This is a genomic window from Bacillus sp. jun7 (assembly GCF_051034795.1).
Lineage (GTDB): Bacteria > Bacillota > Bacilli > Bacillales > Bacillaceae > Bacillus > Bacillus velezensis.
The window spans coordinates 2041386-2156728 of the sequence record NZ_CP093219.1 but is presented as its reverse complement, the minus strand read 5'-3'; the positions used below and the strand labels follow the sequence as shown (position 1 = coordinate 2156728).

Genomic DNA, 115343 nt, shown 5'->3' with positions numbered 1-115343 from the left:
TATTGAATTTCTCGTTTATCGGGTGGGCCGTCGTGTACACGCTCGTCTCTTTCGCGTTATCGCATATTACGATGGTGGTGATCAGCCAAAATAAAAAATAGGATCGGCGGCAGCCGATCCAGCTATCAAAAGCAGAGATGCGTTCTCTGCTTTGTTTTATTTATGAATGTGCAGGAATTCCTTGATGACCGCGGTCTGTTCTTCTTTCGGATAGCTTCTGTACAGATGGCTGGCTAAGCGGACGGGGTCACCGAAGAAGTACCGCTCATATTGTGTCTGCCTTGTTCCAAAGGGGCTCATGGTCAAATCCCATGCGAGGCGGAACACTTTTACCCGGTCCTCAGCGTTCAATTCGGCCGCCTGTAAATATTGGTCAAGGTCTCCTCTGATGTCGGAACGGAACGCTTTTTCAGTCGGCAAAGTCACCATTCCGCTTGCCCCGATCAGCTGGATGATTTCCGTGAAGCGCGGGTAGATGTCAGGGAAAATCGCGCTGACCACGCGAAGCGGAGTGACACTCGGACGCATATAACCCCATTCGTCTGTTTCGGCATCATTCTCCGACTTTTCCAAAAGGGCTTTCATCGTTTCCAGACCGGTGATGATCTCAGCCATCTTGGCCTGAATATGCTGATATTCCCCCACATCTATCGCATCGACAAGCGTTTGGGCGAGGCCCAGGAGAAACTCCGTCTTTACAATTTGTCTCGTGATAACTTGATGAAATGCGAAGGCGTTAAAAGAGCTTTTCATATTAAAATCAAAAGCCGCCTCATAATTATTGTAAAAAAATACGCGTTCCCAAGGGACCAAAACGTGATCAAATACAACGATAGAATCCATTTCTTCATATCTTGAGCTGAGCGGATAATCAAACGATGATTTTCCGAGTACGAAAGATTCCCTGCAGATGAATTTTACTCCCTTTGTATTGGAAGGGATTGAAAAAGCGAACGCTTCATCCGATTCAAAATACATCTTAGGCAGAGAAACCACGAGCACTTCATCCGTCAGGCCGCCTTGTGTGGCTAAAATCCGCGCGCCGTGTATGATGAGGCCTTTTTCATTTTTATCGACGACTTTTGCCGAGATAGGTGTCGGCGATACGTTTACACCCATTTGTGAACGATTCACCTGAGGGGTGATAAACGTGTGCGTAAAAGAAAGATCCTGTGCGGCAGCGCGTTCGTACAGCGCTTGAACATGTTCCGGAAAACAATGATCACGGTCTTTCAAAAGCGCGGCAGAGGAGGCGAAGCTCATCAGCACGGTATTCATATAATCCGGGCTTCGTCCCATCATTCCGTGCGTGTGTCTGGCCCAATGTTCGAACATGTTTCTTCTTCTTTTTACGTCTTCTTTCGTTTTCGGCTGCAGGTATGAAAGCCCGGCCCGTTCTTTTTTACCGGGAAGACTGTAAGTCATTTGATCTTTCATGTCCGGTTTCGTTTGCAAATCATAAAGAGAGCGCTTCGTTTCCAGAAGGCCCTTAAATGCGGGATGTTCAGAAATCTGTCCCTCGATCTTTTCACCATCAAGCCAAATCTCATTTCCTAGCTGATTTAATCGGTCAATGAACATTTTGCCATTAATGATACCCATCATGTCGCCCTTCTTTCTTTGCAGATCCACTACCTCATTATATTGAAAACGAAATTGGGTGTTCCGGTTATTTCCAAAGGGGAAGAGCCTTTTTTGATAAGGGGGGTGAAGGGATTGCATCATAAAAAAAACCCCTTAAGCAGAGGGGTTTTTTAACTGATCATGTCTTTGTATCGTTGTTCGAGGACAAAGTCTATCATTCCGGTGATACGGGTGTTTTCAGATTTTTGTCTGAAACGGTCAGACACTTGGATTTTCCTTGAAAACGGAAATACAGCAAAAATCCAAACAAGGCCGGCCAGGCCAAAAACCATCTGCAGAGCCATTTCAATCAAATCATTAAAATGAGTGCTGAAAAAAAAGATATATAACGTGATGAATGTGACTGTACATACAATTTTGACAGTATGTCGGAATGTGAGGGGCGGTTCAATGAAACACATTTTCATTTGATTCAGTGTGAGCGAATCCTGTTTCATCAAATATGTAAGCAGTTCTTTGTCATTTTGACTTCGCGGAATCAAATCATTTTCTATTTTTTGAACGGTTTCCCTGTATGTCTCCATATCAATCTTCATGCGAATCCTCCTTTAAAAATAACTCCAAGAATACTCATTGAGCATTCCTGGAGCAAGGAGCTGCCTGTTCAATTATAGAAATAGTGATAAAACTGTGCTGAACAAGGCTGCAGCTCCTCCTAATTCAGGTGCTAAAACGACTAAAGCACCGATCCCTACAATAACAATAATTCCTGCGCCTGCAATAGCCATGGTATTCACGACAGAATCCCAATCCGGAGAGTACACCTCTTCGGAATCCGGCAGCCTGAAGCTCTTTTGTTTTATTTTAAATGTAATAGTAGTTGTTAGTCCAGTTGTAGCACTGTCACCGACCGGAATATCAGGTGTATAAATTTTAAATTGAATATTCAGCGATCCCGCAGACGGATTGACATACACTTCTAAATAACCGTTGCGGACTGACAAGCTCAGACTGTTAAGCAGGTTTTGATAGGAATCAATTTGTGATGCTGTAAAAGAGACTTGTGAATCTCCCATCAGACCGGTAATATAAGCTCCCGGTTTGCCGTTTGTAATGGTAACTGTGTTGGGAGAACCTTCGCTTGGCACTGTTGCCAAAAGTGAAGTAGATAAAAGAATATCCATTTCAGGTGATGTATAAATGGTTTCTGTCTTGTCGAATTCAAACATGGCATTCGCAAGATTCGATATATTTTCTAAAGCAGGAATGGTTGTTAAAATGTCCGTCAGTGTGCGCAGTCTTGCATCATACACAGGATCAGAAGGCGGATGGACGCTGCTTGCACCCGAGTCTTTTCCGGAGTATCCGTCTTTGTCAATGGCGACTTTTCCCGCTCCGCTTCCGATCGTGCCTTCATAAAATTGATCAAAAGCCCAGTTTTTCGGCATCGGGTATCCGAGGTTGCCGCTGAATCCGGTCGACATGTTAGCCGTAAAGCTATATTTGGTCAGACCTGCTTCTGACGTCCGGATACAAATGTTTCTCGGTCCGTATACCCCGATTTCATATTTCGGCGCAGTTGAGAACGCCTGCATTTTCATAAAAGCTGACTTGATTTCTTGGAAGTAAGGGATGATTTTATCCGTGACTTCATAATCATACGCATCAAAATCGACGGCAAAGTAAATGGTCGTTCCTGACGGAAAACCTAATCTTCGGGCGGCTGATGCAGCGCTGTACGCATCTCTCGTTCCTTGGTCTTTTACAAAATAAGAAGATTCATAGCCGCCGTCCTGATAAATCGGAAACACGCTTAAGCCGGCATTGAAAATCGCGGAAAGTTCTTTTGACGTTAACGCTTTCGATGTCAGTCCGCTGCTCGTCCGCACATTCCCGGTCAGATATCTTCCCACGATCTTATAGCCATTCTCACGCAAAGTTTTAGCCGTATCTGCCGTCAAAATGGCAGCGGTGTCACAAGCTGAAGCAGCCCGTGTTGTGTCGCCTGAGCTTGATAATAAAGCTTTAATCGTCGGCATGTCCGCATAACCTGTCTGCGGCAGACACATAAATTCTTGGAAAGCTTTCACTGCCGATACAACTCCGACGCCGTATTTTCCGTCGAATTCACCGGGGTCAAATGATTTCCCATTACAGTAAAGCGCGTATTGCACAATCAAAACAAAGCCTGTCCGTGAATCGCCGGGAGTCAAGGTAGGACATAAGCTGGTCGTTCCGTTCCCGAAAAATCCATTGGCGACGCTTGTGCTCATGCCTTCTTCTTTTTGCAGAGCATAAATGAGAGCCTTGTTTGTATCGCGGGCATATAAGCCGTCACAAGGCATCAAGCCGATGTAGTCATTGTAATCCCGGTTCAGGTTCTGCTGGATTTGGCGGATTCTTTTGTCGCCTCCCGCTACTAACCGAAAAGCGCTCATATCCAGCAAGGCCTTCATAATGAGTGCCGTGACGATGCCGTCTTGCTTAGTGAGCCCGGCCGCTTTTTGAAACTCTTTTACAGCGCTTTCGGTATTTTCATAGAAAACGCCAGAAAATCCGCCCGGGTTAAATCCTTTACACCACAGCGCCCCTTGCAGAATGTAATTCATGTTTGTCGGCTTAGAATCGGGAGCCTGCTTTTTCAGCGGTTTAAACAATCTTTGTGTCGTCGGTCCGAAGTTATCGGCGGGTTCTGAAATACCAAGCTCAATTTGAAGCGCCCGTGTCAGACCGTAAATGGTATCCCAGCCTGTTTTTCCGTTTTCCGGCACCTTGTTGTACCCATGTCTGCCTTTGTACGTCTCATTCAGCCATTGTTGTGTTTCCAGGACCATTTCGTCCATTGCAATCCCTCCATTATGTGTAGTGTGCGTTCATTCATAGGTGGCAAACGTATGACAGTTTGTCATGGGTTTATGAGTTTGTTCAAGCAGGGACAGCCCCATCATACAATCGCAGCACAAACGCCGAAAGAGAGGCATTGATAGGAAAAGATCTCTCTATGACAATTGATATAAAAACAGCAAAATGGATAGCGGTTTAAAGTAATATTATCACTTAATCAAAAATAACAAGAATCATAAGTAGTAGTCATATAGTCATTTTTAGGGCTGTTCATACCTCTTCCTGCAGTCAAAATGGTTAGTTGGACGGATTTATGATTAGCTATATTGTCATTAACATAAATAGGGTAAATAGTTACAGGAAGGAAGGATTTTCTCGATGAAAAGCAAAAAGATTTTTAAGTCGCTCATCATTATTTTTACTCTTTTAATCAGCGGAATTGGTTTTATGGGTTTTTCTTCTCCGCAAAAAGCAGAGGCTAAAGACTGGCTTCATACTTATAAAAGCGGGTATTTCACTAACTATGTGATCAATACGTATCACCCTAAATTCACTAAGACGACAAAAAAGTACAGCTTGAGAGCCGTGACTTTTAAATCCAACAGTAAAGGGAAGGGCACGTATAAAATATACGTCCAAAAGCAAGTCAACGGCAAAGGTGCCTGGAAAACAATCAAAACCGCCAATGCAAAGAAAAATGGAACGACTTATTTTGAAACACCTTCGTTAAAAAAAGGAGATTCATACAGATTTAAAATGGTCAATCAAGGTTCGAAAAAACGTGTCAATTATAGTGCGAGTTGGATTGTATTCGCTTCATAATTTTGATTTTCAGCTTATAATGTTTTAGCTGCCGCAGCTGCGGCAGCTTTTTATTTTCTCCCTCAACCGCCAGGGAGTCCGCACCTGTCTCTTCGGGCGTACGTTTGTATTCACCGCATCATTCTGGATTATGCGGAAAGGTACATCGCTTCAATGATAAGCCAATCCCGGGTCCTTTTGATTGATTTGTTTGAAAATGTTCTGATATAAAAAAGGCGTGCCGCGGTGTAAAATGGCTATATTGATAAATATGGAGGTTGAGATGGATCAAGATTATATGACTGAGCTTGTCTCAGTCCAGCTGAAGAAAATCCGGTCGGAGAGAGGCTACACACAGGAGAAAATGGCAGATGTGATCGGCCTTTCTAAAAAGTCGCTGGTGCAGATTGAGAAAGGGCGGGCGCTTGCGGAATGGCCGCACGTTGTGGCGGTTTGCGCGCTTTTCAGATCAAGTGAAACACTGCAATCCGTATTAGGAGATGATCCGCTGGAGGTCATTGAAACGGTTGCTCACCGCACAATTGACAGGCCGAAGGGGAAGACGATGGGCGGCAAGGTGTGGTGGAAAGCCATCGAGAAAAAAGGCGAGTTCCGCTTGCAGCAGCATTTGATTTCCCACCATTACCGCATCCTTGATTCCTATGATGATCTGTGGTTCAGCAGTTTTGAAAAGGCAGAGGCTTTGGAGCGGCTTGATGAGCTGTTTTTGGAGGCGGAAGAAGCGAAGCGCTGACGCACCTCCGGTTGATGTATTTTCTGACAAGTGGGAAAATATATATAAATTCCAGCCAAAGGAGAGATTCGAATGAAGCCTGAAGATATCGTGCGAAGCGGCCCGAATCGGTACATATGCAAGGAAGGAATCGCAAAAGAACTTCCGGGGCTGCTGGAGACATTCAGAAAACCCGTTATTGTGACCGGAATCAAATCCTATCAGGCGTTCTCCGATTACGGCGGCGGTTCTTCCTGGGATGTGATTCAGCACAAAGGATACTGTTCACCTGAGGCGGTGCGTAAGGTCTGTGAGCAGGCGGAAGACGCGGATGTGATCATCGGTATCGGAGGCGGCACGATTTTGGATTTGGCAAAAGCGGCGGCAGACCGGCTTGATATTGAGGCTGTGATGGTTCCTTCCATTGCGGGGACGTGTGCGGCAAGTACGCCGTTGAGTGTCATATATGATGACAGCGGCAATTTTATCAGAGTTGATTATCACAAGCGTTCAAGCTATTTGACGCTTGTTGATCCGCTGTTTTTGCTTTCCTCTCCCATTGAATATATGAAAAGCGGGATCGGTGATACGCTGGCGAAATGGTATGAGGCCGAGGCGGTCATCAGAAATACGGAGGAGGCGCCGCCGCTGATGGCGCAGGCGGGGCTGAGACAGGCGGAATATATCCGTCATCTGTTATTGCGTTACAGTGAAGCCGCCGTCGTAAGCATGGAGAAAGGCGAGCTGTCCGTGCCGTTCATCCATACGGCGGAAACGATCATTATGCTTGCGGGAACGGTCGGCGGGTATGGCGGCCGTTTGTGCAGGATGGCAGGGGCGCATGCGGTCCACAACGGCCTCAGTTTTCTTCAGGAGACACATCAGGTGCTGCACGGCCAGAAGGTTGCTTACGGCATATTGGTGCAGCTCGCGCTTGAGAATCGGAGACATGAGATTGAAGAGCTGCTTCCGTTTTACCGCCGGCTCGGTTTCCCCGTCAGTCTCTGTGATCTCGGCATCCTTGACAACCATGAGGAAGCAAAGCGCCGCATCGCTTCTCACGCCTGCCGGGCGGAAGAATCGTTATGCTTAATGGGGCAATATTGCGAGAAGGACGTGTCAGCGGCGATTGAATCGCTCGAATCAGCACAAAAGACAGGATAGAGCTTGTAATCTGTCTTGTCTTTATTTTTTGAATATTTCCGTTATAATGAGTGGGGTATAGAAAGGGAGGGGCCAAAGGACATGTATCAGGCGAAGAAGATGTTGTTATTAGGATCAGGCGAGCTGGGGAAAGAAGTCGTCATTGAAGCGCAGCGGCTCGGGGTTGTCACTATAGCCGTTGACAGCTATGAGCATGCTCCCGCCATGCAGGCCGCGCACAAAAGCTATGTGATTGATATGCTTGATAAAGCGCAGGTCAGAGAAGTCATTGAGAAAGAAAAACCGGACTTGATCGTGCCGGAAGTGGAAGCCATTGCGACGGATGAGCTGCTGAAGCTTGAGGAAGAAGGGTTTCACGTCATTCCGAATGCGCGTGCGGCAAAGCTGACGATGGACCGTGAAGGCATCAGACGGCTTGCGGCAGAGACGCTTCATCTTCCGACTGCCGGCTATGAATTCGCGAATACATATGAAGAATTTAAAGAAGCGGCAGAAACAATCGGCTTTCCGTGCGTGGTAAAGCCGCTGATGAGCTCTTCCGGAAAAGGGCAAAGCGTGTGCCGCTCGGCTTCCGGGCTGAAAAGCTGCTGGGACATGGCAATGGAAGGCGGCCGGGTGAAAAACGGCCGGGTCATCGTTGAGGAATTCATTCCATTTGAGTCAGAAATCACTCTTTTGACAGTGCGCGCGGCGAACGGTACGTCCTTTTGCGCGCCGATCGGACATGAACAAAAAGACGGTGACTATATTGAATCATGGCAGCCTCATCATATGACGGAACAGCAGATTGAAGAGGCGAAACACATTGCGAAAAGCATAACGGATGAGCTCGGCGGATACGGTTTGTTCGGGGTGGAGCTTTTCCTTACTGAAGATAAAGTATATTTCAGCGAGGTGTCTCCCCGTCCGCATGATACGGGGCTCGTTACGCTTGTGACGCAAAATTTGTCAGAGTTTGCGCTGCATGTCCGCGCGATATTGGGATTCCCGATTCCGGAAATCACTCAGCTGTCGCCGGGGGCAAGCCGTCCGCTGAAGGCGCCAAAAGAGCTTGCTGATTATGCGGTTGAAGGTTTGGAGAAAGCTTTGGCGGTAAAAAGCACTCAGGTCCGCGTATTCGGTAAACCCGTCACGAAAGTCGGACGCCGTATGGCGGTTGCGCTTTCTGCAGCCGAGACCGTTGAAGAGGCCAGAGAAAGAGCGGCCGAAGCACTCAGTCATTTATCAATTACATAAAATGATCTTAAAAGGCGTTTTACCGTAATGGTAAGGCGCCTTTTTTGTTTGGACAGACTATATACTGGAAAACGGGGTTGTGAGATAATGTATGAGGCCGTTTTGTGCCGGTTTTTTAATTCTTGAAACTTTTTATGTCCACAATCGTTATATGTAATGTTCTCATTTGACGGAGAAGGAAATAACAATACATCATACGGCTTTTCATTCATCAAGAACGGACAATCCGGATCGCAGCATGGAATATTTAAGCAGGGTAATCCGGAATAGAGGAAACCATGATTGCTTACCTTAATATGAACGGCGAAAAAACAAAAATCACCAGATTAGATTGTTCAAATAACACCAAATGCTGTATAATAAAAGAATTTGAATGATAGCATCGAAAGAATTTCATTTTATGTTTCCTTAAAATGTATTCTTTATGCATACGCAGTCCGATTTGATATGGTTTTAATTGGAGGTTTGTGTAAACTGTGAATTATATACCTAGTATGATTACAATTGGAAATTTCATTTGCGGGCTCTTATCGATTCATTCCCTTTTGTATCATAATATACACTCTGCGGTGATCTTTATTTTCACCGGGATGTTCCTTGATTTTTTTGACGGTTTGGCCGCCCGTAAGCTGAACGCGGTATCGGAGATGGGAAGGGAGCTTGACTCTTTTGCTGATCTCGTGACGTTCGGCGTAGCGCCGTCCATGCTCGCTTACAGTGTTTCACTATATACGCTTCCGTTCATCGGAATTTTAATCGCGCTTTCCTACAGCATCTGCGGGATGATCCGTCTTTCCAGATTTAATATTGAACAAAGCAAGCTGCCGACGTTTATCGGGATGCCGATTCCGTTTGCGGGTATGTGTCTTGTCATTTTGAGCTTTATCAATAACGCTTTTCTTCTGGGGGCGGGAACGATCGCGCTCGGTTATTTAATGGTCAGCAATATTAAATTTCCGCACTTTAAAAAACAGGCGCCTGAAAACCTGGAGAGCAGAAGATGGAATTAGTTCAGCAATTAATATCCGATTACGGATATATCGCGATTTTTCTCATGCTGACACTCGGTATTATCGGATTGCCTATTCCGGATGAAGTCATGATGACGCTTGTGGGCTACTTCGCTCATATAAACGTGCTGAATTACGGGCTCTCCATTCTGATCAGCTTTATCGGAGCGCTCCTTGGGATGATTATCAGCTACTTCATCGGCAGAAAAGCCGGCCGCCCGTTTATTAATAAGTTCGGGAAATGGGTCGGCCTGAAGGAAAAGAGGATGGCGAAAGTAGACAGGTGGATGAAGAAGTACGGGCCGTACACCATTATTTTAGGTTATTTTATCCCCGGCATCAGACACGTGACCTGCTACTTTTCCGGAATCGGCAGAATGGAATTCAAAACCTACTTATGCTTCGCCGCCATCGGAGCGTTTTTATGGTGTTTTATTTTTATTACTATAGGAAAATTCATAGGAGTAATCAATGTTTAATACTGCCGCTAAAGTTCTTTACCGTTCATTGATTGAACTGACTAATAATCGATTGACGTCTTATCTCATTAAAAACTTCTGTGAATCGAAACTGAGCAAGCCGATGATTCCGCTGTTTTCCAAACACTATCGCATTAACTGGAATGAAACGGAACGCACGGCTTCTGACTTTGATTCACTGGCGTCATTTTTCATTCGTGATATTAATTTGAATCTCCGCCCCGTGGCAACAGAGAAGAACGCCATCGTCAGCCCGGTGGACGGCGTCGTTCAGACGGTGGGCATGATTAATCCCAATCAAACTTTCATGGTAAAAGGGAAGGATTATTCGTTCGCTGAACTGACGGGGTTTAAAAGCGCCGATCACAAGTATAACGGCGGGTGTTTTGCCGTGCTTTACCTGAGCCCGAGACATTACCACCGCTTCCATTCTCCCGTCAGCTGCACGTATCAAAAGCTGGCCGAGCTGGGGAAACGCTCCTATCCCGTTAATACGATGGGGTTAAAGTACGGGAAAGATGTGCTCTCAAAAAATTACCGTTATGTGTACGAGCTGACCCGTGCTGATCAGCAGATGCTCATGATTCCGGTAGGTGCGATGAATATTAACTCGATCGTTCAGACAAACACCGGAAACCGGCTTGAGACGGGGGAAGAGCTGGGCTATTTTTCATTTGGATCGACCGTTATTTTAGTATTCGAGAAAGATATGTTTACCCCTTCGGATAACCTGACTGAAGGCCGTGAATTACAGGTCGGTCAGATCATCGGTTATGCGGAGTCACAGGAGGAGGCGTCCGCTTTATAAAAGCTGCTCCTCTTTTTTATATGGTGTAAGGAAGTGAACTTTATGGAAGAAAAGGATTTGGGAAAGCTGATCGAACAGTACCGGCATACAGGCGATCAGCAAATTCTTGAAGCGGTGCGGGAAGCATGCCGGCCTGTTGTTGAGGCGCTCATCTCAGAACTGGCTGAAGACAGCGCGGATCTTCTGCGGGCAAAAGGCCGTGACCGTTTTCCGTTTATTATCGGCAAGTATCAGACCGCGGCCGGCCTTTCGCTTGAGACCTTTTTGCGCAATACGTATCGGTTTTATTTTCAGCAGGTTTTAAAAGGCGAAGCGTGACTGGAAGAAAGAGTACGGACGGAAATGTTCATCTTTCGCCCGTTTTCCTGTATGATATAGTATAGTGTGCGTGATCATTAATATAATTGAACAGGGTGTATAAATCATGGAAAAACAATATAGAGTTTTACTTTATTATAAATATGTAAAGATTGATGAGCCTGAAGAGTTCACGGCTCAGCATTTGAAGTTTTGTAAGGAGCTCGGTCTGTTAGGCCGTATTTTGATTTCTGAGGAAGGCATTAACGGCACGGTGTCCGGAACAGTTGAACAGACGGATCAATACATGAATGCGCTGAAAGCTGATCCGCGTTTTGCCGACATGCCGATCAAAATTGACGAGGCTGACGGCCATGCATTCCGCAAAATGTTTGTGCGCCATAAAAAAGAGCTGGTGACGCTTCGTCTCGAAGATGATGTTGATCCGAATGTCACGACGGGCAAGCATTTGAAACCGAAAGACTTTTATGAGCAAATGCAGGATCCTGACACGATCGTGATCGACGCCAGAAACGACTATGAGTATGACCTCGGTCATTTCCGCGGAGCGGTCAGACCTGATATTGAGGCGTTCCGTGAACTGCCGGACTGGATTGAAGAACACAAAGACATGCTTGAAGGCAAAAAAATCCTCACGTACTGCACAGGCGGCGTACGCTGTGAGAAATTTTCCGGCTGGCTGCTGAAGCAGGGCTTTGAAGACGTGTCCCAGCTTGACGGCGGTATCGTCACTTACGGTAAAGATCCTGAAGTGCAAGGGCAGCTGTGGGACGGACAGTGCTATGTGTTTGACGAAAGAATCAGCGTACCGGTCAACCGCGTAGAGCACGTTATCATCGGAAAAGATTATTTCACGGGCGAGCCGTGCGAGCGTTATGTGAACTGCGCAAATCCGGCATGTAATAAAAAAATGATCTGCACACCTGAGAATGAATACAAATACATGCGCAGCTGCAGTCACGAATGCCGTACGAACGAACGCAACATGTATGTGAAAGAGCACGAAATGACTCAGGAAGAAATCAATGAACGCCTTGCTTTGATTGAAAAAGAGGATCATGCGGCGATTGATTAATAGAAAAGACCACCAATGAGGTGGTCTTTTTTGTGTTTACATACTTTCTGTCCGTGCGGTCTGGTCTGCCGTGACAGGTCCTTTATATTTGAAAGCTTTTTCCCATTTGGATACGACGATGCAGGCGACCGCATGGCCGGGCACGTTGACACCGGTTCGCGCCATGTCCATGACGCGGTCGACACCGGCAATGATGGCGACGCCTTCCGCGGGGAGACCGACCGCATTCGCTGTCGCCAGAAGCACGACGAGTGAGCCTGACGGGACGGCGGCAATGCCTTTGCTTGTCATGACGAGCACAAGCATCATCAGAAGCTGCTGAGAAAGCGGCATCTCCACATGAAACGCCTGCGCCAGGAAAATACAGGACACCGATAAATAGAGGCTGGAGCCGTCACAGTTCAGCGATAAACCTGACGGAACCACAAAGGAGACGACCCGCTTCGGGCAGCCGTATTTCTCCATCCGATCCATCAGCTGAGGCAGAATGGTTTCTGTGCTTGTCGTGGAGAAAGCGATCAAAAACAGATCCCAAATCATTTTCAGCACTTCAAAGTACTTGATTTTAAAGATAAGCCCCACGATCGGAAACAGAACGAAGAGTATCAGGAACAGCCCGAGAAACACAGTGCCGATCAGCTTCAGCATCGGGAGCAGAAGCGCGATTCCGAATTGCCCGACGGAGGCGGCCATCAGGGCGAGAACGCCGATCGGAGCGGTGACCATCACCATCTGCGTCAGCTTGAACATAATATTTGCCGTGGATTCGAAGAAACTCATGACAGGTGCGGAGGCTTTGCCGATGCCGGCTGCGGCAACACCGAATAGGATTGCGAAAAAAATGACGGCGAGAAGATCATTTTTCGCCATAACGTCAATGATGTTAACGGGGATAATATCAAGAAGCATTTGTTTCAGATCGACTACTTTTTCCGTATAGCCGGAAAGCTCGTGAATGTCTTTTTTAGCAAGATGAGAGAGGTTAAGTCCGACTCCCGGCTTCAGCACGTTCGCCAATAACAGACCGAGCGCCAGAACGAGCGTCGTAATCACTTCAAACCAAATAATCGTTTTGATGCCGAGACTGCCCATTTTTTTCATACTGCCGCTGCCGGCGGCTCCGATAACAATGGTCGAAAACACGATCGGCACGACAATCATTTTAATCAGGCGGATAAATCCGTCTCCTACAGGCCGCAGCGCCATCCCGAAATCCGGGAAGAAATGGCCGATCAATGCTCCGATGGCTAAAGCGATCAAAATCTGGAATGCGATAAATTTTTTCAAGCGAATCCCCCTTTTACTTGCGCATTTCTTACGTAATTCGTGAAGCAGGCGGCAACCACCTTCCTCTCCGCCATAAATTTGTCACATTATTGACTGTGCGAAAGGAAGGATTGCTTTACATTATGTAAGCGCAATCATTGAATATGACAGAAAGTCCTCATTGAAAAAAATGAAGGAGCATAAGAATAAAGAAAGATTTCCGCTGAAAATATTAAAAATTTTGATAATTATCCTCTTATAAGTGGTATATTTGATATGATATGGTCAACTGCATTCTCATATATCTGTGCATACAAGATTCGGGACAGAAAAAACATGCAGCCCAGAGAAGACTGAAAATTTAAACAATTAGAAGAAAGGTGTGCTTTTGTTGAATCAACTGATTGAAAGACGTAAGGTCACAGCTAGAAAAGAAAAACCGGATTCCGCTTCATTGGGATTTGGCAAATACTTCACAGATTACATGTTTGTCATGGATTACGAAGAGGAGAGAGGGTGGCATGATCCGAGAATCACACCTTATGAACCGGTCCATCTGGATCCTTCCGCATCGGTTTTCCATTACGGGCAGGCCGTATTTGAAGGGCTGAAGGCTTACAGGTCAGAAGACGGACGGGTGTTGATGTTCCGTCCTGACCAAAATATAAAACGGCTGAATAAATCGTTACGGCGGATGAGCATGCCGCCTCTTGACGAGAAGCTGGCGCTGGAAGCATTGATACAATTGGTGGAGCTGGAGCAGGAATGGATACCGATAGAAAAAGGAACCTCTTTATATATCCGTCCGTTTGTAATTGCGACTGAGCCTTCTTTAGGCGTCCGGCCTTCCAAGCGTTATAAGTTCATGGTTGTTCTGACGCCGGTCGGTTCGTATTACGGCGATCAGCTGAAACCGATCCGTATTTATGTGGAAGATGAGTATGTGCGCGCCGTCACCGGCGGAGTGGGCGACGTCAAAACGTCCGGAAATTATGCGGCCAGCTTACAGGCTCAGCGGAAAGCCGAAGAACTGGGGTACGATCAGGTGCTTTGGCTCGACGGGGTGGAAAAGAAATATGCCGAAGAGGTAGGGAGTATGAATATCTTTTTCATCATAAACGGAGAGGCCGTAACGCCGGCGTTAAACGGAAGCATTCTCGGGGGCATCACACGCGCATCTGTGATAGAGCTGTTAAAAAGCTGGGGCATCCGTGTCAGAGAAGAACAGGTCGCCATTGATGACATCTATGAGGCTGCAATGAGAGGCGAGGTGTCAGAAGTATTCGGTACGGGAACCGCGGCCGTCATCTCGCCGGTCGGCGCGCTGCACATTCACGGCGAAACGATTGAGCTGAATAACGGTTTGATCGGTGAAGTGTCAGAAAAGCTCTATGAAACGATTGCCGGCATCCAAGTCGGGAAGGTGCGGGATTCGTTCAGATGGGTTGTTGAAGTATAAATGAAAAAAGAACCCCTGCGCTGCAGGGTTCTTTTTTGGATTATTGGGATTTTACGGCTTGCACGCGGGCTCTGCTTTTCCGGTTTTTCAAGTAATAAGCGGTGTAGCAAACGGCCATAAAGGCAATCCCGCAATAAAGGGCGATGGCCTGGTTCGGATCAAAAGCGATGCCGATACAGGAGGCGAGGCATAGGAGAAAGGCCGCTATCGGTACGGCCGGATATCCCGGCGTCCTGTATTTCAAGTCTGAAAGCTGGTGCCCTTCTTTAAGAAACCGTCTTCTGAACAAAAATTGCGATGCGGCGATGCTCATCCACACAGCCACTACCGCAAATCCTGAGACGGAGACGAGAACAAGATAGACTGTATCCGCTGCAAATACGCTTGACAACAATGACAGAATGCCGCCGATCATACTGAAGATCAGAGCATTAAAAGGAATGCCTTTAGAGGTCAGCCTGGCAAAGGCGGGATGAAGCTCCCCTTCTTTAGACAGGGACCACAGCATACGTGATGACGCGTACAGCCCTGAATTGGCCGCGGACAGAAGCGCCGTTAAAATGACGAAATTCATCAGATCGGCCGCATAAGGCACGCCGACTCTGTCAAATACCGTGACAAACGGGCTTTCAATCACACCGGCTTCCTTGATGGAGATCATCCCTGACAGCACAAAAATCGTTCCGATAAAGAAAAGCGCCAGCCGCCAGACTGTGGTCTTAATGGCGCGCGGAACGGTTTTTTCCGGATCGGCGCTTTCCCCGGCGGCGATTCCGATCAACTCCGTCCCTGAAAAAGCAAAGTTTACTGAAAGCATCGTCATCAGTATTGGGAAAAAACCATTTGGAAAAAGGCTGCCGCCATCCGTAAAGTTCGACAGCATAGGTGCGGCCTCACCGCTTTTCATCGGGACGAGGCCGAACATCGCCGCTCCGCCCAATAAAATAAACAGTAAGATGGCTAAGACTTTAATGCTTGAGAACCAAAACTCCGATTCAGCAAAAAATTTCACGGAGAAGGCGTTTAATAAAAAGATGAAAAGAGCGAATACCGCACTCCACATCCAAACTGAAGTATGCGGGAACCAGCGCTGCATGAAGAGCCCGGCCGCCGTGAATTCAGAGCCCAGCGCCACCGCCCACGTCAGCCAGTACAGCCATGCGACCGTAAAGCCCGTCGCGGGCCCGATATAGGTCTTCGCATAGGTGTGGAATGCGCCCGTCACCGGCATGGCCACTGACAGTTCACCGAGGCAAAGCATGACAAGATAGACGATGCCCGCGCCCAAAAGGTAAGCGAAAATGGTGCCCGCCGGACCCGCCTGATGAATGGTATACCCAGAGCTTAAAAACAGCCCCGTTCCGATCACACCTCCGAGTGATAGCATAAAGAGGTGTCTGCTTTTCATACTTCTCTGAAAATTCGTCTCGTTCTTGTTGTTCATTGTTTTCCAACTTTCTGCGAGGGCCGTTCTAATAAAAAATCTCATGCCGGCGAACGGCACGAGATTCCGGCGAACCGGCTTTTTGAATAGAATATACAAACTATTCCGATTAGTCAAGTTGTTTTTAAGGTCTTGGCCCAATCGGCAATGGCTTGGATGTCCGCGGGTTTCGTCCGGCAGCAGCCTCCGATCAGGCTCACGCCGTTTTCGTACCAGCTTTGCGCGCTTTTTCCGAAATGGTTTTCGCACGCTGCGCCTTTCCAGGTTTTTGTCACCGGGTCATATTGTTCACCGGAGTTCGGATAGGCGATAATCGGTTTGGATGCTGCCCGTTTGATTTCTTCTATCAGCGGCGGAATATGTTCGATCGGTGTGCAGTTGATGCCGATCGCTGCGATTTGGCTGCAGGAGTCAAGCAGGGACGCGCATTCGGAAATAGGCGTGCCTTCGCTGATATGCCGTCCGTCTTTAGCGCTGAAGCTGATCCATGCATAAGTGCCGGGGAATTCCTCCAGCAGCCTTGTGATCGCTTTTGCTTCTGACAGGCACGGAATGGTCTCACAGGCCAAAAGATCGGCACCGTATTCTATGAGGGCTTTCATCCGGGGGCGGTGAAAGCTGATCAGCTCATCTTCCGTCAGTCCGTAATGCCCGCGATATTCAGAGCCGTCAGCGAGGCTAGCGCCGTAAGGTCCGATAGAAGCGGCGACCAAAGGTTTGGGCCGGTGTAAACGGTTTTCTTCATGCGCCCAAAATTCATCGCGTGCTTGTGCGGCAAGTTCAACAGATGTCTGAATGAGACGTATCGCCTCGGTTTCCGGGATGCCGTGCGCTGCAAATCCTTCAATTGTCGATTGATAACTGGCGGTGATCGCGCAATCAGCGCCGGCGGCAAAATATTCTGCATGCACCTGTTTGATCAGTTCGGGTCTCTCCAAAAGAATTTTGGCCGACCACAGATCGTCATGTAAATCACAGCCCATCCGCTCAAGCTCGGTTGCCATCGCGCCGTCTATGATCATAACCGGGTATTCATTTAATATTTGTGTAATGGGATTCATAGGCCTTCCTTTCTGACTTTACTGAAAATATATAAAAAGGGTAATGGACGCTATTCTCTTTGTCAATGAACCGGCGGAAAAAAGGTGTTCAGGACGCTGCCCGAACACCTTTTGTTTAGGAAATGTGTTTGCCTTTCGCGCTTTTCGCGATATCTGAATACTCCCAGCATTCGATCCCGTCATCATCAGGGAGCACATCTCTGTAAAAGACGGGGTCCTTTCCGGCTTTCTTTTGCCGGGCATAATCGCTCAAAGCGGCAAACGCTTTTTTCGACAGAAGGAAAATCGCGATTAAGTTCACGACCACCATTAAGCCCATGAACAAGTCAGCCATATCCCACACAAGCTGGACTTTGGAAATACAGCCGAACAGTACCATTCCGAGCACGCAGATGCGGTAAATGAACAGCCATTTTTTGTTCTGGCTTAAAAATCCGATATTGGTTTCTCCGTAATAATAGTTGCCCATCAGAGCGCTGAAGCCGAACAAAAGCATTAAGACGGCAAGGAAACCTGACGCCCACGCGCCGACATGATCGCTCAAGGCAGCCTGAGAAAGCGCGATGCCGCTCAGTCCCGGCTGGTGATAAGCGTCTGAAAATAAAATGATAAGCGCCGTGCTTGTACAAATGACGAGCGTATCCGTCAGGACGCCGAATGCCTGAATGAGCCCCTGTTTCACCGGGTGGCTCGTCGTAGCTGTCGCCGCCGCGTTCGGAGCGCTTCCCATACCCGCTTCATTTGAGAAAATCCCGCGTCTTACACCTTGCATCAAGGCCGCACCTAAAGCGCCGCCCGCTGCCTGATCAATGCCGAACGCATTTTTTACGATTAGCGACAGAACGCCGGGCAATTGGGTGATGTTCGTCAGAATGACAAAGAAAGCGACACCGATATATAAAACGGCCAAGACGACTACGATGTATTCCGCCATTTTCGCAATTCGTTTGACGCCGCCGAAGATTACGCCGCCGAAAACCAAGATTAAAATAATGCCCAATGTAAGCCGGCTGGTGCCGAATGCGTTTTGAAAGGCGACGCTGATCGTATTGGATTGAACGGAATTAAAAACAACCCCGAATGACAGTGTGATTAATACGGCGAACAGCGCGCCCATCCAGCGTTTCTTCAGGCCTTTTTCCATGTAATAGGCCGGGCCGCCGCGGAATCCGTTTTGATCTTTTACTTTATAAATTTGGGCCAGCGTGCTTTCAACAAAGCTTGAAGCCGAACCGATGACTGCGATAATCCACATCCAGAAAATAGCGCCCGGACCGCCGAGTGCGATCGCAATGGCGATTCCGGTAATATTCCCTGTTCCGACACGCGCCGCCATACTGATGCAAAATGCCTGAAACGGGGAAATGCTGTTTTTTGTCCGGGCGGCCGCGCCTTCCTTCAAAACCCGGATCATTTCCTTCAGCATGCGGACTTGCAGACCCTTTGATCTGAACGTAAAAAACAGTCCCAGAGAAAGAAGCAGTACGATTAACAGTTTTGACCATAAAAAATCATTTGCCGAGCCGATTACATTTTCAAGGAATTCCTGCATCCAATCACCTCTTGGTTCGTTTGATTAAAAAATACTGAGCTCCCACTCCTGTGCGATATGTTTCAGCAGCATGCCGCCGGTCAGGCTGTTGCCGTATTCATCAATGGCCGGACCGTAAATGCCGATGCCGCAGCCGTTATGAAAAGGCTGCTCTCTTCTGGCGCTTGGGGGAACCAATGCCATGATGCCGCCGGATACCCCGCTTTTGGCCGGGACGCCGACGAAAGCCGCATATTTGCCTGACGCATTGTACATCCCGCACGTCAGCATCAGGGCTTTGGCGAGTTTCGCGACATCTTTCGGAATGACCTGTTCCCGTCGGATCGGATGGTAGCCATCATGGGCAAGTATCAATCCGATTAAAGCGATGTCCTCGGTTGTACTCTCCATGGCACACTGCTTTAAATACACTTCAAGCGTTTCTTCCACATCCGCCTCGAGAAAGTTCGTTTCTTTTAAATAATAGGCGAGCGCTCGGTTCCGATGCGCGGTCTGCCATTCAGAACGGAAGACCTCCTCGTGAATGTGAGGCCGTTTCCCTATTAATTTTTCAAAAACGGAAAAGAGATATTCTAATTTATCATGCGCCGTTTCACCCGGAAGCAGCGAGGCGACGGTAATGGCGCCGGCATTGATCATCGGGTTGAAGGGCTTCCCGGGTTTATGGATTTCAAGCCGGATGATAGAATTAAACGCATCACCCGTCGGTTCCACGTCCACACGATCCAGCACGTAAGAAATGCCTCTGTTCATGCAGGCGGCAATAAAGCTGATGACTTTTGAGATGCTCTGCAATGTGAACGGGACATTCCATTCACCGGCATGAATCATTGAGCCATCCGGCTCTAATATGCAAATGCCCAGCTGAGAGTCGTTGATTTCTCCGAGGGCGGGTATATAATTTGCGCTTTTTCCATTGACGGAAAACGGTCGGTAATGCTCGACCCAATCTTGTAAAAGTGAAGCCAGTTCCTCTTTTTCAAGGCGCTCTCTGACCATATCTTTCATAACATTCCTCCTCTATTGCAAGCCTGTCCGAAGCGGAAACCGGTCTTGGAAAACGTTTTCAAAAATAGCGTGTTCCATGTTAATGTATAATGACATCTACAGAATCATACAAAATACGACAAAATCATTCTTAAAATAAGCCGATAGATTTATAAATCAGCCGGAGTGTCCCGCCATTCGGGTCTAAAGAAATTTGCGGACTGTATCGGTCTTGTTCAAAATAGACAGAAGAAGGAAGTGATTATGATCAGGCTCGACTATTTACTGAAAAAAGACGGCTATCTTTTCGCCCTTATGCTGATCACCGTGCCGCTGGCGGGGGAACTGAAATTTTACCCCCTGAATGAGGTATATCGGATCAGCTTCGGCGCCCCGGCTTTTTTCTTTTTTCTGCTGCTGCTTCGGCATGTGCCGGCGGTATTGTCAGGGCTGTTGACAGGTGCAGCCGTTGTGGCATTCCGAATCGGCCTGGCTTGCTGGGGAGGAGAGCATGCCGGATTTACGGCGGCTTTTTTCAGCCAATATCCCAGTTTCTTTTTTTACTTTACATATGCCTGTTTGTTTTATGTGCTGAAGGTCAGGCTTTTTTGGGATCGGCCGCTCATGATCGGGTTTCTCGGTTTTCTCATTGAAATGGCGTCCGATGCCGTTGAAATGACGGTTCAGTTTTCCGGCGGCAAGCAGATTATGATGCCGGACAAGCTGGCGGATATCGCGGTTATCGCTGTTTCTCACACATTTATTGTGCTGAGTTTTTTCAACGTGATGAAGCTGCACGAATCTCAGGTCAGGGAAAAACAAACGAGAAAGCAGCATGAGCACATGCTGATGATTGTATCTAACTTATATGAAGAAACGATTCATTTGAAAAAAACGTTAAAAACGACGGAGCATGTGACGAAAGAATCCTATCAGCTGTATCGGGAAATGAGCGGGAACGACCGGGATCTCGGGAGCCGAATGCTGCGCCTTGCGGGAGAAATTCATGAAGTGAAAAAAGACAATCAGCGAATATTCGCCGGCCTGTCGAAGCTGATTTCAAATGAGAGATTCCGGGATTACATGAATGCCGCCGATCTGGTCGGCCTCGTTATCCGCATCAATGAAAAATACGCCGAATCTTTAGGCAAAGACATTCAATTCAAAAGCGTGATTGAAGGAGAACACCCCGATTATCACGTCTTTACCGTCCTGTCGATCTTAAATAACCTGACCGCCAATGCCGTCGAAGCCATGGGTGACAGGGGTGAGATCCGCCTCGCGCTGCGCAGGGCTGAGGGGGAGATGGCCGAATTTGAGGCGGAAGATGACGGTCCCGGCATCCCGGAAAAAATCGGAGAGGTAATCTATGATCCCGGATTTACGTCCAAATACGATGAATTCGGCACACCTTCAACGGGCATTGGGCTTTCATACGTGAAGGAAATCGTAACCGAACTTGACGGAGACATTTCCTTTCATAACAAGCCAAAAGGCGTCATATTTACGATTAAGCTGCCGGTGAAGCATTTGATTGCAGAAAGGATGAACTCATAATATGCGTTTTTTTATAGCTGATGATGACCGGGCGATCCGTTCCATTTTAAAACAGATGATTGAGGACGAGGACTTAGGCGAAGTCGTCGGTGAGGCAGAGGACGGAAGCCAGATTGAAGGGCATTATCTCCATTTCAAACAAGTCGATATTTTATTAATTGATCTGCTGATGCCGGGTCGGGACGGGATTGAGACGATCCGGCATCTTCAGGGGTCGTACAACGGAAAAGCAGTGATGATATCGCAGGTGGAGGCAAAGGAAATGGTGGGAGAAGCTTATTCTCTCGGCATCGAATACTTTATCCATAAACCGATCAACAAAATCGAGATCGTCACCGTTTTGCGAAAAGTAAAAGAGCGGATTGAACTGGAAACGTCGATCGGCGACATCCAACACTCGTTAAGCCGTCTTATTCAGCGGAATGAGCCGAAAAAAAGCGGGCCAGGGAGTGTGCGCGAGAAATCAATCAAAGAAACAGGAAAATTTCTTTTATCGGAATTAGGCATCGTGGGAGAAAGCGGGGCGCATGACCTCATGGCCGTCCTTCACTATTTATTTGAGGATGAACAGGCGGAAAGAAACATCCCGTCTTTAAAGCAGATGTTTACAAACGCCGCCATCCGGAAGCTGGGGCCTGCGGCGGCACAAGCTGAGGTTAACAGAGAAATCAAAGCCTCGGAACAGCGGATCAGAAGGGCCGTCATTCATTCGTTAAACCATTTCGCCTCATTGGGCACAACTGATTTTTCAAACCCCAAATTTGAATATTACGCCTCGAAATTCTTTGATTTCCCCGCTGTCAGCAAGAGAATGAAAGAAATGCAGGCTAAGGAAACCGTGCCGCTTTCTCCGGTTAAAGTGAATATGAAAAAATTCATTCACGTCTTTTTTTTGGAGGCGAAAGATTTACGTGAAGGATCAAAATTTGTCAGCGGAGGCAGCCGGTAAGCTGATAAATAGGGTTTACGTATATAAGGTTTTTGTGTAAAATAATGTTAACTAAGAAGGAACGGAGGGATCCTGATGGCTGATCAAATTCCGGTTTTCGCACTAATGAAATAGTGTCAAAGTCTCTGCCTTGAGCGCGGAGGAAACCGGGATTGTCTGCCTGAATAAGGAACCTGACAGTAATAGTGAGGGGGCGGCGATTATGCCGCCCTCTTTTTGGCGTCTTCACACATCTCTTTCTCCTCCGCCTAAAGGCGAAGCTCTGTGTCAGTCAATAAGGGAAATGGGGAAACAAGATGACAAAAAAACAAAGGGAAATAGAATCCGTTTTGAACATCGCAAAGGAAAATGGCTTACGGTTAAAATATGAAGGGGCGGACATAAATGAAACGGGTATGGACTTCCAAGTCGTATTTGCTGAAGATGACAACGGCGTGACATGGGTGCTCCGAAAGCCGCGCCGTCCCGATGTTATCGAAAGAGCGGCTGCAGAAAGCGATGTTCTCGCGTTTCTCCGCAGCCATGCCACGGTATCAGTCCCCGATTGGCGGATTCATACACCGGAACTGATCGCTTATCCGAAACTGGACGGAATACCGGCTGCCGCAATTGATCTGGATAAGAAACAGTATGTCTGGAATATGGAACACGAGCCGCCTTCAGACGGTTTTGTCGGCTCGCTTGCCGCAGCATTAGCCGGGCTGCACGGGGCAGACCCGGATGCGGCCTCCAGATCCGGAATTGAAATTATAAAACCGGATGACGTCAGGCAAAGGGCGGCGGAATCAATGGATCATATAAAAAAAGAAATCGGGGTTTCAGAACAGCTTTGGAAAAGATGGCAAACGTGGATAAATGACAGCTCGTACTGGCCTGATTTTTCCGCGCTGATCCATGGCGACTTGCATCCTCCGCATATTTTGATCGGCGAAAATCAGCGTGTGACGGGTCTCCTCGATTGGACGGAGGCAAAGGTTGCCGATCCGGCCAAGGATTTTGTCCTTTATCAAGTGATATTAGGAGAAAAAGAAACAAAACGGCTGATGAAGAGCTACGAAGCTGAGGGCGGGCGCGTCTGGCCGAAAATGCAGGAGCATGTGACAGAATGGCAGGCCGCTTACCCTGTGGAAACGGCGAAGTTCGCGCTTCAGACGGGGCAAGAGGAGCATATGCAAATGGCGCGGGACATGCTCGGCCTGTCCGATCCGAAAGGTTATTGACTTCCGCCGGATGACAGCGTATGATACATTTTAAAATCATAGAACGGATGAACAATGCTGAGGAAGAGTAAGTACGCATCAGCGCGCGGGGTTCAGAGAGTCGGTGGCCGCTGTGAACCGATCCCCGTCCGGTGCCGAATGGGCTTCTGAATTGCTGCGCTGAAATGACAGTAGGCGGTGCCGGGATTCTTTCCCCGTTATCAAGAAAGGTGTATTGAAACCCTGAGTTTCTGTACTTTTTGAGAGAATGGCTCTTCAGCCGTTAATAAAGGTGGCACCGCGAAAACCTCGTCCTTTGATGGACGGGGTTTTTTTGCGTTGTTAAGGAGGTGATGACCATGGAAAGTGACTGGAGACGGACAGACAATCAAAAAAGGAGGGATATTCATGGTGATCGCAACCGACGATCTTGAGCTCACGTGTCCGCATTGTGAAGGAACCGGCGAGGAGAAAGAAGGTGTGCCCTGTCCGAAGTGCGGCGCGAAGGGCGTCATATTGACCGCTCAAGGAAACACGCTGCTGCATTTTATCAGAAAGCATATGGATCAGTGAAATCAAACGAATATGTAAAGAAACAGCACAAAACAAAAAAGCTTGTAGAAAAAACATCGTTTTCTCTACAAGCTGCTTTTTCATTCTTCAAAATAAGGATTCACATGGATGAGCACTTCTTCAACATCTGAAAAGTGTCTTTTGATTTCATTTCGGATTTCCCGGGCTATATCGTGTCCCTGCTTAATCGTCAAATCATGATCCAAAGATAACCGGACATCAAGCAATTTATAGTGGCCGTGTTCTCTTGCTCGGATTTTATCGAGCCGTTTGACTTGAGGACAATGCAAAATAACCGATTTATATTCCTCTATCAGTTCGGGATCAACACTTTTTTCCATGAGAACGTCAACAGACGGCCTGATTAATCCCATTGAAATCTTAAAAATGAGGTACGCCACGATGACACTGGCAATTGCATCGGCGTACAACAGATAGGACCATCCGCGTGTGTTCCCGATAATCGCCAATAGGACGCCGATAAAAGCGGCAAGAGAGGCAACGATATCGCCTTTATGATCGTATGCAATCGCTATAATCGCTTTACTGTTCCATTTTTCCCCTTGTTTGATCGAATAACGATATAAGATCTGCTTAGCCGCGTAGGATATCAGAGCCGCAAACAATGCGCTGTATTGCGGGATGCTTGGACCTTCAACAAAGGACGAAATCGCTTCTATCAGAATATACACGGAAACGAGCACTAATATGATTCCTACAATCGCTTCGCTGATGACCTCAGCTTTGCCATGCCCAAAAGGATGGTCTTGATCGGGCGGCTTATTAGAAATGCCGATGACGGCCAGGACAGCAATTGAAGCCACGACATCCGCTGCAGAATGTATACCGTCGGCAAAAACTGCTTCACTATCGCCTATCAGTCCAAAAAAGATCTTTCCTGCCATTAAGATCAGATTGGCTATCAATGCAATCAAAGCAACTTTTTTGCTTATTTGTTCTCTTTCACTTGTCATTTTTTCCTCCTATAAAACTGCACAAAAAAATAGGGGCGCTTTTGATTCGCTCTCCGTATCCTTTCTTGTGTAATCACTTTGCTTATCGTACCAATTCAGTTTCGAGTGGGTCTATAGCAAGGTTGTTTCCTGTTTACTAATAAATAAGGTGACAGAAAAAAAGTTGGAGCAGGGCTAAATAGTACATAAACAAAATTGCGCTGAATTTAAAAATGAACTGTTGACATTTGAGTATTTATCTTTTATTATTATCTTGAATTCAAGATATTTTAATTCGAGATAATTTAATTAGAGTGCAGGATAAGAACCTGCCGATCGTTTCGTTTTTTGATCATATGCTATTTGATTTTTTATACCATAATATCTCGAATTCGAGATAAAGGGGAGTGCGAGAGAAATGGCTGAATTTGTACAGCTGGTGAATGAAAGAAGATCTGCAAGCAACTTTCTTCCAGAACATCCAATCACAAGAGATGAGCTCAACGAAATGTTTGAATTGGTTGCGTTGGCTCCATCAGCTTTTAATTTGCAGCATACAAAATATGTGACGGTTCTTGACCCGGAGGTAAAAGAAAAGCTGAAGCAGGCCGCAAACGGACAATATAAAGTGTTCAGCTCATCAGCGGTTCTTTTGGTTTTAGGGGATAAGCAGGCATATCAGCAAGCGGCTGGCATCTATGAAGGGTTGAAGATGCTGGGGGTATTAAGTAAACAAGAGTATGATCACATGGTTCAAAACACCGTTTCGTTTTATGAAAACAGGGGAGAACCGTTTAAGAGAGATGAGGCGATAAGAAATGCTTCACTTTCTGCGATGATGTTTATGCTGAGTGCTAAGGAAAAAGGCTGGGACACCTGTCCGATGATAGGGTTTGATACTGAAGCCGTGAAACAGATTTTGAATATAGATGATCAATTTGAGGTCGTCATGATGATTACAATCGGGAAAGAAAAAATAGAAAGCAGAAGGCCGCGCGGCTACCGAAAGCCTGTGAATGAGTTTGTGGAGTATATTTAAATATTTGTAAAGGAGCGCATAGAAATGGCTAAAAAAACGATGGGAATCCATCATATTACAGCAATTGTCGGCCACCCTCAAGAGAATGCTGATTTCTACGCTGGAGTGCTGGGGCTGCGATTGGTCAAGCAAACGGTCAATTTTGATGATCCGGGTACGTATCACCTTTATTTTGGGGATGAAGGCGGGAAGCCGGGAACAATCATCACATTCTTTCCGTGGGCGGACGCCCGTCAAGGCATCATTGGAGACGGACAGGTTGGCGTGACATCTTACGTCGTGCCGAGAGGTGCTATGGCGTTTTGGGAAAAGAGACTTGAAAAGTTCAACGTGCCATACACAAAAATCGAGCGCTTTGGAGAACAATATATAGAATTTGATGATCCGCATGGCCTGCATTTAGAAATCGTGGAAAGAGAAGCAGGGGAGGCCAATACGTGGACTTTCGGAGATGTAACCCCGGATGTTGCCATTAAAGGCTTTGGCGGTGCAACCCTGTTATCAGCACAGCCTGAAAAAACAGGTGAATTGCTAGAAAACATCATGGGGCTTGAGCGAGTCGGCAAGGAAGGAGACTTCGTTCGTTATCGTTCTGCCGGTGATATCGGGAATGTGATTGATCTTAAATTAACGCCGATCGGCCGCGGACAAATGGGTGTCGGCACAGTGCATCACATCGCTTGGCGGGCTCAGGATGACGAAGATCAATTAGATTGGCAAAGATTCATTGCTGCGCACGGATATGGTGTGACTCCTGTTCAGGATAGAAACTATTTTAATGCGGTTTACTTCAGAGAACATGGGGAAATCTTATTTGAGATCGCAACTGATCCGCCGGGCTTTGCCCATGATGAGTCACAAGAAACAATGGGCGGAAAATTGATGCTCCCTGAGCAGTATGAACCGCACCGGGCACAAATTGAACAAGGGCTGCTGCCGTTTGAAGTAAGAGAATTAGATTGATTTGACACATAAAAAATAAAGAAACATATAGTCAATTGATGATTGCTGGATGGTACCGTCCAGCAAAGAATCAGATGAAATCAAAGATGAGGAGAGATAAAAATGGAAGATGCAGGACTATTACTTATTCGAATCATGATTGGTGTGGTGTTTCTGTTTTATGGATCACAAAAATTATTCGGCTGGTTTGGCGGATACGGAATTAAAGGAACCGGACAATGGTTCGAGTCAATTGGAGTTAAACCAGGCAATGCCGCGGCCGCTTTATCAGGTCTCGGGGAACTCGCAAGCGGAATTTTATTTATTTTAGGTGTATTCCTCCCGCTTGGAGCTGCTATCATAACGATCATTATGTTAGGTGCCATTGTAAAAGTTCATGGAGCGAAAGGGTTTGCGAACGGTGCCGGCGGCTTTGAATATAACTTGGTGCTGATTGCAGTCTCCATCGGAGTTGCACTCATCGGTTCAGGAGCTTACGCTTTGCATTTTTAATATAAGTATCTAAGAACAGTTACTGAAAAGCGGTAACTGTTCTTTTATTTTTCAAGCACGACGTTAAGGTGCTCTGAATCGCAAAAAAGCGGATATGATCCATATAAATGTGTATAGTGAATGTACGAGTATTGATGAGCTTGGTCATGAAAGACGAGCCGATTTGAAGGAGGGTTTTGATGAAAGAGCTGACAGACTTACATTCATTAGATTCTATCGAGAATTTTATTAAGCAGCATCAATTCAGTTTTATCTACATTTCAAGACCTGCCTGTACAGTATGTCACGCTGTTCTGCCGCAGCTCAGAAACGTATTGGATCAGTTTCCGAATATCAAATTGGGGCATACCGACGCTGACGAGGTAGAAGAGGTAGCCGGCAGATTTTCAGTCTTCACTGTCCCCGTGCTTCTTTTGTTCATTGATGGGACTGAGTTTCTGAGAGAAGCCCGCTTTGTTCATTTTGAACAGCTCGAAAAAAGGCTGAAAAGGGTTTATCAGTTATATCAAGATGTATAAAGCGTTACTTTACAAATAAAAAGCCCCCTTTAAGGGGCTCAGGCTGTCGAGAAAATCTCGACAGCCTTTATTTTTCCCTTAAAATATCCATTCCCCTGTCATAAAATAAAAGACCCGCACAAGAGACGCTTCTCAAAACACAGCCGTATTCGTTCTGTTTGACCAACTCGTTGAAGAGGATCACCTTCTTCGAAAAATTGATCAGTACATAGACTTCTTTTTTATCGTTGAAAAGGTCAAACCTTACTGCAGCGAAAATAAAGGCCGCCCCTCACTTGATCCGCTGATCTTATTCAAAATGATGTTGAAGGTTGCCGCATACCCAGCCAAGCAAGGCTGGGCATATGTAAAGAAACAGCAAAAAACAAAAAAGCTTGCAGAAAAAACATCATTTTCTCTACAAGCTGAAGGCCGTTATCCGGCCTTTTTTACATTATTCGGACCGGGGTTCTAAAAAACGGGACCCTCCCAAGTCTTTTCTCATCAGATAGATATGGAAAAAATATTCTCCGACGGCGATGATGACGGCGGAAATGAGAGCGGCAAACGCCAGTCTTCCTCCGGAAATGCCCATGGACAGCGGCATTCCCATCAGCCAGACAACAAGAAACGCGATTCCGAAATCAGCGGACGCCGCCGTGATATTATTCCATCTCGGAAGCACGTACAGGTCGCCCGTAAAGTAGGAAACGGCTCCCAGCACAATGGTCATCAGCAGCACGTCACCGAATGTAAAGCGAAAACCTAAGCCGAGTATCAGATACAGAATAATGATGGTCATAATGCCTTTAATGGCAAGCGCTTTAATGTGTTCCATTCGAATTCCTCCTTATGGAAATCATGTTAGTATGTTTCCTCATAACGTGAAATATAAACCCTTTTTTCGTGAACATTTGTTTTCTGGCTTTTGGCTGTCATCACTGGGCCGCTGCTGAATATGATGAAAGGAGAAAATACGGGAGGTGTCATGATGGCAGTCGTAAAAGCGTCGAGCGCCGATGTCGATCTAATGGCAAGGCTGCTCAGGGCGGAAGCGGAAGGCGAAGGGAAGCAGGGAATGCTTTTGGTCGGCAATGTGGGAATCAATCGGGTGCGGGCGAATTGTTCTGATTTTAAAGGCCTGCGCACCATCAGGCAGATGGTGTTTCAGCCGCACGCGTTTGAAGCGGTGACTCACGGATACTTTTACCAGAGACCGCGTGAATCCGAGCGGAGGCTTGCCCGCAGGAACATTAACGGAGAACGGTTTTGGCCGGCTAAGTTCAGTCTGTGGTACTTTAAGCCGCCGGGCAACTGCCCGCAGACTTGGTATGGCCAGCCGTTTGTCGCCAGATTCAGATCCCACTGCTTCTATCAGCCGACAGGTGAGACGTGCGAAAACGTGTACAATACATTTTAATTCCGGGGGCACCGTTCTTAAAATGAACGGTGTTTTTTTAATGTTTTGTGAAGAAAAATAGGAAAAAAGTGCGCTTGACGGATGACAAGCCAAAAAGAAACAGAGGGGGTTTTCTTCCGGCGGGGCAAGGTTTGTCGAAACAATGTGAAAAATGTCTCCCGCCGTTCATTTTTCAGCCTTACAAACCCTTCACACTTCTTCATAGCGGTTTAACATTTCTTTTTTATAATAAGGGCGATCAATGAGACGAAAGGGGAACTGACATGACACATGACGGCCGTTTAGATGAATGGATCAAGGAATTGGAGAACAAAAGCTTTCAGAACAATACGTTTAACCGCCGCGCATTTATACAGGGCGCCGGGAAAATCGCCGGTCTTTCCCTCGGGTTAGCGATCGCGCAATCCATCGGCGCGTTTGAAGTGAATGCCGCTCCGAAATTTTCAAACTATCCGTTCACCCTCGGCGTAGCTTCCGGCGACCCGCTGTCTGACAGCGTCATTCTCTGGACGCGTCTTGCCCCTGACCCGCTGAATGGGGGCGGCATGCCGAAGCAGGCCGTGCCGGTAAAATGGGAAATCGCCACAGATGAACATTTCCGTCACATCGTCAAACGCGGAACGGAAATGGCCAAGCCGAATCTCGGACACTCCGTCCATGTCGAGGCGGACGGGCTCAAGCCCAATAAAGTGTACTATTACCGGTTTAAAAGCGGGCATGAGCTCAGTCCCGTCGGCCGGACGAAAACGTTGCCCGCTCCAGGCGCTGACGTATCCGCCATGACGTTTGCATTTGCCTCATGCCAGCAGTATGAACACGGCTATTATACGGCGTATAAACATATGGCGAAGGAAAAGCTTGATCTCGTATTCCATCTCGGAGATTACATTTATGAATACGGACCGAACGAGTATGTGTCAAAAACGGGAAATGTCAGGACGCACAGCAGCGCCGAAGTGTACACACTGTCAGATTACCGCAACCGTCACGCCCAATACCGCTCTGATGCCAATCTGAAAGCCGCCCACGCCGCATTTCCGTGGGTCGTGACGTGGGACGATCATGAGGTGGAAAACAATTATGCCAATGTTATCCCTGAAAAAGGCCAATCCGTTGAAGCGTTTGTGCTCAGGAGGGCCGCAGCTTATCAGGCTTATTATGAACACATGCCGCTCAGGCGCATGTCATTGCCGAACGGTCCTGATATGCGGCTGTACAGGCAATTTTCTTATGGCAATTTAGCATCGTTCAATGTGCTTGATACAAGACAGTACAGAGATGATCAGGCCAACGGCGACGGGAATAAGCCGCCTTCTGATGAGTGGAGAGACCCGAAGCGCACATTGATGGGGACAGAGCAGGAGCAATGGCTCTTCGAAAATTTAGCCGCCTCAAAAGCGAAGTGGAATGTGCTGGCGCAGCAAATCTTTTTCGCGCAATGGAATTTCGGAACAACCGCCAATCCGATATACAGCATGGATTCATGGGACGGCTACCCGGCTCAGCGGGAGCGGGTCATCGATTTTATAAAAAACAAAAACCTGAACAATGTCATCGTGCTGACGGGTGATGTTCATGCAAGCTGGGCGTCAAACCTGCATACCGATTTTAATCAAACGAATTCAAAAATTTTCGGAGCCGAATTCGTCGGGACTTCCATTACATCTGGAGGAAACGGGGCGGATAAACGGGCCGATACGGATCAGATCTTAAAACAAAACCCGCATATTAAGTTTTTCAACGATTACCGCGGCTATGTCCGCTGTACGGTGACGCCTGCCCAATGGAGAGCGGATTACAGAGTGGTGCCGTACGTGACGGAGCCGGGGGCTGAGGTTTCCACGCGGGCTTCATTCATTTATCAAAAAGACCAGACGGGGATTCGGAAGGTCTCTCAAGCGGCGGTTGCAGGCGGTTTAAAGCAGTCAAACGAGGTGGAAGAGGATCGTTTCTTCGCCCATAACAATGCGCATGAAAAGCAAATGAGAAAGAAACGGGCCAAAATCTCACAATAAGGAGGCGCACTCATGTTTTCAAATATCGGCATTCCCGGGTTAATTTTGATTTTCGTCATCGCTCTCATCATTTTCGGGCCTTCAAAGCTTCCGGAAATCGGCCGTGCCGCCGGCCGCACGCTGCTTGAATTTAAAAGCGCCGCAAAAACATTGGTCTCAAATGAAGAGCCGGACAAGCAGACGGCTAAAGACAAAACGGCAGGCTGAATCCTGACATGGGGGCAGACGAATCCGCTTCTGCCTCTTTCTCTATAAGGAGGATGTACGATTGGATAAAAAAGAAACCCACTTGATCGGGCATTTAGAGGAAGTCCGGCAGCGTCTCATTAAAACCGTTATCGCCTTTCTCGTGTTTTTTATCGGCGCCTGCTGGTTTGTGCAGGATATTTATGACTGGCTGATCAAGGATTTGGATGACAGGCTGGCCGTTTTAGGGCCGAGCGAGATTTTATGGGTGTATATGATGATTGCGGGAATATGCGCCCTTACGGCAGCGATTCCGGTTGCGGCCTTTCAGCTCTGGCGTTTTACGGCGCCGGCTTTGACCCCGTTTGAACGCCGCGCCGCTTTGCTTTACATTCCGGGGCTTTCGCTTTTGTTTATTATCGGAATTTCCTTCGGGTATTTTGTGCTGTTTCCGATTGTGCTCGGATTTTTAACACAATTATCCGCCGGCCATTTTGACATGGTATTTACGGCGGACAAGTATTTTACCTTTATGCTGAATCTTACATTGCCGTTCGGATTTTTGTTTGAAATGCCTCTGGCCGTCATGTTTCTGACACGGCTCGGAATCGTGAATCCAACCCGGCTGGCAAAGGCGCGGAAGCTTTCGTATTTTTTGCTGATCGTCGTCTCGGTGCTGATTACGCCGCCGGATTTTATGTCTGACTTTCTCGTCATGATTCCGCTGCTCGTCCTCTATGAAATCAGTGTGACGCTGTCCCGCATCGTTTACCGGAAGAAATGGGCCGAGGCGCCGCCGTCTGCAGCTTAGTGAAGTTCGCCTCCGCCGGTCTCAATATCGTCCTCATGCGCCGCGGCGGTCACCGCGGCGATTTTGAGCGCTTTTGTCACGAGATCCAGGCTGAGGCTCGGCGCAGACTTCTGCAAGGTTTGCTCCGGAATGTACGGGATGTGTATAAACCCGCCGCGGATGTGCGGATGATGGCAGGCGATTTCATCCATCAGCCCGTAAAAGAGATGATTGCATACAAACGTCCCCGCCGTGTAGGATACAGCCGCGGGAATGCCTTCCTTTTTGATTTCCTCAACGATCCGTTTAATCGGAAGGCCGGTCCAATAGGCCGCGGGACCGTCTTGAGAAATGTTTTCCCCGACAGGCTGGTTTCCTTCGTTATCCGGTATGCGCGCCTCATTCAGATTGATCGCGACCCGTTCCGGCGTGATCTGCATTCTGCCGCCTGCCTGGCCGACACAGATGATAATGTCAGGCTGATGCTTTTTGACTGCATCGCGCAGCACGGCAAGAGACTTATAAAAAACGGTCGGCACTTGTTCAGATACGATAGAGGCAGGGCCTTCATGAGAACCGTCCAGCCGTTTGACCGCTTCCCATGAAGGATTGACCGTTTCCCCGCCGAAGGGGTCAAAGCCTGTCAGTAATACTTTTTTCTCCATATAAAACCCTCCTTTTCTTTTTACCATACTCTATAATGGACATATATTCCTGCCGAAGGGGGAAACATGTCTTGAATTCGCCTCTGGTGCAATACCGATCTTTATTTCCGGTGCTCCGCACACATACGATGCTCGCCAGCTGCTCTCAAAGCGCTCTTGCCCTGCCGGTTTCAAAAGCGGTCAATGACTATCAGGAAAGCCTGCTTCAGCATGGCGGAAACTGGGAAGAAGCCATTGGACGTACGGAGCAGGCAAGGTGTGAATTTGCAAAATTGATCGGCGCCCATCCTGAAGAAATCGCCGTTTTACCTTCAGTAACGGCTGCTGTCTCTGCCGTCGTTTCTGCTTTACCGGATTGCCGAAAGAAACAGGCGGTGTATACGGAATTGGATTTTCCGGCGATCGCCCACATTTTGAAGGCGCAGACTGAGATGGAGCTTTCAGTCGTGCCGTCTGAAGATGGAATGATCCCGTTAGAGCGGTATGAGACGTACATATCGGAGCAGACGCTTTTCACCTGTGTGCCCCATGTGTCATATACGTCGGGATTTGTCCAGGATATAAAGCGCATTGCCGAGATATCCGCAAAGAAGGGATCGCTTCTTTTTGTCGATGCTTATCAATCGGCGGGGCACATCCCGATTGATGTAAAAGAATGGGGAGTTGATATGCTGGCCGCGGGTGCGAGAAAGTATATGCTCGGCATACCGGGAACGGCGTTTCTTTATGTCAGAAAGGAACTTGCCGAACGGCTGAAGCCGAAAGTCACCGGATGGTTCGGGCAGCAGCGGGCGTCGATGCCGGATTTAACCCGTTTTTCTTATGCGGACGGAGCCAAACGCTTTGAGACCGGAACCCCGGCATTTATCAGCATATATGCGGCACAGGCGGCTTTATCTCTATTAAACGATGCCGGCACAGACCGCATTCACCAAGAAGTAAAAAAAACTCAGCGCATTTGCGTATGAATACGCTTCTGAAAAAGGACTGAACCTCACAGGGCCGCCGTCTGCCGATGACAGACCCGGCATGATTTCCATACGGGATGAAAAAGCGGCGGAAACGGCTGCGCTGTTGAGGCGGAAAAACATCGTATGCGCACCCAGCGGACAAATCATCCGGCTGGCGCCTCATTTCTATAACACGGCTGACGATCTGATCTATGCGATTGATGAACTGGCTGAAGCGCGCGGTATATAAAAAAAAACAGCAGACTCCCGGGGAGTCTGCTGTTTTCTTATGAATGATTCACTTTGACCCGTTTCATAAAGAAAGCGCTGATCAAGCCGATAACGGCGACAATCATCGCGAAGATAAAGGCGTGCTGGACGCCCGCAATCAGCGCGTGAGAGTATGCGGAAGGATCATTCGGGTTTTTCGCGGTGCTCATATAATTCTTCTGGCCGGCCGCCATGATGCTGACCGCCACCGCAGTGCCGATTGCGCCGGCCATCTGCTGGAGCGTATTCATAATGGCCGTTCCGTCCGGGTAAAATTCCGGCGGCAGCTGATTTAAGCCGTTCGTTTGCGCCGGCATCATGATCATGGAAATGCCGATCATCAGGCATGTATGAAGCGCGACAATCAGAAGCGCCGTTGAAGCGCCGTTAATATTTGAGAAAAACGAAAGCACAGTTGCCGTGATGACAAACCCGGGAATGACAAGCCACTTCGGCCCGTATTTATCAAACAGACGCCCCGTCACCGGAGACATAAAGCCGTTTAAAATACCGCCCGGCAGCAGGATGAGCCCGGACGTAAACGCCGTCAGCATCAGTCCGCTTTGTAAATACATAGGCAATAGGAGCATTGTCGATAAGATAACCATCATACAGATGAACACAATCACGACACCGAGAACAAACATCGGATAGCGGAAAGCGCGCAGATTCATCATCGGCTGCTTCATTGTCAGCTGCCTGATGGAAAATAAGATGAGCGCGATCGCGCCGACAGTGAGCGAACCGATAACCGTCGGGCTTGACCAGCCGTCTGATCCTTCGCCCGCATTGCTGAATCCGAATACGATGCCGCCGAACCCGATCGTAGACAGAATAATGGAAAGTACGTCAATTTTCGGTTTTGTAATGTCAGACACGTTCTGCATGTAGGCGATGCCGAATAAAAGAGCCAACACAAGAAACGGCAGGGAAATCCAGAAAATCCAATGCCAGTTCAAATGCTCTAGCACAAGCCCTGAAAATGTCGGACCGATCGCAGGAGCGAACATAATGACAAGCCCGATCGTCCCCATCGCCGCTCCGCGCTTATGCGGCGGGAAGATGACGAGGATTGTATTAAACATCAGCGGCAGCAGCAGCCCGGTTCCTAAAGCCTGCACGATTCTTGCCGCCAAAAGAAACGGAAAGCTCGGCGCAAGCGCTGCAATCAGCGTGCCGATAATGGAAAAAGCGAGTGAAACGATGAACAGCTGTCTCGTCGTAAACCATTGCAAAAGCAGACCCGATACCGGCACAAGAATACCGAGAACGAGCAGATAGCCCGTCGTCAGCCACTGGACGGTCGCAGGAGTGATATGTAGCTCCTTCATCAGATCAGTCAGGGCGATATTCAGCGCCGTTTCACTGAACATGCCGATAAACCCTGCCGTCAGCAAAGAAATCATGATCGGCATGACTTTATATTGTTTGGAAGGCTGAGCGTTTTCCAAAATCATTCTCCTCTCTTTCTATACGTACATGTCTCTCGTATTTTATGTCTTCAGCAGGTTGGGGATTTGTTTAGAAATATGGAGGATCGGCATTTTGTCTTTTTTGGCTAAGGACACAATGATGCCGCCTTCTATCATGGCATTTAAAACAGTGCTGATTTCCGCCGCTTTCTCATCAGAAAAACCAGCTGATCTTAATTTGCCCGCGAACAGATTCTCCCATTCCTGATAAGCGCTTTGACAGGCCTGCCGGAGCTTTTCGCTCTTTAAAGCAGTCTCGGCAGCCAGTAAACCGACAGGAAACCCTTCAAAATTCTCCGGACATGTGAATTGGCTTGATAAGTCCTGTAAAAACGCTTGAATGCTTTCCGCAGGATCAGGATAGGCATCAAGGCTTTCTTTTATTTTCATACGGATATAATGGCTCATTTCATTGACAGCCTCAATGGCGAGCTGCTCTTTGCCGTCCGGAAAATGATAGTAAAGAGAACCTTTCGGCGCACCGCTTTCTTTAATAATCTGATTCAGTCCCGTGCCGTAATACCCCTGAAGCTGAAACAGCCTGGTTGCCGCGGCGAGGATTTTTTCACGAGAATCTCCATAGCTCATAATGTTCCCACCTTACTGATTTGTGACAAATTTAAAATATAGTGACTGGTCTATTATCTTGATTTCGCATGACGGTGTCAAGGTTTTTTAACGGTTATTTTCTTCGGAAGGTTGCCTGACAAGCGCGTTGACGGTGAGAGGAAAATCTTCATAAATAAAGAAAAGGAGAGAAAAGAATGAAAAAACAATTCATGCCCTTCATTACATTTATCACGGCTCTGCTCTTCATCGCGGCCGGCTGCTCCCAATCTCCTCAAACGAAAGAAACACCGCCCCAGATGGCAGCCGCAGCCTCTGCGAAAAAAGACGGACTTCCGAATATTAAAATTCTTGCCACCGGCGGCACAATTGCAGGCGCTGCTCCTTCAAAGACGTCCGCTACGGAGTACAGGGCGGGGGCAATCGGAGTTGATGCCCTGATTCAGGCCGTTCCGGAGATAAAAGAGGCCGCGCATGTGAGCGGAGAACAGGTTGTGAATATCGGCAGCCAGAATATGAATAACGAGACACTGCTGAAACTTGCAAAACGGGTAAACAAGCTGCTCAAGTCTGATGATACAGACGGCATTGTCATTACACATGGAACAGACACACTTGAGGAAACCGCCTACTTTCTCAATCTGACGGTCAAGAGTGACAAACCCGTTGTTGTCGCCGGGGCAATGCGGCCGTCCACGGCGATCGGAGCGGACGGGCCGTCCAACTTATATAACGCGGTAAAAACAGCGGCTGCGCCTGAGGCGAAAGGCAAGGGGACGCTTGTCGTATTAAATGACAGAATCGCTTCGGCGCGTTATGTGACAAAAACCAATACAACCGCGACCGACACTTTCAAATCGGAAGAAATGGGTTATATCGGAACAATTGCTGATGACGTCTATTTTAATAACATCATCACCCGAAAGCATACGAAGGATACAGATTTCAAGATAGATAAACTTGATAAACTGCCGCAGGTCGATATTATATACGGCTATCAAAATGACGGAAGCTATCTCTTTGAAGCCGCCGTAAAATCAGGGGCGCAAGGCATTATTTTTGCAGGCCCGGGAAACGGCTCAATGTCTGATGCGGCGCTAAAAGGCGCTGTAAAGTCGGTCAAAAGCGGGCTGGCGGTCGTCCGCTCCACAAGGACGGGAAACGGGGCGGTAACACCTAATCGAGAGTATGAAAAAGACCATTTGACAGCTTCAAACTCTCTCAACCCTCAAAAAGCGCGGATTCTGCTCATGCTCGCGCTGACAAAAACGCATGATCCTAAGCGGATTCAAACCTATTTCAATGAGTACTAGGAGAAGAGAACCGGGTGTTCTCTCCTTTTTCGGTATGACGTATTAAAGCATAAGCGTGCTTTCGGGAAAGGGGCGTCTTTCTCATTTTTTCGCCTCTTTTTCAATTGTTGAAAACAGTAAAAAATACACTATTTTTTCCTTTCCTTCTCTAATAGAATGAAAATTGCAAAAATATTACATAGCAGGAGGAAAGTTCATGAAACAAATCAAAAGCAAAATCCTAGCGATTCTTACAGTTTGCATGCTGTCCGTCATTTCCGTATTTGCCTTCCAGCCGACCGTATCGAAAGCCTCCTCAGGGCATAACCCTGTTGTCATGGTCCACGGAATCGGCGGGGCGTCCTTTAACTTCGCGGGAATCAAAACATACTTGGCATCCCAAGGCTGGTCAAGAAAAGAGATGTACGCCATTGATTTCTTAGACAAAACCGGGAACAACAGACACAATGCGCCGAGACTGTCCAATTACGTGAAAAAAGTGCTCAGTGAAACAGGTGCGAAAAAGTCGATATCGTCGCGCACAGCATGGGCGGCGCCAACACGCTCTATTACATTAAAAATCTTGACGGCGGAGACAAAATCGCCAACGTCGTCACACTCGGCGGAGCGAACGGCCTTGTGACCAACCGGGCGCTTCCGGGGACTGATCCGAACCAAAAGATTTTATATACATCGATTTACAGCTCAGCGGACTTGATCGTCCTGAACCCGCTGTCACGACTGATCGGCGGGAAAAACGTGCAGATTCACGGTGTCGGACACATCGGACTTTTGATGAACAGCCAAGTAAACGGGCTGATTAAAGAAGGTCTGAACGGCGGCGGACAAAATACAAATTAACAGTTTCAAAGCCCCCGGAGAATGAGAATATCCCGGGGTCTTTTTTTCTTCCATATTCTTTTTTCGCCGTAAACCAAGCCCTCTGAAGTTATTTTTGTTAAAATAATAAAGTTATATCAGAATTCGGAGGGTTTATTGTGGGAAAAGTGAAAAGAAATGCCCCTTGCCCATGCGGCAGCGGGAAGAAATATAAAAAATGCTGCGGAAGCAAAGAAGCTGCCATTCCGGCAGACATCGCGGCAAAAGAAGCGAAACAGATTCAGGAAAGCTTAATGGAGTACGCCTTTACAGCACATAGAGACGGCATATCATCATTTATTAACCAGCATGAGTTCATTACGGAGCTGGACAGACAGACTAAAGACATCGGAGTCTTCAACCTCGGCATCTGGGGAATTTTCTTCCGTCCGCTGGCAGGCGGCAAGACGATTTTTGAAGAATATCTTCAGAAAAAAGCCGGCGGCATCAACCGCCCGAAAACACGGGAAATCGTTGAATCATGGAAAAGCATGACACCTGCCGTTATGGTGCTTGAAGATGTGAAAGAAGGAATGATTCACTTTGAAGATGTGATGACGAAAAAACAATTCAAAGTGGAAATGGACGTCAGCCAGCAGGATCTTCCGCCGGCGGGAAGCCTGATTCTCGGCTATCCGATCCACGAAGCGGAAAAAGCGGAGTTCTTCATGCAGTTTACGATCTTCCCTGTGAAGCGGACCGAAGCTCTAATCAGCAAAGTGAAAAAGGCGGCTGCCCCGGCCCTTGCGGAAGGAAAATCGCCTGAGCGCTTTATGCAGGAGGACTTCGACACTGTGCTGGCCGCTCTTTTAGGAACGGCGGAAGAGCCTGAGCAGGCTGCTGAAGAAAAACAGACAGAGTGGGCGAACGACATGGAGAAGGAAACGGCGGACGCTATTGAAAAAGGCCTGAGCGGGGATGAATACCCGGCTGAGCTGGTTCCGGCCGTTATTGACCTGTGGAAAACGTTCTGTGTCAAAAAAACACCGACGATCAGAAAGCCGGAAGCTTTCGCGGCGGCGGTCGAATATTACGTAAACAGTATTTCTCTGAACGGCGCGTCCGTTTCTCAAGCTAAGCTGGCGAAGAAGTACGGCGTCAGCGCCTCAACGATTTCCAGCCGTTATAAGGAAATTGAGGGTGCTCTCACGGATGAAGCCGAACGCTTCGCCGCAGCTCTGACATCTTAATACACAGCCAAAAAACCTTGAAGGGCACATGCTTTTCAAGGTTTTTTCTGCAGAAATGCTCTCGGGGCAGGATAATTCTTACCGGTTATCTAATACTAAACAGAGCGATAAAAGGAAGGGAGCCTGAGCCATGGATGAGACACGTACGCTGGGCAGGACGGATTTACGGGTAAAGCGTATCGGTTTTGGCGCTAATGCGGTCGGAGGACATAATCTGTTTCCGAATCTTAATGATGAAACGGGAAAAGAACTCATCCGCACAGCGTTGGACGGCGGCGTCAATTTTATTGATACGGCGTTTATATACGGTTTGGGGCGTTCCGAAGAGTTAATCGGTGAAGTTGTTGCAGAGCGCGGCGTGCGGGACAGCCTCGTGATTGCGTCAAAAGGCGCGCACAAAGAGGTCAACGGACAAATCGAGCTGGACAACAGCCGTGAATTTCTCCGGAGTGAGGCGGAAAACAGCCTGAAGCGGCTGAAAACAGACGTAATTGATTTGTATTACGTCCACTTCCCTGACGGCAAAACACCGCTCTCCGAAGTGGCGGGCACGCTAAAAGAACTGAAGGACGAAGGGAAAATCAGAGCAATCGGCGCGTCCAATCTCAGCTTCCGGCAATTGCAGGAGTTTAACGCCGACGGTTATTTAGAGGTTTTTCAATCGGAATATTCACTGATTCAGCGTGAGGCGGAGCATGATCTGCTGCCTTATTGTGAAAAGAACGGCATTTCTTTTATTCCTTATTTTCCGCTTGCTTCCGGCTTGCTGACGGGAAAGTTTACAAAAGACACAGTCTTTGAGGACAGCCGAAAGAACAGGCCGCCGTTTCAGGGAGAAGCTTTTCACCAAAACCTGGAGCGAGTGGATAAGCTTCGGTCCGTTGCGGAAGAAAAAGGGGCGCAGACAGCGCATATCGCACTCGCGTGGCTTCTGTCGCAGCCGGCGGTGGATGCGATCATTCCCGGAGCCAAACGCCCTAGCCAGCTGAAACACAATCTGGGCGCGCTTGATGTGCAGTTGACCGAGGATGAGGTTCAATATATCAGTGACATCTTCAAGTGAAAATAAAAAAAGGAAATAGCCTGCGCTATTTCCTTTCTTGCTGTCAGGACGTTTTCAAAAACGCTTCTGTCAATCCTTCCAGATCCGCGTCTGTATCCAGATACCACTGGCCGCGGGCGTTTTTCTTCATCTCGATTTCTCTTGTTACGGAAGAAGAAGCCGGTTTCAGGCGCATAAACTCTTCCGGATAGACAGAAAGCAGGTGGCTGACAATTTCGTTTTCATCAGCATCGGGGTGCTTTCCGGCATAGTCTTGCACGCGGTCTTGCAGCTGGCCCGCAAGCGGAGACATATCAAGCGGCGTCACTTTTGCTTCAAGGACGGCTTTTTTGCCTGACATGGATTTGGTATGCACCTTGAGCTCTGTGTTATCCCGAAGCGCTGATGACATGGCGTCAATAATAGCGGAAATGGCTTTTGAATCCGCCTGTTCTTGTGAAATGCCTGCAGAAGCGATAAAGCTGGCTTTCGCCGATTCCTGATATGCGGCGGCCGTCATTTTTTCATTTACACCGGTCAGGCGGGTGAAATCTTTATTGTGCTTGCCGTACAGCATCACATCAATGTATGCGGATAATGCGTCCGCCGGGTCAGGTTTTGCGTTTGAGGCTGTGCCTTTGACTTTCAGTTTATAAGATAAAGGCTTCGCGTCTTTTGCCTGCGGCTGATATACCAATTCATATGATTTGCCTTCGTCAGCCGTGAAGTACAGATTGCCCGTCACTGTCTTGCCCGCATGAAGCGTGCCGCTCTGCATCTGGTCATCCTTATCGGCCGCCGCTGTTTTCGCGTCATCCTGATAAAGCGAGAAGTCGCTGCTTTTGACGGTAAACGGGTCTTTGCCCGTATTTTTGACGGTGACCGTTACTTTCAGCGCGGCCGGATGTTCAGTATCGTCTGAAGCGGCCCATGCCGTCTCTTTTATTTTCACTTTCGCCGTGCTGCTTTCCTGGCCGCCGCTCGTTTCGCTGCTGCATGCGGCGGTAAATGCCGTGAGAAGCAGTATGAAAAACACGGCGCTCATTTTTTTGATGGACATCTGGTTTACCCCCTGTTGTTATAATGATTAATTCAATAGTCATGAAGACAGACAGGTTAATTATACTAGTTTTGTATAAAAGAGTCTTGGTAATCATCAATCTTTTTGGAAGAAAAGGAAGTGTTATGATGAAAAAAGAAGAATTGAAACAGCTGGCTCTCCGGATCGGAAACGTACCTGCCCGCTATGAGAGTAATGTGGAAGAATATCAGGAAGATGAGGTTTTGTTTTGGTGGGAAGATAAGAATGATCCGGAAGCCGGCATCATGGTTGAACTAGACCGGGACGGAAAACTGAAATCCTTATCCCGTCCGGCTTTCCGGACTGATCTGCCGGCTCTTTCGGAATCGGACATAGAAGAACGGATGCGGGCGTTTGTAGAAACCCATCGTCCTGGGGCATTGGCTGAGTTCGAATTGGAAAACAGCGGCTCCGCCAATGATGGTGATGTGAGATATTCCTATGTTCAGATGGCTGACGGTCTGCCGCTTCCGCTGACCGGGTTTTACGTCGACCTGTCTTTGACAGGGGAAGTAACCGGCTTTTCTTACCATGGGAAGTCCGATAATCTCTTAAGACCCGGGACAATTGCGGACAAGCGGGAAGCATTGGCTCACTTTGTCAAACATATTGAAGCGGAGCTGTTGTTCACCGTATTGCATCAGTCCGTCTATGTGCAGGGGGATGACAAGCCTCATCTCGTCTATGAAATCGTGTCTCCGACGCGGCCGATATCGGCCGACCTGAAGGAAGAGAATGCAGAAATAGACGAATATGAAGAGCTGGAAGACGGCACGCTGCCGTATGTCCCGATTTCATGCCCTGCACCTGAAGCGGAAAAGATGAGCATCAATGACATGATCGGGCTGCACGACGGTTTTTATAAAGAGAGGGAAAGCGATCTTGGAGAGGGCAGTATCGGTATTGCCTGGCGTCCTGAAAAAACAAAATCCGTACGGGAAGATAAAAGTTTTGAAAGTCTGTTAAAAGAGCGGAATGAACATGTATTGAAAACAAGGTATGATAAAGAATCGGGCCGGCTCACCGGGGTAATGTCATTTATACAAAGTGAAGGCGAACCGGAGTTTTCCGAGGAAGAATGCCATCACATGGCCATCCGCTTTTTATTCGCCATGTTTCCGGAAGCGGATCAGTATTTCCGGGTTCAATATGATGAGCCGGATGATGAAGGAGAAAACGTGGGACTTACATATAAGGCTTGTTCGGGCGGCGTTGATTTGCGATTCGGAGAGGGGAGAATCTGCGTCAGCAAAAAGACGGGTCTTGTCACGTTTTATATGCCGCCGGAAATTGATCCGAAAGAGCTCGAGGAAATTGATCCCGTTCCTTCATTGACAATGGAAGAGGCGAAGGACGCGATCCGCCGGGCCATCAAAGCCGAGCTCGCTTGGGATCGTTGTTACGAAGACGGCAGCTGCGGAAAAGTGTACAGGCTCGTATATAAGCCGGTTTTCCCGCGGTTTATTGAGGCTCATACGGGAGAAGTGATCACGAGTTTAATAGGCTGAAGGTCATGGGCGTTCGTCCCGGGTCTTTCATAGGAAATGTGACTTTTGTATGGGAAACAGCCGCTCTGAATACGGCTCTTTTCCCTCTTTGCTAAAAATAGACACATAAAAGGCACTTTCTTCCCTTTAAAAGGATAAGGACGTTTTTATATAATTAAAAACAGTTCTTTTTTATACACTCTTCTGAAAGGATGACCCCATTGCTGAAAGAACATCTGAGAAAAAAAGCGCTGGAGATCGGGAATATACCGCCGCACTATGAGCTTGAAATAGAAGATTATGATGAAAAACAAAAAACGAGAGCCTATTATATATGGAAAGATCGTAACCATCCGGATAAAACGGTAACGATTGAGCTGGGCGACGACGGATCTTTGCTTACATACTCACGCAACGACTGTCCGGGTTCAGACATGCAGCTGTCAGACGCCGAATTAAAGCTGACGGCTCTTCGGTTTGCGGCGAGACACCGCCCGCTTACTTTTATGAATTTCATCTTTCAGGCGAGGGAAGAACGCAATGGGTGCATCCGATTTATCTATACAAAAAAAGTGCTCGGCCGGCCGCTTCCCGATTCAGGTTTTTTCGTTGATGTAACCAGGAGCGGCTTCGTCGTGCAGTTTATCTATTACGGGGATAAGGGTGAAGCGCCCGTCCCGGAAACATTCGTCGATCGGGAAAAAGTCGTCTCGCATTATATGAGTGTGCTGACATTCAGTCTCGTCTATGATGTGGTCAATTTTGAGAAAATACCGCGTCTCGTCTATGAACCGATTCTGCCGGCTTACAGCTATCCGGCCGGTGAAGATGATATCGTGCCGGATCAGCAGCTTTGCGAAGACAGGAATGAGCCGGCAAAACCGCTTCCCGCGTTTGAACATAAACGGGAAATCAGCCTGGATGAATTAATGGGGTTTACCTCGGATATGGTTCAGACGCGCCGGCGCGATCTCGGGGATGAGATCGGAACGACATGGCGGAAAGGGTCGGTTCCGGAACGGAAAGATTTGAGTATCGAAAGCTATTTTGAAACCAGCAACAAAAATACAATGAAGATGAAAACGGACAAAAAGACAGGGAAAATGACAGCCTTTAAATCTTTTATTGAGCATCAGGGCCCGGCCTTTTATTCTGCGGAAGAGTGTGAGACCGTCGCGCTTCAATTTTTATACAAGCTTTATCCGAGAGCGGACGAGTTTTTTAAAATGAACCCGCTGAAAACGGACGGAAGGGGCAGGTTCCGCTTCCATTTTTCCGTATGGCATCAGGATATTCCGCTGCGGTTCGGCGCTGCGAGAATACTTGTCAGTCCCGTAACGGGGCTTGTGGAAGCTTACATGGCGCCTGACATTGACCCGGAGCAGCTGGAGAAGATCAATCCGGTGCCGGCCGTTACTCCCGAAGAAGCAAAGGCCGCTTTTTTATCCGATTTCCATCTGCGGCTGGAGTGGCAGCGCGATTTTACGCCGTCCGGCAATGAAGGATATAAGCTTGTGTACAGGCCTGTCTATCCTCCGTACATTGATGCGCAAAAGCGAAAAAAGAAAAGGTTTTATTAGCCAGGGATCATTTGTAAATGAGGATAATCTTTAAAGCCTCTCCAATCGCCTCCCCAATCAAAACCGAGCGTTTTGGCAATCGATACGACCTCAAGCCAATCGGGCGTGCCGTTTCGGTTTCCGTCGTACGTCATATCCCACATCAGGCTTCCATCCTTTTTTTGCAGGGCGAAGTCGATCGCAAGGCCGTAATTGTGGTAAGATTCCCCGCCTTTTGCGTAGGTGACGATATTTCCTTTTTTTGAACGTCCTTGACGGTACAATTCGTTTTGTTCCTCAATTGATCTGAAACCCTCTGTGATAACGACGGTGATGCCTTTTTTCAGAGCGGCCGTCTGCAATAGCTCCGCATTCTGTTTCACGAGCGGATGAAGAGCGCTTGGAATGGCTCTATCTTGTAATGCCGTCTGCGGCCTCAGTTCTTTCTGCACATAGGAAAAACATAGGTCTGCGGAAAAGAAGAGGATCAAAAGCAGCGCAATTCTGACTGGTAGTTTCATGGTGAATTCTCTCTTTCTTTAATTGATTAAAATCTTTGTTTGCTCACTGCCATAAATTTGCTATGATAAAATATAACATAATTAGTAGCCGGAGGAAGGAGGCAAATCTATGAAATCCAAGATTCCATCTGAAGAAGTGGCCGTTAAGATGAATGAATGGTATAAGCTGATCCGCGCGTTTGAAGCCGATAAAGCTGAAGCGCTGAAGCGGGAGATTCAATATGAACTCGAAGATATGGAAGAAAATCAGGATTTATTGTTGTATTTTTCATTGATGGAATTTAGGCACCGCATCATGCTGGATAAATTAAAACCCATGAAAGACGGCGACTGCCAGCCTCCGTTCTCTGAAATGCTCACTGAGATTGAGATGAACCAGCAAAAGCTGACCGGCTTACTGGAATATTATTTTTACTATTTCAGAGGAATGTATGAATTTAAGCAGAAAAACTTCATCTCAGCGATTTCTCATTATAAGCGGGCTGAGGAAAAGCTTGAATATGTGGAAGATGACATAGAGAAAGCCGAGTTTCTGTATAAAATTTCTGAGGTGTACTATCATATCAAGCAGACTTTCTTTTCGATGAATTACGCGGGACAGGCGCTTGATATTTACAAGAAATATGAATTATACGGAATGCGAAGGGTGCAGTGCAAATTTATCATTGCCGGAAATCTGATGGACGCCCAGCAGCATAAAAAAGCGCTGGAATACCTCGAATGCGCCTTGGAGCACGCGGAGCGGCTTGATGATCAATATATGATTGCTGCGGCCTATTATAATATCGGGCACTGTATGTACAGTCTGGGTGACTTTTGCAAGGCGGCGGAGGATTTTGAACGGGCGGCTGCCGGATTTGAAGCACACAGCTTCCGGCAGGTCATCCAGGCTGTTTTTTCACTCACACATATCTACTTTAAAACGGAAAAATACAGTGAAGCCGCCGCCAGCTGCGCGCGGGGCATGAGAAGCGCGGCGGAGTGGGAAGATGAGATCTATATGACGAAATTCCGTCTGATTAAAGAGCTTTATCAGGGGGAAGGCGGACAGGATTCGCTCAAAGAGTATTTTGACATCCTGGAATCAAAGGAGCTGTTGGCTGACACAGAGGAACTGCTTCAGGACGCGGCTCATTTCTTTCATAAACGGGAGAACTACAAAGCGGCATCTTATTTTTTCAGCAGGCTTGTCGGCGTGCAAAAAAGGCTGCAAATGAACAACTACGCATAATGAAAAAAAGAACGAGGGAGCTTCGGTTTCATCGTTCTTTTTATGATTCCTTTTGTTTTCAGCCGATTAAAACCGGGTACATGCTCTGTATTAACATCAGGGAGGAAATGAGACAATGTATCAGGATTTACAGGGAAAAACAGCGATCGTAACAGGTTCTTCGAAAGGAATCGGAAAAGCCATTGCCGAACGCTTCGGCAAGGAGCGGATGAATTTGGTAGTGAACTACCTCGGTGATTCCGCCGGAGCGGAAGAAGCGGCGGACATCATTGAGAAAGCGGGAGGCAGAGCCGTCACCGTAAAAGCCGATGTATCCTCAGAAGAAGGGATTCAGGCGCTGTTTAATGCCGCTCAGGAGCATTTCGGGGGCGTGGACGTGATGGTCAACAATTCCGGCTTTAACGGAGCCGAAGCGATGCCCCATGAAATGAGCCTGGAGGATTGGCAAAGGGTCATCGACGTCAACGTGACCGGCACCTTTTTGGGGGCGAAAGCGGCACTGAAACATATGCTCGAGCGCGGCAAAAAAGGAACGGTCTTAAACATATCGAGCGTTCATCAGCAAATACCGCGTCCTGAAAACGTGCAGTACTCGGCATCCAAAGGCGGGATCAAAATGATGACGGAAACGATGGCGCTCAATTACGCAGACAAAGGCATCCGGGTGAATGCCATCGCTCCCGGAACGATCGCCACAGAGTCCAATAAGGATCTGGAAGATGAAACACATAAACAGGCCCAGCTGAAAAAAATTCCGATGAACGCCTTCGGAAAACCGGAAGAAGTCGCCGCGGCCGCCGCATGGATGGTGTCGGAAGAAGCGAGTTACGTAACCGGAACGACACTTTTCGTCGACGGAGGCATGACGCTTTATCCGTCTCAGCTGGAAAGTTAAAAAGAGGAGGGGAAACCTTCTCTTTTTTGTTTAGAGAAGGGTCATAAAGGAAATGGTTCTCTAAAAAACAGGAGGGCCGCAAGATGGCGAGTGACTGGTGGAAAGACGCCGTTGTCTATCAAATCTATCCGCGAAGCTTCCAAGATACGAACGGCGACGGCATAGGCGACCTGCGGGGGATTATCGCGCGTCTCGATTATATAAAAGAACTTGGCGCTGATGTGATATGGATCTGCCCGATTTATCCGTCGCCAAATGTCGATAACGGCTACGATGTGACGGATCATCAAGCGATTATGGAATCATACGGAACGATGGAGGACTTTCACGATCTGCTTACAGAATGCCGCAACCGCGGATTAAAGCTTGTGATGGACTTCGTCTTAAATCATACCTCCACGGAGCATCCTTGGTTCAAAGAGGCGGAAATGAATCCGGACAGCAAATACCGCGATTATTATATTTGGCGGCCGGGCACCGCGGACGGCCCGCCGACCGATTGGGTGTCGGATTACGGACAATCCGTCTGGCAGTACGAAGAACATACGGGCGAATATTACCTGCATATGAACGCCGTCAAACAAGCCGATCTGAATTGGGAAAATCCCGAGGTTCGGCAATCAGTACACGAGATGATGAGATTTTGGCTCGATAAAGGCGTGGACGGATTGCGAATAGACCAGCTTCATCTTCTGTCAAAAAAAGAATACTTGCCGCCGTATGAAGATTATATCGCTCGCCGGGCCGATCCAAAGCCTTTCCGGCCAAACGGAGCACGGATACATGATTACTTAAAAGAAATGACGAAAGAGGTATTTTCCAAATATGACGTGATGTCGGTCGGCGAGGCGGGATCAGTGACGCCTGAGGAGGGGCTCGTTTATACGGGAACCGATGAGCATGAGCTGAATATGATTTTTCATTTTCAGCATATGGAGCTTGATCAAAAGCCGGGCCAAGAGCATTGGGATGTAAAACCGCTTGAGCTGGCCGATTTGAAGAAAGTGCTCACAGACTGGCAGGAAAAACTGGAACATCAAGGCTGGAATACGCTGTATTGGTGCAATCATGACCAGCCCCGGATCGTATCCCGTTTCGGAGACGAAGGCACATACCGCAAAGCATCCGCCAAAATGCTTGCCGCCCTGCTTTATTTCATGAAAGGCACGCCGTACATTTACCAGGGGGAAGAAATCGGCATGACAAACGCTCCGTTTGACAGAATAGAGGATTATCAAGATATTCAGACCGTCAATATGTATCATAAAAGGGTATTTGAAATGGGCCGTGACAGAGAAGAAGTCATGGCGTCCATTATGGCGAAAAGCCGGGACCATGCACGAACACCGATGCAGTGGGACGGCAGCAAGAATGCCGGATTTACGGAGGGCGAACCGTGGCTGAAGGTCAATCCCAATTACAAAACCGTCAATGCGGCCGAGGCTCAGGATGATCCCGATTCTATATTGAACTTTTACAAAAAACTGATCCGCCTGCGAAAACAGTATGCTGATATCATAAAAGGCAGCTACACGCTGTTGCTTCCTGATGATCCGCAGCTGTTTGTGTATGAAAGACAGGCAAACGGGCAAAAACTCATGTCCATCAGTAACGTATCGGAAGAAGAAGCCGTCTTTTATTGGCCGGACGGTTCCGGATCTGAAAGGGCCGAGCTGCTTCTCAGCAACTATGAAAATGGCGGCGGCGCGGAATCCCGCATCACATTCCGCCCTTATGAAACAAGAGTCTATCTGCTTGCCTGATATGTGATACGACGCCCCCGTCCATACATGGCGGGGGCGCTTTTTAGGTAAGTCGGATATCAATTTAGAAAAAATATCTTGCAAAACGTAATTACTTCGTTTTATTATGGTATAGGTAACAAATGAACGAGAAAGTACGCTTTGGAAATCGTCATCATTCTGATTTACAGAACAGGGGGAAACGGCTTGTTTAAAAAATGGAGCGGAATCATTGTCATTGCGGCATGCTTTTTAATCGCGGTGGGCTGCGGCAATTCATCTTCGAAAGGTTCTTCGAAAAGCGGCAAACTGCACGTCGTGACGACCTTTTATCCTATGTACGAATTCACGAAACAAATTGTCAAAGACAAAGGCGATGTAGACATTCTCATCCCGTCTTCGGTCGAACCCCATGATTGGGAGCCGACGCCGAAGGATATCGCCGGCATTCAAAACGCCGATCTTTTCGTATACAACAGCGAATATATGGAGACATGGGTTCCTTCAGCGGAAAAAAGCATGAGCTCTGATCATGCGAAGTTTGTAAAGGCGTCAAAAGGAATTGACTTGCTCGAAGGTTCGGATGAAGAGGAAGAGGAACATGGACACGGCGGTCATGACCACAGCCACAGCATGGACCCTCACGTGTGGCTCAGCCCGGTTCTTGCGCAAAAAGAGGTCAAAACCATTACGGCGCAGATCGTAAAACAGGACCCGAAGAATAAAGCATACTATGAGAAAAATAGTAAAGAATATATTGCAAAACTGCAGGATCTTGATAAACTATACCGTACAACATTAAATAAAGCGTCGAAAAAAGAATTGATCACACAGCACGCGGCATTCAGCTATCTCGCCAAAGAATACGGCTTAAAACAAGTCGCGATTGCAGGCCTTTCTCCTGAAGAAGAGCCGAGTGCGGCCAAACTGGCGGATCTCAAAACGTTTGCCAAAAAGCATGATGTGAAGATCATCTACTTTGAAGAAGTTGCATCGCCTAAAGTTGCAGATACACTTGCCGGTGAAATCGGCGCGAAAACGGAAGTGCTCAATACACTGGAAGGTTTAAGCCAAAAAGAACGGGATAAAGGCATCGGTTATATCGACATTATGGAGAAAAACCTTGATGCACTGAAAGATTCGCTATTGGTTAAATAACATAGTGTGCGCCGCGGGGTGCACACTATTTCTATGCGGGAAAGGAAGGTCAGCATGAATCTCGTTACATTACAGGATATCGTTTTTGGTTATTCGCATACACCCGTGCTTGACGGTGTGTCGCTGGAAATCAAAAGCGGCGAATTCGTCGGCATTACAGGACCGAACGGCGCGTCAAAATCGACGCTCATGAAAGTCATGCTCGGCATGCTCAGACCTTGGGAAGGAACGGCCGAGATCAGTAAAAAAAACGCAGCCGGAAAACGCCTGACAATCGGCTATGTTCCGCAGCAGATTTCTTCATTTAACGCAGGATTCCCAAGCACGGTTCTGGAGCTTGTGCAATCAGGCCGTTATACGAAAGGAAAATGGTTTAAACGATTGAACGAAACGGATCACCACGAGGTGGAAAACGCGCTGAAGATGGTGGAAATGTGGGATTTCCGCCACCGGAAAATCGGCGATTTATCCGGCGGACAGAAGCAGAAAATCTGCATTGCGAGAATGCTTGCAAGCAATCCGGATCTGCTGATGCTTGATGAACCGACAACCGCGGTTGATTATGAAAGCAGACAGGGTTTCTACGAATTTATGCACCATCAGGTGAAAAATCACAACCGCACCGTCGTCATGGTGACACACGAACAAAACGAAGTACAGCAGTATTTGGATAAAGTCATACGGCTTGAGAGGGGGGAAAAAGGCGGATGGAAATGTTTGACTTGGAATTCATGCGACGAGCTTTTCTAGCGGGAAGCATGATCGGAATTATGGCGCCGATATTAGGCGTATATCTCGTGCTGAGAAGACAGGCGCTGATGGCGGATACGCTGTCTCATATTTCATTGTCGGGCGTGGCCATCGGTTTTTTTCTCAGTACCAATATTACGGCGGCGAGCATCGTTGTCGTCACGATCGGAGCGATCGGCATCGAATATATGCGGCGGGCATACCGTACATATTCAGAGGTATCCATCGCAATCTTAATGGCGGCCGGGCTGTCGTTTGCGATGTTTCTGATCAGCCTGTCAAAAGGCGGCGCGTCGATGAGCATCGATCAATATTTATTTGGATCGCTTGTCACGGTCAGCCAGCAGCAGGTCTATATTATCGGAGGCATTACCCTGCTGATTCTGCTTTATTTCATTATATTAAACAGACCGCTCTATCTCCTTACCTTTGACGAGGCGACGGCGAAGACATCAGGCATTAACACAAATCTCCTGTCAATGTCATTCAGCATCGTGACGGGGCTGGCGATTTCGGTCATTATTCCGATTATCGGCGTGCTGCTCGTTTCCGCGCTCCTCGTACTGCCCGCGGCTTTTGCAATCCGTATCGCCAAAGGGTTTAAATGGGTGTTTGCGGCAGCCATTATTATTTCTCTTTTCAGTGTGTTCATGGGGCTGACGTCTTCGTACCAGCTCGGAACGCCTCCGGGGCCGTCAATCACTTTACTGTTAATCATTCTGCTTCTGCTCGGCTTTATGCTGCAGGGGATTTGGAATGCGTTTAAAAAAGGAAAAGAACGAAAAAACCGCCGTTAAGCGGTGCAGCAGTTTCATCTGCTGCGCCGTTTGACGGCTTTTTTTTTTACAGAAATATATCAGCAAGACGCTCATATGACTCTTTTTTTGCTTCGAAATCAAAGACGTTGCACAGCACCATCATCTCTTTTGTCTGATAACGTTCGGAAAGTTCAAGCAGACGGCGTTTCACTGCGGCAGGTGAGCCGATCACCATCCGCTTCCTGTTTTCTGCAATCTGTTTACGGTCCTCCGGCGAATACGGATAAGCCTTCGCTTCTTCCACACTCGGCACGCGGCTGTCGGCGCTTTTTCCGACACGAAGAAGCCATAAATCCTGGCTTAAGGCGAGTTCTTCCGCTTTCTCATCCGTAGCTGCGCATATGACGAAAATGGCACAGAGCGAGGCGGGAGCGGAAAAATGGGCGGAAGCCCGGAAATGGTCCCGATAGATCTGAAAGGCTTTTTCCCCGCGTTCCGGATTAATGAAATGGCCGAAGACATAGCCCGCACCTTGAAGAGCTGCGCGTCTGGCGCTGTTTTCCCCGAGGCCGAGCACCCAAAGCTGCGGGGCTGTTTCAATCAAGGGCGCTGTTTTTATTCCGGCATAAGCATGGTCCGAGGGAACCGAATCTGTCAGAAAGGATGATAAATCCTGAAGCTGCCTGTTAAACTCGGTCATGCTTTTCTTTACCCCGTCTGTGAGGGCGAGCCGGATTTTCGTCGTGCCTCCCGGTGAGCGTCCGACCCCAAGGTCAATCCGGTTCGGATGCAGCGCCTCAAGCTGACGGAAAGTTTCCGCGACTTTATAGGGGCTGTACTGCGGCAGCAGCACGCCGCCTGATCCGACACGGATGGATGTTGTGGCTGCGGCGGTATGAGCGATCATAATTTCCGGCGAAACGCTTGCGAGCCCTCTTGTGCCGTGATGCTCGGCAAACCAGTACCGCTTATAGCCCCAACCTTCGCTGAGGCGGGCGAGCTCCGCTGAACGGCGGAGCGTCTCGTGCGGCCCGTTTCCTTTGGATACGGGCGCCTGATCAAGTATGCTTAAATCAATCACTCGTCTGCCCCTTTCCTGACATGTATTGATACAAGGATAGGAAAAATGTTCAGTCTCCGTCAATTTCTTTGTTTTCTCTATTCTCTCCGGAACGAAGGAGAATATAGGAAGTAATTTTTCGCCGTTTTTCGCCAAAAATTCTTATGTTTTATGAAACTTTGATATAATAAAAGACGTATATCTTAATAAACACCGGGATTCTTGTCCCGGAATTTAGTAAAAATGCGCACTTGCGGCGTGCTTAGCGGCACCCTTACAGAATAGGAGTGAATCATATGGCGATCTCTTTACAAAAAGGACAGCGGATTGATTTAACAAAAGGAAAAGCCGGCCTGTCAAAACTGCTGGTCGGACTCGGCTGGGACCCTGTATCATCCGGCGGCTTTTTCGGAAAGCTGTTCGGCGGAGGCGGTGCCAATATCGACTGTGACGCTTCCGTACTGATGCTTGAAAATGATAAAATGACAGACAGCAAAAACGTCATCTATTTCGGCAATCTGAAAAGCCGGTGCGGCGGTGTCGTACATACGGGTGACAATCTGACGGGTGAAGGCGACGGCGATGATGAACAAATTCTCATCGATTTGGCGAAAGTGCCCGCTCAGATTAATAAACTTGTGTTTGTCGTCAATATTTACGACTGCGTCAGACGAAAACAGGACTTCGGCATGATTCAAAACGCGTTCATCCGCGTCGTTGATCAGGCTAATCGCGAAGAACTGGTGACGTACAATTTAAGAGATAACTATTCAGGCAGAACGAGCCTGATCGCGGCTGAAATCTACCGCGAGGACGGCGAGTGGAAATTCGCCGCGGTAGGAGAAGGCACAAACGATACAAAAATCGGCGATATCGTTAACCGATACGCCTAAACGATAAAAAGGAGAGTGCACACATGGCAATTTCATTGGCAAAAGGACAAAAAGTAGATTTGACTAAAACAAATCCGGGTCTTTCTAAAGTCGTTGTCGGCCTTGGCTGGGATACAAACAAATACGACGGCGGACATGATTTTGATTTAGATTCCAGCGTCTTTCTATTAAATGAAGCAGGAAGATGCGCGTCGCCCGATGATTTTATTTTCTATAATCAGCTTGAAGGCGGAAACGGCTCTGTCGCACATTCAGGCGACAACCTCACAGGCCAGGGCGAAGGCGATGACGAAAGCGTAAGGGTCAACCTGAGCGCGGTGCCTGCCGCTATTGACAAAATTTCATTCGTCATCACGATTCATGAAGCGGAAGCGCGCGGCCAAAACTTCGGACAAGTTTCCAACGCGTTCGTTCGCATTGTCAATGAAGAGACAAATGAAGAGCTGATCCGCTACGATCTGGCTGAAGATTTCTCAATTGAAACAGCCATTATCGCAGGAGAGCTTTACAGACATAACGGCGAATGGAAGTTTTCCGCGATCGGCTCAGGCTATCAAGGCGGACTGGCCCGTATTGCGACAGATTACGGCCTGCAAATCGGCTAAAACCATATCAAGCACAGAAGGGAGAGACGGCACATGGCTATTCAATTGGCGAAAGGACAGCGTGTTGATCTGACAAAAACGAACCCCGGTCTTACAAAAGCGGTGATCGGCTTAGGCTGGGATACGAACAAGTACTCCGGAGGGCATGACTTTGACCTTGACGCGTCGGCTTTTCTTGTCGATGCCCATGACAACTGTGTTAATGATCTTGATTTTGTTTTCTACAATAACCTGGAACACCCGAGCGGGGGCGTCATCCATACGGGAGACAACCGGACGGGCGAGGGAGAGGGAGACGATGAACAAATTATCGTCGACTTCTCAAAAATACCCGCAAATATTGAAAAGATCGGCATCACCGTCACGATTCATGATGCGGAAGCGCGCGGCCAAAATTTCGGACAAGTTTCGAACGCGTTCGTGCGCGTCGTCGATGAAAACAGCCAGAATGAACTGCTTCGTTTCGATTTAGGGGAAGACTTCTCGATTGAAACGGCGGTTGTCGTTTGTGAGCTTTACCGCCATGGGGCTGAATGGAAGTTTAACGCCATCGGCAGCGGGTTTTCCGGCGGTCTGGCATCACTTTGCCGGAATTACGGCTTGCAGGTGTAAGCAGGAAATTACCGTTTTACTAAATAGGAGGAAAAAACTTGGATTTTCTACATCATATTATGTCGACCTACGCTTCCTTTTTTGATTGGAAAATGTGGGGTGAGGTGCTGACTGACCCTGTATCATGGGGGCTGATCGGTTCCTTGGTTCTGCTGGAAGGGCTGCTGTCGGCCGACAATGCGTTAGTGCTTGCGGTTATGGTAAGGCATCTGCCTGAAAAACAACGGAAGAAAGCATTAACATACGGATTGTTCGGGGCATATATTTTCCGTTTTATCTTTATCGGAATCGGGATGCTGCTCATTAAGTTCTGGTGGATCAAAGTGCTTGGCGCGCTGTACCTGGCTTGGCTCGTCATTAAGCATTTCTGGATCGGAGAAGGTGATGACGATACGGAAGGCATGAAGAAAAATTCATGGATGGTCCGTACGTTCGGAATTTTCTGGGCCACTGTCGTTTCAGTTGAGTTAATGGATCTGGCCTTCTCTGTTGACAGCATTTTAGCCGCGTTTGCGGTATCGGAAAAAGTGTGGGTGCTCTTGATCGGCGGTATGCTCGGCATTCTCATGATGCGTACAGTCGCAAAAGTATTCCTTGTGTTAATTGATAAAATCCCTGAACTTGAAAACACGGCTTTTGTGCTGATCGGGATTATCGCCGTGAAAATGGCGGCGAGCGCCTTTGATTATGAAATGCCGCACGTGGTGTTCTTCGGAATCATCATCGCTGCGTTTGTGGTCACGTTTATTATCCATTATTTCAACAAACAAAAGCAGGTTCAGGAGCAGACGGCTGCATCTAAAGAAGAATAAAACAAAAAAGGAGGGAGAGTTCATTTCCTTCCTTTTTTGTACCGATTATCATGAAGAGAAAGGAGGAAAATGATGAAGCAGGAGGAATTGTTGATCCGAAAGGCCGAGCCGGAAAATGATGACTGGGAAACGTTTCTGATGCGGCCGCTGCCGGAACGTCCCGGTTACGAGCGGGAAAACGGGCTGGCGTTTACCCGTCTTGCCGTCCGGATTTTGGGCACTCCTTATGATGAGACGGAGTATTACAGTAAGCTTTTCGAGCTGTCTTCTCATGAAAACATCCATGTGTTGAGCGAGACGCTGGATAAGACCATCGCGCCGGAAACGTTTCAGGCGCTGCAGCACATCCATTCGGTCAATCAAAAAGAGAAAGGGCTTTCGGTTTCCAGGTTTGTCGCGTTTCTCGATGGGGGCAGGCTGCTTGCCAAACACGCTGATCCGCTTATGCACCGCCGGCTGAGAACCGCGTTTATGACGCTTTTGGAAACCTTTGCGGACCGGCATGAAAACGGGCTGAATCATCCCGATTTCCGGCGTGTGCTCTTGGATGTGTCAAAGTTTTCGCTGAACCACCTGAATCCATGGCTCGAACAAGCCGATATAGAGCGTGAGATGCCGAAGGTGGTGTGGTATGGAGACGCGACCAAAAGCCAGCTCTATTTTCTCTATTATCTCATGCTGATCGGCTGTGATGTCCTATTGTTTCATCCGGCTGCGGAAGATCCGTTCAGCTTGATTGATCCGGATGAGGAGCTCAGCTTTGTGATAAAGCTCCCCGCAACAGGCGGTCTTGAGCCTTTTCCGAAAGAAAAGCCGGACAGAACGTCCACGACGGCCTACCGGTCAACGAAAGAAATTGAGCATGTGCTGAACCATGAGGAATCCATGATGTATAAGCCTTGGCAGTTCAGGGAGCACACCCCGCAGTCCGTGACCTTAAAAACGACGTATGATGAGTTATTTCTCATTGCGAAGGAGCGGGCGTTTATCCGGCCGCAATTTAAAGCGGACAGGGAGCGGGTGGCCGTTCCGAACCTTTTTGCTAAAGTGATGGGGGTTTCCAAAGATACGAAAGAATATTGGAACAGACTCCATACCGCCGCGGACTATCAGGAGACACACATGATCCGCAGTTTTCCGTTTACGGAAGAGCTGAAAGCCAACTACCAGTATCACTACAGTCAGGTTTTAAATGAAAAAGGAGAGGTTGACGCGGACAGGCTGAAAAGAAGCAACATCTGGCAGTACAAGCATCTGCCTTCAGGTGTGCAGAGCGCCATCGCCAATGTGATTTCTGACATGTGCAGAAACCCAGGGCTGAAGGCTTTGCCCGGGGAGCAGTCAAGGGATGCCGCAATCTATTTGTTCCGCCAGGCGACGAATCTGCCCGCTTCGCTGCTGCAATTGATTCAGACGTTTGATTACGCCCAAACCGTTCCGAAACTCGTTTTATATCATACGGAACAAAATGGCGAACTCACACGTTCTGATGCCGCCGCTCTTTTGTTTTTAAATAAATTCGGCGTCGATATCATCTTGTATAATCCGCCGGGTCATCAGGACATTGAGCATTATATTGAAGAAAGCCAATTTGATGTCCATTGGCTGGAGGACATGGTGTTTCGGCAGGAATATAAGGAGCCGTCACTCGTAAGAAAGCTGTTTAGAACCATTACGCAAAAGCAGGGAGAGTAAATAAATATGACAGAAAATCAAAATCCGCTTGTTCTTGATAAAAATGAAGAGATTTCTGAACAAAAAGCAGATGACATCAGGGCGCAGCTGCGCCAAGACCCTGAGGTGCAGCGCATTTCGCAGCAGATTGACGTGAAAAACCAAATGGAGCTGCTGGAGTACGGAAAAGAACCGGCAGTTGAGATCTCGAAGTTTTCCGACCGCATCTTAAATATGATGAAAACAACAAGTGTCACAGATTCAGGCACAATGCTGACGCAGCTCGGAAAAATCATGGACCGTTTCGACAAAAATGATTTCGATGAACCAAAAGGATTCCTTGCTAAAATGTTCAAACGCGGCAACAGCATGATTGAAAAGATCTTTCAGAAGTACCGCACCCTGGGCGGAGAAATTGAAAAAATCCATGTTGAAATTTCGAAATACAAAGATGAAATGGCAAAGACGAACCATACACTTGAAGAGATGTACGAAAACAACATTAACTACTACATGGAGCTTGAAAAATATGTCGTTGCCGGGCAGATGAAGCTTGAGGAAATGCAGGCGCTCATTCCTTCTTATGAAGAAAAAGCGGCCGGCGGGAACCAGCTTGCGCAAATGCAGCTCGATACGCTGCGCGACGGGCTTCAAGCGCTTGAGGAACGTGTCTATGATTTAGATATGGCGCGGATGGTGGCGCTGCAAACGGCACCGCAGATCCGCCTCCTTCAGCGCGGAAATACGAAGCTCATCGGGAAAATCAATTCCGCTTTCGTCATTACAATTCCGATTTTCAAAAACGGCATTATTCAGGCTGTCACAGTCAAACGGCAAAAGCTTGTGGCTGATTCAATGAGCGAGCTGGACCGCCGCACGAATGAAATGCTGAAGCGCAACGCTGAAAATATTTCAAACCAAAGCGTGGAGATTGCCCGTATGGCAGGCCGTCCGAGCATTGACATTGAGACGATTGAAACGTCTTGGAATACGATTGTCAGCGGTATGCAGGAAACGAAACAGATCGAGGAAGAGAACAGACGTATCAGAGAAGACGGAGCGAAACGGATTCAACAGCTTCAGGATAATATTAAAAACGCAGTCTTAAAGAATTAACGCACACCCCGCTTGCTTACGGCAAGCGGGATTTTTTTGTGAAAAAGGTAATGACAATGTGTAAAGACAGGTGTAAACTTATACGGTAATCATTTTCGATTTGAGGTGCTGCTTATGAACAAACAACCTGCCGTCACTCCGCGAAAACTTCTGGCGATTGCCGGAATGGGCTGGCTGTTTGATGCGATGGATGTCGGAATTTTATCGTTTATTATCGCCGCGCTACACACTGATTGGAATTTAACACCCGATCAAATGAAATGGATCGGAAGCGTCAATTCCATAGGTATGGCAGCGGGTGCGTTTTTGTTTGGTTTACTGGCTGATCGAATCGGCCGCAAAAAAGTGTTTATCATTACCCTTTTGTGCTTTTCCATCGGAAGCGGTATTTCCGCTTTTGTAACGAGCTTATCAGCATTTCTCATTCTTCGTTTTGTCATCGGGATGGGGCTTGGCGGAGAGCTCCCAGTTGCTTCAACACTCGTTTCGGAAGCGGTTGTGCCTGAAAAGCGGGGCAGAGTGATTGTGCTTTTGGAAAGCTTTTGGGCCATTGGCTGGCTCGCAGCGGCCTTGATTTCTTACTTTGTGATACCAAGCTTCGGCTGGCAGGCTGCCCTTCTGTTAACTGCGCTGACTGCTTTTTATGCGCTGTACCTGCGGACGAGTCTGCCTGATTCGCCGAAATATGAATCGCTTTCTGCCAGAAAGAGGTCGGTGTGGGAGAATGTAAAAAGCGTCTGGGCAAGACAGTATATACGGCCGACCGTGATGCTGTCGATCGTTTGGTTCTGTGTGGTGTTTTCTTATTACGGCATGTTCCTATGGCTCCCGAGTGTCATGCTGCTGAAAGGCTTCAGCATGATTCAAAGCTTTGAATATGTCCTGCTGATGACGCTTGCTCAGCTACCTGGCTATTTCTCTGCCGCATGGCTGATTGAAAAAGCGGGCCGGAAGCGGATACTCGTCATTTACTTGATTGGTACAGCAGGAAGCGCCTATTTCTTCGGAACGGCGGATTCCTTAAGTCTTCTCCTTACGGCTGGCATGCTGTTATCGTTTTTCAATCTCGGTGCGTGGGGCGTGCTGTATGCTTATACCCCGGAGCAATACCCGACTGCGATTCGAGCAACAGGTTCAGGAACGACAGCAGCGTTTGGAAGAATCGGCGGCATCTTCGGGCCTTTGCTCGTCGGAACCCTGGCAGCCCGTCATATTTCGTTTTCGGTCATCTTTTCAATCTTTTGCATTGCCATCTTACTCGCGGTTGCTTGTATTTTGATTATGGGGAAAGAAACAAAACAAACTGAGCTTGAATAAGGAAAGCACCTCGCGATTGAGGTGCTTTTTTTACATGTGCGCCCGGGCTGAGGGTTGGCGATTCCCGGTTGTCTGGTAGAGCGTCATAGACAGGATGAATAGAATGGCTGTAAATCCTGTGACGGCTCCGAAATGGTGTGCGCTTTGATATAAAAAACCTGCAGCACATGTGCCGACAGTGGTACCTGCATACATAGCGGCATTGGAAAGGGAAGCGATAGTTCCTCGCGCATTCGGTGAAATGGCTTGAAAGACACCCATCATTAACGGAAAGATGATGCCAGCTGTAAAGAACGTGAGAAAAAAGCTTGTTTCTACAAAAAATAAGTTAGGCAAGAAAGGAAGAGCGAAATAGAAAGCGCCCATCAGCAGCATGCCGCCGATCAATGTTTTAAACATGCCCAGCTTTTCTGAAATCCGGCTGCCGATCAGGCTTCCGAGCATATTTCCCAGTCCGAGTACAAGCATAGCGGCGCCAATTTGCGACACGGTTAAATGATAATCCGCAGAAAGCCAAGTGCCGAGAAAGCTGAACGACGCGAAATTTCCGGTTTGAAAGAGGAAATAGGCAAGCAAAATAACCACTGTCTTCGGCAGCGAAAACAGCTCCCGATATGGAGCGGCAATTGACGTGCGCGCTGTTTGTTCAGAAGGTCGAATATCAGGCATAACAGCTGCCAGGATCAATAGAAGAATAAGCGAGCACGCTGACAAAACGAAAAAGGGAGTATGCCATGTAAAGGAAGCGAAAAACCCTCCGATCGGCAGTCCGAGCATTTGTGAAGCGGCCAATCCCGCTGTCGCAATCCCCATGCTTTTCATGACCTGAGAAGGCTGGACGAGGATAGGGATGGACGCCCAAATTTGAGGCGTCACAAACGCAGCGCTAACGCCTGCGGCAAAACGGAACAGGCACATGGCGGCAAAAGAGGGTGCGATGCCGCATAAAAACGTGGATACAATAAAGCCTGCAAGTCCCCACAGCATGACTGTTTTCCTGTTAAGCCTGTCTGAGATCGGACCCGCAATGAAAGCGAATAGCGCATAACCGAGTGCATAAGCACTGACCATCCAACCTGACAAATCGGTAGAGACATGAAACTGATTCTGTAAAAGCGGGAGAAGCGGAGAAAGTAAAAAAGTATCCGTGCCAATGACAAACATCACACTGAAGAAAAGCCAAATACGATTCAAATGTTATCACTCCTATAGTTTTATAATTTTGAAACTATGAAACAGATATGTATAGAGAAAACCCTTTGTTAAAGGGTTTCCAAAAAGCCGGGCAGGTATGTTTGAAATGTGTCTTCCCGCAGGCGGACGTATTTTGTCCGTGAATTTTTCCGGGTTGCCGTTAATCCCGCTTCCCGCAGCGTTTTAAAATGATAGGATGCTGTGGTTTTGACAATATCGCATTTTTCACCTACTTCACCGCAGCTGAGTTCTTTTCCGCTGTAATAAAGCGTACGAATAATGGCAAGCCTCGATTCATCAGACAGTGCTTTAAAGATTTGGGCTCTGATTTGATCATCTGATTGTTTCATAGTCATGAAACTATAATACATAATGGGAGGTGGAAAAGCAACTTATTTTTCCAGTAAAGGATAACAATTATAAAAAAGAGAGGAATTAAGTTCCATTAAAAGCGCTTTCAACTATAGGTGAGCGAAATATCACCTGTAAAATACAATCATAAAGGAGTATAACAGAGTATTTAGAAGCATAAATAAGGTCAAACGGCCACAGGGATGTTTATAAAGAAATGGTACAGAATAAAAGGAAATATGCTGTTTGTGGGGATGTTACATAAATGTTACGTTAATAAAGATTGCTTAATATGGAGGGAAAATATGAGTGTAGATGAGAAACCAATTAAGATAAAAGTCGAAAATGTATCTAAGGTTTTCGGAAAACAGACAAAAAAAGCCATTCAGATGCTGTCCAGCGGAAAAAACAAAAAAGAGATCCTGAAAGCGACCGGATCAACCGTTGGTGTCAATCAAGCAAACTTTGATGTATATGATGGGGAGATATTTGTCATCATGGGTCTATCGGGGAGCGGTAAATCAACTTTAGTTCGGCTGTTAAACCGGCTTATTGAACCGACTGCCGGGAATATTTATATTGATGGTGACATGATAACAAATATGTCAAAAGACCAGCTCCGGGAAGTGCGCCGGAAAAAAATCAGCATGGTCTTTCAAAAATTTGCGCTGTTTCCGCACAGAACGATTCTTGAAAATACGGAATACGGGTTGGAGCTCCAAGGCGTCGACAAAAAAGAGCGTGAGCAAAAAGCGCTTGATTCGCTTAAACTTGTCGGTCTTGAAGGCTTTGAACACCAATTCCCTGATCAGCTTAGCGGAGGAATGCAGCAGCGTGTCGGACTTGCCCGCGCATTGACGAATGATCCTGACATTCTTCTGATGGATGAAGCTTTCAGTGCGCTTGATCCGCTGATCCGCAAAGACATGCAGGATGAGCTTTTAGACCTTCATGACTCTGTCGGCAAGACGATCATCTTCATCACGCATGATCTTGATGAAGCATTGCGCATCGGTGACAGAATCGTGCTGATGAAAGACGGTAACATCGTTCAGATCGGGACGCCTGAAGAAATTCTGATGAGCCCGTCCAATGAATACGTTGAGAAATTCGTTGAGGACGTTGACTTATCCAAAGTTCTGACAGCGGGCCACATCATGAAGCGCGCTGAAACCGTGCGGATTGACAAAGGGCCTCGTGTAGCGCTGCAGCTCATGAAGAATCTCGGTATTTCTTCTATTTACGCCGTTGATAAACAGAAACAGCTTCTCGGTGTCATTCACGCGGCGGATGCGAAAAAAGCGGTGGAATCCGACTTATCGCTTCAGGATATTTTAAATACTGAATTTACGACTGTGCATGAAAGCACATACTTGACGGAAATTTTCGATGTCGTGTCTGATGCGAATATTCCGATCGCCGTCACGGACGATAAGGACCGCATGAGAGGCATTGTCGTAAAAGGCGCATTAATCGGCGCGCTTTCAGGAAATAACGATTATATAAATGTTGAAGATTCTGCTGAACAAGCTCAGGATTCTTCTGTTCAGGGGGTGAAGTAAATGGACAGATTGCCTAGAATTCCGTTAGCAGATATCGTTGACCGGTTTGTTGACTGGCTTACCATGACGTTCGGAGGTTTCTTTGACGGAATCTCAAACGGTTTGGCCGCTTTCGTAAACGCGATTGTGAGCGGTTTGGGTTTCATCCCGTCTATTTTATTGACTGTTATTTTTGCAGCTCTCGCTTGGTGGATCAGTACGAGAGGAATTGCACTCTTTACGTTAATCGGATTCCTTGTTATTGATTATTTGGGTTATTGGTCGCCGATGCTGCAAACGTTGGCGCTTGTCGTCACATCTGTTTTGATTTCCATTATTATCGGGGTTCCGATCGGCATATGGGCGTCTCAGAAAGAAACGGTCCGCCGCATTGTCACACCGATTCTGGATTTAATGCAGACCATGCCGGCTTTCGTATACCTGCTGCCTGCCATTTTCTTCTTTAATATCGGGGTTGTGCCAGGCGTTGTGGCATCTGTTATTTTCGCGATGCCTCCGACGATCCGCATGACGGTTCTCGGTATTAAACAGGTTCCGGCTGATCTGATTGAAGCGACGGAAGCATTCGGTTCAACGACGTCTCAGCGTCTGTTCAAGGTGCAGCTTCCGCTTGCCACAAAAACAATTCTTGCCGGTATTAACCAAAGCATCATGCTTGCTTTGTCAATGGTCGTTATCGCGGCCATGGTCGGTGCGCCGGGCCTCGGTTCTGAAGTATACAGCGCCGTGACACAGTTGAAAACCGGTGTCGGAGTAGAAGCGGGTATTGCGATCGTTATCGTAGCGATTACACTCGACCGTATCACGCAAAACATTAAAGTGAAGAAGAAGAGCAGGGGGAATGCCTGATGCTTAAGAAAATCATCGGTGTCGGCGTTACCGCTGCGCTGGCTCTTTCTTTGGCTGCCTGCGGTTCGCAGACTGATGGTAAGGCAACGGCTGCGGACCAGGTGAACAAAACCATTATCGGTATCGATCCGGGATCGGGGATCATGGCCCTGACGGATGAGGCCGTGAAGGATTACGGATTGAAAGACTGGAATGTCGTCACGGCGTCAAGTGCCGCCATGACGGCGACATTGAAGAAGTCATATGACCGGAAAAAGCCGATCATCGTAACGGGCTGGACGCCGCACTGGATGTTCTCCAGATACAAGCTGAAGTTCCTTGATGATCCGAAAAAAACGTACGGAACTGCCGAGCAGATTCATACGATTACAAGAACCGGCTTCAGTAAGGAACAGCCTAACGCGGCCAAAGTTCTCAGCCAGTTCAAATGGACGCAGGACGATATGGGAGAAGTCATGATTGCCGTTGAGGAAGGCGAAAAGCCGGCCAAAGCCGCTGCTGAATATGTGAAAAAACATAAAGACCAAGTGGCTCAATGGACAAAAGGCGCCCATAAAGTCAAAGGGGATAAAATCAACCTGGCTTATGTGGCATGGGACAGTGAAATCGCAAGTACGAATGTAATCGGAAAAGTATTTCAAGACCTCGGCTATGACGTGAAGCTGACGCAAGTGGAGGCAGGACCGATGTGGACTGCGATTGCGACAGGCAGCGCGGATGCGTCATTGTCTGCTTGGCTTCCGAATACCCATAAGGCATATGCGTCTAAATATAAAGGCAAATATGAAGATGTAGGAACGAGTCTGACAGGCGTCAAGATGGGTCTGGTCGTTCCTCAGTATATGAAAAACGTCAATTCAATTGAAGATCTTAAGAAGTAATGAGGAAAAGCAGCCCTGTAACGGGCTGCTTTTTTTTATGCTTCAAACGATTTGAGGACGGCGGCCGTTAATATCTCAGCGCCAGTAAAGATGGCGCTTCGGTCAAATGTCATTTGGGGATGGTGAAGTCCAGGCTCCAGGCCGCACCCTAGGCCGAGCATCGTCGTTTTCAAGTTCGGAACCTTTAACCCGTAAAAGTGAAAATCCTCTCCTCCGGTTGTCACAAGAGGTTCATCCACATGTTCTTCTCCGAGAATGCTGCTGATCGCAGATGCCATGATGGCTTCCGCCTCCTTGTTTCGCTCGGCTGCCGGGAGGCTGTGTTCTTTTTGCAGTTCGATTTTTGCGCCGAATGCGGCAGCCGCCGCCTCACAGGCTCTTTCGGTTTCGGCGGTTAATTTCTCCATGGCGGCATTGGTTTGTGCGCGGAGATCAAGGCTGAACGATGCTTTTCCCGGAATGATATTGGAACTTTCTCCGCCTGCCTGAAGCTTTGTCATCTTCACGGAATGCGGGATGCCGGGATCAAGATGAATGAAGCTGAGTTTTTGGACGAGAAGAGCGGCGATTTCGATACTGTTAAGCCCGAGATGCGGTCTCGCGCCGTGGGCTTCTTCTCCGATAATCAGGCCTTCTATATGTTGGCTTGAGCCATGCAGGATGGACGGTGCGCATCGGCCGTTTGCCGTTTCCTGTACGGGGCGCACGTGCACGCCGTATAAGAAGTCAACATCATCCAGTACGCCTTTTTCAATCATTTTCAGCGCTCCGCCGCCTTTTTCTTCAGCCGGCTGAAAAATAAAGCGGATGGTGCCCTTCGGAAGCTTCGGCTGACTCTTTAAAAGCATCATCGTGCCGAGCGCCATCGTCATATGTGAATCATGTCCGCATGAATGGTTCGCCTGAAAGACACCGTCCACTTCCTGCCACAGCGCGTCAATATCCGCCCGGACAGCCACAACGGGCGAGCCTTCTCCGATTTCGCCGACAACACCGGTGCAATCATCAAACGTACGGATTCGGCAGCCGGCCTCTTTCAGTTTTTCAGTCAGATATTCAGTTGTTTGATATTCTTTCCAGCTTACTTCGGGATTGGCGTGCAGGTGGTCAAAAATGTCCATAATGACTTGCTTTTCATGCTCTGTGAGTCTGTTCATGCCGTAAGTCCTCCTTCAAAAGCTGTCTGTTTTTATTTTTTGATATTGAAAACAGGCAATCGGTCTGTATATAATATAGCACATATCTGTATTTTCTGAATAGTTTATAAATTTAAAGCGGGATGGTGATGTTATGGCTGTGCCGAAGGCCGAACCTGTATTGAAAAAGAAGAAATTGTTTGTGATGCCTGATGCTTATGTGCTGCTGTTCATTGTCGCTTTACTATGCGCGATAGCATCGTACATCGTTCCCGCGGGGGAATTTGACAGGGTGACAAAGGGCAGTGTGACGTCCGCCGTCCCGGGAAGTTATCATTCTTTAGACCAGTCTCCTGTCAGCCCGATCGCTTTTTTTACCGCGATTCAGGAAGGGATGACAAGTTCCGCGCCGATTATTTTTTTAATCCTGTTTACGGGCGGCACCATTGCGATTTTGGAGAAAACGGGCGCCATCAATGGATTGATCAGTAATGTCATCAGTACGTTCCGCACAAAACAGCTGCTGTTTATTGCGATTGTCGGATCTCTATTTTCGATCCTCGGCACAACCGGCATCGTCGTTAATTCCGTGATCGGTTTTATTCCGATCGGCCTGATCGTCGCCCGTTCGCTGAAATGGGACGCCGTGGCCGGAGCGGCCGTCATTTATATCGGCTGCTATGCGGGGTTTAACGCGACGATTTTATCACCTTCACCGCTCGGGTTATCACAAAGCATCGCGGAGCTGCCGCTGTTTTCCGGTATCGGCCTGCGGATTGCCGTCTACATTTGTTTTCTGTTATCATCTATTTTATATATTTATCGGTATACGAGAAAACTCAGAAAAGCAAAGGACGCCAGTCTGCTGGGGAACGATTGGTTTCCGGCGGCAGGTTCACTCCCGCAGGCTTCCGATCCAGAGGACAAGCATGTCCCGTTTACCGTCCGCCATAAATTGATTCTGGCTGTCGCGGCTTTGTCGCTTGCCGGCTTTTTATACGGCGCGCTTACTCTTGGCTGGTCTGATTCAGAGATGGCCGCCGTGTTCATTTTTATCTCAATCGTGTCAGGCCTGATTGCGGGAATGGCGGCAAATGATATCGCAAAAACGTTTATTACAGGCTGTCAGGGCCTCGTTTACGGCGCGCTGATCGTCGGAATGGCGAGAAGCATTTCCGTTATTCTGGAACACGGAAAGCTGCTTGATACGGTAGTCAATGGACTTGCGTCACTGCTGCACGGTTTCAGCCCGATGGCAGGCGCAATCGGAATGTATATTTCCAGCGCCCTGCTTCATTTTCTGATATCATCGGGCTCAGGGGAGGCGGTCGTATTTATTCCGATCTTGGCGCCGCTTGCCGATCTGATGGGCATCACGAGACAGGTCGCGGTTGAAGCGGTCATGCTCGGAGAAGGCGTCGTAAACTGTGTCAATCCGACTTCCGGCGTGCTGATGGCCGTACTGGCTGCCAGCGGCATTCCGTACGTAAAGTGGCTTCGCTTCATGATTCCGCTGGCGCTGATTTGGTTTGTCATCGGCCTCGTGTTTATCTGCATAGGCGTCCTGATCAATTGGGGTCCTTATTAAACATTTTGTCAATGATATTTCGGTTTATCATTATGAATCGGCAAGATATAATGGGAGTTGTAAGCCATTCTTAATAGTACGGGAGGAAGTCATGAATCAGCGTCGGAACGGACTTTCAAACGTGAATGGAAAGAGTGAGAGTGTGAAAGAGAAAGAACGAATGATTTGGTCAGAAGTCGGAATGCTTGTGGGCACACTGTCTTTGCTTGACATCATCGTACGCGGACTTGTTCTGAACTGTCCATTTAGGGAATGGGCCGGAAGCTTGGCGGTTTTCTTCATTATAATTGTTTATTATTGCATCAGGGCGGGAGCGTCGGGAATGCTCATGCCGAGAATAGACACCAAAGAAGAACTGAAAAAGCGGGTGAAGCAGCAGCGGATAGATTCAATTGCGGTCACTTTTGCGGTGGCGGCGCTTACGATGTACGACAGGGGGTTTCCCCATACATTCTTTGCTTGGCTGAAAATGATCTTTCTTTTTATCGTCTGCGGAGGCGTTCTGTTTTTGCTTCGGTATGTCATTGTGAAGCTGTCTTACAGAAGAGCGATAAAAGAAATAAAAAAGAAATCATCCTGACAGGTGGTTTCTTTTTTTGTTTGAAAGCGGGAAGTCTTTTTAATTGATAGGAATATAGATTTGAATTCACTCTGTCACGTTGCTTTGATAGAGAGAGTGTGATAAGTTGAAATGTAAGCGTTAACAGAATTCTCCAGTCTTCACAACAGTTGAAAGGAGCTGAAGAAAGAGTAAGAGGAATTTTTGACTCCGCAGTCAGTCTTCAAAAATGAAATAAGGAGTGTCAAAAATGTTTGAAAAACGATTCAAAACCTCTTTACTGCCGTTATTCGCCGGATTTTTATTGCTGTTTCATTTGGTTTTGTCAGGCCCGGCGGCTGCAAACGCTGAAACTGCAAACAAATCGAATGAGGCGGCCGCGTCATCGGTCAAAAACGGGACCATCCTTCATGCCTGGAATTGGTCGTTCAATACGTTAACACAAAATATGAAAGATATTCGTGATGCGGGCTATGCAGCTATTCAGACGTCTCCGATTAACCAAGTAAAGGAAGGGAACCAAGGAGATAAAAGCATGAGGAACTGGTACTGGCTGTATCAGCCGACATCGTACCAAATCGGCAACCGTTACTTAGGCACTGAACAAGAATTTAAGGACATGTGTGCAGCCGCGGAAAAGTATGGCGTAAAAGTCATTGTCGATGCGGTTATCAATCATACCACCAGCGATTACGCCGCGATTTCTGACGAGATTAAGCGTATTCCAAACTGGACCCATGGAAACACACAAATTAAAAATTGGTCGGACAGGTGGGACGTCACTCAAAATTCATTGCTTGGGCTGTATGATTGGAATACACAGAATACTGAGGTGCAGGCCTATCTGAAACGTTTCTTGGAAAGAGCATTGAATGACGGAGCAGACGGGTTCCGCTATGATGCCGCCAAGCATATAGAGCTTCCGGATGATGGGAATTACGGCAGCCGATTTTGGCCGAATATCACAAATACATCGGCGGAGTTCCAATACGGAGAAATCCTGCAAGACAGCGCTTCTAGAGATACTGCTTATGCGAATTATATGAATGTGACGGCTTCTAACTATGGGCATTCCATCAGATCCGCTTTAAAGAACCGTAATCTGAGTGTGTCGAATATCTCCCATTATGCATCTGACGTGTCTGCGGACAAGTTGGTCACATGGGTGGAATCACATGATACGTATGCCAATGATGAGGAAGAGTCCACATGGATGAGTGATGACGATATTCGTTTAGGCTGGGCAGTGATTGGTTCCCGCTCAGGAAGCACGCCTCTTTTCTTTTCTAGACCTGAGGGCGGAGGAAATGGTGTAAGATTTCCCGGAAAAAGTCAAATAGGAGATCGCGGGAGCGCCTTATTTAAAGATCAGGCGATCACCGCGGTCAATCAATTTCACAATGTAATGGTCGGGCAGCCTGAGGAACTCTCGAATCCGAATGGGAACAATCAAATATTTATGAATCAGCGCGGCTCAAAAGGCGTTGTGCTGGCTAATGCGGGATCGTCTTCTGTCACCGTCAATACTTCAACGAAATTGCCTGACGGCAGGTATGATAATAGGGCCGGCGCCGGTTCATTTCAAGTAGCGAACGGCAAACTGACAGGTACGATCAATGCCAGATCCGCGGCTGTTCTTTATTCTGATGATATTGGAAATGCGCCTCAGGTCTTTCTTGAGAATTACCAAACGGGGGCAGTCCATTCTTTCAATGATCAGCTGACAGTCACCCTGCGTGCAAATGCGAAAACAACAAAAGCCGTTTACCAAATCAATAATGGGCAGCAGACAGCATTTAAGGATGGAGACCGATTAACGATCGGGAAAGGAGATCCAATCGGCACGACATACAACATCAAGTTAACCGGAACGAACGGCGAGGGTGCAGAGAGAACCCAAGAATACACGTTTGTCAAAAAAGACCCGGCCCAAACCAACATCATTGGCTATCAAAATCCGGATCATTGGGGCCAGGTAAATGCTTATATTTACAAACATGATGGAGGCAGGGCCATAGAATTAACCGGATCGTGGCCGGGGAAAGCAATGACTAAGAATGCAAATGGAATTTACACGCTGACGCTGCCTGCGAATGCGGATACGGCTAATGCCAAAGTGATTTTTAACAATGGCAGCGCCCAAGTGCCCGGACAGAACCAGCCCGGATTTGATTATGTGCAGAATGGTTTGTATAACAACTCCGGTTTAAACGGTTATCTTCCGCATTAATGGATAGGGCTATCATTACATCAAACCCTTGCTTCGATTAGGAAAGGGACAGCACGTCTTCAATCACGCTGAAAAGATGACAACATCCTAAAACGGTTCCGTTTTAGGATGTTGTCAACAATCTGGAAACCATCACCGATATTTTTTTGTCCAAAAATCAAACTTTTCTCTTGCAAAAGTTTGTGAAGTGTTGCACAATATATATGTGAAATACTTCACAAGTTAAAAACAGACACCACGAAACACTGGAGGATGAGCATACATGATGAACGAACGAGTGAACAAAGTAGCATTAATCGGAGCAGGTTTTGTTGGAAGCAGTTATGCATTTGCGTTAATTAACCAAGGGATCACAGATGAGCTTGTGATCATTGATGTAAATAGAGAAAAAGCCATGGGCGATGTCATGGATTTAAATCACGGAAAGGCATTTGCGCCTCATCCGGTCAAAACGTCTTACGGCACATATGAGGATTGCAAGGATGCCGATATCGTGTGCATCTGTGCCGGAGCCAATCAAAAACCGGGCGAAACGAGACTTGAGCTGGTCGAAAAAAATCTCGCCATTTTTAAAAACATTGTCGGTGAAGTAATGGCAAGCGGATTTGACGGCATCTTCCTCGTTGCCACAAACCCGGTCGACATTCTCACTTATGCGACATGGACATTCAGCGGCCTTCCGAAAGAACGCGTCATCGGCAGCGGCACGACACTGGATTCTGCGCGATTCCGTTATATGCTGAGTGAATACTTCGGCGCCGCTCCGCAAAACGTACACGCCCACATTATCGGTGAGCACGGCGATACCGAGCTTCCTGTATGGAGTCACGCCAATATCGGCGGAGTGCCGGTACAGCAATTGCTGGAGAAAAATGCAGCTTACAAACAGGACGAGCTGGATCAGATCGTTGACGATGTGAAAAACGCGGCCTACCATATTATCGAGAAAAAAGGCGCGACATATTACGGAGTGGCGATGAGCCTCGCCCGCATCACAAAAGCGATTTTGCGTAATGAAAACAGTATTTTAACCGTCAGCACATATCTGGACGGCCAATACGGTGTAAACGACGTCTTTATCGGCGTTCCGGCCGTCGTCAATCGGAACGGCATCGCAGGCGTGACGGAACTTGAGCTGAATGAAACAGAACAGGCTCAATTCAGCCGCAGCGCAAACGTGCTGAAAGATATTCTCGCTCCGCATTTCGCAGAGTAAACAAAAAAGCAGTACATGACAAACGCCATGTACTGCTTTTTTTAATTCGCTTTTTTCGCCATTTCCTGAGAGGTTTTTACTCTCGCTTTTCCCATAAACAAAATGGTAACGGCCGCAATGACGATCGGCGCCAGCGCAAGCGTAAATACATATGTGATGCTTTGCGACATGGCGTCAATAATGCGATCCAGAATGTGCGGCGGAATATGAGCGCGCGTGCCGGCCTGGAAAATGTCCTGCGGATTTCCGATGTTCTGCATCGCGCCGCCCGCTCCTTTCATGCCGCTGAATGAATCTGTGAGCTTGTTGGTAAACACATTCGTCTGGATGGTTCCGAAAATCGTCACACCGAGCGTCATACCGAATGATCTCAAAAACGAGTTTGTTGAGTTGGCGCTTCCGCGGTAACGCGGCTCCAGATCGTTCATGGACGCAGCAGGCAGCAGTGAGAAGTTGAAGCCGACGCCGAATCCTGAGATCAGCATGAATACCGTCAGCATCGTACGCGCTGTATCCGGTGTCATATTGGAAAGCAGCAGCATTCCGATAAAGAAAGCGACCACGGAAATCAGCATTAAATTGCGGAACCGCACTTTCGTCTGGAAAATTCCGCCGATCATACTTCCGATAACAGAACCGATCATCATCGGCGTCAAAATAAAGCCCGCGCTTGTCGCGGTGCTTCCGTACACAGCCTGAACGAAGATCGGGATAAACACCGCTAAAATGACGAACGTGGCTCCGTAAAGGAACGCCAGAATCTGTGCCGTGGCAAATAAACGGTTTTTAAACATCCAAAATGAGATAATGGGTTCTTCCGCTTTTCTTTCCACGATAAAAAAGGCGATAAAGAACATGGCGAACACAGCGAACAGACCGATGATCTGCACGGAGTTCCAATCATACGTTTTTCCGCCGAGCTCAAGGGCGAACATCAGACCGACAATGGAAACCACCAGCGTAATCGCGCCGGCCCAGTCGATTTTCTGCTTCTTGTGTTCAAGGGATTCTTTATAGTAACGAAGAATGAAAAACAATGATAAAATACCGATCGGCACGTTGATGTAAAACACCCAGTGCCAGCTGATGGAGTCGGTAATGAGCGCGCCTAAAAGCGGCCCGAGAACGCTGGACAGGCCGAAAACGGCACCGAACATGCCCGACATTTTTCCGCGTTTTTCCGGCGGAAATAAATCAAAAATGATCGTGAAGGCGATCGGCATCAGCGCGCCTCCGCCGATTCCCTGAATGACGCGGTAAATAATGAGCTGATCCATTGTTTGGGCGATTCCGCATAATGCAGATCCGATTAAGAAAAGAATAAGACCGAATAAAAAGAAACGTTTGCGTCCGTACATATCGGACAGTTTTCCGTAAATCGGCATACCGGCCATAACGGCTACCATGTATGATGCCGTCACCCACGCGAACTTATCGAAACTTCCGAGGTCCGCCACGATATTTCCCATCGCAGTGGCAACGATTGTATTATCCATAGCCGACATTAAAATGCCCAGCAAAAGTCCGATGACGACAAACTTCGTCGAGGCGTCCTTCGCGGCTGTTTGTTCCATGCTTTTTTCCTCCCATACTTACTTTTGATCATTAAATTTGCTATGATCATATTAGATTTGCCGAAAATTATCTTGATCGTCAAGATAAATTGATTTTATAGGGAGGCCTGTCAGTTGTCAACAAGAAATACCAGAAGCGAGACGGAGGAAACCGCCATACAGTTATTCCGGAAGATGGCCACAAGGACGATCCTTTTTCATCAGGCGGCCGCTCAATCTCTCGGTCTGTTTCCGACCGATTTGAAATCAGCTGATATCTTAAATGAAGCAGGCCCGATGACCGCAGGCGAGCTCGGGAAAAAAACCGGCCTCAGCACAGGTTCGGTAACGGCGCTCATTGACCGGCTCGAAAAAGCGGGATATGTCATGAGGAAAAAAGACCCCGAAGACAAACGGCGTGTGATCATCGTGCCGCTGACAGCAGGAAAAGCGAATGTGAAGCAATTGTTCAGCTCCTTATCCCAGTCCACGATCAGCCTTTGCCGGCAATATAAAGAAGAAGAACTGCGGCTGATATTCGATTTTTTAGGAAAAGCGACGGACATGATGGAAGACGAGCTTGAGAAATTAAAATAAATTACTAATCAAAGAAGGCCTAACAGAAATTTTCTATTAGGCTTCTTAATATTTTTATTCAATTGATACTTTTGAAAATTTTTCTTAGTAAATTGAATTCATTGATGTCTTTGAACGTATAATCAGACATTCCTGTATTCTGATTAATAGCGACAACCTGTTTGTTGGTTATACTGTGAAAGATATCATAAGTTTCATTGTGTTTGTTGTGTGATTTAGTATCAGGTTGTTCTTGAGAATTTAACCTTTTGCTTGTGTTTTTAAGTTTCGCAAATAAATCAAATTGTTCTTTCGTGAATAATAATTGTCCTGCTTTATTTTTTTTAGGTACAATATTATGTACCTTTGCCCATTTTCTAATATTCCATTGGTCTGTACCTATTTTTTCGCTGATTTCTCTAGTTGTAAAAAATATTTTGGAATTATTCTTTGGAGCTGGTGTACCGCTCTTATCAATAACAGGTATTTTTTTTGCCAGTTTTTTAAGCTTTATTTTTGTTTCTTTTGTGTTTAACTCTTTGGAGTTATTTGCTAAGAAAAGGTTACATCTCCTATAGTCTAGGAAGTTATCTGAAATAAATGTTACTTGTTGAGTGTTATTAGTTGTTTTTTCATATAGTCCAAGTATAAAACGTTTTAAGTTTAACTGCTTACCATTACTAAACGTCGTAACGAAATAAAAACCTCTTTTGTCCCTGCTAAGGCTCCATCTACCTTCAATGCTAGAAACTTGTGGGAGGTCGTGTGTATCTATGTATATTTCTTTTTGCTCACCAGACTTTTTATGCTCACAAAATATAATGGTTATGTCATTGTCTAGGTTTACGTATTCATTTAACATCATTAAAACTCCTCGAAAATTTTAGTTCATAACTTTAGTAGCTAACTTGATGGGTAATATTATATATATACAAGGGTCTTAAGACAACTGTTATTAAGTTATACTGGATAAATATTTAAATACTCATGAAAATTCGAAACTATAGGCGTTGTTTTTTGCATAGCACGGCCCATTCATGAATAACTTGTACAAGTTGCATGAATGAGGGGGAAGCCAATGAACATCTTTTTAAGCTACATCGTTCTCGGGCTGTCATTGTCAGCACCTGTCGGACCGGTCAATGCGGCGCAAATTGACAAAGGCATCAAAAATGGCTTTTGGCATGCATGGATTTTCGGTCTCGGCGCTATGGCCGCGGACGGGCTGTATATGATTCTGATCTATTTCGGGCTGTCTCAATTTTTGACCGCTCCTTTTGTAAAAACGTTTTTGTGGCTCTTCGGTTTTTTCGTGCTGACCTACACGGGAGTCGAAACGTTAAAAAATATCAGGGAAGCCATGAATGTCAGAAGCGGAAAAGGAAAACCGGCTTTTTACAAAACATTCGGCGCGGGATTTTTTATTTCTCTTTCCAATCCGCTGAGCATTTTATTCTGGCTCGGCATATACGGGAGCATTCTCGCCAAAACCGCTGAATCCTTCGATGCAAATCAGCTTTTGATTTACAGCTCCGGCATTCTTCTCGGCATTTTGATCTGGGATTTCTGCATGGCGGTCGCCGCGAGCACTTTCAGAAATCTCCTTCATGAAAAAGCGCTCCGCTGGCTGACGGGAGCGGCGGGTGTGTCTTTGATCGTTTTCGGGTTTTATTTCGGATGGCAGGGGATTCAAATGCTCATCTCATAAATAGAAGAGTCACCCATCGCCTATCTCCGTCATAACGTATCATGACGATACTGGAGGTGGGCCGATGGCAAGCGGGCTGTACACAAAAAGTTGCCTTGAGGAAAAGTTGTTGGATCTGCCAAATTGGCAGAGAATCGCTTTTGAGCTTCTATCAGAAAAAGTAGGCGATAAAGCGGATACGTTTCCGTGCATTCCCGGACGTCAGGGATTTTTGACAGATCAGCTCCGGATATCCTTTGCGGGTGATCCCCGCGAAGAGGGAACCCCGGAGGAAGTGGGGATGCTGCTGTCAGAGTACGGAAAGATCTCAAGGAATACCGGAAGATACGCGTCGCTGCTTGTGATTTTTGATACGCGTGAGGATTTAGCTGAGCATTATTCCGTTGAGGCGTATGAAGAGCTGTTCTGGTCTTTTTTAAACCGGCTGAGCGGCTGCGACCCGAAAGACTGGCCGGAAGACATGCCGGAAGACCCTGAACATTATAAATGGGAGTTCTGCTTTGACGGCGAACCGTATTTTATTCTGTGCGCGACGCCTGCGCATGAAGCGAGACAAAGCAGAAGCTTCCCGTTTTTTATGCTGGCGTTTCAGCCGAGATGGGTTTTCGAAGGATTAAATGATTCAACCGCGTTCGGACGAAACATGAGCCGGCTGATCAGAAAACGCTTAGAGGCGTATGATGAAGCCCCTCTTCATCCCCGATTGGGGTGGTACGGAGGAAAAGACAATTTAGAATGGAAGCAATATTTCCTCCGTGATGATGAGACCCAAGTGTCAAAGTGTCCCTTTTCTTATTTGAAGAGACTGTTTAAACCGACGAAATAAGCTATGATCCGGCAGGGCTGTGTCCCTGCTTTTTTTGTACGATCCATGTCACGATCGCAATGACGGCGAGAAAACAAAGGCTGACCAGAAAACCGGGCCGGCTCGATTTCTCAAACAGCGTCCCGGAGACGGCCGCGACAATCAGCACAAGGGCGATAACAATCTGTACGGTTCCCATCTTTGTCGTTTCAAGCAGTTTCTTGCCCGAGAACAAAATGAACAGCCACGTATAAAGAAGCATGAGGCCCGCCGCGGTTGTCATGTGTTCATATATGTTTTTCGGCAGCACCAATGACAGGATGATGGAGACGATGAGTCCGGCAAACGTCAATCCGAGCGCGGGCCAGCAGATTTTTTTGTTTTCCTTTAATCTGAAGCATTTCGGCGCATCTCCGTCATCAGCCATTGTACAAAGCAATGTCGTCACCGCAAACAGCGAGGCGACGAGCGTGGAAAATCCCGCAATAATAAAAATCCCGTTAAAAATATCAAGAATGATATCTAAATGAAAACCCTTCAGCGATGTAATAAACGGGCTGTCCTGTTCGGTGAATTTGCCCAGCGGCACTAACAGCAGCGCCAGGCCGAGAGAAATGACGTAAATCACCGCAAGAACGGCAAGCATCAGCCGGCCTGATTTTGAGGCTTCCTCCGGCTTTTTCAAATGCACGGTCATCAGCCCCAAGACTTCAATTCCTCCGAAGGCGTAAAACGCATAAATCAATCCCGTCCATAACCCCATCGCTCCGTGCGGGAACAAATCCTTTGATTCGTTCGGCACCTGCACATCCGGTTTATGAGAAAATATACCGCACAGCGCCAATATGGCGATGACGATAAACATAACAATCGCCGCCGTCTTGACAACAGCGAGCACATTTTCCGTTTTTTGAAAAACGGACAGCCCCGTAAATATAATCAAAAGACCGAGCACCGCATAGATGGAGGCGAAAATCCACAGCGGCACATTCGGAAACCAATGCTTCGTAAACAGCGAGATCGCTGTCAGCTGGCTTCCCGTGATCAGCATCTCGGACGACCAGTACACCCATCCGTTGCTGAAACCGGCCCAAGTGCCGAAAGCCTTTCTCGCATAAGCGCAAAAAGACCCCTTTTCGGGCTGTTTAGCCGAAAGCTTCGCGAGCTGCTCAAAGACAAAATAGGTGCCAAGCCCGGCAATAAGAAATGAGATCAGCGCGGAATATCCGCTTTTGACAATAGCGATGCTGGACCCGAGAAAAAAGCCCGTCCCGATTGTGCAGCCGACGCCGATTAAGGAGAGCTGCCACCAAGCGAGATTTCCTTTAGGCTGGTCCTGTGATTTACTCATGAAGTTCAACCCCTTTATCAAAGCTTAGATTGCGGCCGTCAGAAGGGGAATATACATCCAATAAATTGCTTTACATGAAACAAACGGCCGGAGTTCATAATAGAAGAAAAAAAGGAGCAGTCTGATGACACAGCAATTTATCGTACCGCCGAAAAAAGGGCTCGGCCTGAAGGTTCACAAAGGGCAGATTATAAAAGTTGTCGATGTGGAAGGACAGCAGGTGGCTGATTTTACGGCGTATCATGCCAAGGACTTTTATGAACATCTTGATCAGGGCGCGACGATCGATGCCAACCAGTCCATTCATGTAAAAACGGGTGATCATATTTATTCGAATTTATACAAGCCGATGCTGACGCTGATTGAGGATACAGTCGGCAAGCACGACTTGCTGCTTCCCGCCTGCCGTCCGGATATGAACAGGCTTTTATACGGAAAGCATAAAGACGAGCTCCAGGATACGTGCTATGACAATATGAGCGGGGCGCTTGAACCGTTCGGGGTGCCGCGGCCGCATATGCATTACCCATTTGCCATCTTTATGAACACGGTGCTCGATGAGAAGGGGAACTTATCAGTCGAAACCCCTCTTTCTGACGCGGGTGATTATGTACGGCTCCGTGCGGAAATGGATCTCGTCGTCGCGTTTTCATCCTGTCCGATCGAAAAAGGGAAATGCAACGGGGACAGCATCACGGCGCTGCGGGTGGAAATCAGCTGATCCCGGTGTATTTGATTCACTTAAAAACTGCACCTGTGCTATATTTAACAGAGAGTCGTACATAGTGGCATGATTCATTTTCAGTATGAACGGGAAATGAATCATAAAGAAACAATGCAGGAGGAGTGATTGGGATGAGCATCCAGAAACAAATTATGAATGATCTCCATGTAAAACCCTCAATTGATCCGAAACAAGAAATTGAGGACAGAGTGAACTTTCTGAAACAATATTTGAAAAAAACAGGTGCCAAAGGCTTTGTGCTCGGCATCAGCGGGGGGCAGGATTCCACGCTTGCGGGACGCCTCGCCCAATTGGCGGCTGAAAGCATCAGAGAAGAAGGCGGAAACGCGGAATTTATCGCCGTCCGTCTTCCGCACGGCACACAGCAGGATGAGGATGACGCCCAATTGGCGCTCAAATTCATTAAACCTGATAAATCATGGACATTTGATATTAAGTCCGCTGTCAGCGCGTTCGCTGATCAGTATAAAAAAGACACGGGCGATCAGCTGTCTGACTTTAACAAAGGAAATGTAAAAGCCAGAATGAGAATGATCGCTCAATATGCCATCGGCGGACAAGAGGGGCTGCTTGTCATCGGAACCGACCATGCGGCCGAGGCGGTGACCGGTTTCTTCACGAAATACGGTGACGGCGGAGCTGATCTGCTGCCGCTGACCGGATTAACGAAACGCCAGGGCAGACGTTTATTAGAAGAACTCGGCGCGCCGGAACGCCTGTATTTGAAATTACCGACGGCCGATCTGCTCGATGAAAAACCGCAGCAGACGGATGAGACCGAACTCGGCATCACATACAATGACATTGATGATTATTTAGAAGGCAAGGATGTTTCTTCCGAAGTGATTGAGGCGCTGGAAAAACGCTACCTCAGTACGGAGCACAAGCGCCAGGTGCCGGCATCAATGTTTGATGATTGGTGGAAATAGAATGAAAAAACCTCCCTTTTGAAAGGGAGGTTATTGTTTATCGTTTTTATTTATCTACACTTTCATAAATTCCTACCCAATACCCTTTGCTGCTGTCATAGTATTTGCTTTTGAAAATCCACTTTGTTCCATCTAAAACGAAAGAAGCAGCGAAGTTGCCGTTAGGGCTTTGAACGAGTTTGATGGCATTAATGCCGGCATCTGCTTTCGTTGAGATTGGGCTATTTTCCACGGATGCGGATGCTGTTGGTGATGCGGCAAAGGCAGGAGCGGCAGACATCAGTAAGGCAAGAGACAGCGCAGAACCGGTTAACACTTTTTTGAATTTCATTTCGAACACTCCCTTTTCAAATGAAATGTATTACAGTGTTAATAATTAGACGATTATCCATATAATTACTTCTATGTTTCTAAATTTTTTTCTTAATTTGAAAAAACATCCCTTCGGAGGGACTTTTTATTTATTGATCCATTTGCATGGATCAGGGACATGTTTTCAAAACGCTTTTTTATTTGATACGGATATGATTCAGCTTCACCATTAATTTGTCGGTAAATCTTCGAAGGCTGCCTCTCGAATCAGGCTTAAGAGGCAGATTTGCATGGGCAGCGATCGTTTCTGCGGCCTGCTGAATAGACATTTGGTCTGTATGGAGATGTTCTGTGAAGAGGCTATCAGACAGGCTGTTGATGCAGCGGTCGATTTGTTTTGCGGCCCAGGAGTTTTTTCCTTCCGCTCTGGTGCGCAGGCGTTTCAGCAATGTTTCCTTTGAAGCCAGCAGGGTAAAGTGGTGAATGGTCCGGCCATCCTGTCTCAGCCTGCTGATAATGTCATGGAAGTATTGATCGTTCGTAATGGTCATGGGCACAATGATGATGCCCTGATATGTATCTGACAAATAGGAAAGCATGCTGTAATTGAATTCCCGCCACAGAGGGTAGCTTTGAAAGTCATCTTCAGCGATATCCGGCGGTATCATCGAACGCATCGCAAACCCCATCTTTTCAGGATCATATACGTAAGACGGTTTCAGTCTTCTGTGCAGTTCAAACGCTGTTTGTGTTTTTCCGGAACCGAAAGCCCCATTTATCCAAATGATCATCATGATATCCCCCTTTTTCTATATGATACAAAAAAAAGACCCTTCGATCGAAGAGTCAGCGGGAAAAAACAGACGTATATTCCCGGAGCGATTCCTTTATATGCGTAAAGGCATGTTCTCCAAAATACTCAAGAGAAACAAAACCGTCATATTGTCTGTTCATCAGCTCTTTTAAAAATGCTTTTTGATCGAGATCTCCTTGGAAAATCGGAGTTGGCTTGCTGAGATACCAGTTGTCAAAATTCCAGTGATAGTTTTTCAGATGAATATGGCTGACGGTATGATACAGCTTTTCTAAAGCGGACATTTGGTCAACGTGATTGACGTGTAGGTTGGAGCCGTCAAAAATGGTGCGGACCCGCGGATGTCCGACATCCTCCAAAAATGCCAGTGCCGCCTCCGGTGTATCCGCGTACGTATCGTAATGAATCTCAAGCCCGATATCGACTTCATAGTCATCTGCGAGCCGTGCCGCCTGCTGAAATTGATCAACCGCACGTTGCCACTTTTCCGGTGACGTCCGATGCGAAGGAAGATTGCCGGCAAAGACTCTGATCAAGGGGCTGTGCAGCTGTCGTGCCGCGCTTAATGCCCCTTGAACATCCTTTAACGCCTGCCTTTCATCCTGAGCGGCGAAGTCAGTGTACAAACTGACGGCAGGCACCCCGAGGCCTTCCTCCTGAAGCTGCTGATCAAGCCTGTCGAGCGGGCCGATTTCCTCTATATATTGTTTAGCGTGTCCGTACCACAGTTCGATTCCGTCAAAGGAGTGCTCCTTCGCGAAAGAAATGATGTCGAAAATATGCTTTTTTTTAAATCCTGTCGTGCAAAAACTCAGTTTCATCGGTAATCCTCCCGTAACTGTCTATCATATGTGTACTTTTCCCCGGGTGAGATACGGATAAACAGGTGAAAAGGGCAGACACTTTTATAAGCGGGGTGTCAGTGCGGCGCACAAATTGTTTAGCGCTTTTTTGCGTCAAAGTATTAAATAATTGACCGAAGTGTTGTACAATTAATTTCATTCGAGTAAGGGGGGAGAAGCCATTGAAAAATGAAACGGAGCTGACGGACTTCGGTCCCGTCCGCAATAAACCGACTCGCGCTCGTTATGTGATACTGTTTCTTTTGTTTTTTATCACTGCGATTAATTATATAGACCGTGCCAGTGTATCCATCGCCGCCCCGTCCATTCAGACATCGCTGAACATAAGCCCCGCGCTTTTGGGCGTCGTCTTTTCCGCATTCAGCTGGACCTATACGGGTATGCAGATTCCCGGCGGGCTCATTTTGGACAAATTCGGGTCAAAACGGACGTACGGCGTTTCTTTAATGATCTGGTCTGTTTTCACCGGAGTGCAGGCTTTTGCGGCCAGTTTCGGATTTTTATTCGGCTGCCGCCTGATTATCGGGCTGGCTGAATCGCCTGCGTTTCCGGCAAACAATCGGATTGTCACGACATGGTTTCCAAGGCGGGAACGCGCCTTTGCCACGGGTGTTTATACGGCGGGGGAATATGTGGGACTGGCGTTCGCCACACCGGTTTTATTCTGGGTGTTAACGGCATTTGACTGGCGCGCCGTCTTTATTTCCTCAGGGGTGCTCGGGCTTGTTTTCTCCGTTTTCTGGTTCAAAATGTATCACGAGCCGAATCGGTACCGGAAAGTGAACCGGGAAGAGCTTGATTATATTAGAGAAGGCGGCGGACTGACAGAGGTGTCTGAATCAGCCGGCAGGATCACGTGGCGGGATTTCGTCCAGCTTCTTAAATACCGCAAGCTTGTCGGCTTGTATATCGGCCAATTCGCCGTAGCCTCCACGCTGTTCTTCTTTTTGACATGGTTTCCGACTTATCTGGCGGAGGCAAAGCACATGGCATTCTTAAAAGTCGGCTTCGCCGCATCAATCCCGTATATCGCCGCCTTTTTCGGCGTATTGTTCGGCGGATATTGGTCTGACGGAATGATGAAACGGGGCGTGTCGGTGAACGTTGCCCGGAAAACCCCCGTCATCCTCGGTCTTCTGCTGACAGGCTCCATCGTGCTCGCGAATGTTACGGATTCTGCTCCTGCGGTTTTGACGATCTTATCCATTGCTTCTTTTGCGCAGGGCATGTCCAATATATCCTGGACGATGCTGAGTGAGGTGGCGCCAAGCGAAACAATCGGATTGGCAGGAGGCGTGTTTAACTTTTTCGCCAATATGGCCGGCATTATCACCCCGCTTATCATCGGGTTTATCGTTTCTGCGACCGGTTCATATAACGGAGCGATTCTGTTTGTCGGCGCTGTCGCATTTATCGGGGCATTTTCTTATATTTTCATTGTCGGAAAGGTGGAACGCATTACGCTCCGATAGAAAGAAAAACTCATCTCTTCTTATAAAGGATGGGTTTTCTTTCATTGCATTATCTCTATATTTCAATATTGGGTTATCATATAATAAACATAACTTTTTCATTTCTTAGGAGGATTTCGCCGAAGATGAACGCAAAACGTGCCATTCCCGTAAGAGAAAGAAACATCGTACTGATCGGATTCATGGGTGTCGGAAAGACAACAATCGGCCAGCTGGTCGCTAAGAAATTATACAGAGACTTCATTGATATTGATTTGCAGATTGAGAAAGATTTCAATATGTCCATCCCTGAAATGTTTGAGAAAAAAGGTGAAGCCTTTTTCCGTCAGACTGAAAAGGACTATATATTAGATATCTGCCGCAATACGAAATTCAAGATCGTGTCACTTGGGGGCGGTTCGTTTAAACAAGAGGAAATCAGACAGTGCTGCCTTGAAAACTGTCTCGTGCTCCATCTTGATTTATCATGGGAGAATTGGAAGCAGCGGGCTGACCTGCTGATTGAAAGCCGTCCCGTTCTGCATAACCGTTCCATGGATGAAATGCAGCAGCTCTTTAACGAGCGCCAAAGCATCTATGATAAACATAATTCAAAAGTGGCGACGGATAATCTGGAACCAGAAGAAATCGCCGATTATATCGTAGAAACGTTAAAAATCGGCTGGGATCTGTATCAGCCGATGTAAAAAGAGCCGTGACGCTGTGAGCGTACGGCTTTTTTGTTTTCTTTTAAACAAACGTTTATTAAAATGTTTAGAAAATGAGTGTAAAATCGTGTTAAGATAGAGTCAGAAAATTAAATCTTATAAAACAAAGGAGAATAATCGGATATGCAATTATACGACTTGCCGCTCGACCAACTGCAAACCTATAAACCAAATAAAACCGCTCCTCATGACTTTTCGGATTTTTGGGCATCATCATTACATGAGCTTGCAAAGGTAGAGGCAAAGCCTGAATTGACGGCTGAAAGCTACCCGGCTGACGGCGTGAAAGTATTCCGGCTGACATACCGAAGCTTCGGCAAGGCGGAAATTGAGGGATGGTACGCCGTTCCCGACCGGCAAGGACCGCATCCGGCCATCGTGAAATATCACGGCTACAACGCGAGCTATGACGGGGATATACATGACATCGTAAATTGGGCGCTTCACGGATATGCCGCGTTCGGCATGCTTGTCCGCGGCCAGCACAGCAGCACAGATACAAGCGTTTCACCGCACGGACACGTTCCCGGCTGGATGACGAAAGGGATTTTAGATAAAGATACATATTATTACCGCGGCGTGTACTTAGACGCCGTCCGGGCTTTGGAAGTCATCAGCGGCTTTGATGAAGTGGATGAGACGAGAATCGCCGTCATCGGGGGGAGCCAGGGAGGCGGACTTTCAATCGCCGCGGCTGCACTATCTGACATTCCGAGAGCGGTTGCGGCCGATTATCCTTATTTAAGCAATTTTGAGCGGGCCATTGATGTCGCCCTTGATGAGCCGTATCTTGAGATTAACTCCTTTTTCAGAAAGAACGGCAGCCCTGAAACGGAGAAGGCCGCGATGAATACACTGGCCTATTTTGATATCATGAATCTGGCGGACCGCGTAAAAGTTCCGGTGCTCATGTCCATCGGGCTGATTGACCGCGTGACTCCGCCGTCGACGGTGTTTGCCGCTTACAATCATCTGGAAACGGAAAAAGAATTGAAGGTGTACCGATATTTCGGACATGAATACATACCTTCTTTCCATACGGAAAAGCTGGCCTTTCTGAAAGCGCATCTGAAAGGCTGACGACAGCGAAAAGCCCAAGTACTTGGGCTTTTTTCAGGAATGATCACGGAAAAGGACGGATACAGATGAAACAAAGGATCATCGAAGAATTAAAACGAATTGAAGCACAGCACGGCGTCAAGGTGCTTTACGCCGTAGAATCAGGGAGCCGCGCATGGGGATTTCCGTCAAGCGACAGCGACTACGATGTGCGGTTTCTCTATGTGCCGAAAAAAGAATGGTACTTTTCGATCGAACCGCATAGGGATGTCATAGAAGAGCCGATTCATGACATGCTTGACATCAGCGGCTGGGAACTGAGAAAAGCGCTGCGGCTTTTTAAAAAATCAAATCCGCCTCTTTTGGAATGGCTCTCTTCTGAGATGATCTATTATGAAGCTTTCTCAGCGGCTGAAAAGCTTCGAAAACTGAAAATCCGCGCCTTTTCGCCTGAAGCCGGCATTTATCATTATCTCAATATGGCAAAACGGAATGAAAAAACGGAATTGCAGGGCAGTGAAGTGAAGATTAAAAAGTATTTTTATGTTCTGCGTCCTCTCCTTGCCTGCAGATGGATTGAAACGTTCGGCTCCGTACCGCCGATGTCATTTCCCGTACTGGCCGATGCCTTATTGACGGATGAAGCGCTCATTTCTGAAATCAATACACTGCTTACAAGGAAAAAAAGCGGTCAGGAGCTGGCTCCGGAACCGAGAAATATGATCATTCACGCGTTTATAGAAGAAGAAATAGAACGCATCGGGCACTATGTCAAAACGATCAAAACACCGAAACCTGACATAACGGAGGAACTGAATCAGCTATTGATTCAGACCGTCGAAGAGGCGTGGGGGGAAAAAGGCGGAAATTGACGATTGCCGTCATTTCCGTCCGCCTTTTTTCGGCATAATCCGCCTGCTATCTAAGAAGCTGATTGTGGTAAAACCACAAAAATTTATCAGAATCTTTGTATTTTTAGAATATTGTGAGAGGATGTTTTGTCCATTTACAATAGACTCATACAAATACTTCTTAGATTGCGGGGTGTTAAGGTTGGAAGTGATTACAAGAGATTTTTTCTTATTTTTATCCAAGAGCAGCTTTCTCAATAAGATGGCGCGAAGCTGGGGAAGCCGTGTGGCAGCCGGCAAAATCATCGGAGGAATGGATTTCCGCAGTTCTATCCCGACAATCCGACATTTGAACAGCCAGGGGCTGTCAGTTACTGTCGATCATTTGGGGGAATTTGTCAACAGCGGTGACGTTGCGAAAGAACGCACCGAGGAGTGCATGCAGACCATCGCCTTAATTGCTGATGAACAGCTGAATTCCCAAGTGTCATTAAAAATGACGTCTTTAGGTCTTGATATAGATCTCGATCTCGTCTATGAAAATATGACGAAAATCCTCCAGACGGCTGAAAAACATAAAGTCATGGTGACGATTGACATGGAAGATGAAACGAGATGCCAGAAAACGCTGGATATCTTTAAAGACTTCCGGAGCCGGTATGAATATGTAAGCACCGTGGTGCAGGCTTATCTGTACAGAACGGAGAAGGATCTTGATGACCTCAGCCCGCTGAATCCGTTTCTGCGGCTTGTCAAAGGAGCCTATAAAGAATCGGAAAAGGTGGCCTATCCTGAAAAAAGCGACGTCGATGAAAATTATAAAAGACTCATCCGCAAACAGCTTTTAAAAGGACATTATACGGCAGTTGCCACGCATGATGACAAAATGATCGAGTTTACAAAACAGCTTGCCGAAGAGCACGGCATTCCAAACGACCGTTTTGAGTTTCAGATGCTGTACGGCATGCGCTCGCAAACCCAGCTCAGCCTGGTGGAAGAAGGATACCGCATGAGAGTCTACCTGCCTTACGGGGATGACTGGTACGGCTATTTCATGAGACGGCTCGCCGAACGCCCCTCAAACATCGCATTCGCCTTTAAAGGAATGACTAAGAAGTAAAAAAGGGAGAGATGACAATGACTACACCTTATAAACACGAACCATTCACGAATTTCCAAGATCAATCGAACGTTGAAGAATTTAAGAAAGCGCTTGCGACGGTAAATGAGTATCTGGGAAAAGATTATCCGCTCGTCATCAACGGTGAAAAGGTAGAGACGGAAGCGAAAATCGTATCCATTAACCCTGCAGACAAAGAAGAAGTCGTCGGAAAAGTGTCAAAGGCGTCCCAGGAGCACGCTGAGCAGGCGATTGAAGCGGCTGCGAAAGCGTTCGAAGAGTGGAGATACACATCCCCTGAAGAAAGAGCTGCCGTTTTGTTCCGCGCGGCTGCCAAAGTCCGCCGCAGAAAGCACGAATTCTCCGCCCTGCTCGTCAAGGAAGCAGGAAAGCCTTGGAACGAAGCTGATGCGGATACGGCGGAAGCCATCGACTTTATGGAATACTACGCGCGCCAGATGGTTGAATTGGCAAAAGGCAAGCCGGTCAACAGCCGCGAAGGCGAGAAGAACCAATATGTCTACACACCGACCGGCGTAACGGTCGTCATTCCGCCATGGAACTTCCTCTTTGCGATTATGGCGGGAACGACGGTGGCACCGATCGTAACGGGCAACACGGTCGTTCTTAAACCGGCAAGCGCGACACCGGTCATCGCGGCGAAATTCGTAGAAGTGCTTGAGGAATCAGGTCTTCCGAAGGGCGTTGTCAACTTTGTGCCGGGAAGCGGAGCGGAAGTGGGAGACTATCTCGTCGATCACCCGAAAACAAGCATCATTACGTTTACGGGATCACGTGAAGTCGGTACGAGAATTTTCGAACGCGCGGCGAAAGTGCAGCCGGGCCAGCAGCACTTAAAGCGTGTTATCGCTGAAATGGGCGGTAAAGATACGGTTGTTGTCGATGAGGACGCGGACATTGAATTGGCGGCTCAATCCATCTTTACATCAGCATTCGGCTTCGCTGGACAAAAATGTTCTGCAGGTTCACGTGCAGTTGTCCATGAAAAAGTGTATGATCAAGTATTAGAGCGCGTCATCGAAATCACTGAATCAAAAGTGACGGCAAGCCCTGACAGCGCTGACGTGTATATGGGACCTGTCATCGACCAAGGTTCTTACGACAAGATCATGAGCTACATCGAAATCGGAAAAGAAGAAGGCCGTTTAGTAAGCGGCGGCACCGGAGATGATTCAAAAGGCTACTTTATCAAGCCGACGATCTTCGCTGACCTTGATCCGAAAGCCAGACTCATGCAGGAAGAAATCTTCGGGCCGGTCGTGGCGTTTTCTAAAGTATCAAACTTTGATGAAGCACTGGAAGTGGCCAACAATACTGAATATGGTCTGACAGGCGCGGTCATTACAAACAACCGCAAACATATTGAACGGGCGAAACAGGAATTCCATGTCGGCAACCTGTACTTCAACCGCAATTGTACGGGAGCGATTGTCGGCTACCATCCGTTCGGAGGCTTCAAAATGTCCGGCACTGATTCAAAAGCGGGCGGCCCGGATTATTTGGCCCTCCACATGCAGGCGAAAACAATCAGTGAAATGTTTTAAGAGGGACTGAATGGGCATCCTCCTCGCGGGGGGTGTCCATTTCACCATAAACATATAAAGCGGAGGAGGAAATGCCATAGCAAACATTCAGTTGATTATTTCCATTTGTATTTATATGGCGGGCATGCTGTTTATCGGTTATTTCGCCTACAGACGGACGTCAAATCTGACGGATTACATGCTCGGGGGGCGTTCTTTAGGCCCTGCCGTCACAGCGCTCAGCGCGGGAGCGGCGGATATGAGCGGATGGCTCTTGATGGGGCTTCCGGGCGCCATGTTCTCGACAGGATTAAGCGGCGCTTGGATTGTGATCGGGCTTGTGCTCGGGGCATGGGCGAACTGGCTTTTCGTGGCGCCGAGGCTGAGAACGTATACTGAAAAAGCGGGGAATTCCATCACCATTCCGGGTTTCCTTGAAAATCGTTTCGGTGATCATACGAAGCTTCTCAGACTGTTTTCGGGTCTTGTCATTCTCGTCTTTTTCACATTTTACGTATCATCCGGCATGGTATCCGGAGGCGTCTTATTCAACAGCATTTTAGGGTTGAATTACCACACGGGACTGTGGGTCGTGACAGGCGTCGTTGTCGCCTACACCTTGTTCGGGGGCTTTTTGGCGGTAAGCTGGACGGACTTTGTCCAAGGGATCATTATGTTTGCGGCGCTTATTCTCGTGCCGATTGTGACGATTTTCCATACGGGCGGCCCGGGAGAAACCGTTGCCGATATCCGTTCCGTCAACCCGGAACTGTTTAATATGTTCAAAGGGACCACCGTCCTTGGCATTATTTCTTTATTTGCGTGGGGGCTCGGCTATTTCGGGCAGCCGCATATTATTGTGCGCTTTATGGCGATCACATCTGTGAAAGAGATCAAACGCGCCAGACGGATCGGAATGGGATGGATGATTTTGTCTGCACTCGGCGCGCTGTTTACGGGTCTTGCGGGAATCGCGTATTACCACCAGCGCGGGTTGAAGCTGGATGATCCGGAAACCATTTTTATTCAGCTCGGCAACATTCTGTTCCACCCGATTATTACGGGATTTCTCATTTCTGCGATTTTAGCGGCCATTATGAGTACGATTTCGTCTCAGCTGCTCGTTACGTCCAGTTCTTTAGTGGAGGACTTGTATAAGTCCATGTTCAGGCGTTCAGCTTCTGATAAGGAACTCGTATTTCTGGGGAGAATGGCAGTGCTTGCGGTGTCAATCGTCGCTCTGGTGCTCGCCTGGGAGAAAAACAACACGATACTTGGTCTTGTCAGCTATGCATGGGCGGGATTCGGCGCTTCATTCGGGCCGGTCGTACTGCTCAGTTTATTTTGGAAACGGATGACGAAATGGGGGGCACTCGCCGGCATGATTGCGGGAGCGATTACCGTAATCATTTGGGCGAATGCCGGTCTTTCAGACTTTTTGTACGAAATCATTCCGGGCTTTGCTGTAAGCCTTGCCGCTGTATTTGTCGTCAGCTTATTGACACAGGCTCCGTCAAAAGATGTCACAGATCAGTTTCATGACTACCGTGATACACTTTCTCAATAAAAGCAAGGAACGAGAGGAAGAAGGGACCGCCCTTTTTCCTCTTTTCACGATACAGGCTTTCGGATCATTCCGTTTTGGGAGTATATGAATTTTTTTCTATACAAAAAGTCACCCCTCAGAGTATGATAAAGATAAAAAGAGCATAGGAGAAATAGGTATGGAAGAGCTTTTAGAGAGAGTTTTTTCATTTACGGACATTGATAAATTAATTGATTTCATCAGTTATGAATTGCAGAAGCCCGTTATTCTGGAAAGCGCGGATTTCTTTTTGCTTGCCTATAATTCTTATTACATTAATCACTTCGACTCCGCCAACCAGCAGACGATATTCTCAAAAAAATGCCCCGTGCAGATTTTTGAAAGGTTTCTGAAGGACGGGGTGATCGAAAAGCTGAAAACCGTTCCTGAACCGTTCCGTGTCGAAAAAATAGACAGTATCGGACTGAATCAGAGAGTGGTTGTAAGCGCAAAACATAAAGGGGAAGTGATGGGCTACATCTGGATTCAGGAGCTCGACCGAAACTTGACGGACGAGGAGCTCGATTTTTTATATGAAACTTCATTCCATGTCGGAAAAATCATCTATAAAACGAACCGGCTGAAACAGGAAAAAGAAGAGAGAGCGGAAGACCTGGTGAAACGGGCGATCTTTCAGCAATTCTCCTCTGAAAAGGAGTTCAGGCGGGAAGCGGAAAAGATGAACGCCGTGCTGCCGTCGGTTTTTTCGGTAGTCGTCCTGCATGCCGCAAATGGGGATGGGGAGGCAGTCGAAGATGTAAAGGAAAATATCAAATCGTACTTGAATTTGCGGGATAAAGTCAGTCACGTCTTAACCATTGATTCCAATATTGTCATCGTCGTCGCAAGCTTCTCGCAAAAAAGCTCCGGCACTTCGGCAGCATCTGAATTCATCCACAAACTGCTGACTCATTTTCACTTTCAGAAGATCCCCACTCCCATCTATATCGGAATCGGCAATGAATACAGCAGCATCCTGAAGCTCGGGAAAAGTTATATAGAAGCCCTTGAAGTCATAAAGGCCGCCGAAATTACCGGAAATCAGGAAAATATCCCGTACGAATACAGTAAGCTCGGGATTTACCGCTATCTTGAAAGCATCGAAGAAAAAAACGCCTCACTGGAATATGTAAACGATGATTTAGCGTTATTAAAAGCCAAAGACAGAGAAAGCAGCACCGAACTGCTGAAAACGTTAGAAATCTATCTCCTCAATAACTGCAAAACAAAACCAGCCGCAGAACAGCTTTTTATTCATCAAAACACATTGAACTACCGCATCAAACAGATTCTTGACATGACATCAATTAATTTAAACGACTTCAGGACAAGGTGCCAGCTGTATCTCGATATCATGCTGATGAAAAAGAGATAAAAAAGAAACCAGTCGCCGTACTGGTTTCAGTTTTAATACCTTCCCGCTTATCAATCTCAGAACCTCACTTCTGAATCACTCCTTTCCCGCAAGATGAGAAATGAATAAACACTGATCCTCAATATGTGTTATACTTTCATTGATATTGATTCTCAATTAAAAATGTATGAAGTATAGATATAACGGGAGGCACAACGATGGCGGAAAATCATGAGGTGTACGACGTCACGATTATAGGCGGAGGCCCGATCGGCCTGTTTGCGGCTTTTTATTGCGGGATGCGGGAGCTGAAAACGAAAGTGATCGAGTTTTTGCCGCGGCTCGGGGGAAAGGTGTCTATGTTTTTTCCTGAAAAAATCATCCGGGATATCGGCGGAATACCCGGGATTGCCGGGGAACAGCTGATTAAGCAGCTGAAGGAGCAGGCGGCGACATTTGAGCCGGATATCGTGTTGAATCAGCGGGTGACCGGATTTGAACGGCTGGAAGACGGAACCATTGTGCTCGAAAGTTCCGAAGGGGAAAAGCACTATACGCGCACGGTGATTTTGGCCGTCGGCATGGGGACGCTTGAGGTTAATGAACTTGACAGCGCGGATGCGAGCCGTTATTCAGGAAAGAACCTTCATTATAAGGTGGAGAAGCTTGATGCGTTTCGAGATAAGCATGTCGTGATTTCCGGAGGGGGAGATACTGCGGTTGACTGGGCGAATGAGCTGGAACCGATTGCGGCGTCTGTTACCGTTTTGCACCGCAGGGAGGAGTTCGGCGGTTTGGAAAGCAGCGTGGCGAAAATGAAGCGGTCTTCCGTGCGGGTGCTTGCGCCGTATCGTCTGAAGCTTCTCAACGGCACAGGGGAACGGATCGAGAGCGTCACCGTTTGCCAAACTGAGTCCGGACTTTCTGAAGTCATCAAGCTTGATGAGCTCATTATCAACCACGGGTTTAAAATTGATCTCGGCCCGATGAAGGACTGGGGGCTTGAGATAGAAGAAGGCAGGATTAAAGCTGACAGACATATGCGGACGAATCTTCCGGGCGTGTTTGTCGCCGGTGACGCCGCCCATTATGAAAGCAAGCTCAGATTGATTGCAGGCGGTTTCACGGAGGGGCCGACCGCCGTGAACAGCGCCAAAGCCTATTTGGACCCGCAGGCGGATCAGATGGCGATGTATTCGACTCACCATAAAAAATTGGTGACACAATAAAAAAGGCTGACCCCCGATGTTGAGTCTGGGGGGTCAGAAAAGCATTCCGGCGTATCAGCTGTGAACGAGCATGTCTTTCATTTCATTTCGTATAAACGCAAATAACTGCTCCTGGTTTTTCACAGCGGTAAACCCGCAGCCGGCGGGGACGTCTTCGCCCATGCAGATGACGGGAGGGCGGTTTGCCGACGGATCCGGTGATATGCCGATTTGTTTTCCGGCGCTGATCAAATGCTGAGCGGATTCTTTGCCCGTACAGATAATCATTTGCAGAGGAGACTCACTGATCGTGCGTTCAATCATGGAAGTGAACCGCTCATCCGCGATATGTTCATGGGTGATATAAAGCGGGCATGATTTTGAGTCTGACAAGTTTTCTGCTGCTTGACGGCTTCCTACAATGAGTGAATGCGGAGAATCAATTTGACATTCGGATAGGAGAAAGCCCCGTTTTGTCAGTTCCGTCTTTGCGGCTTCAGTCGCTGCATTCAGGCTTGCGGTCACCCGGCGGATGTCGATCTGCTTGAAAGCCAGTGTGTCAAAGAATTCGCATACCGCAAGGCGTGATGTGAAAAATAGTTGTTCAAAGGTGCTGATCTGTTTCAGGATGTTTTCGTTTGCGGGCATTTTTTTAACGATCCGCTTCGGCCATTCAATAACATCGGCGCCATACTCGCGCAGCTTGTCTGTCAATGTATGTTCTTCATCGCCATGAGTGACAACCATGATATGCCGCCCGATGAACGGTTTGCTTTCAAACCAGCTGTGTGTTTGAAAATTGACAATATCACCGATGACGATAATGGCAGGGTTGGTGATGTTTTGGTTTTGAACTTTTTCATGGATGTCCTGAAGCGTTCCTTTAACGCTCCGCTGCCGCCCCCACGTCCCCCATTGAATGACGAGTACGGGAACGGAAGGGGATTTTCCGTACTCCGTAAGCTGCCGGCATATAAATGACAGATTTTTAACGCCCATGTAAAACACAAGCGTTTGAACGCTTCGGGCAAGCCCTTCCCAGTCGAGATTCGGCCTGCCTTGCAATGATGTATCATGAGCGGTGATCATCGCGAAGGACGAAGCGAAATCACGATGGGTGACGGGGACTCCCGCATACAGCGGCGCTGCGATTCCCGAGGTGATGCCGGGCACCATTTCGTAGCGGATGCCGTGCTGATGAAGCGCCTCTGCTTCTTCGCCGACTCTGCCGAACACACTTGGGTCTCCGCCTTTCAAGCGGACGACGGTGCAGCCCTCCGCCGCTTTTTCAATCAGCAGGGCATTTATCTCAGACTGTTTCATAAAATGGCGGTCGGGCAGCTTTCCGCAATAAATGAACCGGCAGTCCGGTGAGGCATATTCAAGAAACTTTGGGTTTGCGAGCCGGTCATACAAAATGATATCCGCTTTCTCCAGAGCCTGTTTTCCTTTTACGGTGATCAGCCCCGGGTCTCCTGGTCCGGCACCGACAAAATATACGATTCCGTTTTTCATGATGGCGTCATCCCTTCAGCAATTTAAAAAATGAAGGACCACTTGAAAAAGTGATCCGGTCTTTGCTCAATACAGGAGGTATACATTCTCTCCTTCAATCAGTGTTTCGTATGTTTTGACACAGCCATGATCCGGCTCTTGGACTTTTCCGTCTTCTAAGGAGATTTTCCAGTCATGCATCGGGCAGAAGACGTATTCTCCGCTGACGATGCCTTCAGCCAGGACGCCCCCTTTATGGGGACAGCGGTTTTCGACGGCGCGGACGCTCCCGTCAGAAAGCTTAAATACGGCAAGCTCTTTATCTTCTATATATACGGTTTTTCCTAACTCCTCCGGTAATTCGTTTACTTTGCCTATGCAAACCTTTGTCATATCTTTATTAACCATGTCCGTTCCCCCTTACTGTTTTATGAAGTCGTGACGACATTTTCGAATAGATCTTTAGATGCTTTTTTATCTTTAAGGAAGTATTGCCACGGATCTTTGTGAACAGAGAGTGTTTCATTCATTCTGTCGTTGAGCTCCTGCCGTTTTTCCGGATCGTTTAATACGGATTGGACATGAGATAAACCGACGCGCTCAAGCCATGCGGATGTCCGCTCCAGATAGTTTGCCGTTTCTCTGTAGTACTGAAGGTAAGCACCCGCATATTCTAAGACTTCTTCATTCGTTTTTACTTTCATCAGCAAATCACCGGCGCGCAAATGGGTTCCGCCGTTTCCACCGACATAAAGCTCCCAGCCTCCGTCGATGCCGACAACGCCAAGGTCCTTAATGCCTGATTCCGCACAGTTCCGAGGGCAGGCGGACACGGCCATTTTGACCTTATGAGGCGTATTGAGCCCTTCGAATGTTTTCTCAAGCGCAATGCCCAGTGCCATGGAGTCTTGCGTGCCGAAGCGGCAGAATTGTTCGCCTACGCACGTTTTTACCGTGCGGAGTGTTTTTCCGTACGCGTAGCCTGACGGCATATCAAGCTCGGCCCATACTTTCGGCAGGTCTTCTTTTTTGACGCCGATGAGATCAATCCGCTGGCCGCCGGTCATTTTAACGAGCGGGATCTCATATTTGTCGACGACATCGGCGATCTTGCGGAGATCCTGAGAGTTGGTCACGCCGCCGTACATACGGGGCACGACTGAGTATGTTCCGTCTTTTTGAATATTGGCGTGCATCCGTTCGTTCACAAAACGGGATGTTCTGTCATCCTCGTATGTAGCCGGATTAATCATGCCTAAGTAGTAGTTGAGGGCAGGACGGCATTTGGAGCAGCCCTCCGGCGTTTTCCAGCCGAGCACGTTCATGATTTCTCTTGTATGGGACAGCCCTTTGGCTCTGATTTCTTCTACGACTTCATCTCTCGACAGTGAGGTGCAGCCGCAAATCGCTTCTTTTTGCGCGGACGCGTCAAATTCTGAGCCCAGTGTATATTGAAGAATGTCTTCCACGAGCGGTTTACAGCCTCCGCAGGAACGGGATGCCCCGGTGCATGCTTTGATTTCGTCCGTTGATGTGCAGCCTTTTTCCTGAATGGCTTGAATAATCGCGCCTTTTGATACACCGTTGCAGCCGCAGATGATTTCATCGTCGCTCATCGCCGCGGTCATGCTTGCGCCTGCTTCCTGGTCAAGAGGCTGTAAGATTGATATCTTGGAAGTTTCGGAGATATCGGCTTCTTTTTGAATCATTGAAAACAGGCGGCTGCCCTCGCTGCTGTCGCCGAACAAAACAGCGCCGACAATTTGATTGCCCCTCAGGACGATTTTTTTATAAATGCCGTCCTGCTCATCGAACACTTTAATCGCTTTTTTGTCCTCTGATTCGTTAAAGTCACCGGCAGAGAAGACTTCGACGCCTGATACCTTTAATTGAGTGGAGAGAACGGAGCCTTCATACGGTTTTGTTTCAATGCCGCAAATATGCTTTGCGAGCACTTTCGCCTGTTCATAGAGCGGCGCCACAAGACCGTATGCGATTCCGCGGTGCTCGGCACATTCACCGACCGCGTAAATGTGCGGAATGTCAGTCTGCATATAGTCGTTGACAATGATTCCGCGGTTTACCGGAATGCCGCTTTCTGTGCCAAGCTGTGTATTCGGGCGGATGCCGACCGCCATGACGACCAGATCAGCTTCGATGCTTGTGCCGTCTTTGAAGCGTATCCCTTCGACACGGTCAGTACCGAGAATTTCTTCGGTTTGCTTTTCAAGGAAAAAGGTCATGCCTTGTTTTTCTAATTCGTTTTGCAGCAGGCGTCCCGCCGCTGCGTCAAGCTGGCGCTCCATCAGGAATGGGGCGAGGTGGATGACAGACACGTCCATTCCGAGATTCAGCAGTCCGCGCGCGGCTTCCAAACCCAGCAGTCCTCCGCCGATGACGGCTGCTTTTTTATATTGTTTTGACGCGGCGAGCATCGTGTCGGTATCTTTTATGTCCCGGAATGCCGTGACGCCTTGTTTGTCTGCGCCCGGAATCGGAAGGATAAAAGGGACAGAGCCTGTCGCCAGAATGAGTTCATCGTAAGGCTGGATTCTGTCTGCATCGGTGATGACGGTTTGGTTTTCCGTGTCGACTTTGATGACTGTTTCACCGGTATACAGCTGAATGTTGTTTTCTTTGTACCAGTTCCAATCGTTTAACGTAATGTCTTGAATGTCGGTATCGCCTTGCAGCACTTTTGACAGAAGGATTCGGTTATAGTTGGGATGAGGTTCGGCCCCGAATATTGTAATCTCAAATTCGTCTTTTGAAACACGCAGTATTTCTTCAATCGCTCTTACCCCGGCCATTCCATTTCCAACAAGGACTAGCTGTTTTTTTCCCATCAGATGATCCGCTCCTTATCTTTGTTTTTTTCAGCGTAGCACAGCAAAAACAAATATTTAAGATGCATGTTATGAAATGTAACAAAAAATACGAAAAAATCTAAAAATTTTATGAAAATTAGATAGGGCTGATTCGTACCGCACACATCTTAAAACCGGGCATTTTACAGTCCGGATCCAAGGCTTCACCAATTAAATCGTTGACGTTTTGCGTGTTAGACCAATGGATGGGGACAAACAACGTGTGATGTGTCTGACTTTTACTTGATTTTAAACGGAGAATACATCAAAATAAATAGTAACGATTACGATTTAAAACTATGTACATCATGATGAAAATAAGGCAGTTGCGAGATATAAATCGTAATCATTCTATTTTGTCAGGGGGCTATTGATATGAAAAAAATTCCGGTTACAGTATTGAGCGGCTATCTTGGTGCCGGAAAGACGACCGTTTTGAATCATATTTTACAAAACCGCAACGGTTTAAAAATTGCCGTCATCGTCAATGACATGAGCGAAGTAAATATAGACGCGGGCTTGGTGAAGCAGGGAGGCGGTTTGTCAAGGACGGATGAGAAACTTGTAGAATTATCCAACGGCTGTATCTGCTGCACGCTGCGTGAAGATTTATTAGTCGAAGTTGAGAAACTCGCGAAAGACGGCAGGTTTGATTATATTGTCATTGAATCAACAGGGATCAGCGAACCGATTCCAGTTGCCCAGACATTTTCTTATATAGATGAAGAAATGGGCATTGATCTGACAACATTCTGCAGGCTGGACACAATGGTGACCGTGGTGGATGCAAACCGCTTCTGGCATAATTTCCAGTCCGGTGACAGCCTTCTTGACCGGAAGGAAGCGGCGGGAGAAGAGGATGAACGGGAGATTGCCGATTTATTAATTGACCAAATCGAGTTTTGTGATGTGCTCATTTTAAATAAATGCGACATGGTGGGCGAAAAAGAGCTTGAACAGCTGGAAACGGTTCTTCGCGCATTACAGCCCCGTGCCAGACTGATCCGGTCCGTTCGCGGAGAAGTGCCCGCCGAATGCATATTGAATACCGGTTTATTTGAGTTTGAGGAAGCGAGTTCATCAGCAGGATGGATAAAGGAACTGACGGCAGGTCATGAAGCGCACACTCCGGAAACGGAAGAGTACGGCATCACTTCGTTTGTGTACTCGCGGCGTCTGCCGTTTCATACCGTTCGTTTTGACAGCTGGCTGCATCAATCAATGCCTGACAACATTGTGCGCGCAAAAGGAATTGTTTGGTGCGCAACCCGCAACAGCCTTGCGCTGCTGATGTCTCAGGCGGGTCCGGCGGTTTCGGTTGAGCCTGTTTCTTATTGGGTGGCGGCAATGCCGAAACTTGAGCAGGAGCAGATCAAAAAGCAGGAACCGGAGATTCTGGAAGATTGGGACGACCAATTCGGAGATCGTCATACGAACTTGGTGTTTATCGGAACAGATTTAGATGAAGCCGCCATTACAAAGGAATTGGATCAGTGCCTGCTCACGCCGTCTGAGTTCGATTCCGACTGGTCGCAGCTTGAAGATCCTTTTCAATGGGATATTCAGCGGGCCGAATAACATACCGGCCAAGTTTAGAAGCAGGTGAAAAGGGAAGGAGTGATGAAAAAGGAGCTGACCAAGTGTGAAAGCATTGACATACCAAGGAAAAGAACATATGGAAGTGAAAGAAGTCCCGGCACCCGCCATTCAAGATGAGAGAGATGTCATCGTTCGAATCACCGCAACCGGGATATGCGGTTCAGACCTTCATTTATATAAAAACGGAATACCCGCCGATCCGGGTTATATTGTCGGGCATGAGCCGATGGGAATCGTTGAAGAAACGGGCAGTCAAGTCAAAAAACTGAAAAAAGGCGACCGGGTCGTGATTCCTTTTAACATCGGCTGCGGAGAATGTCATTATTGCAAGCACCAGATGGAAAGCCAGTGTGATGAATCAAATCCAAATCCTCATACAGATGCCGGCGGTTTATTCGGTTTTTCGGAGTTTAACGGAAATTATCCCGGCGGACAGGCTGAATATTTACGTGTTCCTTACGCTGATTTCTCTTCTTTTCTGGTTCCGGCAGACAGTGAGCTTGAAGATGAGCAGGTGCTGCTTCTGTCAGATGTCATGCCGACCGCCTTTTGGAGCGTTCAGCACAGCGGAGTGAAGAAAGGAGATACAGTCGTTATTCTGGGATCAGGTCCGATCGGCTTAATGGCGCAAAAATTCGCGTGGAAAAAAGGAGCTAAACGGGTTATCGCAGTTGATCAAGTCCCGCACCGCCTTGAACATGCGAGACGCATAAACGGAGCAGAGACCTTCAATTTTTCAGAACATGATGAGATCGGGAAACTGCTGCACGAACAAACGTCAGGGGGCGCGGATGTAGTGATTGATTGTGTCGGAATGGACGGCACGCCGCTTTCAAAAGAAAAAGCAGAGCAAAAACCGAATCAGTTCGGAACGATCAGCCCGATTCTTACAGCATCAGAAGCCGTTAAGAAGTTCGGAACCGTGCAGCTCACGGGCGCATACATTTCTGAAGCGGACGGCTTTCCGCTCGGCGATTTTTTCACACGCAACGTTTCTTTAAAAATGGGCCAGGCACCCGTTATTCATCTGATGCCGATGCTGTATCAATTGATCGAACAAAATGAAATTGATCCGACAGATATCATTACACACAAAATGAGTCTTGCGGAAGCTCCTGCTGCATATGATATATTTGACAAAAAAGAAGATGGCAACATTAAAGTGATTTTGAAGCCATAGCGAGGGGAAACATGATGAATATTTACAGACCGGCGGGATTTTGGATCAGATTGGGAGCCGTTGTACTCGACTATTTAATTACTTCAGTGCCTTTGGCGATTATTTTTATGCTGGCAACAGGAAAAGATCCGAATGAGAGCGCAATGATCAGCATCATTTTGACTCTTTATGGTATTTTGCTCCCTGTATACTGGAACGGTTATGTTATCGGCAAAAAGATCTGCGGTATCCGCATCGTCAAAAAAGACGGAACTCAGGTAGGCTTTCTCACTATGATTTTGAGAGTGCTTGTGGGCGGCCTGATATATGGCGTGACGTTTGGAATCGGTGTGATCGTGAGCGCATTCATGGTCGGAATGAGAGAAGACAAACGGTCAATCCACGATTTTGTAGCGGGAACGTATGTCACATACGCGCTGCCGGACGAATCGATTGAAAAGAGCGAATAATTTCGCTCTTTTTTTTGCATAAAAAATGGATGAGGGAGAAACATATAACAAACGTTAAAGGAGGAGAGAATCATGAAAAAAGCTGCATTGTCTTTAGCTGCGTTTTTCATTACAGCAATGGTTTTCACAATGCCGGCACACGCCGAAACAAAAATGCCTTCAACAATGTCACTCACGGAACAGCAGAAAAAAGAAATTGAATCACTTGAAAAAGAAGTGCTCGAAAAACGAAAACATGTCATATCCAAATATGTTGAGTACGGGGTCCTGCCGAAAGAAAAAGCAGAACATATTAAACAGCATATGGACAGGCGCTTTAATATGATGAAACAAAATGGCTTTGTCCCGAAGCCTCCGCCTCATAAATTGGAAAAGCGGCATCATCATTCTTAAGCATCCGGCAAGCCGGATGCTTTTTTGTTTTGATCGGGATTGCTCTGAAATGCGTTTCATAACGTATGATATCAATATCATACGCATCAGGAGGATGAAACCCATGGTACATAAAAAACAGGGCCTGTTCCCTGATACATTTCTATGGGGGTCAGCTTCGTCTGCCTATCAGGTGGAAGGAGCCTGGAATAAAGGCGGTAAAGGACCTTCAGTATGGGTGAACAGTGCAGAGAGGCCATTAGTGACGGAGTTCATCTCATCGGCTGCTGCAGCTGGTCATTCACTGATCTGTTAAGCTGGCTGAACGGCTATCAAAAACGCTACGGTTTGTGTATATCAATCGAGATGAAGAAGATGAAAAGGATTTGAAACGGATCAGGAAAAGAAGTTTTTATTGGTACCAAAATGTAATTGAAACAAACGGTAAAAGTCCCCTGAGAGAAATATGATTCTCTCAGGGATTTCTTTTACATTGCGTCTGCATCAATAATATACGTATCCGCATGAAGATCGGATATTTCGGCAGGCACTGAATAACAGGTAAGGCTGTACCGGCCTTTCGGAATATTAAAGAAAAGCCGCTTTGACATCACGCTTTCAATCTCAATTCCATCTTTTACAGCCTCAAAGGGAACAGTCGCTTTTTTCTCATAGGATAGTACCGGTTCACTTGTGTTAAGCCTGAGGACGATAAATGCCCTCGTATTTCTCCTTGCTTCGAATGAAACAGCTCCGTCAGTTTCCGCACATCCTTTTTCAATGGCTTCATCGGTCCAATCGATAACAGGCGGTTCTGAATCTTTTTGGAAGATTGTAAATTGATGATAAGAAATGGCCAGTTCTTGCGGTTTCCATGATTTATTCAATGCGCTGTTCCTCCTGTTTTTTTACTTGATTTTAAATAATACTCTCGTTCCGTCGGGATCATTGGTAAGCTGGTGTCCGACCCAAGAGCCGGCTCCGCGGTTGTCTGCCGGAGAAATATATTCTACGGAGGCATTGTTTCCGCCCTGTTTACAAACCGCCATCGGCCATTCATCCCTATCGTATCCCGTTTTGACAGGCACATGTTTAAGAGATTGCTCACGCCGCTTATGTACTCCGTCTCTGTCAATGGTGCATATGCTGGAATGCCCTTCTTTTATCGCGTCCTTAATATGCTTTGCTGTTTCCGGATATCGATCGGACGGAAATAGGATTACTTTGTCGTAATCACTCTTCTGAACGGTCTGCTCGTTATCTGAGAAAAGATCACCCTTGATCAGGGCCGCGACTGCTCCGGCAATGATGATAAGAACAAGCAGCAGTGCTTTTAATGTTTTCAAGAGTATCAATCACCTCCAGTTTTAAATTGCTGTAAAGCTGGTCCAAGAATAAAGCAGAATCAGCCGGCTGTAAAGCTGTTAAAATATATTTCTCAGCCGCAATTCAGCTGAATATCTGTAAAACCATCCGCACAAATCAATTTTATTCATTAAATATCCGATCAGAAAGTGTTTTTTGCCGTTTCTCTATTCAGAAATGAACGGTTGCGGCCGTATCGTCAATTGACTTATTATAGCGATAAGCTCACCGGCAGGATATCTTCGTCTGCGAGTGTCCGACCCGAAAACCTTGGCCGTCTTGTCATTGTGCGCAACAGGACGATAAAAAGACGGCCATCTGATAAGAAGGCCGTCAGCAAATCATTCCAGATTCGCATGCTTTGTAAACATGTCTGCTGAATTCAATTCTTTTTTCTCCATGATTTTTAGAATAACCGCATCGTAAAACAGCAGAAGAGTTTGTTCGAATAAAGAACCCATCGGCTGAATCGTCTTTCTGTCTCCGCCGGTCTCTTCCTTAGGAGAGCCGGGAATCGTTATCGTAAGATCAGCAAGTTTGCCGAGACTTGAATCGGGGTTAATCGTTAATGCAGTGATGATGCCGTTAAGGCTTTTGGCTTTTTCAGCCGTATGAAGCAGACTTTTTGTTTCGCCTGAGCCTGAGCCGATGATGACGAGACCGCCTTCTTGGAGGGGAGGGGTAAGCGTCTCACCGACGATGTAAGCGTTCAGGCCGATGTGCATCATCCTCATGGCGAACGCTTTAGCCATAAAGCCGGAACGCCCCGCTCCGGAGGTGAAGATTTGATCTGCCGATAAAATCTCATCTGCAAGCTTGTCAGCTTCACTGTCGGCTATTAATGCTGCGGTGCGGGATATTTCATTGAGTATTTCATGTAAGTATTCAGTCGTTTTCATGATCCTTGTGAAATCAGCTGTTTCATTTTAGCAGCAGCATCCGCTTTATTGTCAGCTCCCGTAATGCCTCCGCCGACAATGATTAAATCTGGGTTTTGTTTGATGGCTTCAGGAAGCGTATCAAGTTTAATGCCTCCGGCAATTGCGGTTTTAGCGCTCTTGACCGCTTTTTTAATCGCCGTCAGTTCCTCGAATGAATTCTTTCCTTCTGCTTGAAGATCATAACCTGTGTGAACACAAATATAATCAACACCGAGTTGGTCAATTTCTTTTGCCCGTGTTTCAAGGTTTTTTACGTTAATCATGTCGACGAGAATTTTTTTCTGCTGTTTTTTTGCTTCGGCAACCGCCCCTTTGATCGTTGAGTCGTCTGTCGCTCCTAAAACGGTGATGATGTCGGCGCCCGCTTCTGCCGCTTTCATGATCTCGTAGCCGCCTGCATCCATGATTTTAAGATCGGCAAGCACTTTCAGGTGAGGAAAGGCTGATTTCATTTCCTGTACGGCTTTCAGGCCTTCATTAATGACAACGGGAGTGCCGATTTCTACAACATCTATATATTGTTCGACCTCTTTCACAAGTTCAATTGCTTCCGGGATATTCACTAAGTCTAATGCCAGCTGTAATTCCACTTTATATCCACTCCTCTTTTTCATGTATTTACATTCTATAGAGTGCCCCGCATGTTGAGAAGTACGCACTTTGAAGTCTAATAGTTACTTTGAGGATACTGTCACCGCAGGCAATGCGCTTTGTTTCAGCAAAACTGCGTGGTAGTATAAATTGATGAAAGTTGTGTAAAAAAGTAAGCGTGTATGAATAGATGATGAACGTACAAAAAGTAAGAGGAAGGAGAATGGCCCGTGAGCCGAATGGATGAGAAAACGTTTAATTGCGAAAAGGAATTGACGCTTGCCGTGATAGGCGGGAAGTGGAAAATGCTGATTATGTGGCACCTGGGAAAAGAAGGAACAAAGCGGTTTAATGAGCTGAAAGCTTTAATTCCGGATATTACGCACAAAATTCTTGTGAATCAGCTCAGGGAGCTGGAGCAGGATCTGATCGTTCACAGGGAAGTTTACCCTGTCGTCCCTCCGAAAGTGGAGTACTCATTAACAGAGCAAGGAGAGACCCTTATGCCGATTTTGGACGCCATGTATAAGTGGGGAAAAGAATATATGGAATTAATCAACATTGATAAAACTGCAATAAAGGAATCTTTTTGAAGCGCTCTATGTAAAATAGAGTGCTTTTTTTGCGGTTTAATGAAATCATATTGCGAACGATTAAATCTCCTGTTTCGGTTCTTGCGCTGTTTTTTCCCCATCAGCTCATATATGAAAACTATTTTCATTCTGCCATAACTGGATATTCGAGAGATTTATACTATAGTTTAAAGATTTTTAATTTTACATAAATAATATTTTTAAAAATAAATTGCGGGATGCCGCAAAATACCCTCTGGAATTGTCGGAATTTTTTTCGGTGTGCCGAATGAAACTTTTCACCCATTTTTCGGTGATAAAAACAATAATTTCATATAAAGTGAACGTAAGTAGATATATAGTAATTCATGAAGAAATAGGTAAACCCTGTTGCTTACAAACATTGGATTCTTGTCTTGATTTCTCATAAATTTGAGCCGCATTTCGGACTGTGCGGGTGAGTGGATTTCGGCGGTGATTGAATCGGGATCGTTTTGGAGGTAAGTGGTTCTTTTGGCTTGATAATGAGTTAGGGACATTGAGGGAGGCTGTTTCTAAGGGAGAATTGACAATTTTATCTTAAAAAGGGGAGGCGCACACATATGGAAATAACTTTTTATCCTTTAACAAATGCTCAAAAACGTATCTGGTATACAGAAAAATTCTATCCGAACACAAGTATTTCAAATCTTGCCGGGTTCGGGAAACTCATTTCTGATGACGGCGTACAGGCTCATTACGTTGAGAAAGCGATACAGGAATTCGTCCGGCGGTATGAGTCGATGAGAATCCGTCTGCGGCTTGATGATGAGGGGGAGCCCGTTCAATATGTGAGCGAATACCGTCCGCTGACTATCGAACATACAGACATCAGGCAAGCCGGCTGCTCTGCGGACGAGCTGTCCAAATGGGGGCGTGAAGAAGCTGGCAAGCCTCTGGCGTTATATGATCAGGATTTATTCCGTTTTTCCGTGTATACCATCAGCGAAAATGAGGTCTGGTTTTACGTTAATGTGCATCACGTTATTTCAGACGGGATTTCCATGACGATTCTGGGCAATGCGATTACTGAGATTTATTTGGAGCTTTCGGGCGGAGCAAGTATGGAACAGACGGAGATTCCTTCCTTTATCGAGCATGTGCTGACTGAGCAGGAATATGTGCAGTCGAAGCGGTTTAAAAAGGATCGGGATTTTTGGAACGGGCAGTTTGAGACCGTGCCGGAGCTTGTGTCCCTGAAACGGAGCCGGGCAGATGCGGGTCTTGATGCGAAACGGTTTTCTCAAGAAATTCCTCACGACTTATATGGCCGCATTCATTCATTCTGCGAGGAGCATAAAGTCAGCGTACTATCTCTGTTCCAATCAGCTTTGATCACTTATCTCTACAAAGTGACCGGCCGGGATGACGTTGTCACGGGTACGTTTATGGGAAACCGGACGAATGCGAAAGAAAAGCAGATGCTCGGGATGTTCGTATCTACGGTTCCTGTGCGGACAAGCGTTGACGGAGGACAGTCGTTCTTGGAATTCGTTAAAGGCCGGATGAAGGATCTGATGAAAATTCTCCGCCACCAAAAGTATCCGTATAACCTGCTTGTCAATGATTTGCGCGCTTCGAAAAGTTCGCTGAGCAGATTGTTTACGGTGGCTCTGGAGTACCAGGTGATGCAGTGGCAGAAAAAAGAGAATCTGTCCTTCCTGACAGACCCTATTTTCAGCGGAAGCGGTACAAATGATATTTCGATTCATGTGAAGGAACGATGGGACACTGGGAAATTGACGATTGATTTTGACTATCGCAGCGACATATTCAAGGGAGAGGAGATTGTATCTGTTTCTGAACGTTTGATCACGCTGATTGAAGATGCGATTTCATCTCCTGATCGCATAATTGATGAGCTTACTCTTCTTTCTGAATCCGAGAAAGAGCGGCTGCTGACACGGGCCTCAGGCAATCCGGTGAATTACCGCGGGGAGATGACGATACCGGGGCTGTTTGAAGAGAAAGTGAAGTCACTGTCTGACAAACCGGCGGTGGTGTATGAAGGCCGAACATTGTCCTATCGCACATTGCATGAACAGTCAGGCCGAATTGCCGGACGCCTTCTTAAAGCCGGGATATCAGCCGATACTCCTGTCGCGGTGCTGCTTGGCCGTTCTGAGCGTGTCATTGCGGCAATATTGGGAATTTTGAAAGCGGGCGGCGCTTATGTGCCGATAGATCCTGATTTTCCGGCGGATCGGATTCAGTACATTTTGGAGGACAGCGGAGCGAAGGCTGTTCTGACGGAGGCCGGAATACAGGCGCCTGTATCGGATGCCGAACGGATTGATTTTGACGAGGCTGTTCAGTTTGAAACGGCTGCGGACGGTGTCAGCACACAATCAGACCGGCTGGCTTACATCATCTACACGTCAGGTACAACCGGGCGGCCGAAAGGCGTGATGATTGAGCACCGGCAAGTTCATCATCTGGTGCAATCACTGCAGCAGGAGATTTATCAATGCGGTGAGCAGACATTAAGAATGGCGCTTTTGGCTCCGTTTCATTTTGATGCGTCCGTCAAACAGATTTTTGCCTCGCTTCTTTTGGGACAGACGCTTTATATCGTGCCGAAAACGACTGTAACGAATGGCTCGGCACTGCTGGACTATTATCGTCAAAACCGGATTGAAGCCACTGACGGAACCCCTGCGCATCTGCAGATGATGGTTGCGGCGGGAGATGTCAGCGGAATTGAATTGCGCCACATGCTCATTGGGGGAGAGGGCCTGTCCGCCGCTGTTGCTGAACAGCTGATGACGCTCTTTCATCAATCGGGCAGGGCGCCGCGTCTGACGAATGTGTACGGGCCGACAGAAACGTGCGTAGATGCATCCGTGCATCAGGTGTCAGCCGATAACGAAATGAATCAACAGGCGGCGTACGTTCCGATCGGAAAACCGCTCGGCAACGCCCGTTTGTATATATTGGATAAGCACCAGCGGCTTCAGCCCGACGGCACGGCCGGTGAGCTGTATATCGCGGGTGACGGTGTAGGCCGCGGCTATTTAAATCTTCCGGATTTGACCGCAGAGAAGTTTTTGCAAGATCCGTTTAACGGAAGCGGCCGCATGTACCGCACGGGTGATATGGCGCGCTGGCTGCCGGACGGGACGATCGAATATATCGGCCGTGAAGATGATCAGGTGAAAGTCCGCGGCTACCGTATTGAGCTGGGAGAAATTGAAACGGTGCTCAGAAAAGCTCCGGGCGCGGCCCAGGCCGTTGTGCTGGCGCGGCCGGATCAGCAGGGCAGCTTAGATGTTTGCGCATATATCGTTCAGGAAAAAGGAACCGAGTTTCACCCTGCCGAGTACAGGGAGTATGTGTCCAAGCACCTTCCAGATTACATGGTGCCCGCTTACTTTACAAAAACGGACGAAATTCCGCTCACGCCGAGCGGAAAGGCAGACCGCAAAAAGCTGTTTGCGCTCGATGTGCAGGCTGTCAGCTCATCCGAATATGCCGCGCCGAGAAATGAAACGGAGGAAACGCTCACCGTCATCTGGCAGGAAGTCCTCGGAATGGATAAGGCGGGCATTTATGATCATTTCTTCGAGTCTGGCGGTCATTCATTAAAGGCAATGACGCTTCTGACGAAAATTCATAAGCAAATGGGCGTTGAAATTCCGCTGCAATACTTGTTTGAGCATCCGACGATTGCGGCGCTTGCCGATTATGCGGAAAACCGAAACGAAGGACAGGCATTCAGTGCGATTGAGCCGGCTGAGAAGCAGGCGAGCTATCCGCTTTCGCTCGCTCAGCAGCGGACTTATATCGCGAGCCAATTTGAAGACGCGGGAGTCGGATATAACATGCCGGCTGCGGCCATGATTGAGGGCGCTTTAGACCGTGAAAAGCTTGAGCGTGCATTTTCTGCCTTAATCAGCAGGCATGAAGCGCTCAGAACATCGTTTCAATCAGAGGACGGCACGCCGAGACAGGTGATTCACGAACATGTTCCGTTTCATATTGAAATGATCGAAGCGCGCGGAAGAACGAATGAACAGGTCATGAAGGACTTTGTGCGCCGTTTTGATTTATCTGAGGCGCCGCTGTTCAGAATCGGCCTGCAAACGCTCGGTCACAATCGCCATATGCTGCTGTTTGATATGCATCACCTGATTTCTGACGGGGTGTCTATTTCCATCATGCTGAAGGAACTGGCTGACATCTACGGCGGAAATCAGCTGCCTGATTTGCGCATTCAATATAAAGATTATGCCGTATGGCAGGCGGAACGGGCGAAAGAAGGCTACAAGAAGGAGCGGGCGTACTGGAAAGAAGTCTTCAGCGGCGAACTGCCGGTGCTTCAGCTGCTCCCTGATTATCCGCGGCCGCAGGTGCAAAGCTTTGAAGGTGACCGCGTGTCCGTCAAGCTGCCGAGAATGCTGCGGGAACGGCTGCAGAAGCTTGCCGAGAAAAACGGAGCCACCCTTTACATGGTGCTGTTATCGGCATACTATACGCTGCTTTCTAAGTATTCGGGACAGGAAGACATCATCGTGGGAACACCGTCAGCGGGAAGAAATCACTCTGATACCGAGGGGCTTATCGGGATGTTTGTCAACACGCTTGCGCTGCGAAGCTCCGTGAAGCATGATCAGACATTTGCCGGCTTGTTAGGTCATGTGCGCAAGCAGGTGCTGGACGCGTTTTCCCATCAGGATTATCCGTTTGAGTGGCTGACCGAGGAGCTGAACGTGCCCCGGGACATGAGCAGGCATCCGATATTTGACACGATGTTCAGTCTGCAAAATGCTTCGGACGGAATTCCGGAGATCGGTAATCTGACGCTGTCTCTTCATGAAACAAACTTCAACATCGCCAAATTCGACCTGACCATGCAGGCCCGGGAAACAGCGGAAGGCATTGCGCTTGATTTGGATTATTGCACGAAGCTGTTTAAGCGCTCAACTGCGGATCGCATGCTTGCGCACTATGTCCGTCTGCTGGAGAGCGCGGCAGCTCAGCCGGATGCGAAAATCAGCGAATATGATCTGCTTTCTGAACGGGAGGCTTTGACTCAATTACAGCAATTCAACCCGGAACGCACGGTATACCCGAAAGAGCAAACGATCGTGCAGATCTTTGAAGAACAAGCCCGAAAGAACCCTGACCGGACGGCTCTTCAGTTCGAAGGGGAAACCCTGTCGTATCAGCATCTGAATGAACGCGCCAACAGGCTTGCGCGGCATATTCTTTCGGTCGGAGGCGGCGGAAAAACCGCGGCTGTTCTGTGTGAACGGTCAATGGATATGATTGTTTCCATTATGGCTGTGTTAAAAGCGGGGTCCGCCTATGTGCCGATTGATCCTGAGCATCCGGTTCAGCGGATTCAGCATTTCTTCCGCGACAGCGGGGCGAATGTGCTCATGACTCAGCAAAGCCTCAAGCCGCTTGCGGAAAAGGCCGGTTTTCAAGGCGTCATTGTGCTTGCTGATGATGAGGCGAGCTATGAAAAGGACTCTCGCAATCCAGCATTGCCGTTTGATTCCAAAACGATTGCCAATCTCACTTATACATCAGGCACGACGGGAACGCCGAAAGGAAACATCGTCACACATGCCAACATTTTGCGGACGGTAAAAAACACGAACTATTTGACTGTTTCTGAAGAGGACACAGTGCTCGGTCTGTCAAACTACGTCTTTGACGCTTTTATGTTTGATATGTTCGGTTCGCTGTTAAACGGTGCAAAGCTTGTGATCGTCCCGAAAGATACGGTGCTGGATATGTCACGCCTGTCCCGTGTGATCAAACGGGAGAACGTCAGCATTCTGATGATTACGACGGCCCTGTTCCACCTGCTTGTTGATATGGAGCCGTCCTGTCTGACGACGCTTCGGAAAATCATGTTCGGGGGCGAAAGAGCGTCTGTAGAACATGTCAAAAAAGCGCTGGCGGCAGTCGGAAAAGGAAGACTGCTTCATATGTACGGCCCGTCGGAAAGCACGGTGTTTGCGACATACCATCCGGTGGATGTCATTGAAGAGGATACGCTCTCCGTTCCGATCGGGAAACCGGTCAGCAATACGGAAGTCTTTATTATGAACTCAGCCGGACGCATTCAGCCGGCGGGTATCGCGGGAGAGCTGTGCGTCAGCGGGGAAGGTCTCGTAGAAGGGTACTACAACCGTCCTGAACTGACGGAAGAAAAATTTGTAGAGCATCCGTTTAAGGAAGGTGAACGGATGTATAAAACGGGCGACTTGGCCAGATGGCTTCCGAATGGCGATATCGAGTTTATCGGACGTATCGATCATCAGGTGAAAATCCGCGGTCAGCGGATTGAGCTTGGCGAAATTGAGCATCAGCTCCAAAGCCATGACCAGATTCAGGAATGCATTGTGCTCGCTGTGGATCAGGGCGCGGGTGACAAACTTCTTTGCGCGTATGTTGTCGGCCTCAGGGAAATCTCTTCCCGGGAGCTTAGGGAGCATACGGCGAAGGATCTTCCGGCTTATATGATTCCGTCCGTCTTTATTCAATTGGATGAACTGCCTCTTACAGGGAACGGAAAAATCGACAGGCGGGCGCTGCCGATGCCGGATGTGACCGCAGCGAATGCCGTGTCTTATACGGCGCCGCGCAACGAAACAGAACAAAAACTGGCGGATATTTGGGCTGAGGTGCTGCAAATGGAGCGGGTCGGCGTCCATGATCAGTTCTTTGAGATCGGAGGCCATTCGTTAGCGGGGATGAAACTGCTTGCCCTCATCCAGAAGACATTCGGCGTGCAGCTTACCTTAAAGGATCTGTTCACTTCTCCGACGGCTGCGGGGCTGGCGCAGCTGATTGAAGGGGCTGAGCGGAAGGCGGCTGAGAGCATCACACCGGCGGCCGAGCGGGAAACGTATCCGGTTTCTTCACCGCAGAAGCGGATGTTCGTGCTTCAGCAGCTGGAAGGCGCTGAAACAAGCTATAACATGCCGTCTGTGCTCCGCTTAAAAGGAAAGCTTGATGCAGAAAAGCTGAAATCCGTCATGAAACAGCTGACAGAACGCCATGAAGCCTTCAGAACGACATTTGACATAAAGGATGGAGAAACGGTTCAGCGCATATGGGCGGAAGCTGATATCGACATGGAATATTATGAAGCCTCTGAAGAAGATGCTGAACGGATTATTCAGAGCTTTATCCGGCCGTTCCGCCTGGATCAGCTTCCTCTCGTCAGAACGGGACTGGTCAAGCTGGCTGAACATGACCACCTGCTGCTGTTTGATATGCACCATATCATTTCGGACGGCGCTTCAGTCGGCGTGCTGATAGATGAACTGTCCCGATTGTATGGCGGCGAAACGCTTGAGCCGCTGCGGATTCATTATAAAGACTATGCGGTATGGCAGCAGAAATTTATTCAATCAGAGCAGTACCGCAAGCAGGAGGAGCATTGGCTTCGGGAGCTTGACGGCGAGCTTCCGGTATTGACGCTGCCGGCTGATTACAGCCGTCCGGCCGTGCAAACCTTTGAAGGAGACAAGCTGGTCTTTTCTCTGACTGAGGAACAGACGTCGGCTCTTCGCAGTCTTGCGAAACAAACGGATTCTACCATGTACATGGTGCTGCTGGCGTCATACAGCGTCTTTCTCTCAAAACTGAGCGGACAGCATGACATCATTGTCGGCTCGCCGGTTGCGGGACGGTCACATGCGGATCTCGCAAACGTCATCGGTGTTTTTGTGAATACACTCGCGCTTCGTACGTATCCGGAAGCGGACAAAACGTTCACGGACTATCTTAAAGAAGTGAAACAAACCGCTTTACATGCATTTGACGCGCAGGATTATCCGCTTGAAGACCTTCTGCAAAAGGTTGAGGTGCAGCGTGATACGAGCAGAAATCCGCTGTTTGATGCGGTATTCTCAATGCAAAATGCAAATGCGGAAGATCTGGTCATGGAAGGAATTGAGCTGAAGCACCATCCGTTTGACAGAAAAACAGCCAAGTTTGACCTGACAATGACGGCTGAGGACACAGACGAAGGCTTAACGTTTGTGCTTGAATATAACACCGCGCTGTTTAAACCGGAAACGGCAGAGACATGGAAGCATTACTGGCTTCAACTGTTAGAAGCAGCAGCGGAAAATCCGGCTGCGAAGCTTTCTGAGCTTTCATTGGTGAATAAAACAGAAAAACAAGCTCTCCTCAACGCATGGAAAGGAAAAACACTCTCTGTGCCGCGGGACAAAACGGTTCACCGTCTCTTTGAAGAAACGGCCGCCCGCCACGCGAACCGGCCGGCCGCGGCATATAACGGCGCGAAATGGACGTACGGCGAGCTGAACGCAAGGGCGAATCGCATCGCGCGCATTCTCATGGACTGCGGCGTCACGGCTGACGAGCGTGTCGGCATCCTGACGAAACCGTCCTTGGAAATGGCCGCGGGCGTACTCGGCGTCCTGAAAGCGGGCGCGGCATTTGTGCCGATTGACCCCGACTACCCGGAAGAGCGGATCATCTACATTCTGCAGGACAGCGGCGCGAAGCTTCTTCTCACACAGGAAGCGCTGGACGTGCCGGACAGCTACAACGGAGAAACGATTCTGCTTGACGGCGGACGCTCCATTCTGAGCCTGCCGCTTGATGAAAACGATGAAGCGAACCCGCAGACGGAAACAACGGCGGATCATCTCGCTTATATGATTTACACGTCAGGAACGACCGGACAGCCGAAAGGTGTCATGGTCGAACACCATGCGCTGGTGAACCTGTGCTTCTGGCATCACGACGCATTCGCCATGACGGCGGATGATAAAAGCGCCAAATACGCGGGCTTCGGTTTTGACGCCTCCATCTGGGAGATGTTCCCGACATGGACCATCGGCGCGGAGCTTCACGTCATTGACGAAGCGATCCGGCTGGATATCACCCGCTTAAATCACTATTTCGAAGAGCACGGCGTGACCATCACCTTCCTGCCTACGCAGCTCGCCGAACAATTTATGGAGCTGGAAAATACCTCTCTCCGCATGCTTCTCGTCGGCGGCGATAAGCTGAAGCGGGCGGTGAAACAGCCGTACACGATCGTCAACAACTACGGCCCGACGGAAAACACCGTCGTCGCGACAAGCGGCGTCATCAATCCGGAGGAAGGGTCGCTTTCGATCGGACGGGCGATTGCCAATACGAGAGCTTATATTCTCGGCGACGGCGATCAGGTGCAGCCGGAAGGCATTGCCGGTGAATTATGCGTGGCAGGCCGCGGACTTGCGCGCGGATACCTGAACCGTGAAGAAGAAACGGCGAAGCGGTTTACCGCCGATCCGTTCGTGCCCGGCGAGCGCATGTACCGGACCGGCGACCTCGTCAAATGGAACGCGCAGTGCGGCATCGAATACATCGGGCGTATCGACCAGCAGGTCAAAGTGCGGGGCTACCGGATCGAGCTTTCAGAAATCGAAGTCCGCCTCGCCCAGCTTGCGGACGTTCATGACGCAGCGGTGACGGCGGTGGAAGACAAAGCGGGCAATACCGCGCTTTGCGCCTATGTCGCGCCTCAGCAGGACGATATCGAAACGCTCAAAGCCGCGCTGAAAGACACGCTGCCTGACTACATGGTGCCGGCGTTCTGGGTGGAGATGGACGAGCTTCCGGTCACCGCAAACGGAAAGATTGACAAAAAAGCCCTGCCGGAACCGGACATTGAAGCGGGAAGCGCCGCGTACAAAGCGCCGGAAACGGAGATGGAGACGCTGCTTTCTGACATTTGGCAGGAAGTGCTCGGTCTTGACCAGATCGGCGTAAGCGATAATTTCTTCACGCTCGGCGGCGACTCGATCAAAGGCATCCAAATGGCGAGCCGCCTGAACCAGCACGGGTATAAATTGGAGATGAAAGACCTCTTCCAGCACCCGACCATCGAAGAACTCGTCTCTTATGTGGAGCGGACGGAAGGCAAGCAGGCCGACCAGGGCCCTGTCGAAGGTGAAGCGGAGTTAACGCCGATCCAGCGCTGGTTCTTTGAGAAAAACTTCACGGACAAACACCACTGGAATCAATCCGTCATGCTTCACGCGAAAGACGGCTTTGATCCGGAGATAACAGAAAAAACATTACATGTCCTGACGGTGCACCATGATGCGCTCCGGATGATTTATCGTGAACAAAAACCGTATTACAGAGGACTTGAGGATGTGTCTGTTGAACTGAACGTCTTTGAGCTGAACGGACCTGCTGAAGACCATGAGGACCGTATCGAAAGGGAAGCAGACCGTCTTCAAAGCAGTATTTCACTGGAAACAGGACATCTGCTGAAGGCCGGGCTCTTCCGGGCTGAAGATGGAGACCACCTTCTTCTCGCAATCCATCACTTAGTCGTGGATGGTGTATCTTGGCGGATTTTACTGGAGGACTTCACGTCCGTTTATACGCAGCTGAAGCAAGGCAATGAACCGGCGCTGCCGCCGAAAACACATTCATTCGCCGAATTTGCCGAGAGAATCAAAGAATACGCAAATACGAAGGCGTTTCTGAAAGAAGCGGATTACTGGAGAGAGCTTGAGGAAAAAGAGGTGTGCACTCAGCTTCCGAAAGACAGGCAGTCTGGTGATCAGCGCATGAAACATACGAGAACGGTCAGCTTCTCTCTGACGCCTGAACAAACGGAACAGCTGACGACAAACGTACATGAAGCCTATCACACCGAAATGAACGACATCCTGCTCACGGCGCTCGGACTGGCGCTGAAAGAGTGGACGGGTGAAGACACGATCGGCGTTCATTTGGAAGGCCACGGGCGCGAAGACATTCTTGACGGCTTGAATATCACCCGGACGGTCGGATGGTTTACGAGCATGTATCCGATGATCCTTGAGATGAAGCACGCCGACGATCTTTCATATCAGCTGAAACAAATGAAAGAAGACATCAGACACATCCCGAACAAAGGAGTCGGCTACGGTATTCTGCGTTATGTAACGGCGCCTGAGCATAAAGAGAATCTTTCATTTGAGATTGATCCGGATATCAGCTTTAACTACTTAGGCCAGTTTAATGAGATGTCGGATTCCGGCTTATTTACAAGATCCGGGATGCCGTCAGGACAATCGCTGAGCCCTGACACAGAGAAGCCGAATGCGCTTGATATTGTCGGATTTATAGAAAACGGGCAGATGACGATGACGTTTGCCTATCATTCTCTCGAATTTCATGAAAAAACCATTCAATCGTTCAGTGACAGCTTTAAAGGGCACCTCTTGAAAATCATAGATCACTGCCTGGCCCAAGACGGACCTGAGCTTACGCCTAGCGATCTTGGCGATGATGATCTGACGCTTGATGAACTTGATAAATTAATGGAAATTCTCTAACAGAAAAGACAGAGGTGACATATGAGCAAAAAATCAATTCAAAAGGTGTATGCACTCACACCGATGCAGGAGGGAATGCTGTATCATGCGCTGCTTGATCCGCATTCTTCCTCCTACTTCACACAATTAGAGCTTAGGATTCACGGAAGCTTTCAGCTGGAGCTTTTTGAAAAAAGCGTCAATGAGCTGATCCGGACATATGACATCCTGCGTACGGTATTCGTGCACCAGCAGCTTCAAAAACCGCGCCAAGTCGTATTGGCGGAGCGGAAGACGAAGGTGCACTATGAAGATATCAGTCAATTAGATGAAGCGCGCCAAACCGAATATATTGAACGCTATAAACGCAGCGTGCAGCAGCAGGGCTTTCATCTGGCGAAGG

General features: G+C 47.8%; 102 protein-coding genes, 5 pseudogenes and 1 other annotated feature (2 of these 108 cut by a window edge). Of the genes and pseudogenes, 74 read left to right on the top strand and 33 right to left on the bottom strand.

Annotated elements, in window-relative coordinates; genetic code table 11:
- Positions 1 to 101: the final stretch of a DUF2651 family protein gene (locus MJQ52_RS10270; RefSeq protein WP_003156724.1), read on the top strand. 142 nt of this gene lie to the left of the window's left edge; 101 of the gene's 243 nt are visible here — the last part of the coding sequence; the start codon falls outside the window, past its left edge; it ends in the stop codon at positions 99 to 101.
- 55 nt (positions 102 to 156) lie between these two features.
- On the opposite strand, the gene hpaB is transcribed toward MJQ52_RS10270, so the two are convergent.
- From hpaB to MJQ52_RS10255, 3 genes are all read right to left on the bottom strand, one after another.
- Positions 157 to 1602 (bottom strand): 4-hydroxyphenylacetate 3-monooxygenase, oxygenase component, encoded by a 1446-nt coding sequence (gene hpaB, locus MJQ52_RS10265; RefSeq protein WP_015388754.1) that lies wholly within the window; start codon positions 1600 to 1602, stop codon positions 157 to 159.
- Between the two features lie 152 nt (positions 1603 to 1754).
- Positions 1755 to 2180, bottom strand: coding sequence for a hypothetical protein (locus MJQ52_RS10260; protein WP_063174904.1), 426 nt, complete (start codon positions 2178 to 2180; stop codon positions 1755 to 1757).
- 72 nt (positions 2181 to 2252) lie between these two features.
- Positions 2253 to 4427: a glycoside hydrolase domain-containing protein gene (locus MJQ52_RS10255; protein ID WP_063174905.1), complete on the bottom strand. Its 2175-nt coding sequence runs from the start codon at positions 4425 to 4427 to the stop codon at positions 2253 to 2255.
- Positions 4428 to 4806: 379 nt separating this feature from the next.
- On the opposite strand from MJQ52_RS10255, the gene MJQ52_RS10250 reads away from it, so the two are divergent.
- The 9 genes from MJQ52_RS10250 (at position 4807) to MJQ52_RS10210 (ending at position 12052) form a co-directional block, all read left to right on the top strand.
- Positions 4807 to 5250: a hypothetical protein gene (locus MJQ52_RS10250; RefSeq protein ID WP_017419322.1), complete on the top strand. Its 444-nt coding sequence runs from the start codon at positions 4807 to 4809 to the stop codon at positions 5248 to 5250.
- 262 nt (positions 5251 to 5512) lie between these two features.
- A complete protein-coding gene (locus MJQ52_RS10245) occupies positions 5513 to 5983 on the top strand; it encodes a helix-turn-helix transcriptional regulator (protein ID WP_003156718.1) in 471 nt (156 codons plus the stop codon).
- A gap of 72 nt (positions 5984 to 6055) precedes the next feature.
- Positions 6056 to 7126, top strand: coding sequence for an iron-containing alcohol dehydrogenase family protein (locus MJQ52_RS10240; protein ID WP_146283859.1), 1071 nt, complete (start codon positions 6056 to 6058; stop codon positions 7124 to 7126).
- An 81-nt stretch (positions 7127 to 7207) separates the two neighbouring features.
- Positions 7208 to 8362, top strand: a complete 1155-nt coding sequence (purT, locus tag MJQ52_RS10235; protein WP_017419324.1) for a phosphoribosylglycinamide formyltransferase 2 — start codon at positions 7208 to 7210, stop codon at positions 8360 to 8362.
- A gap of 476 nt (positions 8363 to 8838) precedes the next feature.
- A complete protein-coding gene (gene pssA, locus MJQ52_RS10230; RefSeq protein WP_003156712.1) occupies positions 8839 to 9372 on the top strand; it encodes a CDP-diacylglycerol--serine O-phosphatidyltransferase in 534 nt (177 codons plus the stop codon).
- Positions 9363 to 9851 (top strand): DedA family protein, encoded by a 489-nt coding sequence (locus tag MJQ52_RS10225; protein ID WP_025650172.1) that lies wholly within the window; start codon positions 9363 to 9365, stop codon positions 9849 to 9851. Before pssA ends, MJQ52_RS10225 begins: the two co-directional genes overlap by 10 nt.
- Positions 9844 to 10659 carry a phosphatidylserine decarboxylase gene (locus tag MJQ52_RS10220; RefSeq protein WP_191073259.1) on the top strand — a complete coding sequence of 272 codons (816 nt, stop codon included), beginning with the start codon at positions 9844 to 9846 and terminating at the stop codon, positions 10657 to 10659. The genes MJQ52_RS10225 and MJQ52_RS10220 overlap by 8 nt, the downstream gene beginning before the upstream one ends.
- Before the next feature lie 42 nt (positions 10660 to 10701).
- Positions 10702 to 10977, top strand: coding sequence for a hypothetical protein (locus MJQ52_RS10215; protein ID WP_071181507.1), 276 nt, complete (start codon positions 10702 to 10704; stop codon positions 10975 to 10977).
- 106 nt (positions 10978 to 11083) lie between these two features.
- The gene (locus MJQ52_RS10210) at positions 11084 to 12052 is read left to right on the top strand and encodes a rhodanese-related sulfurtransferase (RefSeq protein ID WP_025853808.1); all 969 of its coding nucleotides are present in this window, start codon (positions 11084 to 11086) and stop codon (positions 12050 to 12052) included.
- 36 nt (positions 12053 to 12088) lie between these two features.
- On the opposite strand, the gene gltP is transcribed toward MJQ52_RS10210, so the two are convergent.
- On the bottom strand, positions 12089 to 13339 hold the full coding sequence (gltP, locus tag MJQ52_RS10205; protein ID WP_007409006.1) for a glutamate-aspartate/proton symporter GltP: 1251 nt from the start codon (positions 13337 to 13339) through the stop codon (positions 12089 to 12091).
- A gap of 370 nt (positions 13340 to 13709) precedes the next feature.
- Between gltP and MJQ52_RS10200 the strand changes: the two genes are divergently transcribed.
- A complete protein-coding gene (locus MJQ52_RS10200) occupies positions 13710 to 14777 on the top strand; it encodes a branched-chain amino acid aminotransferase (protein WP_025853807.1) in 1068 nt (355 codons plus the stop codon).
- A gap of 40 nt (positions 14778 to 14817) precedes the next feature.
- On the opposite strand, the gene MJQ52_RS10195 is transcribed toward MJQ52_RS10200, so the two are convergent.
- The 4 genes from MJQ52_RS10195 to MJQ52_RS10180 all read right to left on the bottom strand — a co-directional run bounded on the left by MJQ52_RS10195 (position 14818) and on the right by MJQ52_RS10180 (position 19842).
- On the bottom strand, positions 14818 to 16221 hold the full coding sequence (locus MJQ52_RS10195) for an amino acid permease (RefSeq protein ID WP_161985653.1): 1404 nt from the start codon (positions 16219 to 16221) through the stop codon (positions 14818 to 14820).
- A 113-nt stretch (positions 16222 to 16334) separates the two neighbouring features.
- Positions 16335 to 17282 (bottom strand): homocysteine S-methyltransferase, encoded by a 948-nt coding sequence (gene mmuM, locus MJQ52_RS10190; protein WP_094247277.1) that lies wholly within the window; start codon positions 17280 to 17282, stop codon positions 16335 to 16337.
- 115 nt (positions 17283 to 17397) lie between these two features.
- Positions 17398 to 18834 (bottom strand): alanine/glycine:cation symporter family protein, encoded by a 1437-nt coding sequence (locus tag MJQ52_RS10185; RefSeq protein ID WP_003156699.1) that lies wholly within the window; start codon positions 18832 to 18834, stop codon positions 17398 to 17400.
- Positions 18835 to 18858: 24 nt separating this feature from the next.
- Complete coding sequence (locus MJQ52_RS10180; protein ID WP_070081313.1) at positions 18859 to 19842, bottom strand: glutaminase; 984 nt, start codon at positions 19840 to 19842, stop codon at positions 18859 to 18861.
- Positions 19843 to 20085: 243 nt separating this feature from the next.
- On the opposite strand from MJQ52_RS10180, the gene MJQ52_RS10175 reads away from it, so the two are divergent.
- The 4 genes from MJQ52_RS10175 to MJQ52_RS10160 all read left to right on the top strand — a co-directional run bounded on the left by MJQ52_RS10175 (position 20086) and on the right by MJQ52_RS10160 (position 24099).
- On the top strand, positions 20086 to 21378 hold the full coding sequence (locus MJQ52_RS10175) for a sensor histidine kinase (RefSeq protein ID WP_094247276.1): 1293 nt from the start codon (positions 20086 to 20088) through the stop codon (positions 21376 to 21378).
- A gap of 1 nt (position 21379) precedes the next feature.
- A complete protein-coding gene (locus MJQ52_RS10170) occupies positions 21380 to 22327 on the top strand; it encodes a DNA-binding domain-containing protein (protein WP_017419335.1) in 948 nt (315 codons plus the stop codon).
- A gap of 296 nt (positions 22328 to 22623) precedes the next feature.
- Positions 22624 to 23547 carry a macrolide 2'-phosphotransferase gene (locus MJQ52_RS10165; protein WP_058906536.1) on the top strand — a complete coding sequence of 308 codons (924 nt, stop codon included), beginning with the start codon at positions 22624 to 22626 and terminating at the stop codon, positions 23545 to 23547.
- A gap of 48 nt (positions 23548 to 23595) precedes the next feature.
- Positions 23596 to 23846: a binding site (T-box leader), on the top strand.
- A gap of 88 nt (positions 23847 to 23934) precedes the next feature.
- Positions 23935 to 24099, top strand: coding sequence for a tryptophan RNA-binding attenuation protein (locus MJQ52_RS10160; RefSeq protein ID WP_071392177.1), 165 nt, complete (start codon positions 23935 to 23937; stop codon positions 24097 to 24099).
- 80 nt (positions 24100 to 24179) lie between these two features.
- Here the strand turns inward: MJQ52_RS10160 and MJQ52_RS10155 are convergent, their stop codons facing one another.
- On the bottom strand, positions 24180 to 25073 hold the full coding sequence (locus MJQ52_RS10155) for a cation diffusion facilitator family transporter (protein ID WP_094247275.1): 894 nt from the start codon (positions 25071 to 25073) through the stop codon (positions 24180 to 24182).
- Between the two features lie 397 nt (positions 25074 to 25470).
- Between MJQ52_RS10155 and MJQ52_RS10150 the strand changes: the two genes are divergently transcribed.
- The 5 genes and pseudogenes from MJQ52_RS10150 to MJQ52_RS10130 all read left to right on the top strand — a co-directional run.
- A complete protein-coding gene (locus tag MJQ52_RS10150; protein ID WP_094247274.1) occupies positions 25471 to 26091 on the top strand; it encodes a nitroreductase family protein in 621 nt (206 codons plus the stop codon).
- Between the two features lie 24 nt (positions 26092 to 26115).
- Positions 26116 to 27054, top strand: a complete 939-nt coding sequence (locus MJQ52_RS10145) for a ring-cleaving dioxygenase (RefSeq protein WP_044053421.1) — start codon at positions 26116 to 26118, stop codon at positions 27052 to 27054.
- Positions 27055 to 27156: 102 nt separating this feature from the next.
- Positions 27157 to 27546, top strand: a complete 390-nt coding sequence (locus tag MJQ52_RS10140; protein ID WP_007609195.1) for a DoxX family protein — start codon at positions 27157 to 27159, stop codon at positions 27544 to 27546.
- 179 nt (positions 27547 to 27725) lie between these two features.
- On the top strand, positions 27726 to 28064 hold the full coding sequence (locus MJQ52_RS10135; protein ID WP_052587080.1) for a thioredoxin family protein: 339 nt from the start codon (positions 27726 to 27728) through the stop codon (positions 28062 to 28064).
- Between the two features lie 154 nt (positions 28065 to 28218).
- Positions 28219 to 28368 (top strand): annotated as a pseudogene (locus MJQ52_RS10130) (IS5/IS1182 family transposase); the annotation flags it as partial.
- A gap of 129 nt (positions 28369 to 28497) precedes the next feature.
- On the opposite strand, the gene MJQ52_RS10125 reads toward MJQ52_RS10130, so the two are convergent.
- Positions 28498 to 28881 (bottom strand): DUF2512 family protein, encoded by a 384-nt coding sequence (locus tag MJQ52_RS10125; RefSeq protein ID WP_003156684.1) that lies wholly within the window; start codon positions 28879 to 28881, stop codon positions 28498 to 28500.
- A gap of 153 nt (positions 28882 to 29034) precedes the next feature.
- On the opposite strand from MJQ52_RS10125, the gene MJQ52_RS10120 reads away from it, so the two are divergent.
- The 4 genes from MJQ52_RS10120 to tatC all read left to right on the top strand — a co-directional run bounded on the left by MJQ52_RS10120 (position 29035) and on the right by tatC (position 32475).
- Positions 29035 to 29463, top strand: a complete 429-nt coding sequence (locus tag MJQ52_RS10120) for a cell wall hydrolase (protein WP_003156683.1) — start codon at positions 29035 to 29037, stop codon at positions 29461 to 29463.
- Between the two features lie 263 nt (positions 29464 to 29726).
- A complete protein-coding gene (locus MJQ52_RS10115; protein ID WP_094247273.1) occupies positions 29727 to 31478 on the top strand; it encodes an alkaline phosphatase D family protein in 1752 nt (583 codons plus the stop codon).
- 12 nt (positions 31479 to 31490) lie between these two features.
- Positions 31491 to 31685, top strand: coding sequence for a twin-arginine translocase TatA/TatE family subunit (locus MJQ52_RS10110; RefSeq protein ID WP_094247272.1), 195 nt, complete (start codon positions 31491 to 31493; stop codon positions 31683 to 31685).
- 61 nt (positions 31686 to 31746) lie between these two features.
- Positions 31747 to 32475, top strand: coding sequence for a twin-arginine translocase subunit TatC (gene tatC, locus MJQ52_RS10105; protein ID WP_094247271.1), 729 nt, complete (start codon positions 31747 to 31749; stop codon positions 32473 to 32475).
- Here the strand turns inward: tatC and pcp are convergent.
- Positions 32472 to 33119 carry a pyroglutamyl-peptidase I gene (gene pcp, locus MJQ52_RS10100; RefSeq protein WP_094247270.1) on the bottom strand — a complete coding sequence of 216 codons (648 nt, stop codon included), beginning with the start codon at positions 33117 to 33119 and terminating at the stop codon, positions 32472 to 32474. The genes tatC and pcp overlap by 4 nt on opposite strands.
- A 71-nt stretch (positions 33120 to 33190) precedes the next feature.
- On the opposite strand from pcp, the pseudogene MJQ52_RS10095 reads away from it, so the two are divergent.
- Positions 33191 to 34319: pseudogene (locus MJQ52_RS10095) on the top strand (aminotransferase class V-fold PLP-dependent enzyme).
- Between the two features lie 37 nt (positions 34320 to 34356).
- On the opposite strand, the gene lmr(B) reads toward MJQ52_RS10095, so the two are convergent.
- Together lmr(B) and MJQ52_RS10085 are read right to left on the bottom strand one after the other, a co-directional pair.
- Positions 34357 to 35796, bottom strand: a complete 1440-nt coding sequence (gene lmr(B), locus MJQ52_RS10090; protein WP_007609218.1) for a lincomycin efflux MFS transporter Lmr(B) — start codon at positions 35794 to 35796, stop codon at positions 34357 to 34359.
- 36 nt (positions 35797 to 35832) lie between these two features.
- Positions 35833 to 36399: a TetR/AcrR family transcriptional regulator gene (locus tag MJQ52_RS10085; RefSeq protein WP_070081323.1), complete on the bottom strand. Its 567-nt coding sequence runs from the start codon at positions 36397 to 36399 to the stop codon at positions 35833 to 35835.
- 176 nt (positions 36400 to 36575) lie between these two features.
- On the opposite strand from MJQ52_RS10085, the gene MJQ52_RS10080 reads away from it, so the two are divergent.
- From MJQ52_RS10080 to MJQ52_RS10065, 4 genes and pseudogenes are all read left to right on the top strand, one after another.
- The gene (locus MJQ52_RS10080; RefSeq protein WP_191073261.1) at positions 36576 to 37691 is read left to right on the top strand and encodes a type II asparaginase; all 1116 of its coding nucleotides are present in this window, start codon (positions 36576 to 36578) and stop codon (positions 37689 to 37691) included.
- A gap of 196 nt (positions 37692 to 37887) precedes the next feature.
- Positions 37888 to 38531 (top strand): annotated as a pseudogene (locus MJQ52_RS10075) (esterase/lipase family protein).
- A 137-nt stretch (positions 38532 to 38668) separates the two neighbouring features.
- Complete coding sequence (locus MJQ52_RS10070) at positions 38669 to 39739, top strand: helix-turn-helix domain-containing protein (RefSeq protein WP_003156670.1); 1071 nt, start codon at positions 38669 to 38671, stop codon at positions 39737 to 39739.
- A gap of 130 nt (positions 39740 to 39869) precedes the next feature.
- A complete protein-coding gene (locus MJQ52_RS10065; protein ID WP_070081327.1) occupies positions 39870 to 40802 on the top strand; it encodes an aldo/keto reductase in 933 nt (310 codons plus the stop codon).
- Between the two features lie 43 nt (positions 40803 to 40845).
- On the opposite strand, the gene MJQ52_RS10060 is transcribed toward MJQ52_RS10065, so the two are convergent.
- A complete protein-coding gene (locus MJQ52_RS10060) occupies positions 40846 to 41841 on the bottom strand; it encodes a DUF5105 domain-containing protein (RefSeq protein WP_191073262.1) in 996 nt (331 codons plus the stop codon).
- Positions 41842 to 41969: 128 nt separating this feature from the next.
- Between MJQ52_RS10060 and MJQ52_RS10055 the strand changes: the two genes are divergently transcribed.
- Complete coding sequence (locus MJQ52_RS10055) at positions 41970 to 43370, top strand: YcdB/YcdC domain-containing protein (RefSeq protein WP_077721753.1); 1401 nt, start codon at positions 41970 to 41972, stop codon at positions 43368 to 43370.
- Positions 43371 to 43570: 200 nt separating this feature from the next.
- The gene (locus MJQ52_RS10050) at positions 43571 to 44929 is read left to right on the top strand and encodes a YcdB/YcdC domain-containing protein (RefSeq protein WP_077721754.1); all 1359 of its coding nucleotides are present in this window, start codon (positions 43571 to 43573) and stop codon (positions 44927 to 44929) included.
- Here MJQ52_RS10050 and MJQ52_RS10045 read toward each other — a convergent pair.
- The gene (locus MJQ52_RS10045) at positions 44926 to 45429 is read right to left on the bottom strand and encodes a M15 family metallopeptidase (protein ID WP_077721755.1); all 504 of its coding nucleotides are present in this window, start codon (positions 45427 to 45429) and stop codon (positions 44926 to 44928) included. The genes MJQ52_RS10050 and MJQ52_RS10045 overlap by 4 nt on opposite strands.
- Before the next feature lie 109 nt (positions 45430 to 45538).
- Between MJQ52_RS10045 and MJQ52_RS10040 the strand changes: the two genes are divergently transcribed.
- From MJQ52_RS10040 to MJQ52_RS10015, 6 genes are all read left to right on the top strand, one after another.
- Positions 45539 to 46660, top strand: a complete 1122-nt coding sequence (locus tag MJQ52_RS10040) for a tetratricopeptide repeat protein (RefSeq protein ID WP_003156660.1) — start codon at positions 45539 to 45541, stop codon at positions 46658 to 46660.
- A gap of 115 nt (positions 46661 to 46775) precedes the next feature.
- A complete protein-coding gene (locus tag MJQ52_RS10035; protein WP_094247267.1) occupies positions 46776 to 47555 on the top strand; it encodes a glucose 1-dehydrogenase in 780 nt (259 codons plus the stop codon).
- Positions 47556 to 47638: 83 nt separating this feature from the next.
- Positions 47639 to 49318 carry a glycoside hydrolase family 13 protein gene (locus MJQ52_RS10030; RefSeq protein ID WP_094247266.1) on the top strand — a complete coding sequence of 560 codons (1680 nt, stop codon included), beginning with the start codon at positions 47639 to 47641 and terminating at the stop codon, positions 49316 to 49318.
- A 186-nt stretch (positions 49319 to 49504) separates the two neighbouring features.
- Entirely contained in the window at positions 49505 to 50455 is a 951-nt protein-coding gene (locus MJQ52_RS10025; RefSeq protein ID WP_094247903.1) for a metal ABC transporter substrate-binding protein, read from the top strand.
- 54 nt (positions 50456 to 50509) lie between these two features.
- A complete protein-coding gene (locus MJQ52_RS10020) occupies positions 50510 to 51205 on the top strand; it encodes a metal ABC transporter ATP-binding protein (protein WP_003156655.1) in 696 nt (231 codons plus the stop codon).
- Positions 51163 to 52002, top strand: a complete 840-nt coding sequence (locus tag MJQ52_RS10015; protein ID WP_003156653.1) for a metal ABC transporter permease — start codon at positions 51163 to 51165, stop codon at positions 52000 to 52002. The genes MJQ52_RS10020 and MJQ52_RS10015 overlap by 43 nt, the downstream gene beginning before the upstream one ends.
- 46 nt (positions 52003 to 52048) lie before the next feature.
- Here the strand turns inward: MJQ52_RS10015 and MJQ52_RS10010 are convergent, their stop codons facing one another.
- Positions 52049 to 53044, bottom strand: a complete 996-nt coding sequence (locus MJQ52_RS10010; protein WP_094247265.1) for an LLM class flavin-dependent oxidoreductase — start codon at positions 53042 to 53044, stop codon at positions 52049 to 52051.
- A 275-nt stretch (positions 53045 to 53319) separates the two neighbouring features.
- Between MJQ52_RS10010 and MJQ52_RS10005 the strand changes: the two genes are divergently transcribed.
- From MJQ52_RS10005 to niaP, 7 genes are all read left to right on the top strand, one after another.
- On the top strand, positions 53320 to 53916 hold the full coding sequence (locus MJQ52_RS10005; protein ID WP_003156649.1) for a TerD family protein: 597 nt from the start codon (positions 53320 to 53322) through the stop codon (positions 53914 to 53916).
- Between the two features lie 23 nt (positions 53917 to 53939).
- The gene (locus MJQ52_RS10000) at positions 53940 to 54521 is read left to right on the top strand and encodes a TerD family protein (RefSeq protein ID WP_003156648.1); all 582 of its coding nucleotides are present in this window, start codon (positions 53940 to 53942) and stop codon (positions 54519 to 54521) included.
- 33 nt (positions 54522 to 54554) lie between these two features.
- Positions 54555 to 55133, top strand: coding sequence for a TerD family protein (locus tag MJQ52_RS09995; RefSeq protein ID WP_003156645.1), 579 nt, complete (start codon positions 54555 to 54557; stop codon positions 55131 to 55133).
- 38 nt (positions 55134 to 55171) lie between these two features.
- Positions 55172 to 55945 carry a TerC family protein gene (locus MJQ52_RS09990; protein ID WP_003156644.1) on the top strand — a complete coding sequence of 258 codons (774 nt, stop codon included), beginning with the start codon at positions 55172 to 55174 and terminating at the stop codon, positions 55943 to 55945.
- A gap of 72 nt (positions 55946 to 56017) precedes the next feature.
- Positions 56018 to 57640, top strand: a complete 1623-nt coding sequence (locus tag MJQ52_RS09985) for a YceG family protein (protein ID WP_094247264.1) — start codon at positions 56018 to 56020, stop codon at positions 57638 to 57640.
- Positions 57641 to 57646: 6 nt separating this feature from the next.
- On the top strand, positions 57647 to 58735 hold the full coding sequence (locus tag MJQ52_RS09980; protein WP_032857831.1) for a toxic anion resistance protein: 1089 nt from the start codon (positions 57647 to 57649) through the stop codon (positions 58733 to 58735).
- 114 nt (positions 58736 to 58849) lie between these two features.
- Positions 58850 to 60052, top strand: a complete 1203-nt coding sequence (gene niaP / locus MJQ52_RS09975; RefSeq protein ID WP_094247263.1) for a niacin permease NiaP — start codon at positions 58850 to 58852, stop codon at positions 60050 to 60052.
- A gap of 30 nt (positions 60053 to 60082) precedes the next feature.
- Here niaP and MJQ52_RS09970 read toward each other — a convergent pair whose 3' ends face one another.
- Together MJQ52_RS09970 and MJQ52_RS09965 are read right to left on the bottom strand one after the other, a co-directional pair.
- Positions 60083 to 61246 (bottom strand): MFS transporter, encoded by a 1164-nt coding sequence (locus MJQ52_RS09970; RefSeq protein WP_094247262.1) that lies wholly within the window; start codon positions 61244 to 61246, stop codon positions 60083 to 60085.
- A 68-nt stretch (positions 61247 to 61314) separates the two neighbouring features.
- The gene (locus MJQ52_RS09965; protein WP_094247261.1) at positions 61315 to 61617 is read right to left on the bottom strand and encodes an ArsR/SmtB family transcription factor; all 303 of its coding nucleotides are present in this window, start codon (positions 61615 to 61617) and stop codon (positions 61315 to 61317) included.
- A 285-nt stretch (positions 61618 to 61902) separates the two neighbouring features.
- Between MJQ52_RS09965 and opuAA the strand changes: the two genes are divergently transcribed.
- Genes opuAA through MJQ52_RS09950 form a run of 3 tightly spaced genes read left to right on the top strand, consistent with a single transcriptional unit; the run spans position 61903 to position 64889 of the window.
- Positions 61903 to 63159, top strand: coding sequence for a glycine/proline betaine ABC transporter ATP-binding protein OpuAA (gene opuAA / locus MJQ52_RS09960; protein ID WP_094247260.1), 1257 nt, complete (start codon positions 61903 to 61905; stop codon positions 63157 to 63159).
- The gene (gene opuAB, locus MJQ52_RS09955) at positions 63160 to 64008 is read left to right on the top strand and encodes a glycine/proline betaine ABC transporter permease subunit OpuAB (RefSeq protein WP_003156639.1); all 849 of its coding nucleotides are present in this window, start codon (positions 63160 to 63162) and stop codon (positions 64006 to 64008) included. It abuts the gene before it with no gap.
- A complete protein-coding gene (locus tag MJQ52_RS09950) occupies positions 64008 to 64889 on the top strand; it encodes a glycine betaine ABC transporter substrate-binding protein (RefSeq protein ID WP_007409051.1) in 882 nt (293 codons plus the stop codon). The genes opuAB and MJQ52_RS09950 overlap by 1 nt, the downstream gene beginning before the upstream one ends.
- Before the next feature lie 35 nt (positions 64890 to 64924).
- Here the strand turns inward: MJQ52_RS09950 and MJQ52_RS09945 are convergent, their stop codons facing one another.
- Positions 64925 to 66046: a M20 peptidase aminoacylase family protein gene (locus MJQ52_RS09945; RefSeq protein ID WP_094247259.1), complete on the bottom strand. Its 1122-nt coding sequence runs from the start codon at positions 66044 to 66046 to the stop codon at positions 64925 to 64927.
- Between the two features lie 133 nt (positions 66047 to 66179).
- On the opposite strand from MJQ52_RS09945, the gene MJQ52_RS09940 reads away from it, so the two are divergent.
- From MJQ52_RS09940 to MJQ52_RS09925, 4 genes are all read left to right on the top strand, one after another.
- Positions 66180 to 67613, top strand: a complete 1434-nt coding sequence (locus tag MJQ52_RS09940) for a YfcC family protein (protein ID WP_094247258.1) — start codon at positions 66180 to 66182, stop codon at positions 67611 to 67613.
- 91 nt (positions 67614 to 67704) lie between these two features.
- Entirely contained in the window at positions 67705 to 68193 is a 489-nt protein-coding gene (locus tag MJQ52_RS09935; protein ID WP_064107321.1) for a DUF6773 family protein, read from the top strand.
- Positions 68194 to 68422: 229 nt separating this feature from the next.
- On the top strand, positions 68423 to 70402 hold the full coding sequence (amyE, locus tag MJQ52_RS09930; protein WP_094247257.1) for an alpha-amylase: 1980 nt from the start codon (positions 68423 to 68425) through the stop codon (positions 70400 to 70402).
- Between the two features lie 262 nt (positions 70403 to 70664).
- Positions 70665 to 71618, top strand: coding sequence for an L-lactate dehydrogenase (locus MJQ52_RS09925; RefSeq protein WP_094247256.1), 954 nt, complete (start codon positions 70665 to 70667; stop codon positions 71616 to 71618).
- 41 nt (positions 71619 to 71659) lie between these two features.
- On the opposite strand, the gene MJQ52_RS09920 is transcribed toward MJQ52_RS09925, so the two are convergent.
- A complete protein-coding gene (locus MJQ52_RS09920; RefSeq protein ID WP_094247255.1) occupies positions 71660 to 73192 on the bottom strand; it encodes an MDR family MFS transporter in 1533 nt (510 codons plus the stop codon).
- Between the two features lie 114 nt (positions 73193 to 73306).
- On the opposite strand from MJQ52_RS09920, the gene MJQ52_RS09915 reads away from it, so the two are divergent.
- On the top strand, positions 73307 to 73768 hold the full coding sequence (locus tag MJQ52_RS09915) for a MarR family transcriptional regulator (protein WP_003156626.1): 462 nt from the start codon (positions 73307 to 73309) through the stop codon (positions 73766 to 73768).
- A gap of 58 nt (positions 73769 to 73826) precedes the next feature.
- Here MJQ52_RS09915 and MJQ52_RS09910 read toward each other — a convergent pair whose 3' ends face one another.
- On the bottom strand, positions 73827 to 74609 hold the full coding sequence (locus MJQ52_RS09910; RefSeq protein WP_094247254.1) for a MerR family transcriptional regulator: 783 nt from the start codon (positions 74607 to 74609) through the stop codon (positions 73827 to 73829).
- 216 nt (positions 74610 to 74825) lie between these two features.
- On the opposite strand from MJQ52_RS09910, the gene MJQ52_RS09905 reads away from it, so the two are divergent.
- A complete protein-coding gene (locus MJQ52_RS09905; RefSeq protein ID WP_007409057.1) occupies positions 74826 to 75455 on the top strand; it encodes a LysE family translocator in 630 nt (209 codons plus the stop codon).
- 64 nt (positions 75456 to 75519) lie between these two features.
- A complete protein-coding gene (locus tag MJQ52_RS09900; RefSeq protein WP_094247253.1) occupies positions 75520 to 76281 on the top strand; it encodes a YqcI/YcgG family protein in 762 nt (253 codons plus the stop codon).
- A gap of 1 nt (position 76282) precedes the next feature.
- Here the strand turns inward: MJQ52_RS09900 and MJQ52_RS09895 are convergent, their stop codons facing one another.
- Complete coding sequence (locus MJQ52_RS09895; RefSeq protein ID WP_003156623.1) at positions 76283 to 77611, bottom strand: amino acid permease; 1329 nt, start codon at positions 77609 to 77611, stop codon at positions 76283 to 76285.
- Positions 77612 to 77735: 124 nt separating this feature from the next.
- Between MJQ52_RS09895 and MJQ52_RS09890 the strand changes: the two genes are divergently transcribed.
- Together MJQ52_RS09890 and nadE are read left to right on the top strand one after the other, a co-directional pair.
- Positions 77736 to 78332 carry a DUF1989 domain-containing protein gene (locus MJQ52_RS09890; protein WP_011996295.1) on the top strand — a complete coding sequence of 199 codons (597 nt, stop codon included), beginning with the start codon at positions 77736 to 77738 and terminating at the stop codon, positions 78330 to 78332.
- A gap of 134 nt (positions 78333 to 78466) precedes the next feature.
- Complete coding sequence (gene nadE, locus MJQ52_RS09885; RefSeq protein ID WP_007409061.1) at positions 78467 to 79285, top strand: ammonia-dependent NAD(+) synthetase; 819 nt, start codon at positions 78467 to 78469, stop codon at positions 79283 to 79285.
- Between the two features lie 46 nt (positions 79286 to 79331).
- Here the strand turns inward: nadE and MJQ52_RS09880 are convergent, their stop codons facing one another.
- From MJQ52_RS09880 to MJQ52_RS09870, 3 genes are all read right to left on the bottom strand, one after another.
- Positions 79332 to 79616 carry an antimicrobial peptide LCI gene (locus MJQ52_RS09880; RefSeq protein WP_003156618.1) on the bottom strand — a complete coding sequence of 95 codons (285 nt, stop codon included), beginning with the start codon at positions 79614 to 79616 and terminating at the stop codon, positions 79332 to 79334.
- Positions 79617 to 79794: 178 nt separating this feature from the next.
- Positions 79795 to 80388: a tunicamycin resistance ATP-binding TmrB gene (gene tmrB, locus MJQ52_RS09875; protein ID WP_057080010.1), complete on the bottom strand. Its 594-nt coding sequence runs from the start codon at positions 80386 to 80388 to the stop codon at positions 79795 to 79797.
- A gap of 55 nt (positions 80389 to 80443) precedes the next feature.
- Positions 80444 to 81232 carry a sugar phosphate isomerase/epimerase family protein gene (locus tag MJQ52_RS09870; protein WP_003156612.1) on the bottom strand — a complete coding sequence of 263 codons (789 nt, stop codon included), beginning with the start codon at positions 81230 to 81232 and terminating at the stop codon, positions 80444 to 80446.
- Positions 81233 to 81435: 203 nt separating this feature from the next.
- Here MJQ52_RS09870 and MJQ52_RS09865 point away from each other — a divergent pair, with 203 nt between their 5' ends.
- The 9 genes from MJQ52_RS09865 (at position 81436) to MJQ52_RS09825 (ending at position 92195) form a co-directional block, all read left to right on the top strand.
- Positions 81436 to 82746, top strand: a complete 1311-nt coding sequence (locus tag MJQ52_RS09865; protein WP_014304305.1) for an MFS transporter — start codon at positions 81436 to 81438, stop codon at positions 82744 to 82746.
- A gap of 125 nt (positions 82747 to 82871) precedes the next feature.
- Positions 82872 to 83432, top strand: coding sequence for a shikimate kinase (locus tag MJQ52_RS09860; protein ID WP_003156609.1), 561 nt, complete (start codon positions 82872 to 82874; stop codon positions 83430 to 83432).
- A gap of 144 nt (positions 83433 to 83576) precedes the next feature.
- The gene (cah, locus tag MJQ52_RS09855) at positions 83577 to 84533 is read left to right on the top strand and encodes a cephalosporin C deacetylase (protein WP_003156607.1); all 957 of its coding nucleotides are present in this window, start codon (positions 83577 to 83579) and stop codon (positions 84531 to 84533) included.
- Between the two features lie 65 nt (positions 84534 to 84598).
- Positions 84599 to 85384, top strand: coding sequence for a nucleotidyltransferase domain-containing protein (locus tag MJQ52_RS09850; RefSeq protein ID WP_044053434.1), 786 nt, complete (start codon positions 84599 to 84601; stop codon positions 85382 to 85384).
- 187 nt (positions 85385 to 85571) lie between these two features.
- Entirely contained in the window at positions 85572 to 86483 is a 912-nt protein-coding gene (locus tag MJQ52_RS09845) for a proline dehydrogenase family protein (protein WP_088037528.1), read from the top strand.
- A 17-nt stretch (positions 86484 to 86500) separates the two neighbouring features.
- Positions 86501 to 88048, top strand: coding sequence for an L-glutamate gamma-semialdehyde dehydrogenase (gene pruA / locus MJQ52_RS09840; protein ID WP_003156602.1), 1548 nt, complete (start codon positions 86501 to 86503; stop codon positions 88046 to 88048).
- A gap of 124 nt (positions 88049 to 88172) precedes the next feature.
- Positions 88173 to 89594, top strand: coding sequence for a sodium/proline symporter PutP (gene putP / locus MJQ52_RS09835; RefSeq protein WP_229024497.1), 1422 nt, complete (start codon positions 88173 to 88175; stop codon positions 89592 to 89594).
- 157 nt (positions 89595 to 89751) lie between these two features.
- The gene (locus tag MJQ52_RS09830) at positions 89752 to 90987 is read left to right on the top strand and encodes a PucR family transcriptional regulator (RefSeq protein WP_003156600.1); all 1236 of its coding nucleotides are present in this window, start codon (positions 89752 to 89754) and stop codon (positions 90985 to 90987) included.
- A gap of 197 nt (positions 90988 to 91184) precedes the next feature.
- Positions 91185 to 92195: an NAD(P)/FAD-dependent oxidoreductase gene (locus tag MJQ52_RS09825; protein ID WP_017419373.1), complete on the top strand. Its 1011-nt coding sequence runs from the start codon at positions 91185 to 91187 to the stop codon at positions 92193 to 92195.
- Between the two features lie 54 nt (positions 92196 to 92249).
- Here the strand turns inward: MJQ52_RS09825 and cobA are convergent, their stop codons facing one another.
- The 4 genes and pseudogenes from cobA to MJQ52_RS09805 form a co-directional block, all read right to left on the bottom strand.
- Positions 92250 to 93689 carry a uroporphyrinogen-III C-methyltransferase gene (gene cobA / locus MJQ52_RS09820; protein ID WP_065180939.1) on the bottom strand — a complete coding sequence of 480 codons (1440 nt, stop codon included), beginning with the start codon at positions 93687 to 93689 and terminating at the stop codon, positions 92250 to 92252.
- Between the two features lie 66 nt (positions 93690 to 93755).
- Positions 93756 to 94076 carry a nitrite reductase small subunit NirD gene (gene nirD / locus MJQ52_RS09815; protein WP_007409365.1) on the bottom strand — a complete coding sequence of 107 codons (321 nt, stop codon included), beginning with the start codon at positions 94074 to 94076 and terminating at the stop codon, positions 93756 to 93758.
- A 20-nt stretch (positions 94077 to 94096) separates the two neighbouring features.
- Entirely contained in the window at positions 94097 to 96514 is a 2418-nt protein-coding gene (gene nasD / locus MJQ52_RS09810; RefSeq protein WP_434181779.1) for an NADPH-nitrite reductase, read from the bottom strand.
- Positions 96515 to 96632: 118 nt separating this feature from the next.
- Positions 96633 to 96758, bottom strand: a pseudogene (locus MJQ52_RS09805) (hypothetical protein); the annotation flags it as partial.
- 152 nt (positions 96759 to 96910) lie between these two features.
- Here MJQ52_RS09805 and MJQ52_RS09800 point away from each other — a divergent pair.
- The 6 genes and pseudogenes from MJQ52_RS09800 to MJQ52_RS09775 all read left to right on the top strand — a co-directional run.
- Positions 96911 to 98113 carry a GTP-binding protein gene (locus tag MJQ52_RS09800; RefSeq protein WP_043866820.1) on the top strand — a complete coding sequence of 401 codons (1203 nt, stop codon included), beginning with the start codon at positions 96911 to 96913 and terminating at the stop codon, positions 98111 to 98113.
- A 64-nt stretch (positions 98114 to 98177) separates the two neighbouring features.
- A complete protein-coding gene (locus MJQ52_RS09795; RefSeq protein WP_077721769.1) occupies positions 98178 to 99314 on the top strand; it encodes a zinc-dependent alcohol dehydrogenase in 1137 nt (378 codons plus the stop codon).
- Between the two features lie 14 nt (positions 99315 to 99328).
- Positions 99329 to 99763, top strand: a complete 435-nt coding sequence (locus MJQ52_RS09790; protein WP_021494203.1) for an RDD family protein — start codon at positions 99329 to 99331, stop codon at positions 99761 to 99763.
- 117 nt (positions 99764 to 99880) lie between these two features.
- On the top strand, positions 99881 to 100156 hold the full coding sequence (locus tag MJQ52_RS09785; protein WP_369719109.1) for a YckD family protein: 276 nt from the start codon (positions 99881 to 99883) through the stop codon (positions 100154 to 100156).
- On the top strand, positions 100098 to 100451 hold the full coding sequence (locus MJQ52_RS09780) for a family 1 glycosylhydrolase (protein WP_082181748.1): 354 nt from the start codon (positions 100098 to 100100) through the stop codon (positions 100449 to 100451). Before MJQ52_RS09785 ends, MJQ52_RS09780 begins: the two co-directional genes overlap by 59 nt.
- A pseudogene (locus MJQ52_RS09775) lies at positions 100376 to 100605 on the top strand (family 1 glycosylhydrolase); the annotation flags it as partial. The gene MJQ52_RS09780 and the pseudogene MJQ52_RS09775, both read left to right, overlap by 76 nt.
- 18 nt (positions 100606 to 100623) lie before the next feature.
- On the opposite strand, the gene comJ reads toward MJQ52_RS09775, so the two are convergent.
- From comJ to hxlA, 4 genes are all read right to left on the bottom strand, one after another.
- Complete coding sequence (comJ, locus tag MJQ52_RS09770) at positions 100624 to 101022, bottom strand: competence protein ComJ (protein WP_094247249.1); 399 nt, start codon at positions 101020 to 101022, stop codon at positions 100624 to 100626.
- Positions 101023 to 101043: 21 nt separating this feature from the next.
- A complete protein-coding gene (locus MJQ52_RS09765; RefSeq protein WP_003156588.1) occupies positions 101044 to 101481 on the bottom strand; it encodes a NucA/NucB deoxyribonuclease domain-containing protein in 438 nt (145 codons plus the stop codon).
- A 360-nt stretch (positions 101482 to 101841) separates the two neighbouring features.
- On the bottom strand, positions 101842 to 102399 hold the full coding sequence (gene hxlB / locus MJQ52_RS09760; protein WP_014304318.1) for a 6-phospho-3-hexuloisomerase: 558 nt from the start codon (positions 102397 to 102399) through the stop codon (positions 101842 to 101844).
- The gene (gene hxlA / locus MJQ52_RS09755) at positions 102396 to 103031 is read right to left on the bottom strand and encodes a 3-hexulose-6-phosphate synthase (protein WP_014304319.1); all 636 of its coding nucleotides are present in this window, start codon (positions 103029 to 103031) and stop codon (positions 102396 to 102398) included. Before hxlA ends, hxlB begins: the two co-directional genes overlap by 4 nt.
- 231 nt (positions 103032 to 103262) lie before the next feature.
- Between hxlA and MJQ52_RS09750 the strand changes: the two genes are divergently transcribed.
- From MJQ52_RS09750 to srfAB, 3 genes are all read left to right on the top strand, one after another.
- Entirely contained in the window at positions 103263 to 103625 is a 363-nt protein-coding gene (locus tag MJQ52_RS09750) for a winged helix-turn-helix transcriptional regulator (RefSeq protein WP_014304320.1), read from the top strand.
- A 581-nt stretch (positions 103626 to 104206) separates the two neighbouring features.
- The gene (srfAA, locus tag MJQ52_RS09745) at positions 104207 to 114961 is read left to right on the top strand and encodes a surfactin non-ribosomal peptide synthetase SrfAA (protein WP_434181775.1); all 10755 of its coding nucleotides are present in this window, start codon (positions 104207 to 104209) and stop codon (positions 114959 to 114961) included.
- A 21-nt stretch (positions 114962 to 114982) separates the two neighbouring features.
- Positions 114983 to 115343 carry the start of a surfactin non-ribosomal peptide synthetase SrfAB gene (gene srfAB / locus MJQ52_RS09740; protein ID WP_434181773.1) on the top strand. Its footprint extends 10400 nt past the window's final position, so the window shows 361 of its 10761 coding nt (coding positions 1-361); it begins with the start codon at positions 114983 to 114985; the stop codon falls past the right edge of the window.

Excerpts from the sequence above, each read along its gene's own strand:
- MJQ52_RS10210 (WP_025853808.1), top strand. The coding sequence starts at position 11,084 with ATGGAAAAACAATATAGAGTTTTACTTTATTATAAATATGTAAAGATT.
- putP (WP_229024497.1), top strand. The coding sequence starts at position 88,173 with ATGCTGTTTATCGGTTATTTCGCCTACAGACGGACGTCAAATCTGACG.
- MJQ52_RS09980 (WP_032857831.1), top strand. The coding sequence starts at position 57,647 with ATGACAGAAAATCAAAATCCGCTTGTTCTTGATAAAAATGAAGAGATT.
- MJQ52_RS10140 (WP_007609195.1), top strand. The coding sequence starts at position 27,157 with ATGGAAGATGCAGGACTATTACTTATTCGAATCATGATTGGTGTGGTG.
- MJQ52_RS10145 (WP_044053421.1), top strand. The coding sequence starts at position 26,116 with ATGGCTAAAAAAACGATGGGAATCCATCATATTACAGCAATTGTCGGC.
- MJQ52_RS10170 (WP_017419335.1), top strand. The coding sequence starts at position 21,380 with ATGCGTTTTTTTATAGCTGATGATGACCGGGCGATCCGTTCCATTTTA.
- MJQ52_RS09950 (WP_007409051.1), top strand. The coding sequence starts at position 64,008 with ATGCTTAAGAAAATCATCGGTGTCGGCGTTACCGCTGCGCTGGCTCTT.
- tmrB (WP_057080010.1), bottom strand. The coding sequence starts at position 80,388 with ATGATCATTTGGATAAATGGGGCTTTCGGTTCCGGAAAAACACAAACA.
- MJQ52_RS09825 (WP_017419373.1), top strand. The coding sequence starts at position 91,185 with ATGGCGGAAAATCATGAGGTGTACGACGTCACGATTATAGGCGGAGGC.
- hpaB (WP_015388754.1), bottom strand. The coding sequence starts at position 1,602 with ATGGGTATCATTAATGGCAAAATGTTCATTGACCGATTAAATCAGCTA.
- MJQ52_RS10165 (WP_058906536.1), top strand. The coding sequence starts at position 22,624 with ATGACAAAAAAACAAAGGGAAATAGAATCCGTTTTGAACATCGCAAAG.
- amyE (WP_094247257.1), top strand. The coding sequence starts at position 68,423 with ATGTTTGAAAAACGATTCAAAACCTCTTTACTGCCGTTATTCGCCGGA.
- MJQ52_RS10215 (WP_071181507.1), top strand. The coding sequence starts at position 10,702 with ATGGAAGAAAAGGATTTGGGAAAGCTGATCGAACAGTACCGGCATACA.
- MJQ52_RS10160 (WP_071392177.1), top strand. The coding sequence starts at position 23,935 with ATGGTGATCGCAACCGACGATCTTGAGCTCACGTGTCCGCATTGTGAA.
- MJQ52_RS09780 (WP_082181748.1), top strand. The coding sequence starts at position 100,098 with ATGGCTTTGTCCCGAAGCCTCCGCCTCATAAATTGGAAAAGCGGCATC.
- MJQ52_RS10000 (WP_003156648.1), top strand. The coding sequence starts at position 53,940 with ATGGCAATTTCATTGGCAAAAGGACAAAAAGTAGATTTGACTAAAACA.
- MJQ52_RS10110 (WP_094247272.1), top strand. The coding sequence starts at position 31,491 with ATGTTTTCAAATATCGGCATTCCCGGGTTAATTTTGATTTTCGTCATC.
- MJQ52_RS10175 (WP_094247276.1), top strand. The coding sequence starts at position 20,086 with ATGATCAGGCTCGACTATTTACTGAAAAAAGACGGCTATCTTTTCGCC.
- MJQ52_RS09880 (WP_003156618.1), bottom strand. The coding sequence starts at position 79,616 with ATGAAATTCAAAAAAGTGTTAACCGGTTCTGCGCTGTCTCTTGCCTTA.
- MJQ52_RS09900 (WP_094247253.1), top strand. The coding sequence starts at position 75,520 with ATGGCAAGCGGGCTGTACACAAAAAGTTGCCTTGAGGAAAAGTTGTTG.
- MJQ52_RS09850 (WP_044053434.1), top strand. The coding sequence starts at position 84,599 with ATGAAACAAAGGATCATCGAAGAATTAAAACGAATTGAAGCACAGCAC.
- MJQ52_RS09860 (WP_003156609.1), top strand. The coding sequence starts at position 82,872 with ATGAACGCAAAACGTGCCATTCCCGTAAGAGAAAGAAACATCGTACTG.
- MJQ52_RS10250 (WP_017419322.1), top strand. The coding sequence starts at position 4,807 with ATGAAAAGCAAAAAGATTTTTAAGTCGCTCATCATTATTTTTACTCTT.
- MJQ52_RS10020 (WP_003156655.1), top strand. The coding sequence starts at position 50,510 with ATGAATCTCGTTACATTACAGGATATCGTTTTTGGTTATTCGCATACA.
- opuAA (WP_094247260.1), top strand. The coding sequence starts at position 61,903 with ATGAGTGTAGATGAGAAACCAATTAAGATAAAAGTCGAAAATGTATCT.
- purT (WP_017419324.1), top strand. The coding sequence starts at position 7,208 with ATGTATCAGGCGAAGAAGATGTTGTTATTAGGATCAGGCGAGCTGGGG.
- MJQ52_RS09800 (WP_043866820.1), top strand. The coding sequence starts at position 96,911 with ATGAAAAAAATTCCGGTTACAGTATTGAGCGGCTATCTTGGTGCCGGA.
- opuAB (WP_003156639.1), top strand. The coding sequence starts at position 63,160 with ATGGACAGATTGCCTAGAATTCCGTTAGCAGATATCGTTGACCGGTTT.
- MJQ52_RS10080 (WP_191073261.1), top strand. The coding sequence starts at position 36,576 with ATGAAAAAACAATTCATGCCCTTCATTACATTTATCACGGCTCTGCTC.
- MJQ52_RS09995 (WP_003156645.1), top strand. The coding sequence starts at position 54,555 with ATGGCTATTCAATTGGCGAAAGGACAGCGTGTTGATCTGACAAAAACG.
- MJQ52_RS09940 (WP_094247258.1), top strand. The coding sequence starts at position 66,180 with ATGGCTGTGCCGAAGGCCGAACCTGTATTGAAAAAGAAGAAATTGTTT.
- MJQ52_RS10260 (WP_063174904.1), bottom strand. The coding sequence starts at position 2,180 with ATGAAGATTGATATGGAGACATACAGGGAAACCGTTCAAAAAATAGAA.
- MJQ52_RS09910 (WP_094247254.1), bottom strand. The coding sequence starts at position 74,609 with ATGTTAAATGAATACGTAAACCTAGACAATGACATAACCATTATATTT.
- MJQ52_RS10155 (WP_094247275.1), bottom strand. The coding sequence starts at position 25,073 with ATGACAAGTGAAAGAGAACAAATAAGCAAAAAAGTTGCTTTGATTGCA.
- MJQ52_RS10255 (WP_063174905.1), bottom strand. The coding sequence starts at position 4,427 with ATGGACGAAATGGTCCTGGAAACACAACAATGGCTGAATGAGACGTAC.
- cah (WP_003156607.1), top strand. The coding sequence starts at position 83,577 with ATGCAATTATACGACTTGCCGCTCGACCAACTGCAAACCTATAAACCA.
- MJQ52_RS09870 (WP_003156612.1), bottom strand. The coding sequence starts at position 81,232 with ATGAAACTGAGTTTTTGCACGACAGGATTTAAAAAAAAGCATATTTTC.
- MJQ52_RS10180 (WP_070081313.1), bottom strand. The coding sequence starts at position 19,842 with ATGAAAGATATGGTCAGAGAGCGCCTTGAAAAAGAGGAACTGGCTTCA.
- MJQ52_RS10065 (WP_070081327.1), top strand. The coding sequence starts at position 39,870 with ATGGATGAGACACGTACGCTGGGCAGGACGGATTTACGGGTAAAGCGT.
- MJQ52_RS10225 (WP_025650172.1), top strand. The coding sequence starts at position 9,363 with ATGGAATTAGTTCAGCAATTAATATCCGATTACGGATATATCGCGATT.
- nasD (WP_434181779.1), bottom strand. The coding sequence starts at position 96,514 with ATGGGAAAAAAACAGCTAGTCCTTGTTGGAAATGGAATGGCCGGGGTA.
- MJQ52_RS09890 (WP_011996295.1), top strand. The coding sequence starts at position 77,736 with ATGACACAGCAATTTATCGTACCGCCGAAAAAAGGGCTCGGCCTGAAG.
- MJQ52_RS10085 (WP_070081323.1), bottom strand. The coding sequence starts at position 36,399 with ATGAGCTATGGAGATTCTCGTGAAAAAATCCTCGCCGCGGCAACCAGG.
- MJQ52_RS09785 (WP_369719109.1), top strand. The coding sequence starts at position 99,881 with ATGGTTTTCACAATGCCGGCACACGCCGAAACAAAAATGCCTTCAACA.
- MJQ52_RS10030 (WP_094247266.1), top strand. The coding sequence starts at position 47,639 with ATGGCGAGTGACTGGTGGAAAGACGCCGTTGTCTATCAAATCTATCCG.
- MJQ52_RS10185 (WP_003156699.1), bottom strand. The coding sequence starts at position 18,834 with ATGCAGGAATTCCTTGAAAATGTAATCGGCTCGGCAAATGATTTTTTA.
- MJQ52_RS10125 (WP_003156684.1), bottom strand. The coding sequence starts at position 28,881 with ATGGAACACATTAAAGCGCTTGCCATTAAAGGCATTATGACCATCATT.
- MJQ52_RS09965 (WP_094247261.1), bottom strand. The coding sequence starts at position 61,617 with ATGTATTATAGTTTCATGACTATGAAACAATCAGATGATCAAATCAGA.
- MJQ52_RS10135 (WP_052587080.1), top strand. The coding sequence starts at position 27,726 with ATGAAAGAGCTGACAGACTTACATTCATTAGATTCTATCGAGAATTTT.
- MJQ52_RS10240 (WP_146283859.1), top strand. The coding sequence starts at position 6,056 with ATGAAGCCTGAAGATATCGTGCGAAGCGGCCCGAATCGGTACATATGC.
- MJQ52_RS10040 (WP_003156660.1), top strand. The coding sequence starts at position 45,539 with ATGAAATCCAAGATTCCATCTGAAGAAGTGGCCGTTAAGATGAATGAA.
- mmuM (WP_094247277.1), bottom strand. The coding sequence starts at position 17,282 with ATGAATCCCATTACACAAATATTAAATGAATACCCGGTTATGATCATA.
- niaP (WP_094247263.1), top strand. The coding sequence starts at position 58,850 with ATGAACAAACAACCTGCCGTCACTCCGCGAAAACTTCTGGCGATTGCC.
- MJQ52_RS10005 (WP_003156649.1), top strand. The coding sequence starts at position 53,320 with ATGGCGATCTCTTTACAAAAAGGACAGCGGATTGATTTAACAAAAGGA.
- pruA (WP_003156602.1), top strand. The coding sequence starts at position 86,501 with ATGACTACACCTTATAAACACGAACCATTCACGAATTTCCAAGATCAA.
- hxlB (WP_014304318.1), bottom strand. The coding sequence starts at position 102,399 with ATGAAAACGACTGAATACTTACATGAAATACTCAATGAAATATCCCGC.
- nadE (WP_007409061.1), top strand. The coding sequence starts at position 78,467 with ATGAGCATCCAGAAACAAATTATGAATGATCTCCATGTAAAACCCTCA.
- MJQ52_RS10150 (WP_094247274.1), top strand. The coding sequence starts at position 25,471 with ATGGCTGAATTTGTACAGCTGGTGAATGAAAGAAGATCTGCAAGCAAC.
- MJQ52_RS09925 (WP_094247256.1), top strand. The coding sequence starts at position 70,665 with ATGATGAACGAACGAGTGAACAAAGTAGCATTAATCGGAGCAGGTTTT.
- MJQ52_RS09790 (WP_021494203.1), top strand. The coding sequence starts at position 99,329 with ATGAATATTTACAGACCGGCGGGATTTTGGATCAGATTGGGAGCCGTT.
- MJQ52_RS10045 (WP_077721755.1), bottom strand. The coding sequence starts at position 45,429 with ATGAAACTACCAGTCAGAATTGCGCTGCTTTTGATCCTCTTCTTTTCC.
- MJQ52_RS10055 (WP_077721753.1), top strand. The coding sequence starts at position 41,970 with ATGAAAAAAGAAGAATTGAAACAGCTGGCTCTCCGGATCGGAAACGTA.
- MJQ52_RS10115 (WP_094247273.1), top strand. The coding sequence starts at position 29,727 with ATGACACATGACGGCCGTTTAGATGAATGGATCAAGGAATTGGAGAAC.
- MJQ52_RS09905 (WP_007409057.1), top strand. The coding sequence starts at position 74,826 with ATGAACATCTTTTTAAGCTACATCGTTCTCGGGCTGTCATTGTCAGCA.
- cobA (WP_065180939.1), bottom strand. The coding sequence starts at position 93,689 with ATGAAAAACGGAATCGTATATTTTGTCGGTGCCGGACCAGGAGACCCG.
- MJQ52_RS10015 (WP_003156653.1), top strand. The coding sequence starts at position 51,163 with ATGGAAATGTTTGACTTGGAATTCATGCGACGAGCTTTTCTAGCGGGA.
- MJQ52_RS10245 (WP_003156718.1), top strand. The coding sequence starts at position 5,513 with ATGGATCAAGATTATATGACTGAGCTTGTCTCAGTCCAGCTGAAGAAA.
- MJQ52_RS10035 (WP_094247267.1), top strand. The coding sequence starts at position 46,776 with ATGTATCAGGATTTACAGGGAAAAACAGCGATCGTAACAGGTTCTTCG.
- MJQ52_RS09830 (WP_003156600.1), top strand. The coding sequence starts at position 89,752 with ATGGAAGAGCTTTTAGAGAGAGTTTTTTCATTTACGGACATTGATAAA.
- nirD (WP_007409365.1), bottom strand. The coding sequence starts at position 94,076 with ATGGTTAATAAAGATATGACAAAGGTTTGCATAGGCAAAGTAAACGAA.
- MJQ52_RS09945 (WP_094247259.1), bottom strand. The coding sequence starts at position 66,046 with ATGAACAGACTCACAGAGCATGAAAAGCAAGTCATTATGGACATTTTT.
- MJQ52_RS09935 (WP_064107321.1), top strand. The coding sequence starts at position 67,705 with ATGAATCAGCGTCGGAACGGACTTTCAAACGTGAATGGAAAGAGTGAG.
- MJQ52_RS09985 (WP_094247264.1), top strand. The coding sequence starts at position 56,018 with ATGAAGCAGGAGGAATTGTTGATCCGAAAGGCCGAGCCGGAAAATGAT.
- MJQ52_RS09920 (WP_094247255.1), bottom strand. The coding sequence starts at position 73,192 with ATGGAACAAACAGCCGCGAAGGACGCCTCGACGAAGTTTGTCGTCATC.
- srfAA (WP_434181775.1), top strand. The coding sequence starts at position 104,207 with ATGGAAATAACTTTTTATCCTTTAACAAATGCTCAAAAACGTATCTGG.
- pcp (WP_094247270.1), bottom strand. The coding sequence starts at position 33,119 with ATGGAGAAAAAAGTATTACTGACAGGCTTTGACCCCTTCGGCGGGGAA.
- MJQ52_RS10060 (WP_191073262.1), bottom strand. The coding sequence starts at position 41,841 with ATGTCCATCAAAAAAATGAGCGCCGTGTTTTTCATACTGCTTCTCACG.
- MJQ52_RS10120 (WP_003156683.1), top strand. The coding sequence starts at position 29,035 with ATGGCAGTCGTAAAAGCGTCGAGCGCCGATGTCGATCTAATGGCAAGG.
- MJQ52_RS10220 (WP_191073259.1), top strand. The coding sequence starts at position 9,844 with ATGTTTAATACTGCCGCTAAAGTTCTTTACCGTTCATTGATTGAACTG.
- MJQ52_RS10195 (WP_161985653.1), bottom strand. The coding sequence starts at position 16,221 with ATGAACAACAAGAACGAGACGAATTTTCAGAGAAGTATGAAAAGCAGA.
- MJQ52_RS09895 (WP_003156623.1), bottom strand. The coding sequence starts at position 77,611 with ATGAGTAAATCACAGGACCAGCCTAAAGGAAATCTCGCTTGGTGGCAG.